Source organism: Micromonospora trifolii, from assembly GCF_050516465.1.
GTDB classification, from domain to species: Bacteria; Actinomycetota; Actinomycetes; order Mycobacteriales; family Micromonosporaceae; genus Micromonospora; species Micromonospora trifolii.
The window spans coordinates 5,785,788-5,899,922 of sequence record NZ_CP191526.1 but is presented as its reverse complement, the minus strand read 5'-3'; the positions used below and the strand labels follow the sequence as shown (position 1 = coordinate 5,899,922).

Sequence of the window (114,135 nt, the reverse complement as noted above, 5' to 3'; positions counted from 1 at the left end):
GCCGACGGGAAGTAGCAACAGCGCCACCCCGGGCGCGAGAAACTGCTCGGGTCGCACGCACCGGACGCTGAGAACCAGGAACGTCGCTCGGCCCGCGAGGTACAGGGCGGTCCCGCCGAACAGCGCGATTGCCGGGATCCAGTGCAGGGTTTCGTGCGACTTCCCGTGCGCCATGGCGGCGAGCACCTCCTCGACCCCCAGCGCCACGTAGATGGTCCCGCCGAGTAGCGGGAGGTGGGCGACGCTGTAGGCGTTGCCGGCCACGAAGCCCCGGTGCAGTCCGGAATCCGTGGTCAGCGCCTGTCCCGCGTTTGCGGCGCTCGCGGAGTAAAGCCAGTACAGGCAGACCGTGACGGCGAGGGTGAGCAGCGCCGCCACCAGGGTCGGCGTGTGGATCATCCGAGTTCCGATCCCGGCGCCGACCGAGATCAGGGACTCGCCGAGCGCAATGATCACCACGAGGCCGTGCCGCTCCCCGAAGTGGCCGGGGCTGCGTACCGGCCATCCGCTCACCAGCAGGGCGAAAACCCCACCGCTCATGTCGATGATGAGCGCCAGTGCCCAGAGCAGGAGCTGCGCCGTGCCGCCGAACACGGCTCCGAGGGCGAGGGGAATCCAGGACAGCGCGGTGGTGAGGGCGTAGAGCCGAACGGTCCGGAGCAACCGGGGGTCGTCCGCCGCCACCCAGTAGAAGAGGGCGAACTGGATCAACCGCACCACGCCGTACGCCAGCACCAGGATGAGACGCGGTTTCGTCGAACCCGGGCCGGTCTCCCAGGTTTCGGGGATGACCAGCGCGATGAGAAAGACGGCAGCCATCGCCACGGTGACGCCGGCGCGGATCAGCCCGACGTCGATCCGGACGTAGTTGCCCAGCCAGGCGTAGACCAACCAGGAGTTCCACAGCAGCATGAGGACGAGGAACCCCCGCACCAGGGTCACCGCCGAGGGCTGCTCGCTCATGAAGGTGGTGACCCGGATGAGCCCGAAGACGAGCACGAGGTCGAAGAAGACCTCGAACAGCGTCGGTCGGTGCGTCTCCGCCGTGACGACTGGCCGCGACCGGAAGATCCGCCCCATCAGGTCATCTTGACTGCTTGCCCCGAAGCGGTCCGGTGCCCCGCGTACCGGTCACTCCGGCGGGTCGGTGGCCTGCCGCTCCCGGCGGATCGTCTCCTCGGCCAGTCGCTCGACCGCGCGTCGGCGTTCGTCGGCGATGGCTCGCTCGTCCCGGCGGCGGAACGCGGTGACAACGGCTACCGCGAAATCCCGCCAGATGCCGGCCACGATGTCCCCCTGAGGAACGTTGCCCGACCTCAAACGTAGCTCCGCGGAACCAGCGTCGGTCAGCGCGTGCCTTCCGGTCGTCGGGAGGGCCGTGGCGGGGTAAGAAGGGGCTGGAAACTCCGCACATCGGAAGGACGCGTCCCCATGACCCTGGAACGACCGATCGCACCGGACCCGTACGAGCTGCTGCCGACGCTGCCCTCGTTCACGCTGACGAGCGACGACGTGCAGAACGGCGAGCCGATGGACGCCCGGCACGCGCATGGCAGCACCGGGGGTGACAACGTCTCGCCGCAGCTGACCTGGTCGGACTTCCCCGCCGAGACGAAGAGCTTCACGGTGACCTGCTACGACCCGGATGCGCCGACGGGCAGCGGTTTCTGGCACTGGGTGCTGGTGAACGTGCCGGTCAACGTCACCCAGTTGCCGACCGGGGCTGGCGGCGCGGCGGGCACCGACCTCGGTGGGGCGTTCTCGGTCCGCAACGACTACGGCGAGCAGGGCTACGGCGGGGCGGCTCCGCCGGCCGGCGACCGGCCGCACCGGTACGTCTTCGCGGTGCACGCCCTGGACGTCGACCGCCTGGACCTGACTCCGGACGCCAGCCCCGCCTACGTCGGCTTCAACCTGACGTTCCACACCCTGGCGAGGGCGGTAATCCGCCCGACCTACCAGATCAAGGAATGATCCGTACCCCGCGATCTTGCACGTGACCGCGAGGCGCGGTGCAAGATCGCGGGGGTGGGTGGGTCAGGCTGGGACGCGGGCCACGGCGAAGACGGACTGGCCGAAGGGCGGGAGTACGAGCTGCTCGGCGGCCTTGGTGGCGGGCAGGACGAGGGTGTCGTACACCTTGACCATCGGGCCCTCCTTCGGCATCAGCCGGAAGACCTTGGTGGCCATGAAGTAGCCGATCAGCCCGAGCGCGTTGGCGTAGTGCATCTTCTCGATGGTCAGACCGGCGTCGGTCATCGCCGCCCCGAGCGTCTTCTTGGTGTAGCGGCGGACGTGCCCGGTGGCGATGTCGGCCGGGCCCATCGCGAACTGGAACGCGGGCACGATGATGATCACGGCGCCGCCGGGTCGGACCAGGTCGCGCATGCTCGCCAGCGCGCCCACGTGGTCCTCGATGTGCTCCAGGACGTTGTACGAGACGGCGGCGCTGTAGTCGCCCCGGTCGTTGTGCGGCAGCAGCATCTGCCGGACGTCGATGTTCGGACGGCCGGCCAGGCGCTCCTTGAGCTGCACCAGCCGGTCCGGGTCGGCCTCGGTGGCCGTGAACCGCGGCAGCCGCTCGGACCATTCCAGCGCGTAGTCACCGAGGCCGCTGCCGATCTCGATCGGGTCGTCGCCGAGGTACGGCACGGCCAGTTCGATGAACCAGCGACGGTGGTTGACAGCGGTTGCCAGGCCTTCAAGCACCTCGGACTGCACGCGCTGATCCCCAGTGATTTCTGCCATGCGTCGATTCCTCACGATATGAACTCGACCCGTGCCTGGACCGACAGAGTGAATCATCCGCTGGGACGGCGAAAGAATCGGGGCATCGGGGTGGCCGAATTGTGGTCGGGGGGTGGGTTCGTGATCGGCGGTCGGCGAACCCGGCACATAGTACGGCAGTACCCCGAAACATGTCACGGCGGCGCCATGCGCTGACTACCCTATGAATTGTCATGACTACTCCTGAACCGGACGTGCCCAGCGACAGCGGCGGCCCGGCCGCCGCGCCGTCGGCGGAGGGGGCCTCCGGTGCCGTTCGGCCTTCCCGCAGGGGGATGTGGGCCGATCTGGCGGCCGTGCTGAGCTTCGTGGTGCTCGGCTTCTGGGTCACCGGCCGGCTCTGGTTGGACCCCGGCAGCGATGTGCGGGACAACCAGTCCGATCAGTCGCAGTTCGAATGGATGATGGCCCACGGTGCGCGAGTAGTCACGCACTTTGCGTATCCGTTCCATTCCAATCAGATGAACGTCCCCGACGGCGTGAATCTGATGGCCAATACGTCCGTATTATCCATTTCATTGCCAATGACGCCGATCACCCTGTTGTTCGGTCCGCGAGCGTCATTTCTGATCTTTCTCACCCTCGGCATGATTGCCACTGCCACGGCCTGGTATTTCCTGCTCTCCCGGGTCCTGATCGGCAGCCGGGGGCCGGCGTGGGTGGGCGCCGGCTTCTGCGCGTTCGCGCCGGCCATGGTGTCGCACGCCAATGGGCACCCGAACATCGTGTCGCAGTTCGTCGTCCCGTTGATCATTTGGCGCACGCTACGACTCGGCGAACCGGGCCGCTGGCTGCGCAACGGGGTCCTCCTCGCGCTGGTCATCGTCTGGCAGGCGTTCCTCAACCTGGAGATCCTGCTGATGACCGCGATCGGGCTCGGCGTGATCGTCGGCGTGCTCGCCCTCGGCCGCGCGGATCTGCGGTCGCGGGCCCGACCCTTCCTCGCCGGACTGGCCGTCGCCGCCGGGGTCGCCGGACTTCTGCTGGCGTACCCCCTGTACGTCCAGTTCTTCGGACCGGACGCGTACTCCGGGCTGTCCCGCCTGATCCGCGGCTACTCCAGCGACGTGGCCTCGTTCGTCGCGTACTCCCGGGAATCACTCGCCGGTAGCGCGCGCACCGCCGCGGGCCTGGCCAAGAACCCGACCGAGGAGAACAGCTTCTTCGGTTGGGCGCTGGTGGTGCTGGTGATCGCCCTGGTCTGGTGGCTGCGCCGCTCGATCGTGGTGCTCGCGCTGGCCGCGCTCGGGTTGGTCTTCGCGGTGCTCTCGCTGGGTCGGGAGGTCCGCTTCGACAACCGGGGTACGGGTGTGCCGGGCCCCTGGGCGGCGCTGGAGAACCTGCCCATCCTGCACTCGGTGGTGCCGACGCGCTGGGCGTTGGCGATCACCCCGATCATCGGGCTGCTGCTCGCCTACGGCACCGAACGTGCCCGCGAGTTGGCCGGCGCGCATCCGGCCGCCCGGGGGCAGGTCCGCTTCGTCACCGCCACCGTGCTCACCATGGCCCTGTTGCCGATCGTTCCCACCCCGCTGCCCGTGGCTCACCTGGACCCGGTTCCAAGCTTCGTGACCAGTGGGGCCTGGCGGCCGTACGTGGCCGGTGGGCGCAGTGTGGTGACCCTGCCGTTGCCGGACAGCACGTACGCGGAGCCGCTGCGCTGGTCCGCGGCGACCCGGCTGGACATGCCGTTGGCCCGTGGTTACTTCCTCGGCCCGGACACCCGCCCGAACGCCGATCCGCCGAAGGTCGCGTTGTTCGGTGCGACTCCCCGCCCCACCAGCAGCTTCTTCGCCACCATCCGGCGCACCGGGGCGGTGCCGCCGATCGCCCCGCAGAGCCGGGTCCGAGCGGTCGACGATCTGCGCTACTGGCGGGCCGGGGTGGTCATCCTCGGGCCACACGAGCACGAGGCCGCGCTACGTCGGGGGATGACCGAGCTGACCGGGATCCAGCCGGTCTTCACCGGCGGCGTGTGGGTGTGGGACGTCCGGTCGTTTACCGACTGAGCAGTGCGGCTCAGCCCGGCCTAGCGGACGCAGCAGCCCTGGCAGACCTTCGGCCGGGGCAGGGTGAAGGCGAGGCAGCAGGTGCGGCGCTGCACGGTCGGCTCACCGGTCGGCCCCGGCACCAGCTCGATCAGGTCGTTCAGGTCGAGTGCGCCGAGCAGGGTGTCGATGCTCTGCACCGTGGAGCCGGGCAGGGCGTCCGCGGCCCGCAGGATGCCGTGCGCGATGCCGGACGCGACCGAGCCGAGCAGCGTCCGGGTGCCCACCCGGACCTCGGACTGGATCGCCGTGATGAGCGGTGCCAGGTGGGCGTCGAGCAGGGACGCGCGCATCACGGCCAGCAGCTCCGCCTCGTCGGCGACGACCCGCACCTCCGGCAGGCCGGCCAGCGCCAGCGGATCGTTCGGCAGCACCGCCACGGTGGTGCCCCGGCGCAGGCCCATGGTGAGCAGCTGCCGATGGTCCTCGAAGTGGATCAGCAGGTCGGCCGCATCGAGCAGCGGCACCCGCCGGGCGGAGGCCCAGCCGAGCACGACCGGCAGCGCGGCCCAGTAGCTGTACGACTTCCAGGCCAGCGCCGCGCAGGCGTGTGGAGTGCCGCCCCAGCGGACGGCGGCGCCGTTCAGCAGCTCCGGCAGTCGGCTGCCGTCGATCAGGGTGGTGGCGGGCGCCCAGCCGAGCTCGTCGTCGACCAGCAGGCCCCGGGCGAGGCCGGGGAGGTCGTCGGTGCCGAACATGGCCCGGAGCGCCGCGGTGACGGGGGCGAGCGGCGTGGTGGCGGCCTCTCGCCGTGGCATCACCGCTGTCACCTGAGTCGTCCCCTGTCTGTGTGACCGAGGAGTGCGCCCCGGCGGACGAACCAGTGCCGTCCTGAGCTAAGGCTAGCCTAACCAAGCCCCTGACCGTAAGGGAAGCCTCACCTTGGTCAAATCCCGGACGCCCAGGTCACTCCGTGTCCGACGGGAGTAGCGCTTCCCGTACTACCCGGAGTCAGTGCTGGGAAACGCCGCCGCACGATCGATGGTCATCGGTGAATTGTCAAGCGGTGTGTCGAAAACATGCCACATGCGTGTGCGCTCCCGCACAGAACGTGAAACTTATAGCCCCGGCCACGAGGAAGCTGATGACTACCTCACCCCTCGAACGGGCTGCCGACTCCTTCGCGGCCGAACTCGCCCGGCAACGGACCGGGCGCGGGCTGTCCAAGAAGCAACTGGCCGTCCTGATGGGGTTCGACCCGTCCTACGTGAGTCACGTCGAGGGGCGCCGGCACCGCCCAACCGAGGACTTCGCCCGCCGCGCGGAGGCAGTCCTGGAGGCCAGCGGCGCGATCTGGCAGCGCTTCCGGGAGTACGACGACCTACGGCACGCCCGAGCCGGTCAGCCGCACCGCGAGCCGTACCTGCCGGGACAGTGGCTGCCACCCGGCACCGGCCTGGTCGTGGAACGGGAACTGGCCACCCTCACCCACGCCGACGACGGCTACCGGTGCGTCATCCACCGTGAGCTGTACAACGCCGGCACCGAGCCGGTCACCCGCTACCTGGTCCGGGTCGCCGTCGACCGCTACCCGAACGACCCTGGCCGCTCCAACCGGCACCACCGGGAGCACCCCCTCACCTTCGCCGAGTTGCAGATACAGGCCCGTCGAGACGACGGCGGCGGCGACCCGGAGCCGATGCACTGGCGAGCCAAACACGATCGGGACGCGTTCAAGGAGATCTGGCTGCTCTTCGAGAACGGGGATCGACGCTTCCCCCTCTACCCGGGCGACCGGGCCACCATCGAGTACGCGTACAGCGTCGGGCACGACAAGTGGGGCCCCTGGTTCCAGCGAGCCGTCCGACTGCCCACCCGGCAGCTCGCCGTACGCCTGGACCTGCCTGCGGCCCTCGACCCGCAGGTCTGGGGCGTGGAAACCTCGCTCAGCGCGGAGGAGGGCCCGCTGCGGACGGCGCCGCAACGCCACGACGAGGGCGACCGGGCGATCTACGACTGGCAGACCGACGACCCACCGTTGAACGCCCGCTACCGGATGCAGTGGCGGTTCCGCGCCCGCCCGGACACCGAACCGGACATCGGCCCCGGCGGCACCCGGGTCCGACCCAGCGACCGGATGCGCAGCCTCGGCATCGTGCAACGCGGCGCCGACCTGCTCCGTCAGCGCGCCCGTCCGTTCGACCTGCCCGGCGACGAACACGTCGCCCGGGACGTGGTCGACCGGCTCACCATGGCCCTGGCCCGGCTCGACGAACTGCACCCGTTCAGCAAGGGGGTGGGCGTCGCCGCCCCGCAGTTCGGCATCGGCCGCGCGGCGGCCGTGGTGCGGCCCCCCGACCGATCGGCGGAGCCGGTCGTGCTGCTCAACCCCCGGGTGGTCGACGCCGACCCGGAGACCGACGAGCAGTACGAGGGCTGCCTCTCCTTCTTCGACCACCGAGGTCTGGTGCCACGGCCGCTGCGACTGGACGTCGAACACGCCCAGTGGGACGGCAGCCGGATCATCACGTCGTTCGAGTTCGGTATGGCCCGGCTGGTCGCACACGAGATCGACCACCTGGAGGGCCGGCTCTACGTCGACCGGATGGCCCCCGGCGTGCCGTTGGTGCCGGTGGAGGAGTACCGCGAGACCGGGCACCCCTGGCGCTACTGACCAAGAAGGGACCGGGGCGCGTGCCCCAGGGGGCAGGGGCACGCGCCCCGGTGTGGGGGGAGGAACGTCTAGAGGTCACCGAAGGTGTCGTAGCGGATGTGTGGCGGCGGCACGTCGTCCGCGGCGAGCACCCGCAGGGTGGACCGGACCATCCGGGCGGCACCGGAGACAAAGCAGTCGTGCGTGGTCCACGGGCCGTACCGGGCCACCACTTCCGGGATCTCGCCCTGCTCGCCGTCGAAGTCCGGGTCCTCACTGCACGCCGGGGTGACCGACAACCACGGGTGTACGGCAACCAACTTCTGCAACCCGTCCAGGCCGTACAGGTCGGCCGCCTGCCGGGCGCCGTAGAAGACGTGCACCCACCGGGTCCGGTTGTAGGTGGCCAACTCCTCCACCAGCGCCTTGATCGGCGCCAGCCCGACGCCGCCGGCCACGCAGAGGATGTCCCGTTCCGAGGCGCGGTCCAGGGTCATCGACCCCATCGGCGCCGCCAGGCGGAGCAGGTCACCGGGCCGCACCCGCCGCACCAACGCGCCGGACACCCAGCCGGCCCCCGGAGACCGCACGTGGAACTCCAGCACGTTGTCGTCGTTCGGAGCGTTCGCCACCGAATAGTTGCGCCACACGCGGGGGTGGTAGCGCGGCACCTCCAGGCTCACGTACTGCCCCGCCTGCCAGCGCAGCGGATGCTGCAACGCTCGGCAGGTCAGCACGGCGGTGTCCGGGCCGTACCGCTCGTGGGTCAGCACCTCGGCGTGCCAGAACGGCGGGTCGTCGTCGGAGGCGGCGCCGGCCACCATCAGGGCGGCGATCGCCGCGTACGCCTCCCGCCACGCCTGGTCGTACTCCAGGTTCCAGCCGTCGCCGGCGGTGCTGCGCAGCGCGTCCAGCAGTGCGACGCCCATCGTGGCGTAGTGCCGCTCGTCGACGTGGTACTTGCGGTGGTCGCGGCCCAGCGCCCGGAGGAACTCGTCGAAGCTCTCCGGGTCGTCGACCGTGTGGATCGCCGTGATGATCGCTTCGAGTAGGCGGTCGCCCTGGCCGGTCATCTGCACCGGGAAGAGTTGCCGCAGGGCGGGGTCGAGCAGGAACAGCCGAGCGTAGAAGTGACCGCTCAACCGGACCCGGTCGTCCTCGACCAGGGCCCAGCTCTCCTTCAGCAACCGCGCGAGGTTGTCCACGGACGCTCCTTCTCCAGACGGCAACGGATCGGGCGCTCATAGAATCTCCACGGAGCGTGTCGACTGGTCGCACAGAATGTGCGATCGGCTCATGGTGGCCGGTCGGCCATGTCACCGGTGCCGTACGTCGGGCAGAGTGGTGCGGTGACCGTTGAGTTGACCCGCCCGGTGTCCCGCCGACTGCTGGGCACCGAGACGCTGCTGGTCCTCGGCCTCTCCCTCGGCCAGTCCGCGATCTACGCGGCGGTCTCGATCATCGCGAAGTTGACCGCCGACGGTCCGCTCTCCACGCAGACCGCCTCGCTGAACACCTCGGCATCGGCCCGCCCCTGGCTGGACCTCACGTACCAACTGCTCGGCATCGTGTTCGCGCTGCTGCCCGTGCTGCTCGCCGTACACCTGCTCAGCCGTGACCCCGGCGACCCGGCGCGGACCCTCGGCCTGGACGCCCGGCGGCCCGGCCAGGACGTGGCGCGCGGAGCCGGCCTGGCGGCGCTGATCGGCCTACCCGGGCTGGCGCTGTTCTGGGTGGCGGCCCACCTGGGCCTCAACGCCACGCTGGTGCCGGCCGCGCTGCCGGACGTCTGGTGGGCGGTCCCGGTGCTGATCCTCGCCGCCGTGCAGAACGCCGTGCTGGAAGAGGTGATCGTGGTCGGCTACCTGGTCACCCGGCTACGCCAGCTCCAGTGGCGGCTGGCCGCGATCATCGCGGCCAGCGCGCTGCTGCGCGGCTCGTACCACCTCTACCAGGGCTTCGGCGCGTTCGTCGGCAACGCGATCATGGGCGTCGTGTTCAGCCTCTTCTACCTGCGCACCCGGCGGGTGATGCCGCTGATCATCGCGCACACCCTGCTCGACGTGTTCGCCTTCGTCGGCTACGCGCTGCTGCCCCGGGAGTGGTTCGACTGGCTCTGACCGGTCAACGCCGGCCGGAACGGTAGACGGCGACCGCTCGGGCCGCGAGCCGGTCGGCCGCCGCCGCGTCACCCAACGCCGCCGCGAGCACCGCCGCGCCCGGCAGCAACCGGGCCACCAGCCGCAACGCCACCCAGCCGCCGGCCTGCGCCGTGAGCGGCGCGGCCAACCGCCAGGCCGCCTCCGCCGTCCGCGGCCACGCCCCCTCGACCGGGTCACCCGCCGACTCGGCGGCGGCCAGGGCCGCCGCCGCGCTCGCCCGATCCGGGTGCACCTGGGTCAGCACCAGCAGGTCGACGGCCCGGTCGGGATGCGTCGGATCCTTGCCGTACGCCGCGGCCAGGTGCAGCACCAGCTCCGAATGCGTCCACAGCACCGCCGCCAACTCGGCCAGTGGCGCGAAGAAACCGGCCAGCGCGGCGGTCGCCCCACCCGCACCCGCCGAGCGGACGAACCGCCGGGTCGCCAACCGCGCCAGGCCGTCCGCCGACGCGTCCGGATACCGGGTGCGCAATCCCAGGGCCCACCCGGCCGCGCCGGGCCCGAACGCCCGCACCGCGGCCAGGGCCAACAGCTCCGGCGCGAAGCCCGGGTGGTCGAGCACGCGCGCGACGACCGCGCGCAGCTCCGATTCCGGGGTACGCCCCAGAGCCGGCTCTGCCTGCCGCACGGCAGGTGCCGCCGGCACCGTCTGCTGCTGCTCGGCGGGTGCCGCTGGTGCCATCTGCGGCTCGGCGGGTGCCGTCTGCTGCGGGGCCACGGGTGCGGGGGCGGGCTCTGTCGGCGTGGTGCTCTTGCGTGGGGTGACCGCGCGTTTGGTGGCCTTTGCGGCTTTGACCGGGGTCGCTGGTGGGGTGGTGCTCGCCTCTTCGGTCGGGCTCGCGGCGGTGGTGGTGCTCCCTGCTGTGGTGCTGCTGGGAGCCTTGGTGGGGTTTGCTGCTTTGGTGGCGTTTGTGGGGCGCTTGCGCGGTGCCGGCGTGGTCGGCGTCACCTCGGCGGGCGTCTCGGCTGCCTTACGGGGAGCAGCCTTGCGAACGGAAGTGGTCCGGGCCTTCGGCGGTGCCGATGCGACGCCTGCTGCTGGACCTGGTTGGTCGCCGTCCGGCTGTTCCGGCTGCTCCGGGCTCGCCTCGGAGGTCAGCTCGGTCGGTGCGCGTCGAGGCTGTCGAGGCAGGGGGTGGTCCGGCTCCGGAGGCTGGAAGAGCACCGCCGGGGCAGCCTTGGCCCGTCGAGGACGCTGGCTCGCCGGAGCGGCTGCCGGCGGTGCCGTCGACTCGGTGGGCTCCACCGTCCCGGTGGGCTCCTCGGCCACGATCGGCGGCCTGAAGGTGGCCCGTGGGGAGCGCCGACGCGCTCGTTCAGCAGGCTCTCGACTGGTCGACTCGCTGGGCGGCTGCTCCTGCATATCGATGGAGCGTAGTCCCGATCACGCCGGCGCACAGCGTTGAAACACGGAGGCGGGCGGGCCCTGGTGGGCGTACCCCGGAAGTCGTTTTGCTCCCGGTGGGTGGCGACCTGTATCCTCGGGCGCGGTGGTCTGAGGATCACCAGGGAGACTTCGCCTAGTCTGGTCTATGGCGCCGCACTGCTAATGCGGTTGGGGTCTTAAAGCCCCTCCCGGGTTCGAATCCCGGAGTCTCCGCGCGAAAGCCGGGTGTGTACACTGGCTGAGCACAAGCGCCCGTAGCTCAATGGATAGAGCATCTGACTACGGATCAGAAGGTTAGGGGTTCGAGTCCCTTCGGGCGCACAAGATCATGAGGGTCCTGAGCTGCGGAGACGCGGATCAGGGCCCTTAATTGTTTGTGGACGCTCATTGGTACGCCGGTGTGACGCGCGGCGTGAGTTGAGTACGCGTGCGGATGGCAGGCACCGCCCGGTGCGACCAGAATTTCTCCCCATGCGAACGCGAATCGTGATCGCCCTGGCCGCGGTCGGCCTGGGTGGGCTGCTGGCCACCACCGCCGGTTGCTCGTTCCAGGAGAACATCTGCGCCAGCGGTGAGTATCCGGCCATCGCGGTGGGCGGGCAGGGCGGCAGCGCCTGCTTCCCGGACGGGCAGGAGCCGACCCCGCCGTACGTCCGCTACCCGGAGGGCAAGGTTCCGCAGCACGTCGACGACGAGTGGGACGTCTACTGGCGCAGCCACGGCATCGACGAGAACAACAACATCATCGAGACCTGAGCCGCCTACCAGGAGAATCGTCGCCCGGACGGGCCGGCGCGCCCTCTCGCCGTTCCGCGGCAGAGCCCTCGGCCTTCCTGTAGACGGCAGCCGGTCCCGCCGCAGGCCCGATCTTCGTGACCGAACCTGTGCGGGACCGGATGCCCGTACCTGCTCTATTACTTCTTGCTACCCGATTGCCGGGGCGATCGGATGATCAGCCGAAGCAGTTGGGAACCGGCGGTGAGCTGGGTGTGCAGTTCGTGGGCCGGTTGCCGCTGATCACCGTCTTCTGGTCCACGGTGACCTGGCCGCCGTCGTTGAAGATCCCGCCGGGTGCCAGGAAGGAGATGTTGTCGGTGACCTTGCTTTCGGTGAGGGTGAGCGTGGCGTTGTTGTAGATTCCGCCGCCCTGGGAGTTCGTGCCGATGGCCCGGTTCCGGTCGACGTGGGTGCGGCGCAGGACGACGGTGCCGCTGCCGTTGTAGAGGCCGCCGCCGTGTTCGATGGTGCTGTTCGTGCTGGCGGTGTTCTCGCTGATCGAGCTCTCTTCGGCGACGAACTGGCCGATCTGGTTGTAGACGCCGCCGCCGCGTTGGCCAGCTTCGTTGTGGTGGACCTTGCCGTGCGTGAGGTGGAAGACGCCGTCGGAGAAGATTCCGCCGCCTTCGCTGCCGGCTCGGTTGTCGTTGACTTCGATGTTCTTGGCCTCGGTGGTGGAGTTGATACCGCCGCGGATTCCGCCGCCGCGGAAGCCCGCTGTGTTGTTGTCCAGTTGGATGTTGTCGAGGACGGCGACGCTGCTGTTCGACAGCCCACCACCCGCGCCACCGAGGGGCAGGATGTTGAAGACCCCGATCGTGTTGTTGTAGCTCAGTCGGGTGTTCTGCACGATGAGGTTGCCGTTGTTGTGGATGCCCCCGCCGTCGTACAGGGCGCTGTTGTTGCTGATGGTGCTGCCGCCGTCCTTCTTGTTGCCCTTGTCCTTGCCGTTCCAGTCCTTGCCGTGGTCGGTCCGGCCGAGGATCTTCGCGACGCCGAAGTTGGCGATACCGCCGCCCAGGCCGTTGGTCTGGTTGTAGACCACTTTGGTGTTCTCGATGGTGGCCTTGCCGCCGATGTCGATCCGGATGCCACCGCCTCCGCCGCCGACCCCACTCTCGGCTTGGCCGCCCTTGATGGTGGCGTCGCGGAGCGTCAGGTCGCCGCCGGCTCCTACCTCCAGGATCCGGAACGGGGTGGCGTTCGCCGCGCGGACGATGGTGGACCCGTTTCCGTCGATCACGACGTGCTGGGTGACGATCGGCAGGCCGACCGCGCCGAAGGGCACCGGTGGCTGGGGTGCGGATCTGTTGAGCGTGTAGGTGCAATTCTCGGCGAGCCGGAGCTTTGCCCCGGAGTTGGCGTTCGCGCGGACGATCGCCGCGATCAGCTCGTCGGCGTTGCAGGGTACGGACCGGAAGTCGTCGCCTCTGTCGTCTCGATGGTCGCCGTCCTTCTTGTGGTCCTTGCCGTCGCGGCCGCCCGGGTCCTGGCCCCCGTGGTCGTCGCCGTTGCCCCGGCTGCCGTCGGCGAGAACCTGCGTTCCGGCGTTGGAGGGGTTGCCGCTCTTTGCGGGCGCTCCGCTCACTCCCGCCGAGGTGAAGGCGGCCAGACCGACCACTCCGGTCAACCCGGCCACCCCGGCGACGAGCAAGCGCGCCCGGCGCCGCTTCGGCGGACTGGCCTGACCTGCCGCTGCTTCGCTCCTGTTCGGGTGCAGATAGTTGGACATCGAGCTACCAGCCCTTCTCCGTACACCAGGTTTCCGCACGTCACAGTCGGTGCAGAAGGCGACAAATCGGTTGCCGCCACCAAGGCGAAGGTAGTCGAGCGATCCTCACATCAAACGGGCTTATGCGAAAAATGCCTACATTCGGCGTACGCGTCACTCGCACCCCAGCAGTGTCGCCATGCCCTTCTGTCCTACCGGCACCTGGCGACCCAGCGGACGTGATCCACTCGCTTTTCATGAAGTCGGGGTATCCCTGGTGCCCGGACACCCCGACTTCGTGAAAGCGGAGTGGATCACTCGCTCAGCTCACCGGGACCGGGGGGCGGCAAGCGGCGCGGACGGCGAGTGGCAGCCGCCGACGCTCGACGCAGGCGCCGTCGCGCCGGCCAGGACACCCGGGTTGCTGGCGCTTGACGTGGGCTAGATCAGCGACAAGAATTTACATGAATCGCTGTTAGCGTTAACAAACCGTCCCAGTGTTGCGACGGCATCGTCATGCCGGTGTGGCAGCGGTCGCGACGGCCTGACTCCTCGGTCAGCACTACCACTGCAGGGGAGAAATCTATGCGAACGAGGGCAAGATGGCTCGCGGCGACTGCCGCACTCGGTGTTGTCCTCGCCGGGGTGCTGACCTCGACCGGCCCGGCCAACGCGGAATCCAACGGCGGGGTGCGGGTCATGCCTCTCGGCGACTCCATCACCGAGGGCACACAGGTGCCGGGCGGGTACCGCATCGGGCTCTGGCAGCGCCTCGTCAACGGTCGGTACACAGTGGACTTCGTCGGGTCGCAGTTCAACGGGCCGGCCAGCCTGGGTGACCACGACCACCAGGGGCATCCCGGCTGGCGCATCGACCAGATCGACGCGAACATCGTCGGCTGGCTGAACACCCAACGGCCGCAGACCGTCCTGCTGCACATCGGGACCAACGACATCCTTCAGAACTACAACGTGAGCACCGCGCCGAACCGGCTCTCCACCCTGATCGACCGGATCACCACCACGGCTCCCACCGCAGAGGTGTTCGTCGCGCAGATCATCCCGCTCTCCAACAGCAACCAGGAGGCGGCCGTACGCACCTTCAACGCGGCGATCCCCGGCATCGTGCAGAGCAAGGTGAACGCCGGCAAGCGGGTGCGCCTGGTCGACATGCACAGCGCTCTCACCACCACCGACCTGATCGACGGCATCCACCCCACGTCCGGCGGCTACGACAAGATGGCTGCCCGCTGGTACAGCGCGTTGCAGTCGGTGCCCGGCAGCATCGGCAACCCGGGCAGCGGCACCGGGCAGACCACTGCGATCGTGGGCGCACTGTCCGGTCGCTGCGTCGACGTCCCCGGCTCTTCCACCACCAACGGCACCCAGGTGCAGTTGTGGGACTGTCACGGCCGCACCAACCAGCAGTGGACCTACGCGAGCAGCAAGACACTGACCGTGTACGGCAACAAGTGCCTCGACGCCGCCGGCTACGGCACCTCCCCGGGCACCCTGGTCACCATCTACGACTGCCACGGCGGAACGAACCAGCAGTGGAACGTCAACGCCAACGGCGCCATCACCGGGGCGCAGTCCGGCCTCTGCCTGGATCCCTACAACGTGGGTACGGGCAACGGCACGAAGCTCGTCCTCTGGACCTGCACCGGCCAGACCAACCAGCAGTGGAGCCGCCGATAGCTCGTACGGTCGCGGCCGGCGGTCGGATCGCAGGTGATCCGACCGCCGTGGACGCGGCACGCCGGAGGCGCCGGGTGTCGGTGAGCGTGATGCCGACCAGGACGCCTACGGTGACGAGCACGACGAGGATAAGACGCCGAAGAGCAGCTCCAGTAGCGTCGCCGGCCGCCCGCCGGCACCTCCGCCAGGTGAATGGTCGTTCAAATCGGGCGCGATTTTGATCGTTCTACGCATGCTGTCCGTGCAGGAGAAAGTGGGCGTAGGTGCGCCTGCCTGAAACGGAGGAATCGCATGCTCAGCACTTTTCACTCGCGGATTCGAGCGGTTGCCGTCATCGGCGTGGCCGGTGTCGTGGCGGCGATCGGCGCGGTGACCCAGCACGCGTCCGCTGCCGAGGTAGCCGCGCCGACTGCTGTGGGCGCCGACGCACGCCGGGTCGACATCCCGCGCATCACCTCCGCAATCAAGCCACCGGCGGGATCGCGCCCCGTTGGTGCGTACGTCGTCACTCGCGGAACGCAGACCTACACGTGTGCTGGCGGAGTGTTCACCGGCGCGTCGGTGCCGGAGGCGCAGTTGGTCGGCACCGGCGGCCGGGTCCATCACTTCAAGGGCCCGAGCTGGCAGTCGGAGCGGGACGGCTCACTGATCACGGCGAAGAAGACCGCGGAGAGCCCGCGACCGGGGACGATCCCCGAGCTGCTTCTGACGGTGGACACCCACACCGGCACCGGCATTCTCAGCAACGTGGCGTACATCAGTCGTCTCCTGACGTCGGGTGGCGTCGCCCCGGCCGGCGCCTGCACCGACGGCGAGACGGCGGCCGTGCCGTACGGCGCTGTCTATGTCTTCTGGGCAGCGAAGCGGTAGGGCCTTGGCGGGCTTCGGTGGCGCCGGACGCGACGACGCGACAAGCTCCGGTTGAGGCCCACTCTCCGGACGGCATCGACCGGGTTCGGTGCGCGGACGATAGGCTGCGGCCGGCGTCGGAGTGACCTAAGGGGAACGGTTGATGGGCGGAACGGTTCGCGCGGTGGTCGCTGTCTGCGGGCATCCGGCGTGAGCGACGGGTTGCGTCCCGGTGATCCGGCACGCCTCGGTGGTTACGAGGTCCTCGACCGGCTTGGCGACGGGGGTATGGGGAGTGTCTTCCTGGCCCGTTCGCCGCAGGGTCGGCTGGTGGCGGTCAAGGTCGTCCGTGCGGAACTTTCGCACGACGAGGAGTTCCGGGGTCGGTTCCGTAGTGAAGTGAACCGCGCCCGCCAGGTTCCACCGTTCTGCACAGCCGAGGTCCTGGACGCCGACCCGGACCATGACCCGCCGTACCTGGTGGTGGAGTACGTCGAAGGGCCCAGTCTGGCCGAGGTGGTCCGGAAACAGGGGCCGCTGGGGGCGGCGCGGCTGCACAGCATCGCGGTCGGGGTGGCCACCGCGCTCACCGCCATCCACGGTGCCGGGGTGATCCACCGCGACCTGAAGCCGGCGAACGTCCTGGTCGCGCCGGGAGGGATCAAGGTCATCGACTTCGGCATCGCCCGAGCGTTCGAGGCGACGAGCCAGCACACCCGGACCAACCAGATGGTCGGGACCGTCTCGTACATGGCTCCGGAGCGGTTCGATGCGGCTTCCGGCCGTCCGACGGGCCCGGCCGCGGACATCTTCGCCTGGGGGGCCCTGGTCGCCTACGCCGCGACCGGCCGCAGCCCGTTCGGGGGCGACTCCGCTACCGCGACCGCGATGCGGATCCTCACTCAACCGCCGGACCTGACCGGGCTCGGTGGGCCGTTGCGGGAGTTGGTCTCCCGGGCGTTGGAGAAGGACCCAGCTGCCCGGCCCACCGCCCGCGAGTTGCTCGACGGGCTGTTGACCGCAGCGCCTCCGGTGGGTGCTGGCGGGCCGGCGCAACTCCTGGGCGCGACGCCGCCGACGAGTGCGTCGCCGGTTGCCGGTGGTGATGATCAGGGCGCACGGTCGGTGCCGCCGGGTCTGGCCACGGCCGGTAGCGCGGGCTCACGCAGGCGGGGCTGGCTCACAGCGCTGGGGGCGACTGCCGCAGTGATCGCGGTGCTGGTGCCCGCCTTCATGTTCGGCCCGCAACTGCTGCGGGGGCAGTCCAAACCGAATCTGGCCGGCTCGACGCCGAGCGGTAGCCCGGCAACCAGCGGGCCGGCGGCCACCGCGTCCACGCCCGCATCGGGCAAGCCGTCCGCCTCACCGTCGACAAGTGTGGACCCCACCGGGGCCATGCTGGCCGGTCAGCGGCGATTCCTGCTGCACGTGGTGAGGATCGACCGTGACCTGTCGCTGCCGTCTCACGGCGAGCTCGAGGTCGGCGACGGGACCGGCAAGGACGCGCTCTTCGTGCTCGAGCCGGTCGGTGTCGACTACATGATCAAGTCCGTCAACCCGGAGATCGCCCACCGCCCGTGCCTCGGGGTCAAGCTCGATTCAGACGGGAACAAGTCGCTCGTGGGAGCCGACTGTCGGCCGACCAAGGCGACAGTGTTCGCGATATCCCGTGAGGGCAAGGACGACAAGGGGCGCCCCTCCTACGCCATCATCAGCGAGGAGTACGGCCCGGTGCAGTGGAGCCCGACCAAGAAGGAAATCTTCGTCGAGTTTCTCGGCGACGCTCCGCTCGACACCACGTTCAGCATGGTCGATCGAGGCGCGGTCTGACTCCGACGTACCCCGGCGCCTGCGGACCAGCCACCCGGTGGGCCTTGACTCGCGCGGCGATCGTTCCCTGACCGTCGCTGCCCGAGCGCCCCTGCCGGTCGATCCGTCAGGCTGAGGTCACCGGCACCGTCGGCAATGGGCAGTCGTCGATGTTAACGCGCTCGCGGGGCCTCCTCAAGGGCCCAGCGGTGGTCCTCCTCGGGGATCTGGGGCGATGCCTGCGGGAATGCGGCTCAAGACGTTTTGCCCCAAGATCCGCAGCCCGGCAGCGGCTGATGTTCCCAGCACATTACGTCTTGACGAACGGCATGTTATCGCTCACAGTCGATGCCTAAGGACGACGACACCTTGGCTTTCCGGGCAAGCCCTGCCTCGTCGATCTCGAATCAGGCGTGCGCCATCGCTCGCCGGCGTCTTGTTAACGCTAACTTTCTGACGCCTGCGCGCTCGGCCACGCGTCGCGGTACGCCCACCCTCGGGCAGGCCGTTCGGCTCTTGGTCACTGGAGGAGGATCATGTCTGCCCTCGATAGGTCTCCATCGATTGCCATGCCGTCACGACGGCGACGTTGGTGGTTGCCCCGCCTTCTCGCCGCCAGCGCGGCGGCGCTGATGGTCGGTGGCGCCGCCGTAGCTGTGGTGTCGTCACCCGCCGCCGCGGCGTCGGTCGACACGAACGCGTGGTACGTGTTGGTCAACCGCAACAGCGGCAAGGCCCTGGACGTCTACAACCTGGCCACGAATGACGGTGCCCGGATCACCCAGTGGGCCCGCAACAACGGCAACCAGCAGCAGTGGCAGTTCGTCGACTCCGGTGGTGGCTACTACCGGGTGAAGTCGCGGCTGTCCGGCAAGGTGCTGGACGTCTCGGGCTTCTCGACCGCCAACGGTGGCAGCATCGTGCAGTGGAGTGACCTCAACGGCACCAACCAGCAGTTCCGGCTGGCCGACTCGGACAGCGGCTACGTCCGGTTGATCAACCGGAACAGCAACAAGGTGATGGAGGTGCAGGGCGCCTCGACCGCCGACGGCGGAAACATCGTGCAGTACGACGACTGGAACGGCACGAACCAGCAGTGGCAGTTCGTCCGCGTCGACGGAACCACGCCGCCGACGACGACTCCGCCGCCGGGCGGCACGTGCGACCTTCCCTCGACGTACCGGTGGTCCTCCACCGGGGTGTTGGCAAACCCGAAGTCGGGTTGGGTGTCGCTGAAGGACTTCACCGTCGCCCCGTACAACGGCCAGCAACTGGTCTACGCCACCACGCACGACTTCGGTAGCAGCTGGGGATCGATGAACTTCAGCCTCTTCTCGAACTACTCGCAGATGGCCTCGGCCACCCAGAACACGATGAACTCCGGGACTGTCGCGCCGTCGCTCTTCTACTTCGCGCCGAAGAACATCTGGGTGCTCACCTACCAGTGGGGTGGCACGGCGTTCTCCTACCGGACCTCGACCAACCCCACCAACGCGAACGGCTGGTCCGCGGCGCAGCCGCTGTTCACCGGAAGCATCACCGGCTCCGGTACCGGTCCGATCGATCAGACGGTCATCGGTGACGGTACGAACATGTACCTCTTCTTCGCCGGCGACAACGGCAAGATCTACCGGGCCAGCATGCCGATCGGGAACTTCCCGGGCAACTTCGGCAGCAGCTACACGACCATCATGAGCGACACCACTAACAACTTGTTCGAGGCCGTTCAGGTCTACAAGCTGCAGGGTCTGAACAAGTACCTCATGATCGTCGAGGCGATCGGCTCGACCGGCCGGTACTTCCGTTCGTTCACGGCGACCAGCCTGAACGGCTCGTGGACGCCGCAGGCCGCGACCCAGAGCAACCCGTTCGCGGGCAAGGTCAACAGCGGTGCGACCTGGACCAACGACATCAGCCACGGTGAGCTGCTGCGCACCAACGCCGACCAGACGATGACCGTCGACGCCTGCAACCTGCAACTGCTCTACCAGGGGCGTTCCCCCAGCTCCGACGGCGTCGACTACGGCCTGCTGCCGTACCGGCCGGGTCTGCTGACCCTGCAGCGCTGACACGATTGATCACGCTCGACTGATCCGGAACGGGCGGGCTCGGCGTCGCGCCGAGCCCCCCGGCTCATGTCAACGCTGCGATCAGCCCAGGCTCACCGGATCGGCGTGCCGGTGACGCAGGTCAGCACCTGGCCCCGACCACGGGTGGCGCTCGATGTGGTCGTGGCGAAACCGTGGGTTTCGAGCAGCAGTTCGGTCGCTGTGAGGTTCGCGATGGCGTGCGCTTCGGTGGGTCGCTCGCCGAAGACGTAGAGCTGCCCTCCCGGTGCCAACAGGCTGCGCATCCGAGCGATCTGCTGCGCCGCGTCGCCCAACCAGAAGAGGCTGACGTTCACCGCGAAGATCTTGGTGAAGTGGTCAGTCGGAAGGTCGGCGGACTCGAACCCGGCTCGCCGGATCTCGGCTCTACCGGCGTCGATGTGGCTGAGGTTCCGTTGGGCCGCCAGCCGCACCATCGTCGCGGCGCTGTCGATGGCGACAATCCGGCCGGTGGTGAGCTGGTCGGCGACCAGGGAGACGGCAACTCCCCGACCGCAGCCGATCTCCAGCACCTGGTCGTCGGGTGCGACAGCCATGGTCTGCACCGCCCAGCGCTGCCGGTGGGCGGCCGTCACCCGAGTCGGTTCGTTCGCCGCGGGCGTCGTGCCGGCGCTGGACGAACCCGGATCGCGGGTCGAAAGAGTGGACCTCACGACGTCACTCGCCGGTGCCTTCTCTGCTCACACCTCTGATTCCACCCTCTCAGCGGAGTCAGTGCACCGTGTCCTCGGTCACCGCGCCGGATCGACAGGCGCGACAGCGATCAGTGCACGGGCGCCGGGGTGACGTCCCCGAGGGCGTCCGTCGGGGCCGGGACGTGCTTCGGAGCGCCGGCGTTCACCATTGCCACGGAGACCAGGGCCGCCGCGACCACAAATCCGACGGCGACCCAGTACGCGACCGAGTAGCCGTGCATCAGCGCCTCGTTCCGCTCCTGGGTTTGCGCCGCCGGGCCACCGTGCGAGACCAGGTAGGTGGCGGCCGAACTGGTCGCGATGGTGTTCAGCAGGGCGGTGCCGATCGACCCGCCGACCTGCTGCGACGAGCTGATCATCGCGGAGGCGACACCGGCGTCCTTGGGCTCGACGCCGTGGGTGGAGATGCTCATCGCGGGCATGAAGGCGGTGCCGATGCCGAGCCCGATCACGGCTTCGGCGAACGCGATCTCCAGGAAGCCGCTGTCCGCGTTGAGCAAAGCGAGCAGCACCAGACCGACAGCGGTGACGAGGTAACCACCGACCATGATCGGCCGGGGGGCGATCCGGTGCGCGAGTCGGGCGCCGATCTGCGTGGCCCCGATCGCCTGCGGCACGGCCATCGGCATGAACGCCAGACCGGCCATCACCGGCGACCATCCCTTGACCTGCTGGAAGTAGTAACTGAGCAGGAGGAACATTCCGAACATGCTGACGATCGCAAGGCCAACCGAGAGGTACGCGGCGGCCCGGTTGCGTTCGGTCAGGACGCGCAGTGGCAGCAGCGGAGACGCGACCCGCGCCTGCACCACGACGAAGGTCGCCAGCAACAGCACCCCGGCGGTGAACGATCCGATGGTCACACCCGCCGACCATCCATGGCTCTCGGCGACACCGAACCCGTAGACGAGGCCGACGAGTCCGGAGCTGGCCAGCAGGACCCCGGGGAGGTCGAGCCGGGCGCGGTGCCGCTCGCCGTCGTCGTGGACGGTGCGACTTGCGCCCAGGATCCCGATGACGGCGATCGGCACGAGGACGAACATCGCGAAGCGCCAGTTCAGGTACTGGGTCAGCAGCCCTCCCACGATCAGGCCGACAGCGCCGCCGGCGATCGAGACCGCGCTGAACACGCCGAACGCCTTCGCGCGTTCCCTCGGCTGCGTGAAGGACAGGGAGAGCAACGAGAGCGCGGCCGGCGCGAGCAGGGCCGCGAACACTCCCTGTAGTGCCCGGGCGAGCAGCAGCATCGCGGCGTTGACGGCCAGGCCGCCGATCGCCGAGGCGATCGCGAAGCCGGCCAGCGCGATCAGGAAGGTGCGCTTGCGCCCGACCATGTCACCGATCCGGCCGCCGACCAGCAGCAGGCCGCCGAAGGCCAGGCCGTACGCGGTCACCACCCACTGCCTGCTCCCGTCCGTGAAGTGCAGCGCCTGTTGCGCCGAGGGGAGCGCGATGTTCATGACCGCCCCGTCGAGCACCACCATCAGTTGAGCGATGGAGATGAACAACAGGGCCTTCCACCGCTGGGAGTCAGGGGCGGTGCGACCTCTGGGCATGACTGTTCCTTAAGAGTGGTTTGCGCGGATTCGTGCGACCCGCCAACGCTAACGACTTTCTGGAACGAGCACCAAAGAATGTGCCTGCGGTTACAGCCGCGAAGTGGGCGATTGGACGCTGGAATCCGCAACTATCCGCCATCTAAGAGGGGATCCGCACCTGCGGAGGCGGCTCCTGTGAGTGCTATTACTTTGTCGAACGTTCCAGAAAAGGCTAGCGTTCCGTCTCACGAAGAGCCCTGCGGGCCCCGTGGCGGCTCACCAGTCGAAGTGGATGTGAGACGAGATGTCTGGACGGTTGGAAGCAAAGGTGCTGGTCGTGACCGGCGGGACGCAGGGCATGGGCCTGGCGTTCGCCCAGCGGGCGGCCACGGAAGGGGCCCGCGTCGTCATCGGCGCCCGGGACAAGGACCGGGGCGAGGAGGTCGCCGCGCAGATCAGGAACGCGGGCGGCAGCGCCCTCTTCGTGCCCACCGACGTGACGGTCGAGGAAGAGATGGCGCGGCTCGTCGACGCCGCGGTGACGGAGTACGGGCGGCTGGACGGCGCGTTCAACAACGCCGGCGGTGGCCCGATGGCCAGCGTGCGCGAGACCGACAGCGACAACTGGCACCGGTCGCTCGCCCTCAACCTCACGAGCGTCTTCTACGGCCTCAAGTACGAGCTCCCGGCGATCATCGCCTCCGGCGGTGGCGCGATCGTCAACAACGCCTCCGTCTCCGGCGTGAAGGGTGACGGGACCCAGGCCGCCTACAACGCGGCGAAGCACGGCGTCATCGGGCTGACCCGCTCGGCGGCCCACGATGTGGCGCGCTCCGGTGTGCGGGTCAACGCCCTGGTCACCGGGCTGATCGACACGCCGCTCTGGCAGGGCGTGGTCAGCCAGGCCCCGGAGATTGCGGAGCGCTACCTGTCGGCGCAGCCGACCGGACGAGCCGGCACGTCCGACGAGGTCGCCGCGCTCACCGCGTTCCTGCTCAGCGACGAGGCCACCTTCATCAGCGGCGCGTCCATCGCCATCGACGGTGCCCTCACCGCCTGAGGCACTCGGACCCGGTCCGGGGCGGAGGCTCCAGCAGCCGCCACCCCGGACCAGGCGATGCGTCAGGCGATCCGGTAGGCCCGCTGGATCGTCTGCGTGACAGTGTTGCCGGCGGTGTCGGTAGCGGTCAGCCGCAGCGAGACGAATCCGGCCCGTCGCGGATGACTGATCAGCGCGACGTTCTGGAGCACCGGCAACGCGACCCACGTACGGCCGTCGTCGAACGACGCGGACACACTGAGCGTGCGGTTGGGCGCTGCCTTCGAGCCGGCCTGCCGATCCAGCGCCACCGGAATCGTCATGATCCGGCCCGCGCGTGCCGTGTTGGTGTCATCGAGCACGGGCGTCGGCCGAGCCGTCGTCAGGGGCAACCGCTCCGGCGACGCGGTGTGCGCCGAGGTGAAGGTCCAGGCCGCCGAGACCGACGTCGACAGCGTGTCCGGAGCCTCCCGGGTGACAGCCGCCTCCAGCCGGTAGGTGGCCTTCCCGGCGGGCACCGCGAACTCGGCCCACGGGCTGTCCGAGGTGCCGATCTCCTTACCGTCGCGCAGCAGCCGGAACCGCACCGGCCGGTCGTCGCGGCTCGCGGGGCGACCAGCCGCGTCACCGAACAGTGGCAACGACGCGATCGAGATGGTGTCGCCGTCGCGGCCCGCGTACCCCAGGGGTGACAGGGTCGGTGCCTGGGCCACTGTGGGCCCGAAGGGCGCCGCGTTCCAGGTCTGGCTGTACGTGCGCCCCGACTTGAACGTCGAATCCTGAGTCGTGAGGGTGTCCCCCTCGACGAACGTGGACGTCCAGACGATGCCGCCGTCGGTGTTGTAGTACTCGGTGCCCTTGAACGGCAGGTCGACAGGCGTGTTCGACCCGATCGGGCCCGCGCCTCCGGGTGCCGACGCGCGGTGGAACCGGGTTGCCGTCGCCGTCGTGGACTGGCTCCGGTAGGTCGCCCGAACGGTGGCCAGGTTCTTCGGCGACAGCTTCCTGGTCAGGCCGGTGAACATGTCGCCCTTGTCGACGTACGCCAGGTCGTACGTGTAGGGGCTGTTCCGGAAGGTGCCGTCCCTGCCCGGTCGGGCGAGCCCGACGCCCAGCGTCGCGGTGAACTCGGGCGCCGTGACGGCGGGCCCGAGCCGGCCGAAGAAGACGTCACTGAAGGACACTCCGCTGAGTTGAACGCCCGGGTAGCGCATGCCGTCGTCCCAGTTGGCGCTCACGTTGATCGAGATCGGCGCGGCGTCGTGCTGCGGCAGTGTCAACGCGACCGGCTTGGCGTTGCGGGCGTCGACCGCCTCGGTGACCGGGCCGCGTACGTCCAGGACCGGCTGTGCGAGCAGGGTCGACACGGCGCCTTCGTGGATGGTGCTGTGCAGCGCGTACCGACCCTTGGGCAGCCGCAGGATGCCGCCGCCCGGTGTCGCGGGGAGGGTGCTGAACTCGCCGGTGGTCAGGTTCGCCGCCACTGTCGTGTACTCGGTGGCCGGCTTGCCGTCGCGTCCGGTGTGGTTGAGCCGCACGTCGTAGCTCTCGATCTCACGGTTCAACACGAAGGGCGTCCGTACCCGCAGGTCGCCGGCGCCGGTAGCGGTCAGCGCCCCCTGGTAGACGCCGTCCGGGGCGTCCACCCGGGTGTCCACAGTGATCGTCGCCTCGGCGCGGCCGCCGGCCGGCACCACCAGCGTGGCCGGGCTGACGGTGAGCATGCCGGCCGGGGCCGGAGCGATGGCCAGCGTCAGGGTGACCGGCGCGGTGCCAGTGTTGCGGTAGCCGACGACCTGGGTGATCGGGCTGTCGTCGGCGTGCGGCCAGCGCTGCACCGGAAAGTCGATGGCGGCGATGTCGGTGGCGACCGGCTGGGCGACCGCGCGGGCGATGTCCACCCGGCCGGCGCCCTGCTCGTAGATGGTGTCCTCGCCGGTCGGCTTGGCCGAGTCCATCAGGGCGGCCTTGAGCTGCGGGCCGCTCCAGTCCGGGTGCTGCCCGGCGAGAATCGCGGCGGTGCCGGCCACGTGCGGGGTCGCCATCGACGTACCCGACATGGTGGCGTAGTCGCCACCCGGGGCGGCGGCCACGATGTCGACGCCCGGCGCGCTGATCTCGGGCTTGATGTGGTTGTCGCCGACGCGCGGGCCCCGGCTGGAGAAGTAGGCCCGCTGGTCGTCGGCGTCCACGGCGGCGACGGCGAGAGCGTCGTCGGCGGAGGCCGGCGAGGAGACCGACTTCGGCTTCCCCTCGTTGCCGGCCGCCACCACGAAGAGGGTGCCGTACTGGTGGCTCAGGTCCTGGACCGCGGTCTCCAGTGGGTCGAGGCCGGGCGCGTCGTCGCCGCCCACGCTGAGGTTGACCACAGGGGTCTGCGGCGCGAGCCACTGCATGCCGGTGATGATGTCCGAGTCCTGGCATTCGGTGGTGGCGCAGACCTTGCCGACGAGCAGCTTGGCCCCCGGCGCAACCCCGCGATACCTGCCGCCGGAGGCGGCGCCGCTGCCGACGATCGTCGACGCCACGTGGGTGCCGTGGCCGACCGAGTCGCTGGGGTCGTTGCCGCCGGTGAAGTCCCGGACCTCGGCGAGGTGGCCGGCGAAGTCGGGGTGGCTGGCGTCGATCCCGGTGTCCAGCACGCCGACGGTGACGCCGGTGCCGTCGAAACCGGCCTGCCACGCCGCCGGGGCACCGATCTGCGGCACGCTGCGATCGAGGGAAACCTTGCGCTTGCCGTCCAGCCAGATGTGGGTGATCCCCGCGGCGAGGGTGCGCGCGGACGACGTACCACGGGTGAGCGACGCCCAGAGCGTCACCCGGTCGTCCCGGTCCGCCCGGACCGCGAGCGCGTGCGCGGCCGGGAGATCGGCCCGCACCCGCCCGGCACCCCCGGTGGTCGCGGTCCGCGCCCGCGCCGCCATGTTCTCGGGGTACGCGACCAGCAGCGGCAACTCGGCTGCCCGGTCGTCGTAGCCGAACTCGCCGAGCGTGCTGAGGTCGAACAGGCGTCGATCGAGCCGCCCGTCCCGCACCAGTGGCATCGCGTCCACCGGGATGACGTACTGGTGACCATCTTCCCGGCTGCTCACGAACCGCATGCCGGCACGACCCGGCGCGCGCTGGATCTGCGGGCGGCCCGCCGCGTCCAGCGAAACCCGGTCCCCGGTGATCAGGGTGAAGGTTCCGTGGGCGCCGGGGGCCGTGGCCGTCGGCTTCTCCTGCGCGCTCGCCGGTTGGGCGGTCAGGCCCGCCGCAACCAGCGCGGTCGCGAGTACGCCGGCTGTCAGGGCGCGTCGTTGCCGTCGTCGCACATCGTCCTCTCCGCCACGGGCGTCTCCTGGGTCGGCACGATGACGCCTGACCAGGTCGTTAGGTTGATCACCCTGGTGTGACAGAAGCCACAATCTCGCCCCGCGCCGACGCGACCGGTCCACCCCGGCGAGTTCCATGCGGCGGTGACCAGGGGACGAGGCAGGGGAGGGCACCGGTCGGATGCGTGACGCCGAAGAGTTCGACGCCCTCTACGCGGCCTGTGCGGGTCGGGTCGTGGGTCACGTGTACGCGCTCACCGGCAACCGCGCCGAGGCGGAGGACGCCGTGGCCGAGGCGTTCATGCGGGCCTGGCAGCGATGGGCGACGGTACGGGAGACGGACAGTCCGGAGGCGTGGGTCCGCCGCGTGGCCTCCCGGATCGCGGTGAGCAGCTGGCGCAAGGCGTTCAACCGGGTACGCGCACACCGCCGGGCCGCTGTCGACCAGGGTGTGCCCGGACTGAACGAGGACCACGTCGCACTGTTGCAGGCGCTGCAACGGCTGAGCGCCAACGAGCGACGGGCCGTTGTGCTGCACCATCTCAACGACCTCAGCGTCGCGGAGGTGGCAGCCGAGATGCAGGCCCCCGTCGGAACGGTGAAGACGTACCTCGCCCGTGGTCGGAGAGCGATGGCCGGGTTGCTGACCGATGCGCACCAGGAGGAAACCTCCCATGGCTGATCCGCGCGACGATCTCGGGGCGATCGTGGACGAGGTCCGGCGAGTCACCACGCTGCCGGGGGCACAGACGTTGCGGCACCGCAGCGACCGGCGTCGGCGGCGGCGGACGGTCGTCGGCGCCGCGGGGCTGGCCGTGGTGGCCCTCGCCGCTGGCACCGCCCTGGTGCAGGTGCGGGACGACGTCGAGTCGCCCGGTGTCGGTCCGGCCACCCCTGTCGCACCGCCCGTGGTCCCGTCCGCGACCGCCTCGGCGGGACCACAGGAGATCCTCGCTGGCCGGCGGCAGGTCCAGATCGTGCTGCCCGGCATGCGCGGGGCCACGTTGGCGATCGACAGCGACGGCGATCAGGTGCGGGCCACCACCGAACAGGGCATCGACGACCGGGCGCTGTGGGTGCTGCGCCCCGAGGGCGACAGGTACCGGATCCTCCTGGCGTCCGGCGCCAACGCGATCTGCATGACCGTCGTGCACGACGCCGCGCCGGGCAGCGTACGTGGCCGGGCGTGTGATGCCGCCGCCTCGACGCAGCTTTTCCGGATCGATCAGGTTCCTGACGGCAGCTACTCGATCTTCCAGGGCAAGCGTTACGTCCAGGTGGTCGACGGCACCAACGCCCTCGTCCCCGACCTGCCCGAGGGCCTGACCACCACGTACGAGTTCCTGGACCGCGGGCCGAGGTGAGCGGCCTCGACACCGGTGACACAGCGGGGGTGGGCCAGCGTCGGCCCACCCCCGCTGTTACCTGTTGCTGAATCAGTCGCGCGGGATCTGCAACACCACGCGGCGACGGCGGAACAGCACGAGCAGCGCGGCGCCGAGCACGAGCACTGCCGCACCGGCGCTGGCGAGCATGGCGGCCGGTGCGCCGGTGATGGGCAGACCGCCACCCGAGCCGCCCTCGTCGTCACCGCCGCCAGTGCCGCCGCCAGCAGTGCCGCTGGTGATGACGATCCGGGCGGTGTTGTTCTCCGGCTTTGACTCGGACGCCGCGGTGTCGCTGCCGGCCACGATCGTGCCGTCGGTGCCCGGAGTGGACTTGATCTTCACCTCGACGGTCGACCTGATGCGGCCCCAACCGGATGCCGTGGCCGGGAAGTCGCCCGCGAAGTTGCAATCGAGCTTGGGCGATTCCAGCCCGGGGACGTCGGACCAGCACCACACGTTGGGCACTAGGGCCGTTCCGGTCGGCGCCGTGATGATCACTGACGGGCCGCGGCCGTCGGAGGGACCGTTGTTGACGACCTCGTAAACGACGTTTACCGTCTGACCGACGGCACCCTTGACCGCCGGCGCGGTCACCGAGATGTCGAGGGTGTTCGGCTTGGTCCAGAACCTGAACATCGCGTGGTTGTCGGAATCGTCGAGCTCGCCCTGCGCCGCGCGCTGCCGCGCGAGGTCACCCTTCGCGCCCTTCGCGGCGAGCTTGCGAACAGCCTCGGCGAACGACGGCCCGGTGCCCTTGGTGCGGGTGCTGCCCTTGGCCGAGCGCTCCTGCCCGGCGAGGGCGACATCCACCCAACCGTAGTTCTCACTCGGGCCGTCCATGTTGCGGCCAAAATTGATGTTGAAGAGCGACGTCCCGGTCTCGTCGTCGAAGAAGAGCAGACCGTCGCCGGGTGCGAGGCTCGTCGGGACCACGCAGGTGACCTCGTTGGGCCCGTACACATAAGGCTTGCCGATGTCGTCCGGGTGGTAGTCGGTGTAGGTGCAGTCGCTGTACCGCTCGGCGAACGTGGCGCCGGTGGGAACATCGACCGTTACGGTGAAGTTCTCGGCGGCGGCGTCGCCCTCGTTGCCGACGCCCGCATACAGCGGGACGGTGTCACCCGGGCCGACCGGCGTCTTCTCGTCGTTCAGGTCCTGTGCGGCGGCGACCAGATCGGGGCCGGACGGGACCACCGTGACCGGGAACGAGGTGGTGTCGTTGCCCGGTGCCATGTCGTCTTCGGCACCGTCGATGGTGACGGTGACCGAGCCGGCGTCGCCGCGGGCAGCACCTGGGCGGCTGGCCAGCGTCAGGGGGTCGATGGACTTGAACTGGCCGGCGTGGAGCGCTCCGACGTTGCAGGTGACAGTGGTGTCGGCGAGCTTGCAGTCGCTGCGATCCGGCACGGACGCGGTGACCGCGTCGGAGACCTTGCTCAGGTCCAGGGTGACGGTCACCGCCGTCGCCGGGGCCTCGCCGTGGTTGTAGACGTACATGCCGACGGTTCTGCCGTTGTGGTCGATCTCAGCAACGGGTTCATTGCGGAACGAGACGAACAGCTCGGGCAGCGCCTCGGCGGCAGCCGCCGTGTGTGGGGCGCTGAAGAGGGTGGCCGTTGCCAGCAGCGCTGTCGCCGCGGCGAGGCGCGAGAATTTCGACGGTATGCGGTTCACGTCATCTCCGTTGAGGCGGGTATTGGCCGCACTCTAACTGTTGATCATCAGAAATTCCGTCCCGATCCTCGCGGTCCGGCGCCTTCGGTAACAGGCGTCGGATCGCTCTGGTCAGGCCGCAGGTCTCGGCGTGCCGGACCGCTGGCCGTCGCGCCATATCGGTAGACGTCGAAATGTTTCCGACACGGCATCTGCTGGGGCTGAACATCAGCATCGACGGTTTGGCCAGCCTGGCTGGGCCGCCGACGGCAATCCCGTGGCTTTCGCCGTCCGCGATTCACAGTGCAAGCGCGGGAGGGCCCTCTACCCTCGGGGCCCGAAACTTTCGGAAAAACATTGACACTCTCCAATGAGTCGACTCAGGCTTGACGTGGCTGGCAATCGTGATCACTGATCTCGCTTCGTCCCTTCCTGTAATCACCACCTCGGAAGGAGACCTCTGGTGACCATCCCCTCGGGCCGTCCCAGAACCCGGTTCCTGGTCGTCGTGCTGGCGCTGGCAGCGCTCACGGTCGCCGGATCGGTATCGGTAGTAACCCGAACGACGAACGCTCAAGCCGCAGTAGGCCCGCTGGCCGCGGCAGTGGAGGACGAGGGCGCCGACTGCGCGGTGTCCGGTCTGCCTGACCTGGGCTCCCTGCCCACCAACGCCAAGCTTCCCGACCCCTTCAAGAAGCTGAACGGGGCGACCATCACCACCAGGTCCGACTGGCGCTGCCGCCGGGCGGAGATCAAGGAACTTGCCGAGAAGTTCGTCTTCGGCGACAAGCCCGCCAAGCCCGCGACGGTCACGGGGACGGTGTCCAACAGCACCGTCAGCGTCAACGTGACACACAACGGCAGGAGTTCCAGCTTCTCGGCGCGGGTCGAGCTGCCCAGCGGCACCGGTCCCTTCCCCGCCGTCGTGGTCGTCGGCGGGTTCGGCGCCGACACGGCCACCATCAAGGCCGCCGGCGCTGCCGTGATCAGTTACGACCCGTTGGCGGTCGGCCGCGAGGGCACCCCCCGGAACAACAAGCAGGGCGCGTTCTACAGCATCTACGGCTCATCGAGCAGCACCGGACTGCTCGCCGCCTGGGGCTGGGGCGTCAGCCGGATCATCGACGTCATCGAGCAGTCCGACGGCAGGATCCTCAAGGCGGACGCGATGGGCGTCACCGGTTGCTCCCGTTACGGCAAGGGCGCCTTCGCGATCGGGGTGTTCGACCAGCGCATCGCCCTGACCATGCCGATCGAATCGGGCAGCGCGGGCGTCCCCATCTTCCGGGGTATCCCGGGTGAGGGCGCGCAGAGCCTGAGCAGCGCGTACGGGGAGCAACCCTGGCTGGGTGACGCGTTCGGCTCCTTCACCGGCAGCCCCAACCGGCTCCCGGTGGACACCCACGAGATGGTCGCCATGGTGGCACCGCGCGGACTGTTCATCATGGACAATCCGCACATCGCCAACCTCGGCCCCCGGTCGGCGAGCGTCGCGGCCCTGGGCGGCGCGGAGGTCTACAAGGCGCTCGGCGCCGGTGACAACATCACCTACTGGTCCGACGTGCAGGACGGCAGCCACTGCGCCAACCGCTCCGAGTGGCGTACCCCATTGCAGAACAACATCCGGAAGTTCCTGCTGAAGACGGGCAACGAGCCGGGCGCGATCCGGATTTCCAGCAAGGCGCTCGGCCGGTTGGCCGACTGGCGGGACTGGCCGACGCCGGTCCTGGCTGACGGCCCGACCACCCCGCCTCCGACCACGCCGCCGCCGACCACGCCCCCTCCGACCACGCCCCCTCCGACCACGCCGCCCCCGACCACGCCGCCCCCGACCACGCCGCCTCCGACCGGTGGTGGCTGTGTGGCGACGGTGTCGGTCAACCAGTGGACGGGCGGTTTCGTCGCCACGGTGCGGGTGACCGCCGGCACCGCGCCGGTCAACGGTTGGACGGTCGCCATGACTCTGCCCTCGGGTGCCAGCATCACCAGCGTCTGGAGCGCCAACCGGAGCGGCAGCACCGGGACCGTTCAGTTCACCAATGTCGCCTACAACGGCGCCATCGCGGCCGGGCAGTCGACCGAGTTCGGTTACCAGGGCAGCGGCACCGGTGCGGGGATGACTCCCACCTGTTCCGCCGGGTGACCCGCAGGCCCGGTGCGGAGGGTCATCGCCTCCGCGCCGGGTCGCGCGGCTCCAGCCGAAGCCCGAGCGTCAGAGCCAGACCACGAGCCCGGTCAGGTCGTTGAGGACCGCGGCCACGCCCGCCCGGATGGCCGCCGCGCAGCGGTCGGCGGTGAACGAGTTCGGGTCGTACGTCGAGGACATCCCGAGCCCCTCGCCACGGAACGACGCGCCGTCCCAGTCGACAGCTGTGACGTTGTGGGTGGGCTCGGCCAGTTCCGCACCGACCACGAGGAACTTCTCGTCCAGGTGGTTCGGGGTGACCAGCGCGAGCCCGTCGATGAGGTCGTTGCCCGCGCTGACGATGAGGTCCGGGCCCATCTCCATCGCCTTGGCGATGCTGGGAACGGTGTCGTGCGCGTTGCCGACCACGATCGTCCTCAGGTCGACGTGCTCGTCGTCGGCCCACCCCTTCACCGCAGTCACGAGGGCCTTGGTCGGGTTGTCAGTACCGCTGGTCAGCAGGACGACCCGGTAGTCCTTCGGCGGGTGGACGCCGGCCCACGAGCCGGGCTGCGGGGTGATGGTCGCCTCCGGCGCGGGCTTCGTGGAGGGGTCGACAAACCCCGGGCCGAGAGTGCCGACGGCGCTGGGCGCCGGACGTGGCTCGGACCAGTCGTCGCTGGAGTTGCAGGCGGTGACCAGCGCGGCGGTCGCGGCCAGCATGGCAACGGCCCGAAGCGGGGGGCGCAAGGTGATCGTCCTCCGGGTGGTGGCGGAAAGTGCGCGTACTTCTTCGTATTCCTATCTCAATTCCGGTCACCGGTATTCGGTGGGCGGTCGTTCGGGGAAGTTGTTCTCCGGCGGTTCGTCGGTGCGCGGGTTGGTGTTCACCCACGGCATGCAACGTGCACTGGCCAACCGAGGGAGTCGAATGTTAGGCCGCATCCGCCGTACCATTATCGTCGCCGCTGTCGGATTCGCCGCAGCGGTGGTTCCGTTTCTGGGCGCCGAACCGGCGTCCGCGCACGGCTTCTCGTCGACTGTGTACGCGAAAATTGCAGCGGGAGATGAGGGTCACATTCGGACCGGGGTGGAGCTCGAATACGACCTCCTCGTCGTGTCCGCCGCGGATTCCGGCCACGACGACCCGCTCTTCCAGGCGGGAACCGCCGCGTTCGAGGCGGGCGACACCGCCGCCCAGGCCGCTGCGCTGAAGAGTCACGCCTCGGTCGTCCTCGGGTACGTCTCCGACCGGTTCTCGGTGAGTTCCCGGGGTGCGGCCTGCCGGCCGACCCAGGTGGGTGACGCGACGATCGGCGAGCGTGAGGGCGTGCCGTACGCGGACCTGCTGCTCGACTGGACCTGCCCGGAGCGGGTCGACGAGCACGTGGTGCGCAGCGGCCTCTTCCCGGATGGCGAGGGCTACGTCAAGGGCACGAAGACGATCGTCACCTACGAGATCGACGGCCGTTCGGGCAGTGCGGCGCTCGACTCCGCCAACCCGTCCTTCTCGACCGCGCAGGCCTGGTACGAGCGGTTCGGTGAGTTCTTCCTCCTGGGTGCCGAGCATCTGCTGACCGGGATCGACCACATCCTGTTCCTGCTGGCGCTCATCGCCGGGTCGCGGCGGCTTCGGGAGATCGTGCTTGCGGCCACCAGCTTCACCCTGGCGCACTCGGTGACGTTCATGCTCGCCGCGCTCGGCCTGGTCGAGGTGCCGGGGGTGATCGTGGAGCCGATCATCGCGTTGTCGATCGCCGTCGTCGCCGGTTGGCACCTGTGGGGGATCTGGCGGCGTGGTGAGCACGCGGCCGACCTGGAGACGGCCGGGCGCGGTCACTTCAGCCTGGATCGGGCCGGCTGGATCCGCCTCGGCGTGGTGTTCTGCTTCGGCCTCGTGCACGGCCTGGGCTTCGCGGGCGCCCTGGGTATCGACGAGGCGTGGTCGTGGACCCTGCTGTGGTCGCTGCTGGTGTTCAACGTCGGCATCGAGGTCGTTCAGTTGACGATTATCGCTGTCGTCTTCCCGCTGCTGTTCGTGCTGCGCCGCCGTGCGTCGAAAGCCGGCCTCTGGGCGACCGGGGCTGTTTCTGCGGCCGTGTCCATTATGGGGTTGATCTGGTTTGTGCAGCGCGTTTCTGGATCATGAGTAAGGCTAAGTAGTTCGTGAAGTGCAGTCTTTCGCAAGATCACGTTCATGGTCGGTTCATCGGGCGGCGAAAGCGTGGAATTGCTTCCCCAGCGTCGGGTGAAGGCACAATCCATTTCTCTATTTGAAAAGGGAACAATGTCGATGACATTGAGCACCTCGACACGGGCCTCCGCGCTCGTGCGGCGGCGCCTGGTCGCCGGGGTCGCAGCCGGGTTCCTCGGTTTGGGCGCGGCCCTCGGTAGTGGCCTGATGGCCAGCGCGAGCGCGGCCGAGTCCACCACGATCACCGGTGTGGTCCTCGGCGTCGGCGCCAACGAGACCCAGCGCATCGTGAGCTGGTACTCCTCCGCCGACACCGCGCAGAAGATCCAGCTCGCCCCGACCGCCGAGATCGTCAACGGCGAGTTCCCGGCCGGCGCGGTCAGCTTCGACGCCGTCGGTGCGGCGAACACCTCCACCACCGGCTTCAACCGGCACGCCACGATCAGCAACCTGCGTGAGAAGACGGCGTACTCGTACCGGGTCGGCGCCGAGGGCAGCTGGTCCCCGGCGTACGCCTTCAAGACGCAGGACTTCGAGGGCGACTACGACTTCCTGTTCTTCGGCGACCCGCAGATCGGCTCCTCCGGTGACCGGCTGAAGGACCAGGCCGGCTGGGAGGACACCCTGAAGGTCGCCACCGCGGCCAACCCGAACGCCGAGCTGCTGGTCTCCGCCGGCGACCACGTCGAGAGCGCCAACGACGAGGGTCAGTGGACCTCGTTCCTGGCCCCCGACCAGCTGCGTCAGGTCCCCCTCGTCGCCACCATCGGTAACCACGACGTCGGCGGCAAGTCCTACGAGCAGCACCACTTCACCCCGAACACCGACCGCTCGGCCCAGTACTACAACGGGGACCAGGCGACCCGGTCCGGCGGCGACTACTGGTTCATCCACAAGGATGTGCTGTTCATCGACCTGAACAGCAACAGCTACGTCAACCCGGCGGACGGCTCCGCTGGCGGCGACGCGGCGCACGTCGCGTACGTCACCGACGTCATCAACAAGCACGGCTCCGAGGCCAAGTGGAAGGTGCTGGTCTACCACCACTCCATCTACTCGCCGGCCAGCCACGCCACCGACACCGACAACAAGCAGCGGCGGGAAGACTTCACCACCGCGTTCTCCAACCTCGGCGTCGACATGGTCCTTCAGGGCCACGACCACAGCTACTCGCGCAGCTACTCCATCAAGAACGGCCAGAAGGAGAACCCGGCCGAGCAGCCTGGTGCTGCCGACGTGTTCCCCGGCCCGGGTGGCGTCATCTACGTGACGGCCAACTCGGCCTCCGGCTCGAAGTACTACGACATCAAGAAGCCGGACGCCACCGGCACCGGCATCCGTGGCAACGGCCCGGACCCGCTGGACGCGAACAAGTACTGGTACAACTCCGTGCAGAACCAGGAGCACGTGCGCAGCTACGTCAAGGTGCAGGTTCGCGGCGACAAGCTGGTTCTCGCGAACGTCCGCAGCGGCACCTGCGCGGCGCCGAACGCGGCCGTCGAGAAGGGCCTCTCCTGCGTCAACACCCCGGACGGTCAGCCGGTCGGCTCGATCGTCGACAACGTGACGGTGCACCCGTTCCACGGTGACGGCCAGGCCATCCAGGTCAACGTGCCGAACCCGGCTCCGGGCGAGTTCGGCTGGACGATCGACGGCTACAACGGTCTGGTCGACCTGGGTACCGCGCAGGAGCGCAACGGCACCTCCTTCCAGGCCAACGGCAAGATCAACCCGATCCTCGTGTCGGACAGCCGCCGGTCGCTCGCCCCGTGGTCGATCTCGGCCAACGTCGGCGACTTCCAGGACGCCGACAAGAAGTTCTCCGGTTCCTACCTCGGTTGGAACCCGTACGTGCTCGACGCCGGCGCGGGCGCCGAGGCCGGTGCCCCGGTCCTGTCGTCCCTCGACGACCAGGGCAAGGGCCTCTCGGTCTCCAGCGCGCTCGCCGCGGCCGCGCAGGGTCACCCGCGTGGTGGCGCCAAGCTCGGCGCTGACCTGGACCTGAAGATCCCGGACAGCATCGCGAAGGGCAGCTACCGCACCACCCTCACGATCACCGCACTGAGCAGCTGACCGGACTGTTCCATTCGGCGGGGTAGGCACCTTCGGGGCCTACCCCGCCACCGGTTCACCCACTACCAAGATCACCACAAGGACTTGAGATGCAACCGTCCGTAACTCGCTGGAAGACCACGACCGCCGCACGCCTCCGTACGACAGCACTGTCCCTGCTCGCCGTCGTCGCGGCCGTCGGTGTCGGTGCCGGTCCCGCCCTGGCCGCGGACGGCAACGTCGCCTGGACGGTCCGGACGGCCTCCAACGGCTACGGCGAGGCCCGGTCCAGCTACAGCTACAACGTCAACCCGGGCGGTGCCGTCGAGGACGCCATGGTCGTGGCCAACCGCGGCCCGGCGCCGCTGACCCTCTCCGTGTACGCGGCCGACGGCTTCACCACCGACGCCGGCCAGCTCGACCTGCTCACCAAGGACAAGAAGTCCATCGCGATCGGCGCCTGGGTGAAGCCGAACGCCGGCAGTGTGGTGATCCAGCCCGGAAAGACCGCCCAGGTCCCCTTCACTGTCGGTGTTCCGGAGAACGCCACGCCCGGGGACTACGTCGGTGGCATCCTCACCACGCTGACCCAGGCCGACCAGGCTGAGGGGATCAACGTCGACCGGCGCCTCGGTATCCGGATCAAGTTGCGGGTGGGCGGTGAGCTGAAGCCGAACCTCGCGATCGAGAACCTCCACGTCACGTACGCCGGACCGACCAACCCGTTCAGCAAGGGTGACGCCACCATCACCTACAAGGTCCACAACATCGGCAACGCGGCCCTGTCCGGTAAGCAGGCGGTGAGCGTCTCGGGCCCGTTCGGCCTGCTGCGGGTACGGGCCGAGGACGTGGCCGCGCCGCCGGAGCTGCTTCCGGGCGAGAGCTGGGACGTGTCGGTCCCCGTACACGGGGTGGCTCCCGCCATCTCGCTGGCCGCGACCGCGACCCTGACACCCCTGCTCACCGACGCCTCAGGCTCCACCACCTCGCTCAAGCCGGTCCAGGTCACAGCGCACGGCTGGGCCCTGCCCTGGATGCTGGTGCTGGTGCTCGTCGTGCTGATCGCCGTGCTCGTCGGGGCGTACCTGTACCGACGCCGCAACCGGGCGCAGCGCAAGGCGCGCGAGGACGCCCGCGTACGCAACGCCGTCGAGCAGGCGCTTCGTGGCCCGGAGCCGCAGACCTCCTGATCGCGGCTCCGGTCAACTCGGCTGGCTTCGGCCGGCGGCGGTTCTCGACCGCTGGGTCAAACCGATCGCGAACGCGATGACGGAGACCACCAGCACCGCCGCCGGCACGGATGCCCAGGTCGGGGCCGTACGCAGCACCACCGTGCCGAGTACGGCGCCGGCCACCAGCCCCGCCAGCCGGCCGACGCCACCCACGTCGGCGAACCGGTGCGGGTCGACGACGCGGCGCCGGACCAACTCGGTCAGTGAGCCGGTCAGGTAGGTGGTCGACGCACCCCGTACGCCGGCGGCCACGGTGATCACGCTCTGGATGCCGCTCGACACGGCCGCCATCGCCAGCAGCACGAGCCCGAAGCCGTACCCGGGACGTGCCGAGCAGGCCAGCCAGCCCACCGTGAAGCCGAGAAGCAGCACCGCCTCGGCCGATGTCACCACTGCGGTGCGGCGGTTCCAACCCGGCGGGGTGTGGCGCAACGGCACCGTGGCAGCGGCCACGCCCACCGCGTACCCGCCAACCGCCACCACCGCCCCCGAGAGCGACCGGGTGTCGGCCGTGGCGAGCGCGTGGCCGAAGTGCACGAGGTTGCCGGTGATCACGCTGGCGAAGTAGCCGTTGAGCTTCGTCAGACAGATCACGTCGAGGCAGCCGGAGGCCGTGGCGAGCGCCACCAGGAGCCAGGCCGTGGCCCGCGTCGACGGAGCGTGCACGATGCCCCTCCCGTCGGTCCTGCGGCCAGCGCCACGTGCCCGGTCCTCAACGTCGAACGCACCCGCTCGCGCCCGGCGGGTACGCGGACATTCCCGTGCCCGCCCCGGCTACGCCCGGCGAGGCCTGCTGAGCGCGGGCGTTCGTCCTTGTGGGTGAACGACGCTCAGCTCCGGGCCACGCCTGTTCCCGAGCCGGCATGCTGCGACGGTGACGCCGGCACGGAGAGGGAATCCACATGGTTGACGGGGATGTGCCAGAGCGGATGCAGGCCGCGGCCTTGGACGAGTTCGGCGGGCCGGAGGTGATCACCCTGCGGAAGCTGCCGATCCCGCAGGTCGCCGACGACGAGGTGCTGATCAAGGTCCTGAGCGCCGGTGTCGGGGTGTGGGACGTGTACGAGCGGCAGGGCGTGCTGGTGCCGGAGGGCTCGGCACTCCCGATAGTGCCCGGCTCCGACGGCGCCGGCACGGTCATCGCGGCCGGCAGCAAGGTGACCAACGTGGGGGTGGGCGACCTCGTCTACGTCTCCGCCACCATGCGGCCGAAGGGCGGCTTCTACGCCGAGTACGCGTCGGTCAAGGCGGAGTACGCGGCGAAGGTGCCCGACGGCGTGCCCGCCGAGCACGCCGGTGCCATGCCCACCGATGCGCTGACCGCGCTGGCCGGGCTCGACGCGATCAGCCTGTCGGTCGGCGCCTGGTTGCTGATCTTCGGTGCGAGCGGCGGTCAGGGTCACCTGGCCGTGCAGTTGGCGAAGCGGCAGGGACTGAACGTGATCGCCGTGGCGTCCGGGGCGGACGGCGTCGCGCTGGTGACCCGGCTCGGCGCCGACGTGTCCCTCGACGGCCACGGCGACATGACCGACGTGCTGGCCCGGATCCGGGACGCGGCGCCGGGCGGGGTGAACGCCATCCTGGCGATGGCCGGCGGCGCGACGCTGGACCGGCTCACCGAGGCGCTGGCCGACGGCGGGGTGGTCGCGTTCGCCCACGGGGTGCAGCCGGAGCCGCAGGAGCGGCCGGGCGTCATGGTCCGCGCGTACGACGGCGAATCGAGCCCTCGACAGTTGCGGCGCCTCAACGAGCTCATCGAGGCCGGGCCGTTCGTGGTGCACGTCGCGGAGAAGTTCCCGCTGGGCAAGGTGCGGGATGCGCACCAGCGCCTACAGACGTCCTACGCCGGCAAGCTCCTGCTGACCGTGGCCTGAGACGTCAGGGCGTGCGCTGCTGCGGCACGCGTACCGAAGCCATGCCGGCCGCCGTCGCGGCCTGGATGCCCAGGTCGGTGTCCTCGAAGACCAGGCAGGACTGCGGGGGTACGCCGAGTTGCTCCGCCGCGAGCAGGAACGCCTCCGGGTCGGGCTTGGCCCGGGTGTAGTCATCGGCGCAGACCAGCACGTCGAACCGGTCCAGCAGGCCGAGCGCGTCCAGGGAGGCGGTGACCGACGCGCGGGTGCTGCCGGAGACGACAGCGAACGGGACCCGTCGGTGCGCGTCGTGGATGTGCGCCAGCACCTCGGGCACGGCGGCGAGCTGCGGCAGCAACTCCTGGTAGTAGCTCTCCCGGCGCTCGACGACGGCCGCCACCGGCATGGCCAGACCCTGCTGCTCGTTCAGCGCGACGATGATGTCGGCGGTGGGCCGTCCACCCCAGGCGTAGAAGAGGGTCTCCGGGAACTCGCAGCCCCACTCCTCGAGGGCCCGCTGCCAGGCCAGGTAGTGCAGCGGCATCGAGTCGACGATGGTGCCGTCGCAGTCGAACAGGTACGCGGCGAACGGCCCGGGAGGCAGAGGCAGACTCACCCGGGAAGGGTACAGCTCACTCGGTCGTGACGGCTTTCAGCTGGCTGAGCAGGTACGCGCGCTCCGGTTCGGTGCCGACCAGCGTCAACGCGCTGCGGTACGCGGCCGCGGCCTCGTCGTACCGGCCGAGCCGGCGCAGCAGGTCGGCCCGCGCAGCCGGATAGGGGTGGTGGCCGCGCAGCCGAGGCTCGTCGGCCAACTCGTCGAGCAGCGCGAGCCCGGCCGCCGGCCCGTCCCGCATGGCGACCGCGGCGGCCCGGTTGAGCGCCACGATCGGTGAGGGCACCAGGCCGAGCAGCACGTCGTAGAGGGCCACCACCTGCTGCCAGTCGGTGCTGGCCACGTCGGCGGCCTCGTCGTGCAGCGCGGCGATGGCGGCCTGCACGCCGTACGGGCCGGGCGCTCGGCCGGTCAGCGCGACCACCACCAGGCCGCGCCCTTCCTCGATCATGGGATGGTCCCAGCGTTTCCGATCCTGGTCGTCGAGAAGGATCATGGCGCCGTCCGGCCCGGTACGCGCGTCCCGTCGGGCGTGGACCAGCAGCATCAGGCCGAGCAGCCCGGCGACCTCCCGCTCGGCCGGCAGCAGCCGACGCAGGATCCGGCCCAGCCGGATGGCCTCCTCGGCCAGGTCGATCCGTTGCAGCTCCGGGCCGGAGCTGGCCGCGTACCCCTCGGTGAAGACCGAGTAGACGGCCTGGAGCACAGTGGGCAGACGACCAGGCAGCTCGTCGGGTCCCGGCACCCGGAACGGGATGCGCGCGTCGCGGATCTTCCGTTTGGCGCGCACGAGTCGTTGGGCCATGGTGGCGGGCGGCACCAGGAAGGCCCGCGCGACCTCGGTGGTGGTGAGGCCGGCCAGGAACCGCAGGGTGAGCGCGCCGCGATCCTGCGCGGCCAGGGCCGGGTGCGCACAGGTGAAGAAGAGCGCCAACCGGTCGTCGGGCAGGTCGCGGTCCGCGTCGGCCGGCGGGGCGTGATCGGCCCGCTCGGCCTCCGCCTGCAGTACGGCGAGCCGGGTCGACAGCACCCGGTCGCGACGCAGCCGGTCCACGGCCCGACGCCGAGCCGTGGTGAGCAGCCAGGCGCCCGGCCGGCTCGGCACGCCGTCGGTCGGCCAGTGCGTCAGCGCCGCCTCGATGGCCTCGGAGGTGACCTCCTCGGCCAGGTCGAGGTCGCCGAAGCGGCGCACGAGCGAGGCGAGCAGTCGGCCGCGTTCCTCCCGGAACACCGCCTCCACCGACGACCCGATGGCCGCCCCCTCGGCCGGCACGGTCACCCCTGCATGTCGATCTCGAAGATCGGACGGACCTGGACCGATCCGGTGCCGACGGCCCCGGGGCTACGGGCCGCCCATTCGAGCGCGGCGTCGAGGTCCGGCACGTCGATGACGTCGTACCCGCCGAGCAGCTCTCGGGTCTCGGCGAACGGCCCGTCGGTGATCGTGCGCTCGCCGTCCGGGCCGACCTGCACTGTGGTGCAGGTGGTCAGGTCCTGCAAGGGGTGCCCGGAGACCCAGACCCCGGCGTCCTTCATCTCCCGGTCGTAGCGGATCCAGTCCTCGAAGCTGCACCCGTTGTCGACGACCTTCCCGTCAACCATGGGGCTCATGAACAGCAGCATGTACTTCACGTTTCGGCTCCTCTCGGTGCGGCGGGTCGCCGTACAGCATGACGACGAACGCGGTCCGGGGATATCGACACGGCGCGGCAGGATTTTCGCGACCGAGCTGTCCGACTGTGCTCACGGGACGCGCCGCTGTGCCGACTCGGGTCGTTCGTCGCGTCGGTCCATCCGTCGCTCGAACCAGGTCACTCCGACCAGGAAGGCGGTCAGCACTGTGAGCGCCGCCAGTGGTGACAGGGATCGGCCGATCGGCAGCAGGGCCAGTGCCAGCAGTGCGGCGACGACCTGCGCCGGGTACACCGCGCCAACGGTCAGCCGGCGGAAGGCCAACCTGCTGAGCAGGTAGAGGGCGGCGCCGCCGTAGAGCGCGGTGGCAGCCTCCCAGCCCAGCCGGCCGGGGTGCGCCGACCCCTCGGTGAGCTGGGCGATCACCTCCTCGATGCCGAGCGCGACGTAGATGGCGCCGATGATCAGCGTGGAGTGCCCGAGGCCGTACGCGTCGCCGGCCACGCTGGCCCGTCGCTCACCAGGCACGTTGCTGACGGCATCCCGGGCGGCGGGCGCCAGCCGATCGAAGTAGAGCCACCACAGGCACACCGTGCAGGTGAGGCCGAGCAGTGCGGCCAGTAGGGCGGAGCCGACCGGTGCCATCGCCCTCGGGCCTGCGCCGGCAGAGATCAGGGACTCTCCCAGCGCGATGATGAGCACCAGGCCGAACCGCTCGCTGAAGTGGTCCACGCTGCGCAGTTGCCACGGCCGGAAGGTGGACGCGATCCGGGCGCCGCCGATGTTCAGCAGAAACGCGACAGTCCAGAGCGCCGTCTGGGCTGCACCACCGAGCAGGGCGCCGATGATCAGCGGGACCCAGCCCAGCACGACCGGCACGGTGAAGAACCGCAGCGTCGAGCGCAGCGGAGGGTTCGTCGCGCTCGCCCAGAACAGAATCACGAGCTGCACGGCCCGGCCGACCACGTAGGCCAGGGCGAGGGTCAACGGCGCGTCGAACAGTTCCGGGCTCTGCTGCCACGCGTCCGGCAACACCAGCGCGGCCACGAAGATCGCCGCCATCGCGACCAGGGTGACCGCGCGGACCGGGCCGACGTCCGGCCGGACCAGGTTTCCCACCCAGATGTACGGCGACCAGGAGTACAGCAGCAGTAACAGCAGGAGCAGCCCCTGGGCCAGGGTGAGCGCGCCTGGCGAGCCCGCCATGAACGTGATGACCCGGGTGAGAGCGAAGACGAAGACCAGATCGAAGAAGATCTCGAACATCGTGGTCCGGTGCGTCACCCCCGCCGGCACCGGATGAACGTCGAGAATCCTCCTCATTCTCGCATTCTGCGCTATATCGGTCGGCGGTTCATTCGGTCTACTCGCCCGGCGGCGCCCCGAAGAGCAGGAAGAACCGCTCGGCAGCCCCGGTGTCGCCATGCACCTCGATCTCGCCCGCAGAGACCGCCGACCGCAGCGGCGTGCCGCCGAACATCAGGTCCCGCAGCGCTCTGACCGTGCCGGTGACCGTGACGTCGACCTGGCCCGACCGGCCACGGACCACGCTGATCCCACTCTGGGACACCCCCACCTCGAAGGCGTCGGCGCCCACCTGCAACCGGAGTCGAGCGGTCACCGGCGCGTCGGTCGGTGGCCGATAGAGGGCCTTCAGCAACAGCATGAACGCGTCAGTGCTCATCTCGACGTCCGGCTCCGCGGGCAGGCCGGCGCCCCACCGCGACAGCTCGATCAGTGTCGGCTCCAATTGCTGACCGCGCTGCGTCAGCTCGTACGCGTGCACGCTGGCCGGCGGCCCGAGCTGCACCCGCCGGACGATGCCGGACTGCTCCAGCTCCCGCAGTCGCTGGCTGAGCACGTTCTGGCTGGCCTTCGGCAGGCCGGCCCGCAGATCGCCGAAACGCTTCGGGCCGAACACCAACTCCCGGACGATCAACAGTGCCCAGCGCTCGCCGACGATGTCCATCGTGCGCGCCGCCCCGCAGGCGTCCTGGTAAGTCCGCTGAGTCACACCGCCATCGTAGTCGGCGTCCACCGAGCAGTGCTAATGTCGGATCATCTAGTCCTAACTTAGGAGTAAGCCATGGATGCACTGCTCGCGAAGGTGATCGAGCGCCACGGCGGCCTCGATCGCTGGAGGACCGCGTCGACCCTCACCACCCGGCTCACCTACGGCGGCCCGTTCTGGGCGTTCAAGGGCCGCCCCGACTTCGACAGCACCGAACTGGTCGAGGCCGACCTGCACCGGGAGCGGATCCGCCACGTCCAGGAGGGCACCGGCCAGGTCACCGAGTACGACCGCGACACCGACCGGGTCACCGTCACCGCGGCCGACGGCAGCCTGATCGACGAGTTGTCGAACCCCCGCGCCAGCTTTGCCGGCTACACCCGGGAGAGCCAGTGGACGCTCGCCCAGGCGGCCTACTTCCGTGGCTACGCCACCTGGCACTACCTCGTCGAGCCGTTCCTGTTCACCTGGCCGGGCGTCGAGGCGCACGAGATCGAGCCGTGGGCGGAGGACGGCGAGTCGTGGCGCGTACTGCGCGTCACGTTCCCCGAGAGCGTGCACACCCACAACGACACCCAGCTGTACTACTTCGACGACGGCGGGCTGCTCCGGCGCATGGACTACCAGCCGGTGGTCAACGGCTCTTCCCCGGTCGCGCACTACGTGAGCGGGTCGACCGAGGTCGACGGGCTGGTCGTGCCGACGCGACGCCGGATCCACATCCGCCAGGAGGACCGCACCCCGGACCTCTCCTGGACGCCGATCACCCTGGACCTGGCGGACGTCCGGATCCGCTGAGGCCCCTGATGGCGCAGCGGACCCGGCGTCACGTCGCCGACCGGACGCCCGGCCTCAGGTCGAGGCGTCCGTCCGGCGTCGGCTCCGCTCAGCCCGCCGCCGCACCTGCTGGTACGCGCCGGTCAGCCCCATCGCCCGGCGTACCTCGTGCACCGTCTGGCGTACCTCCTGGCGGGTCCGTTCCGTACCGTCGACGATCAGTCGGTCGACCAGGCCCCGGTCGGCTTCGATCTCGGCCCGACGCTGCCGGATCGGCGCCAGGAACCCCTCCAGCGCGACGATCAGCCGTTCCTTGACCTCCACGTCACCCACCCGCCCGGCCCGGTACCGCCGGGCCAGGTCGGCCACCTCGTCGCGGTCCGGATTGAAAACTTCGTGGTACGCGAAGACCGGGTTGCCTTCCACAGTGCCCGGCACGTCGGCCCGCGCCCGGTTCGGGTCGGTGTACATGCCGAGCACCTTGCGACGCACCGTCGACGCGTCGTCGGAGAGCGCGATCGAGTTGCCCCGGCTCTTGCTCATCTTGGCGGCGCCGTCGGTCCCCACCAGGCTCGGTGTGTCAGCCGGGATCAACTCGGGCACCGGGAAGACGGGGCCGTACAGATGGTTGAACCGCCGGGCGATCTCCCTGGTCACCTCGACGTGTGCGGCATTGTCCCGGCCGACCGGAACCACCTCCCCCTTGACGCAGAGGATGTCCGCGGCCTGGAGCACCGGATAACCCAGCAGCCCGTACGGCATCTCCTCCTTGCCGGCATCGCGGGCCATGTCCTTGAGCGAGGGCACCCGTTCCAGCCGGGGCACGGTCACCAGGTTCTGAAGGAGGGTGTTGAGGTCGCCGACCTCGGGGATGGCCGACTGGAGGTAGAAGGTGGCCCGGTCCGGGTCGACGCCGGCGGCGAGAATGTCGGTCACCATCTCCCGGGCGTTGCCGGAGACCTGGTCGATGTCCTCCCGGCGGTTGCGGGTGGTGAGCATGTGCAGGTCGGCGATGATGAAGAAGCTCTCGTAGCGCCGGTGCAGCCGTACCCGGTTGGCGATGCTGCCGACGTAGTGGCCGAGGTGCAGGCGGCCGGTGGGCCGGTCGCCGGTGAGCATTCGTGCGACGGACATGGTGGTGCCTCTCGTATCCGAAGGTGGGTAACGCGTGGGCGCGCGCCGAGCAGGGCTGGCTCAGCCCTGCTCGGTCAGCGGGATCGACTCAGCGAGTCGCCCGCCATCGCGCGCCGGCGCGAAACCGCAGACCACCGGCACGGAGGACGTTCAGAAGTTGCTCACGGCCATCGCCGGAGCTGGTCGGGATCTCGGGCACGGCACCGAGGAAGCGGCCGTCGACCAGGTCGACCGCCTCGGCTGCGCAGTTGCCCGTCCGGACCACGGCCTCAGATTACCCGCGGGATGGCGCCGGGAGGGGGGAGGTAGCTGTCGGCGTAGTAGGCGCCGACCCGTTCCCGGTACTCCTGGTTGGCCGAAACCGGATCGAACGGTGGCGCGTCCTTGATCTGCTGGCGGGTCCGGTCGACGTGCACGACGCGTTCCTGGTGATCCACCCGGTCCACCGTTCCGGCCGGCAGCAACACCTTCTGGCCGAAGATCCACGGCCCGGTGTCCACCACCAGGTGCCCGGCGTCCGCCTCGTCGCTCGTCTCGTCGATGGTGCCGATGCGCCCGTCGCTCGCCTGCACCTGATAACCCACCAGGTCGACGGGGGTGCCCGGGCCGGGGGCATCCGGGCCGTCGTGCCCACCCTCCTGACCCTCCGGAGGGGTGACCGACGGGGTGGTCTGCGTATACCCGCCGGCCAAGGCGGATGGGTCACGCCAGGCCCAGGGGTTGAAGATCGAGGGTTGCATGGGGCACCTCCAGGGGACGGTCCTCAGCTGTCCCTCTTCGCAGTGCCCAACTCGCTGACGCCGGAAACAGCCTGCGCTCCGCGCGGCGGCGCTCCTGCCGGGTGTGGCGGCGCGCTCACGTACGCGCCGCCGGGCCGCTGAGCAGGTGCGCTGGCATACTCGGCTGCCATGGTGCTGTCGCGAGGGTGGAGTCTCTTCCTGGTCGGAGTCGGCGTCTGGACCTGGGTGATCTGGCCGAGGTTCGCGGTGGCCATCTGGCAGGACCCGCGGTCCTGGGCGTCCGGCACGGTCGCCGACGGAGCAGCCACCAGCTTCCTGTGGGTGCACGCGCTGCTGATCGCCGCATCCTTGGCAATCGGCACCACCGCCGGCGTCCTCGGCGTCCGGGCCTGGCTCGCCGCCCGGCGGCGGACGTCCTGATCGCCGCCGTCGCTCCTGCGGATCAGGCCGGTCGACACCCGTACTGCTGGTGGTCGCGAGCCCCCGTTGCTGCCGGAAAGGGCCTGACCTGGGGAAACCGTTCGGACGAGCGAATGTGACGCGCGCCGCTACCCGTGGATTTGACGATCAAACCCGCAGACGCGTAACTTTCTCTCTGCCAGCGCGGAACGGGGCAAACGGGACGAAGGTCCTAGAGCACCGAAACGGAATGGCAACCGGGTCAAGCAGGGGTTCGCTCCTGCCAGACACGGTCCGGGCGGGGCTTGCCGGATCGGCCGCGAGGCGGATTTGGTGCGGCGAAGCCGACCGGGTAAGGTTCACGACCGGCAGGGAACCGGGCGAGACTGCGGGAAACCGCAGCGGCCGGTCTGCCGAATCCGACGACCTGACGCAGCGGTTCGCTGCTGCGTGAGTGCGCCGGCGCTGACCCGTACGAAGCATGACAGACCGGGACACACGGTTTGACACGGCGAAGACGGTGAGGTAACGTAGTAAAAGTGCCCGGCGCGAGAGCGGCGGGGACACGGTACGGATAGCCCCGGGTTGGGGTTCCACTGTGGTGGGGCTTCTGGTCGGTGTGTGGTTGTTCTTTGAGAACTCAACAGGGTGCTTGTAAAGCCAGTGCCAATTATGATTTATACCCCGGACTGGTCAGTTTTTGCTGGCTGGTTGGGATTCCTTTGGCAACATTTGTTTGTTGTCAGGATGCTGTTCAACTAATTTTTTGTTGGAGAGTTTGATCCTGGCTCAGGACGAACGCTGGCGGCGTGCTTAACACATGCAAGTCGAGCGGAAAGGCCCTTCGGGGTACTCGAGCGGCGAACGGGTGAGTAACACGTGAGCAACCTGCCCCAAGCTTTGGGATAACCCTCGGAAACGGGGGCTAATACCGAATATTACTTCTGGCCGCATGGCTGGTGGTGGAAAGTTTTTCGGCTTGGGATGGGCTCGCGGCCTATCAGCTTGTTGGTGGGGTGATGGCCTACCAAGGCGACGACGGGTAGCCGGCCTGAGAGGGCGACCGGCCACACTGGGACTGAGACACGGCCCAGACTCCTACGGGAGGCAGCAGTGGGGAATATTGCACAATGGGCGGAAGCCTGATGCAGCGACGCCGCGTGAGGGATGACGGCCTTCGGGTTGTAAACCTCTTTCAGCAGGGACGAAGCGAGAGTGACGGTACCTGCAGAAGAAGCACCGGCCAACTACGTGCCAGCAGCCGCGGTAAGACGTAGGGTGCGAGCGTTGTCCGGATTTATTGGGCGTAAAGAGCTCGTAGGCGGCTTGTCGCGTCGACCGTGAAAACTTGGGGCTCAACCCCAAGCCTGCGGTCGATACGGGCAGGCTAGAGTTCGGTAGGGGAGACTGGAATTCCTGGTGTAGCGGTGAAATGCGCAGATATCAGGAGGAACACCGGTGGCGAAGGCGGGTCTCTGGGCCGATACTGACGCTGAGGAGCGAAAGCGTGGGGAGCGAACAGGATTAGATACCCTGGTAGTCCACGCTGTAAACGTTGGGCGCTAGGTGTGGGGGGCCTCTCCGGTTCCCTGTGCCGCAGCTAACGCATTAAGCGCCCCGCCTGGGGAGTACGGCCGCAAGGCTAAAACTCAAAGGAATTGACGGGGGCCCGCACAAGCGGCGGAGCATGCGGATTAATTCGATGCAACGCGAAGAACCTTACCTGGGTTTGACATGGCCGCAAAACTCACAGAGATGTGAGGTCCTTCGGGGGCGGTCACAGGTGGTGCATGGCTGTCGTCAGCTCGTGTCGTGAGATGTTGGGTTAAGTCCCGCAACGAGCGCAACCCTCGTTCGATGTTGCCAGCGCGTTATGGCGGGGACTCATCGAAGACTGCCGGGGTCAACTCGGAGGAAGGTGGGGATGACGTCAAGTCATCATGCCCCTTATGTCCAGGGCTTCACGCATGCTACAATGGCCGGTACAATGGGCTGCGATACCGCGAGGTGGAGCGAATCCCAAAAAGCCGGTCTCAGTTCGGATCGGGGTCTGCAACTCGACCCCGTGAAGTCGGAGTCGCTAGTAATCGCAGATCAGCAACGCTGCGGTGAATACGTTCCCGGGCCTTGTACACACCGCCCGTCACGTCACGAAAGTCGGCAACACCCGAAGCCGGTGGCCCAACCCTTGTGGAGGGAGCCGTCGAAGGTGGGGCTGGCGATTGGGACGAAGTCGTAACAAGGTAGCCGTACCGGAAGGTGCGGCTGGATCACCTCCTTTCTAAGGAGCACCTTCACCTGAAAGGGTGCAAGGAGCCCGCGGCCCACGAATGTTGGGTCGGGGTGCTCAGATGGCGGAGACACTGGCAAGTTTTTCCTCGGCAACGGCCGGGTTCCTTCTAGTACAGCCACTTCGGTGGTGGGAACGAAGTCCCTGGTGCGGCTGAGAAAGAATGTGAGCACCCTGTTGGGTCCTGAAGGAACAACCATCGTGTTGTTGTTTCAGAGACTTGGCCAGCCTCCTGTGTGGGGGCTGGAAGTCTGCCAGGCATGGCCTGGCCCCACATACCGCCAACAGTTTGTTGGGTTTGGTGTGGGGCGGATCGGGTTGTGGGTTGGTCGTTTGTTGAGAATTGCACAGTGGACGCGAGCATCTTTGTGGTCAAGTTGTCAAGGGCGAACGGTGAATGCCTTGGCACCAGGAGCCGATGAAGGACGTGGGAGGCCGCGATAGGCCTGGGGGAGCTGTCAACCAAGCTGTGATCCCAGGGTGTCCGAATGGGGAAACCTGGCACCAGTCATGTGGTGTCACCCACACCTGAACACATAGGGTGTGTGGAGGGAACGCGGGGAAGTGAAACATCTCAGTACCCGTAGGAAGAGAAAACAATTTAGTGATTCCGTGAGTAGTGGCGAGCGAAAGCGGATCGAGGCTAAACCGGCTGCGTGTGATACCTGTCAGGGGTTGCGTGGTCGGGGTTGTGGGACCCTGCTGAACAAGCTGACACTTGTTCGAGAAGTTACAAAGTCAGTGGCTAGTCGAACAGTCTGGAATGGCTGACCGTAGACGGTGAAAGTCCGGTAGGTGAAAGTTGCTGACCTTCTGTGGGTGTTCCCGAGTAGCGGCGGACCCCTGAAATCTGCCGTGAATCTGCCAGGACCACCTGGTAAGCCTAAATACTTCCTGGTGACCGATAGCGGACAAGTACCGTGAGGGAATGGTGAAAAGTACCCCGGGAGGGGAGTGAAATAGTACCTGAAACCGTTCGCCTACAATCCGTCGGAGCCTTGCGGGGTGACGGCGTGCCTTTTGAAGAATGAGCCTGCGAGTTAGTGGCATGTGGCGAGGTTAACCCGTGTGGGGGAGCCGTAGCGAAAGCGAGTCTGAATAGGGCGATTCAGTCGCGTGTCCTAGACCCGAAGCGGAGTGATCTAGCCATGGGCAGGCTGAAGCGCGGGTAAGACCGCGTGGAGGGCCGAACCCACCAATGTTGAAAAATTGGGGGATGACCTGTGGTTAGGGGTGAAAGGCCAATCAAACTCCGTGATAGCTGGTTCTCCCCGAAATGCATTTAGGTGCAGCGTCGCGTGTTTCTTGCCGGAGGTAGAGCACTGGATGGTCTAGGGGGCCCACAAGCTTACCGAAATCAGCCAAACTCCGAATGCCGGTAAGTGAGAGCGCGGCAGTGAGACTGCGGGGGATAAGCTTCGTAGTCGAGAGGGAAACAGCCCAGATCACCAGCTAAGGCCCCTAAGCGTGTGCTAAGTGGAAAAGGATGTGGGGTCGCATAGACAACCAGGAGGTTGGCTTAGAAGCAGCCACCCTTTAAAGAGTGCGTAATAGCTCACTGGTCAAGTGGTTCCGCGCCGACAATGTAGCGGGGCTCAAGCACACCGCCGAAGCTGTGGCATTCACATTTTATCCTCGCTTGGACTTGATTCCTTGTGCAGGTGTGTGGATGGGTAGGGGAGCGTCGTGCCGCGAGTGAAGCAGCGGGGTGACCCAGTTGTGGACGCGGCACGAGTGAGAATGCAGGCATGAGTAGCGAAAGAAGGGTGAGAAACCCTTCCGCCGGATGACCAAGGGTTCCAGGGCCAGGCTAATCCGCCCTGGGTGAGTCGGGACCTAAGGCGAGGCCGAGAGGCGTAGTCGATGGACAACGGGTTGATATTCCCGTACCCGCGAAAGAGCGTCCCTGATGAACCTCGTTGTGCTAACCACCCGAACTTGGTGAGGTCTTCGGACTGATCTGAGGGAGCGTGGGAACCTGATGGGTAGTAGTCAAGCGATGGGGTGACGCAGGAAGGTAGCTGAGCCCGGCCGGTGGTTGTGCCGGGGTAAGCGTGTAGGCCGTGTTGTAGGCAAATCCGCAACACATGAAGGCTGAGACGTGATGCCGAGCCGATTCAGGTGAAGTCAGTGATCCTATGCTGCCGAGAAAAGCCTCTAGCGAGTTCTTAGCGGCCCGTACCCCAAACCGACACAGGTGGTCAGGTAGAGAATACCGAGGCGATCGGGCGAACTGTGGTTAAGGAACTCGGCAAATTGCCCCCGTAACTTAGGGAGAAGGGGGGCCGGAGACGTGAAGCCCCGCGCGGGTGGAGCGTTGTATGGCCGCAGAGAGCAGGGGGAAGCGACTGTTTACTAAAAACACAGGTCCATGCGAAGAAGTAATTCGATGTATATGGACTGACGCCTGCCCGGTGCTGGAACGTTAAGGGGACCTGTTAGCTCTTCGGGGCGAAGCGGAGAACTTAAGCGCCAGTAAACGGCGGTGGTAACTATAACCATCCTAAGGTAGCGAAATTCCTTGTCGGGTAAGTTCCGACCTGCACGAATGGCGTAACGACTTCCCCACTGTCTCAACCACAGGCCCGGCGAAATTGCAGTACGAGTAAAGATGCTCGTTACGCGCGGCAGGACGGAAAGACCCCGGGACCTTTACTATAGCTTGACATTGGTACTCGAATTAGCTTGTGTAGGATAGGTGGGAGCCGGTGAAGTCCATACGCCAGTATGGGTGGAGGCAATCTTGAAATACCACTCTGGTTGATTTGGGTATCTAACTTCGGACCGTTATCCGGTTCAGGGACAGTGTCTGGTGGGTAGTTTAACTGGGGCGGTTGCCTCCTAAAAGGTAACGGAGGCGCCCAAAGGTTCCCTCAGCCTGGTTGGCAATCAGGTGTTGAGTGCAAGTACACAAGGGAGCTTGACTGTGAGACTGACAGGTCGAGCAGGGACGAAAGTCGGGACTAGTGATCCGGCACTTGCGAGTGGAAGCGGTGTCGCTCAACGGATAAAAGGTACCCCGGGGATAACAGGCTGATCTTCCCCAAGAGTCCATATCGACGGGATGGTTTGGCACCTCGATGTCGGCTCGTCGCATCCTGGGGCTGTAGCAGGTCCCAAGGGTTGGGCTGTTCGCCCATTAAAGCGGTACGCGAGCTGGGTTTAGAACGTCGTGAGACAGTTCGGTCCCTATCCGCCGTGCGCGTAGGATACTTGAGAAGGGCTGTCCCTAGTACGAGAGGACCGGGACGGACGAACCTCTGGTGTGCCAGTTGTCCTGCCAAGGGCACGGCTGGTTAGCTACGTTCGGAAGGGATAACCGCTGAAAGCATCTAAGCGGGAAGCCTGCTTCAAGATGAGGTATCCCACCCACCTTGGTGGGGTAAGGCCCCCAGCTAGACGACTGGGTTGATAGGCCGGAAATGTAAGCCCGGTAACGGGTTCAGTTGACCGGTACTAATAGGCCGAGGACTTGACTACTAAGCTGCTACGCGTCCACTGTGCAACTCTGAACAAGCGAACACCCGTGTATTGGTGCCGGGGATGTTTGATATGTTCATAGAGTTACGGCGGTCATGGCGGAGGGGAAACGCCCGGTTACATTCCGAACCCGGAAGCTAAGCCCTCCAGCGCCGATGGTACTGCACTCGTGAGGGTGTGGGAGAGTAGGACGCCGCCGGACAATCTTTCAGAAAAGGCCACCCCCGAATGGGGGGTGGCCTTTTCTGCGTTTTCCTTTCAAGCCGGCAAGGTGATGCTTGATCCTCCTGGTTGTAGTGGCCTGACCGGCGGGCTGACACCACTACAACCAGGATGCTGCGCGATCTTGCAGTCAGCGATCCAGCGGTCCAGGTCTGGGCCTGGTGCCCAGGGCTAGGCTCGGCCTGTGGATGAGGTCCTGATATTTGCGGTGTTCGCGGGCTGCGTGGCGGCGGTCCTGGGCACACTGTGGTGGCTCGCGTCCCGGGTCCGTCGTCGTGGCATCGGTGGCGAGGTCATGGGTCCGTTCGAGGAGATGTGGCACCCCGCGGCGCACCGGTTCCGGGCCGAGATCCGGGTGCAGGAGACTCGCACGGTGCCGATGCCACCGCAGGGCGGCAAGCGCGATGGGCACGGCGGCAACGCCGCCGAGCTGACCCCAGACCTGAGCTGACCCCAGAGCAGGATCCACCCGGAGCGGGGTCCGGAGCGGGGTGGGGCCTCAGGAACTCTTCGGCCCGCAGACGTAGCGGGGCTCCGCGTCGTAGCGCCAGGTGAACTTCTCCCGCTTTACCACCACGCCACCCTTCTTGATGACCCGGAAGGCGTCCTGGGTGAAGCCGTTGATGCCGTTGGTCTCGATGCACGAGGGGCCGGGAGTCAGGTGGATCTGCTTCGGCGTCGTGATGTTGCGGCGTGGCCCGTACTCGGTCTTCACGCTGTCGTAGATCTTCGTGCTCCAGATGGACACGGTGATCGTGCTGGACGTGTACGACGTGTCGATGAGCACGCCGTACTCGGTGTTGTTGCGGAACTTAAAGTCCAGATTGGGCCAGAAGATGGTCGACTCGATGACCGCCGGGTACCTGTCGAACCAGTACGAGTGCGGCTTGTGCTCGACGTCCTCCAGGCCGGCGTAGTAGGTCGCGTTGAACAGCGTGGTGGTGAACTGCGAGGTGCCGCCGCCGACGCCCGGCACCAACTTGCCGTCGAGGATGACAGGTGCGTCCCGGTAGCCCTGGGCGTAGCCGCGCTCGCCGGTGTGCCCGTTGAGCGAGAACGTCTTCCCGGGCAGCACGACCGTGCCGTCCACCTTCCTCGCGATCGTCGCGATGTTCTGGCTGCGCGACGAGGTCATGCCGCCGGTGAACCGGGTGGTGAAGGTCGACACCCGCTCCTTGATGCCCAGGCCGGCGAGCTTCTCCCCGGTCAGCTGCGGCGGCGTCGGCTTCAACTCGCCGGTCACCTCACGGCCGTCCGCCTTCGGTAGCACGGCCAGCAGGTCTCGACTGAGGGCCGCCGTGTCCAGCTGCTGCCCGGATCGCCCCTCCTTGGCCGTGGGCCGGCCACCGGAAATCGTCATCGTGGCGTCCTTCGGTGGCACCTCGATGGCGGCAAGCTTGTCGCCGAGCGCCGCACGCAGCCGCTTGACGTCCACCGAGGGGGCGAGCTTGCCGGTCTTGTCGGCGCCGAACCGGAGGCTCTTCGCGATGGCGGCGGGCGGGATCGTCACCTGGCCCTTGTTGGTGCGCAGGGTGACCGGGGCGGCGACGGCCGGCTTCGCCAGCTCGCTGACCATCCGGTCCAACTCCTCCGGGGTGGTCGCCGGGTGGGTCTCCACCAGGGGCACGATGACCGGGGCGCCGGCCAACCAGCCGGTGCGGACCACCTCGGCGGACCGCTCCGGGTTCAAAGCCAGCCCGGGCTTGGGTTGTACGACCTTCGGCGTGGTGCCCTGATAGGTGATCGCCGGCATCGTCATGCCCTGGGCCTGGTCGCCGAGCACCTTACGGAGCGCGTCGTCCAACCGGCCCACGTCGACGGTCACCACGGGCTCGACGGTGCGGGAGCCGACCAACCGGCTGACCGGGTGCGCGTCCGCCTCGGCGGCTGCCGCGACGGTCGCCGGCACGTCGACGGTCAGCCCCACGTCGGCCGGGTTGATCTCGGCGGTGCGCCCGTCGACGGTGACCTTCAGCGGCGTGGCGAGCGTTGCCGCCCGCCGGTCCAGCTCCGCCCGCAACTCCCGGTCGGCGTCCGCACGGCTCCGGCCGCCCAGTTCGGTGCCGAGCACGCTGGTGCCACGGGGAACGTCACCGGCGTACGCCCAGGCGCCGGCACCCGCCACGGCGGCGAGGACGCCACCGGTGATGCCGGCGGCGAGCAGCATCCGGACCCGACGCGGCCGGCGTGGGCCGCCGTCCGGCTCGCCGGGAGCGGCTGTGGTAACCGGCTCAGGTCCATCGTCCGGCCAGGTGACCGCGGTGACCTGCACGGTGGGCCGGTCGTCGGCGGGTGGACTGTTTTCGCCGTACAGCGTCACTGCAACCTCGATCGCCAGGGTGCCGCGGGAGGTCCTCCCTCCCGGAGGCACCTACGGTAACGAATGCCCGGCCGTCCTCGGTGGCTGCGCCCACCAGGCGCTGCTACCGCGTGTCGTTCGGCGTGTCGCACCGGTCCGGGGGCGGTGCCGACGGCCGACCGCCGACGTGGCACGGTGACCGGGTGGACACTGCGGAGCGGGTGTTGGCGTACGGGGGCGGATCGCTGGACCGGGCGGGCCCGCTGCGCACCGATCCGACGCGGTTGGGTGCACTGCTCACCGAGTCGACCACAGTGCTGTTGCCGATGTGGCGGGACCGTTGTCTCGTCGACGGGCACGGGCCGGTTCGGCTCAGCGCGGAGCGCGCGGCGCTGGTCCGGTCCGCCGCCGGCGAGACCGTCTTCCTGGGGCTCGATGGGGAGGCCGCCGTGTTCGCCGCAGACCTCTCCGCGCTCCCCGAGCGGTCCGCCGTCGAGATGGCCGGTGCGGTGCGGTCCGTCGACGTGCGGGCACTGGTCGGGCGGCTCGAACCCGGCGACGCGGCCGTCCATGCGTACGCCAGGGGTTTGCTGCACTGGCACCGGCAGCAGCGATTCTGCGGGACGTGCGGCGCGCCGGCCGTCGTCGGCGGCGGAGGGCACCTGCGGACCTGCGCCGGCGCGGAGTGCGGACGTGTGCTGTTCCCCCGGATCGAGCCGGCGATCATCGTGTTGGTCGAGGCACCCGGTCGGTCGGGGCGCTGTCTGCTGGCCCGGCACGCGGGCGCGGCCGAGGACGCGTACTCGACGCTGGCCGGTTTCGTCGAGATCGGCGAGAGCCTGGAGGACGCGGTCCGTCGGGAGATGGGCGAGGAGGCGGGCGTGACCGTCACCGACGTGACCTACCAGGGGTCTCAGGCGTGGCCGTTCCCCGCCGGCCTGATGGTGGGCTTCCGGGCCACCGCCACCTCCGACGACGTACGCGTGGACGGCGAGGAACTGCTGGAGGCCCGCTGGTTCACCCGGGCGGAGCTGCGGGCCCGGGCGGCCTCGGGTCGTCCGCTGGGTCGGGTGGACTCGATCGACCACCGACTGCTGACGGACTGGCTAGCGGAGGGCTAGGGCTCGGCCACAGGGGCCGGAGCGGGCCGACGGGCCGTCACCGCCATCAGCGCGGTGGTGACGATTGCCGTGCCCAGGGCCGCGAGGAGAAGACCGGGGACGCTGTGGGGCCGGAGGGTCGCGGTGACGGCCACCAGGCCGGCCACGCCCACCCACAGTGGTGCCGCCGCCCAGCGTGCGCCGGCCGCGAGTCGGTCGTTGAGCAGCACGAACGTCACCGCGTAGAGCGCACCGACCGCCGCGAAGAGGGGCGCGTACCGGCCCAGGTGGTCGTAGTCGGGCCCACCGGCGAGGCGGAAGGCGAGCCCTCCGGCGAGCGTCGAGGCGAGGACCAGCACCAGGCCACACCCGCCCGTCACCGCGAGCGCAACCGTCCGGCTGCGCCGGTCACCGCGGGCCAGCCGCGGTAGGGCGAGGACGGCGGCGACCTGCGGCGCCCAGAGCGCGCCCTTGCTCAGGACGGTGCCGACCGAGTACGCCCCGGAATCCGACGGGGACAGCAGTTGCCGGGCCAGCAGCAGATCGGCGTAGGAGACGACGAGCATCGCCAGGGTCGCACCGCAGCCGGCAACAACCTGAGCGACGGTCAGTCGCGGTGCGCTGGACGACCGCCCGGGCTCACGGGCGAGTCGGGCCAGCACCGCCGGGGTGAGGGCGGCGGTCAACGCGCCGACCGCCAGCGCGCCGGTCGGTCCCGCGCCGAGCAGCAACCCGGCGATCACGCCGCCGTAGCGGCCGGCGGCGAGCAGGGCCATCCCGATCGCGAGTCGTACGAAACGTTGGCCACCCTGCAACTCCCCGAGGGAGCGGGATGAGAGCACGATCGCCGCGGTGGTGACCGCCAGCAGCGCGGGCATCTCGACCGGGAGATCCAGGGCGGTGACCAGCAGTGGTGTCGCCGCGACGAGGGTTCCCGCGCACACGGCGGCGGTGACCGCGGTGAGCCGCCGAGTGTCGGAGGCGCCGTGCCGGGCGTGGTGCACGGCGACGGCCAGTTGCAGGCCGAGCCCGGGCACACCGACGATGGCCACCAGCCCGAGGGCGGCGGCGAGCGCGCTGAGGTCGGCCGGGTCGAGCCGCCGGGCGGCCAGGACCGGAACCAGGTAGGCAAGGCCGTTGACGAGAACCCCGGCCAGGGTGACGCTGATCCCCGCGGCACCTAGACCGTTGCTCGGTCGGGCCGTTTCCGTTTGCGCCGTCCGCTCTGTCTCCTTCGGACGGACAGACTTCCGGGGGCTCATGTGATCTCGGAGAAGGCCGGAGGCTGCCCGTCGGCTGGCCCCGCCGCCCGGTCCGGCCTCGCCGGCTCGGCCGTGTCCGGTTCGGCGACGTGCGGCTCGGTCACGTGCGGCTCGGCCGTGTTCGGCTCGGCGGCGTTCGGTTCGGCCGCAACCGGTTCGGGGGCGTCCGGCTTCGGGTCCTCCGCGACCAGCGCGGCCGCCGGAACGGCTGAGGTCGCGGCGGTCGGCCTGGCTCGGCGTACGGGCCGTCGTCGGGCGGCGGTGGAGAGCCAGAGGGCCCCCAGGGCGACGACGATCGTGAGTTGCACCAGCGCGTCGGTGTTCCGCCGCGTCGAGTCGAGGTAGAGCAACCCGGCGAGCAGGACGAGCGCGCCGGGGAGCCAGGTCTCGACGGCCCGGCTGATCGTCCTGGCCCGACGTGGGTCGGCCGGCCAGGGCAGGCGGCGTGGGCCGGGTACCGCCAGCATGAATCCCGCCGCGACCAGCAGACCGCCGATGAGGCCGCTCCACAGCACCAGCGCGGCGGCCCCGACGGCCAGCAGCGGCAGCGAGCGGGTGACCCGGCGTCGGCCGCGCGGTACGACGGTAGCCGAGGTTCCCCCGGTGGGCTGTCGGGCGGGCAGCACCGCGAGCAGGACCACCACCGCGAGCAGGGTGCCGCCGAGGAGAAGCCCCGCCCGGTACGGCGTGTCCGGTGCGAAACGCAACAACACCTCTCCGGAGGTGCCGGCGGGAAGGATCCAGCCCTGTTGCCACCCGTCCACCACCAGTGGTTTCAGCGTCCGCCCACCGAGGGTGGCCTGCCAGCCGGTGTTGGTGTTCTCCCGCACGGCGAGCACCCGGTCGACGGGGTGACTGGCCACCCGTACCCGTCGCTCGGTGGCCGCCCAGGATTCGATCTCGGTGGCGCTGGCGGCTGCCGAGGTCGGCGGGGTTGCCGAGGCCGTCGAGGCCGGCGTGGGCGTCCGCGGCACCAGGGCGACCCTGGTGGGCGAGGCCAGCTGGCTCGGGGTGGCGACGACGCGGTGCTCCCCGCGGCCCAGGTCGAGCTGCCGCGGCGTGGCCCGGCCGCACGGCGTCACCGGCATCTCGCGCATTTCCAGCAGGTCGCGGAGCGTGCCGCGCAGCGTGGTGGTCACCCGCGCCGCGCCGATCTGGAGCGTCGGCCCCGATCCGCAGGCCAGCGCCAGGGGTGTGTCGAGGCGCGGTCCGACGGTGGGCGCTCCGGGTAGCACGGTCACCTCACCGACCGCGATGGGCAACCGTTCCGGCAACCGCAGCTTGTACGGGTCGGTGCTGGTGGCGGACGGTTTGTCGAGGAACTGGATGGTGATCTCGTCGGTCCGCATCGGCGGGTCCAGACGGAGCAGCCCGTCGTCGCCGAGCAGGCTGCTGCGGAAGCCGTCGTCGCCGACCACCCGCACACTGCCGAGACGGGTGGCGGCTGTCTTGTCGCCGACGGAGAAGCGGAGCCCGGTGATGGTCTGCGGCTTGAGCCACTTGAGTCGCAGGATCGGTGCCTCGTCGTCGATCGCCGGTGACCAGCTGGTGGTTGGGTTCCCGTCGAGCGCTGCCCCGGGCCGGCCGGTCGGGTCGGGCACGGCCGTCGAGGAGGCGCTGATCTGCGCCGCGAGGCGGAGCGGCTGCGCGTCGGTCACCAACTTGTCGAGGGCGTTGTCCAGGTCGGGGCCGGCCGTGGGCCGCGCCCACAGCCTGGCGTCGTACGCGCCGGCCGCCGGCAGGGTCAGGGTCCGGTCGATGGTGGACGCGTCCTCGGAACCACGGATGGCGTCGGTGGAGCAGCGCGGGTGCCCGTCGACGGAGAAGCAGGCCGGCGTGGTGGGTGCCGCCGACACGACGACGGTCGCCGGCCGCTCGGTGACCGGTGCGGCGGGCAGGACCAGGGTGCGGCTGGTCTGGATGCCCGGAACCTTGATCTCGGCGATGCCGACCGAGCCGTTTCCGAACGGGCGCAGGTCGTACGCGCCGTCGACCGAGACCCGGACCTCGCGGGTGGCGTGCACGCCGGGCAGTTCGAACACCATGTGGTCGCTGAACTGTTCGATGGTGCTGCTCTCGTACCCGGCGCTGACGGTCACCGTCGTGGGCAGGGCATCGGCCTTCAGGTCGAACCACACCTCGACCCGGGTGACAGTCGTCGGGTTGGCGAGGCCCACCTCGATCCACTGCTCGTCGCTGGGCGAGTACGGCGCGGACTGCCAGGAGGTCGCCGGGTTGCCGTCCATCGCCGCGTACGGCTGGTACTCGGGGCGAGCGCCGCCGGGGGAGTCCACCTGCGAACGGGCGGTCGAGGTGCGGATCGCGTTGATGCCCTCGAAACGGGCGACCGTGGACTGCTCTGCGCCCCACTCGGGCAGGTAGTCGTGGGCGGGCGCGGTGACCTCGAAGGTGTCGTCGGCGGTCATCGTCTGGGAGGTGTTGTCGCGCAGTCCGCCGAACGACACGACGCGTCTGCGCAACCCATCGGTCATCGCCACCGGCCCGGCGACGTCGGCGGTCGACGCGTCGCCGGCCAGGATGGTGGGCGCCGAGCCGAGCTGCCCTGCCGCGGCGAGGTCGAGCAGTGATTCGGGGCCGCCCACCACTGTGGTCACGTCGGTCCTGTCGTAGGCGACCACCGGCTCGACGGGCCGGTCGACCCGGTAGACCTCCAGCGCCCGGACGGGCACGTCGAGCCCATGGTCGCGGAACTCGTCGGGGGACGAGGGCCCGCCGCGCAGGGGGCCGAAGGACGTGACGCGGGTCAGCCCGGGTGAGCGCTCCAGCGCCTGCCGGACCACCGCCGGGCGGGCCGTGTCGGAGCGGCCGTGGTCGAGGTCGGCGCGGAACAGGACGTGGCTGATCCCGGATCGGGCCAGCAGGTCCGCCAGGCCGGCCGACCCGGCGCCGGTGGCGAGCGTCGACTCGATCGCGTCCAGCAGCCGGATCGTGGTCGGCGGGGTGAAGGGGATGGCGTTGCGTACCGCCCACCGGCTGTTGAGCAGCGGCTGGGTGATCTCGTCGGTGGTGTTGCCCCAGTCGTACGACGGGAAGCGTGCCCCGGGCACGACGAGCACCCGCCCGCGCCCCGTGTTCGCGTCGAGCCAGTCGGTGGCGTCGTGCCAGTAGCCGGGCACCTCCTTGACGCTGCCCGGGGTGGCGAGACCGCCCGCGAGGGCGGGTGTGGCGACCGCCGTGACGGCGACGATGGCGGCGCCGGCGGTCAGCCAGGCACGTGCGACGGTTCGCGGGCGGTGCCGCGCGGGCGCGGTGCGCGCCGCCCGGACGGCCAACCCGATCAGGTGCGCCATGCCCAGGCACAGGGGTAGGCGGAGCAGGACGTCGAACTTGTGCACGTTGCGCAGGGGTGCGCCGACGCCGTCGAGGAACTCCCGCTGTGGTCCGGCGAGGATGTTCGGCAGGTCGCCGACGTGCCCGAGACCGACGAGCGCGACGCCGAGCACCAGACCGGTGATGAGGAACCGGCGGTGCGGCATCCCCCGTCGGGACAGCCCGAGCACACCGAGGGCGGCGACCGCCAGGGTGGCGGCGACCAGCACCGCCTCGTTGGCGAGTCGTGCCCCGGACGGGATGGTCGGTCCGAACGGGGAGGCCAGGTAGGCGACCCAGTAGGAGGCGCCGCGCAGGGTGGTCGCCGCGTCGGTGACGCTCGTGGTGTTTCGGGCGGTCTCGATGTAGTCCAGGAAGGGTGGGCTGTACCGCCCGAGGACCAGCAGCGGGACCAGCCACCACGCGGTGGCCAGGGCCACCGCGCCACACCAGGCGGCGATGGCGGTGACCCGGCGGCGTACGGGCTGGAGGGTGGCGAGCCAGAGCAGGGCCAGTGGCACCACCGCGAACACGGCGGTGGCGTTGACCCCACCGGCGCAGGCGACGGCGATGGCCGACGCGGCGACGGCGCGTCGCAGTCGCGTGCCGGCGGTGAGACCGACCAGTGGAATGAGCACCCAGGGGGCGACGGCGCTGGGCCAGGCTTCCACCGAGGACCAGCCGAGCTGGGTGAGGATGCGCGGTGACAGCGCGAAGGCGACGCCGGCGATCATGCGCCCGGCGGGCGTTCCGATGTTGAGCCTGCCCGCCAGGCGCACGGCCCCCAGGTAGGCGACACAGAAGAGCAGTGCCCACCACAGCCGCTGCACCACCCACGGCGCGAGGCCGGACTCCGACCCGAGCAGGAAGAACGGGCCCATCGGCCAGAGATAGCCGTACGCCTGGTTCTGTAGTTGGCCGAACGTGCCGGTGGGGTCCCACAGGTGCAGCGAGCGGAGCAGCCACCCGGCCGGGTTGACGTTCAGGTCGACCTTGGTGTCCGGGACGACCTGGCCCGGGGCCTGCTGGAAGGCGAGGGCGGTGAGCGCGATGCAGATGACCAGGTGCCGGAACCGTCGGGCCGTGTGCCGGCTCCGGCTGGACCCCGGAGCGGCGCCACTGGCCACCTCTGCACGCATTTCGGCTCCTGTCTTCACGGCCGGACGCGCACCTGCAGCCGACGACTGTCGCGCGACGTTATCCGGACCGGGCACGGACGGGCGACCAGGGGCGCTGCGGTGGCGTTATCGGGAGAACGGCCGTCCCCACGGCGTGTAAGCGTGTGGCAGGCTGCCGACCATGTCAATGCCAGAAGCTGAGGCCGAGACGCATCCGGAACGCGTCGCTTCCGATGGCGGCGGGCCGGGGCCGATCGGCCGATGGCTCCGCGCCGACGCCGTTCGCGCCGTGGCGATCGCCCTCATCGCCGTGTCCGTCGCCTGGCGCGCCGGCCTCGCCACCCGTGGCTGGTTCTCGCAGGACGAGTTCGTCATCGCCGCCCAGGTTCTCGACACCGGGCTGGACGCGGACTATCTCCTGCGTACGTTCAACAACCACCTCATGCCCGGCGGCCTTTTGGTGGCGTGGGCGATGGTGCGGGCGGCGGGCTTCGCCACCTGGCCGTGGGTGTTGCTGCTGGCTGTTGGTCAGGCGGCGACCGGGATCGCTGTCTACCGGCTGCTGCGCGATCTGCTCCGGCCCGGCTGGGGCCTGCTCATTCCGCTGTGCCTGTTCGTGTTCAGCCCGCTGACGCTTGAGGTCTCCTCGCTGTGGTTGGTCGGGCTGCTCGTGCTGCCGATGCAGTTGGCCCTGGTCATGGCGGTGGCAGCCCAGGTCCGGTACGTGCGGACCGGTCGCCTGCGGCACCTCGTGGCGGTCGCGCTCTGGCTGGTGTTCGGCCTGTTCTTCGACACCAAGTCCCTGCTGATCGTGCCGTTGCTGTTCCTGCTGACAGTCTTTCTCTTCACCTCCGGTGGTGTGTGGCGCAGCTTCGTGACGGCGATCCGCCGGCACTGGCCGGCCTGGCTGATGCTCAGCGCCCTGTCGGGGGGATACCTGGCGTTCTACCTGACCCGTCCCTCCGGTGACCTGCGGGACCCGACCTCGGTCGGTCCGGTCCTCAACTTCCTCGGTGACCTGGTCGGCAAGACGGTGGTGCCGGGTCTGCTCGGCGGTCCGTGGCGCTGGACCTACGCCGGTGACGGTCCTCCGCTCGCCGACCCGTACGACATCGCCAAGTGGTTGTCCTGGGCGGTGCTGGCGACGCTCGTCGTGGTCACCGTCCGTCGGCGGCCGTCGGCCGGACGGGCCTGGCTGCTGCTCACCTCCTACCTCGGTCTGGTCGCCACGCTCTTCGCCATCACCCGGTTGGGCGGCCCGCTCGGCCCACTGGTCGGCGTCGTCCCCCGGTACGTGGCCGACGTGGTGCTGGTCGCCGCGATCTGTGTCGGCGCGGCCCTGCTGGGGATCAAGGACACCGACGAGGACGAGGTGTCGGCGTGGCCGGTGCCGACGGTCCTGCGGGAGCCGGGCGCGTTCGCGGTCGGCCTGGTCTCGATGATCGTCGTCCTGGCGACCATTGGCGTGGGCACCCTGTGGAGCACTGCCCGTTTCGGCGACAACTGGAGTACGAAGTACGGGCGGGACTATCTCGCGACGACGCAGGCCGAGCTCGCCGCCGCGCCGCCGGGCACCGTCTTCTTCGACACCGCCGTCCCGGACCGGGTCGTCGCCGGTTACTTCTGGCCGGACAATCGCCAGTCGCACTTCTTCCGCCCGGCCGAGCGTCGACCCACCTTCGTGACGGAGGCCGCGCGACCGTCGACGTTCGATGATCTCGGCCGGATCCGTCCGGTAGTGGTCCAGGGTCGGAAGATCGTGCCCGGTCCGGTGGACGGCTGCGGGCACCTGGCCCAGGGCGGCCGACCCACTCGGATCCCGTTGGACGGGTACCTGGTGGAGTGGCCGTACGTGGTGCACTTCGGCTACCTCAGCTCTGGTGACTCGACAGCGCTGTTCCGGCTCGGCGACGCCACGCGCGAGATCACCCTGCGACGCGGTCTGAACGACCTGTTCTTCCTGCTGGAGGGTGCGGGGGATGCCGTCGAGGTCACCGTGCGGACGCCAGGGGTCGGGGTGTGCACCGAGCTGATCACCGTCGGCCGGGCGGTGCCGGCATCGTGAATGGCTGAGCCGACCGACGGCGTCGAGGCCGCACCGGTTCGGCGGGCGCAGGACAGGCTGTCGCTGTACGCGCTCGCGGCGGCGGTCACGGTGGTGGTGCTGGCCCCGCTGGCGGCGCCCGGCTACGCGTTGCTGTACGACATGGTGTTCGTACCCCGGCAGCCGTTGACCTGGGATCTTGTCGCCCCGGCGCAGAGTCTGCCCCGGGCGGTGCCGATGGACGCACTGGTCTCGCTGGTCACCCAGGTGGTGCCGGGCTGGTTGGTGCAGCGGCTGGCGCTCGCCGGGGCGGTCTTCCTCGCGGCGGTCGGCGCCGGCCGGCTAATGCCGACCGACCGGCGCGCGGTGCGGCTGTTCGCCGCGTTGGCGTACGCGTGGACGCCGTACCTCGCCGAGCGGTTGCTGATCGGGCAGTGGGGGCTGCTGCTCGCGTACGCCGCGCTGCCCTGGCTGGTGCGGGCGGCGCTGGACCTGCGGGCCGGGCGCGACGGCGCGCTCGCCCGGGTGGTGCTCGCCGCCGCTCCCGCCGCCATCACGCCGACCGGCGGTCTGATCGCGCTGGGCACGGTGCTGGTGCTGGCGTCGGACCGGATGCGCGCGCCCCGGTCGCTGCTGGTGTCGCAGCGGATGCATCCGCACCGGTCCCGGCAGGCGTTGGCCGCGGTCGGAGTGCTCAACGCCCCCTGGGTGGTCGCGGCCCTGGTCACCGGCGCCGGGGGTTCCTCGGACCCGGCGGGGGTGGCGGCGTTCGCGGCGCGTTCGGAGAACTGGGCCGGCCCGCTGGTGGCGCTGGCCGGCACCGGCGGCATCTGGAGCGCGCAGGCCACCCCCGCCAGTCGCGCCACGCCGCTGGTGCCGGTGGCGACAGTGGTGCTGTTGATCCTGGCCGGTGTCGGTGCGGGCCTGCTGCGGCGTCGGCTGCCCCCGGGCGGGGCGGCGCGGCTGGCGGTGCTCGCCGGGACCGGTTTTCTGCTCGCCGCCTTCGGGCTGCTGCCCGGCGGGGACGCCGCGCTGCGCTGGGCGGTGGTGCACCTGCCAGGCGCGGGGCTGCTGCGAGACGGCCAGAAGTTCCTGGCGCCGTACGCCCTGCTGCTGGTGGTGTGCGCGGCGTTGGGGGCCGAGCGGCTGGTGGCCCGGATCGACCGGGAGGTGGCCGGGGTGGTCCTGGTCGGGCTGCTGTTTCTGCCGGTGGCCGTCCTGCCGGACCTCGCGTTCGGCGGTGTCGGTCGGCTTCGTCCGGTGAGCTATCCGGCGGAGTGGCAGCGGGTGGTCGAGCACATCGAGGAGGAGCCGGGGGAGATCCTCGCGTTGCCGCTGAGCGCCTACCGGGCCTACCCGTGGAACCCTGGCCGGGTCGTCCTGGACCCGGCGCCCCGCTACCTGCCGGGGACGGTGCTGACCGACGACACGCTCCGGGTCGGCGACGTCGCCGTGGCCGGCGAGAACCCGCGCGTCCGTGAGATGCGCCAGGCGCTGGCCGAGGGACGGCCGGTCTGGACCACGGGGGTGCGCTGGGTCCTGGTGCAGCACGAGGTCTCCGGCGAGGTGGATTCTCAGGTGCTCGGCGGCCTGGTGCGCGTCCACGACGGACCGTTCCTGACGCTGTACCGCAACCCGGCGACGGTGCGGGAATCGGGCGGGTCCGGGCCGGCCCGACTGGCGGTGGTGGCGGCCCTCAGCGCTGCCCTTCTGGCGGTCATCGCTGCCGCCGTTTCGGCACTACACCGGCGAGCTACCGCGTGGTAACGTCCGCTCGCACGTCTCGCCATTGGAGGATTGGCATGCGTAGAGCTCTGACCCTGGTCGTGTCTGGCCTGGTGGCGGCGTTGCTGGGGATCCTGGCTCTCGGCGGGATCTCGGCCGCCGCGACCGCCACCGACGAGGAGGCCGCAAAGGAGGCCAAGCTCGTCTCGGAGGCGGCCAAGCGGGCCGGAAAGAAGGACCCGTACGCCCCCGCGGTTTACGGCGACAGGTAGGACGGCTCGCCCCGCTGCTGCACTGGGCGGGGCGACTCCACACCCTTGAGGATCGCCTCGAAGCGCCCACCAGCAGCCTGCCAGGTGAAGCTGGCCGCGTGCTCCCGGGCCTGGGCGCCCATCTCCCGCCGCAGCTCATCCCGGTGCAGAAGCGTGCGCACCTTCATCAGGTAGTCGTCGATGTCGTCGGCCAGCAGGCCGGTACGCCCGTCGACGACCGCTTCGGCGACTCCGCCCGCTCCCCGGAACGCCACAGTCGGGGTGCCCGCCGAACCCGCCTCCACGATCGTGAGCCCCCAGCCCTCCTTGAGGGACGGGGTCAGGGCCACCCAGGCCGAGGCGAGCAGAGCGGCCTTCTCCTCCTCGGTCACGAAGCCCCGGAAGTCCACCCGCTCGGTGATGTCCAGCTCCGCGGCGAGTTCACGCAGGTGCGACTCCCACCAGCCCTGGCCGGCGACGACCAGACGTAGTTGGGGCAGCTCGTCGGCGAGGGCCGCGACGGCCCGCAGCGCCACCTCCACCCGCTTGTGTGGCACCAGCCGGTTCAGCGTCACGAGCAGCGGGAACGTCGCCCGCTCGGCGTCGGTGTGGGGCAGCGTCGGGGTGCCGTTGTGCACCACGGAGACCTGCTCCGGCGGTACGCCGAGCACTGCCAACTCTCGACGGGTCGCCTCGGAGACGGTGACGTACCGGCACCGCTGGTAGAGGCGTACGGCGAGCGACGATTCGATCCACCAGCCGAACCGGGCCGCCCACTGTGGAAGCACCACCGGCCACTGCTCGCGGTGCACGTGGTGGATCAGCTTGACCACCGGGCGTCGTGCCCACAGCGGGGCGAGGAACGGCAACCCGTTGCAGACGTCGACCAGGACATCGGGCCGGCCGCCGCGGCGGGCTGCCAGCGGGCCGATGCCCAGCGCGCCCGCGACGTAACAGAGCGCTGCCCAGAGGTAGACGCTGTGTCGGCCGCCGCGCCGTACCAGCCGTACGCCCGCCTCGTTGATCTCGTCGGCGGGAGCCTGGCTGTGGGCCGCGCAGAAGAGAGTGGCGCGGAATCCGCGCGACACCAGTTCGGCGGCGATCCGCTCGACGTACACCTCGGAACCGCCGCCCTCGGGGTTGCGGGTGTCTCGCCAGTTGAGGAACAACACGTGTCCGGGCATGCCGAAGCGACGCTCCACGCGAACCCTACTCTCAAGTAATTTAGCGACCCGCGTCACATTAGGGGCTGGTAGGCCGGCCGGCAATGCCCCGATGGGCCAGCGCTGGGCGCTACCCGCCGACCGTGGGCACCGGAGTGCCAGCCGCGACGGTCGGCGGTGCGGTGGCCGGTGCGGCCACGTCGGTGACGGGGGTGCCGGACGTCTGCCCACGCCCGGTTGATCGGCGCCGCCCCTGCGACCCGAGCAGTTGCAGGGGCCGCTCGACGCCGTAGTAGCTGACCGCTGCGTACACCAGGCCGAAGGCCATGGTGAGGGCGAAGGTGCTGAGCAGCCCGCCGGTGAACAGCGGTCGGTCGTCGACCAGGTAGATGAGTTCGATGACCATGGGGTGCCACAGGAACAGGCCGTACGAGACCGCGCCGAGCCACCGGGCGGACGAGCTGCCGAAGATCTGCTTGGCCCGGCTCGGCCCGCCGAAGGCCACCGGGATCAGGATCAGCGCCGCGATCACGAGGTACAGGGCCAGTTTGACGCCGAACTCGGCGGCCGTCGGCTCGGCGAGGTCGCGGGGGCCGGCGACGGGCGTCGTCGCGATCGCCATCAGGCCGACGGCGGCGGCCCAGCAGGTGACCGGCGCCGACGCCAGGTCGTCCAGGACCCGGAAGGCCGCGGGCGCGGTCCCGGTGCGCAGGGCGACGTGCGCCGCCGCCAGTGCCATGCCGGCGCCGAACCAGGCGGCGTACGAGGGGAGCCACATGGTGTGCAGAGCGGTGTCGAGCCAGCCGAGCCCCATCAGGGTGAGCCACCCAGCGGTCAGCACCGCACTCCCGCTGACGAGCACGATGGTTCGGACAGGACGCCAGGACCGGCCGACGGCGAGCACGGCGACCAGCGGCAGGATCAGGTAGAACACGACCTCGGTGGCGAGACTCCAGGTCTGGCTGAGCCCGGCGCGCAACTGCCCGGGTTGGTAGATCTGGGTGAAGGTGAGGTGGCGGATCCAGTCGCCGACGGACGCCTGCCCGTTCTGCGGCAGGACGATCAGGCAGACCACGACCGCCAACCAGTAGGCGGGCAGGATGCGCAGGGCTCGCCGCCACAGGTAGCGCTTGGCGCGGGGCCGGGCCCGGCCCGTCGCAGCGCTGAGCGCCCACGGCCGAAACAGCAGAAACCCGGACAGTACGAAGAAGATGGCGACGCCGACGTCCAGTCGAGCCAGCCAGCCGCCCCAGGTGGTGTTCATGGTGACGGCGGTCTGGAACCCGACGTGGTGACCGACGACCGCCACCGCGCCGATTGCTCGCAGCGCGTCGAGGGCGGGAAGTCGGCCAGTTACCGAAGGCTCCGAAACTGTTGGCGCGGCGGCTGTGGACATCTGGACATCCAGGGGGTCGCTTTGAAGGTGACCGGGGAGTAACCTCCCGCCATGTTAAGGATCGGGTGCCCCGGACAACAGGTCGTAGGGCGGCAGGTTACAGGAGGATGAGTGAAGCTTCGCGTGGGCGCCGCGCTCTTCGGGCTTGGCGTCTTATTGCTGGTCTTCGCGGCCGGGCTGCCGTTTTACGTGGCCCCCGCCGTGACCAAGCTCCCCTACGATCTTGAGCCAACGACGTCCGTCGCCGAGGCGAAGAACGCCAGGTTCCTGAAGATCACGGCAACCGGGAGCTCGGTGAGCATCGAGGTTCCGCAGGGCGATCTGGTGTCCAATGTGGAGGTCATTCCACAGCCCGACGACACCAGGGATCGGCTGCCCAGGGACCTCAAGGGCGACGCGGTGATCTGGGACGTCTACCAGACGGTCCGGCGCACCGACAACCAGGACGTGGTCAGCCAGTACAGCACCGAACTCGCTCTCTACCGGATCTCCGGTGCGGCCGCCTCGTGGAAGGACCAGTGGCTCAACGAGACCGGGGCGGACGGGACTCCGGTCGGCAACGTGAAGTACACCGGCCAGATCTACAAGTTCCCGTTCGGCACCGACAAGCGCGACTACCAGGTCTTCGACCGTGACCTGAAGCGGGCTGTCCCGGCCAAGTTCGTCGGCACCGAGAAGATCAAGGGCATCGAGGCGTACCGCTTCGAGCAGCGGATCGAGAACGAGGTGCTGGCCACGCCGGAGAGCAGCATCCAGACGCTGGTCGGCAAGTTCGCGCCCGGCGCCACCAGCGGCCAGGTCGTCTACAGCAACATCCGTACGCTCTGGGTGGACCCGGTCACCGGCTCCTACGTGAACGTGCGGGAGCAGCAGCACAAGGAGTTGCGCCCCAACACCGGCACCCCCACGGTGCTGTTGGACGCGGACTTCAACTACACCGACGACACGGTCAGCCGCAGTGTCGAGACGGTCAAGGACAACCGCTTCAAGATCGGCCTGATCAGTTTCTGGGGCCCGATCGTCGCTGGTGTCCTCGGTCTGATCGCGGTCGTCTTCGGTGTGTGGCTGGTGACCCGGCCCGAGGGTGGGACGGCCCGGCACCGCGCCGAGCCGGCGGTCGACGACCCGACGCCGACCCGGGTGGACCAGGAGCCGGTGCGCGACACGGACACCGTCGAGCAGCCCAGGCCGCAGCCGGTCGGCGGGCCACTGACCGACGAGATCCCGCCGGCTTCGACCAACTGGAAGTCGGAGGACCCGACAGTGCCGACCCAGCGGCCGGCTCCGGGCGAGGTGGAGCAGCGCTGACGCGCGTACGACCGGACGTACGACCTGAGGGGTGGACCGCTTAGCGGTCCGCCCCTCGGTCGTGTGGCAACCCGCACGACCTGCGTGCTTTACATTTGTTATTCGATTGTAATTAGTCAATGTAGCGTCACCTTGCGCTGATACCGCTACCGTCATATGCCTGCTTTGTGGCCATATAGGAGGGTGGCGATGGCGAGTGTTCTCACTCTCTGTGATGCCCCACCTCCGCCTGGTCGCCCGACTGCTACCGCCCGGTAATCAGGGGGTTGTGACCTGCGCTGCAACGGGTGCACCATCAAGCCCGATGGTTACCAGCCGGTAACAGAACGCGGGCTCCCAGTGCGGACCGCCCGTTCGGGACCGGCCACTCGCGCGCATCGACCCGAGGAGGAACCCGTGCAGGATCGGTTAGACAGTCAGGGTCGTACCCGATGGTGGCGGTTCGCCGCCATGATGGTGCCCGCCACGGCGGCTGCCGGCGCCATCCTCTTCGGAATGTCGACCGGCGCGATCGCGTCCGACATCACGGTCTCCGGGCAGACGTTCAAAATCGGCGCCGACCGCCTGGAAGGCGACGGCTTCAAGCAGTACGGCGGCATCGTCCGCGAGAAGGGCAAGGACGGGAAGTCCGGCCAGGTCCACCCGATCGCGCTGTCCGAGATCAGCAGCGCGGAGCTGTACAGCCTCTGCCAATCCGTCCGCGCCGATCTGCCGGGCCTGCCGGTGGTGCTCACCATCAACGCCGGCGAGGGCAAGGAACCCGCCCGCGCCAAGGACCTGCTGATCGCGATGGACTCGTTGAACGGCAACGCGACCTTCACCAACATCAGGATCGGTCGGGACGCCACCGACCTGAACCCGACGGCGCAGGCCGGCTCGTTCGGCCAGAACTCCGACCACGTCACCATCACCAACCTGCAACAGGTGTCCCGCTACACGACGGCGGCCACGTTCAACCTGGTCGGCCTCCGACTCAAGGTCAACGTGGGTGACGACGCCAAGGGCAAGGAGTGCTTCTGAGCTGAGCCGAGGCCCGCGGTGGTCAGCACCGCGGGCCGGGCCCATGCCCCAACCCCGCTCGGTCCCGTCCCCACTCGGCCAGGAGGAGTACGTGACAACCGCGAACCCGTCCCACGCCCGGCCCGGTGGTCCGGCTCAGGCGTGGCGGCTCTTCCGCCGCTGGCAGCGCAGCCGGCCGTTCTGGGGCGGACTGCTCATCGTCCTGGCCGGGCTGGAGATGTTCGCCTCCACCCGGATGACCCTCAACGGTCTCAGCTTCCACAGCGGTGCGACCGGACTGCTCTCGCTGCTGATCCCGATCATCCTGGTGACCTGTGGCCTGCTGCTCTGGTTCACCCCGGCACAGCGGCTGTTCTACTCGGTCGTCGCGGCGGTCACCGCTGTGTACTCGCTGATCGGGCTCAACCTCGGCGGCTTCTTCGTCGGTCTGCTGCTCGGCATCGTCGGCAGCGCGCTCGCCTTCGCCTGGACCCCGATCCGCCCCGCACCACCCACCCCGCCGCAGGGCGAGATCGAGCAGAACGGCGATGGCCCGGGTGACGTTGGCCTGGCTGATGTTGGCCTGGCTGGTGTCGACCAGGACGGTGAGAGGCAGGGCGGTGCCAGGCAGGGCGGCGTCGGGCAGGCTGGCGTGGAGCGGGTCGATCGTCCGGGGGGCCGGGCGTCCGACGAGGATGTGCCGTCCGAGCGGCCGGGAGGTTCCGCTGATCCGCGAGCCTTCGCCATCGCTTTCGTGATCCTCGGCCTGGCGGCCGTCGGGCTGGCCGGCCAGCCCCGAGCGGTGCAGGCCGCGCCGAGCCGACCGGCCTCGACGGGCTGCCCCACGCCGCCCCGGGCCGTCACCCCGTCACCCAGCCGCAGCGCGGCCACGCCGACGCCCACCCCGAGCCCGGCACAGGGCGGCAACGTGATCACCGACATCCTGGACGGAATCGGCGATCTGCTCGGCCTCGGAGGCCAAGAGGCCCCCGCGCCCTCGGTGCGCCCCACCGCCACGCCGACCAGCACGCCGGCAGGCCGGCCAACCAGCACGGCGACGCCCCGCCCCGGCGCCGCCGACTGCCCGGCACAGCCACCGGGCAAGCCGACCCCGGGCAAGCCCGGCGCAGCGGACAAGCCGGGAACCGTGCAGCCGGGCAAGCCGCTACCGCGGATCGCCGCCGATCCGACCCTGCCGACGGTGGCCCAGACGCCGTCGAAGCTCACCGGGTCGTCGGTGCGGATGACCGGGCTGCGGTTCGAGGGGGTCACTGACCTGCGCACCGTGAAGGGCGACCTCAAGGTGCTGAAGTTCAGCATGCGGGAGGCGGTGACCACAGACTTCCTGTTGCGAGCCGACGGCCCCGCAGGGCGCAACCAGCGGTACGCGACCAACCAGTTGACCGTCCGGGGAGACGTGGCCTTCTACGCGACCCGATTCGTCGGCCGACTGCTCGGCATCAAGATCACGCTGACTCCGGATCTGCCGCTACCGGACGGCCTTCCGATCACCTCGCCCATCCCGATCACGTTCACCGACCCCACCATCGATCTGGCGTTCGTCACCAGCGACACGCTGACCGCCCGTCCGGCGTTGGCACTCACCCTCGGCTGAGCGCACCGCCACAGAATCGGCGCTCGGGTGGAGCACTCGGTTGCAAGCAGCCCCGGCTCGAGGCGTGGCTGCGCGCGGCGACGGACTCGTCGTACCGTCGGCGCGCACAGCCGTGCCCGGTCAGAGCCGGGCCAGCGCCCGGCGCAGCGGGTCGAGACCCAGCGCACCCAGGTCCAACGCCTGCCGGTGGAACTCCCGCAGGTCGAAATCGGCGCCCTTGCGGGCCTTGGCGTCCTCGCGGGCCTGGAGCCAGATCCGCTCACCCACCTTGTACGACGGCGCCTGCCCCGGCCAGCCCAGGTAGCGGTTCAGCTCGAAGCGCAGGTTCTCGTCCGGAACCCGGCAGTGTGCCCGCATGAACTCCCAGCCCAGCTCGGGCGTCCACCGCTCGCCCGGGTGGAAGCCGAAGGGATTGTCCTTCGGGATCTCCAACTCCAGGTGCATGCCGATGTCCACGATGACCCGTGCCGCGCGCATCGCCTGGCCGTCGAGCATGCCCAGCTTGTCGCCCGGATCGTCCAGGTAGCCCAGCTCGTCCATCAGCCGCTCCGAGTAGAGCGCCCAGCCCTCACCGTGCCCGGAGACCCAGCAGAGCAGCCGCTGCCAGCGGTTGAGCAGGTCGGCCCGGACGGCGGTCTGCGCCACCTGGAGGTGGTGACCTGGCACGCCCTCGTGGTAGACCGTTGTCACCTCTCGCCAGGTGGAGAAGTCGCTGATGCCCTGCGGCACCGCCCACCACATCCGACCCGGGCGGGAGAAGTCCTCACTCGGGCCGGTGTAGTAGATGGCGCCGTCGCTGGTCGGGGCGAGGCAGCACTCGATGCGGCGGACCTGCTCCGGGATGTCGAAGTGGGTGCCGTGCAGCTCGGTGATCGCCTTGTCGGCCAGCGCCTGCATCCAGTCCCGGAATGCCTCCTTGCCCCGGATGGTCCGGGCCGGGTCGGCGTCCAGGGTGGCCACGGCCTCGTCGACGCTGGCACCGGAGCCGGCGATGCGCCCCGCCACTACCCGCATCTCCGCCTCCAGGCGGGCCAGCTCCGCGAAGCCCCAGGCGTACGTCTCGTCCAGGTCGATCTTGGCACCGAGGAAGTACTGCGAGGCGAGCTCGTAGCGCTCCCGGCCGGCGGCCTGCTTGTCCCGCCCGTGCGGGGCCAGCTCGGTACGCAGGAACTGGCCGAACTCGGCGGTCGCCGCGGTCGCCGCCGCCGCGCCCCGACGCAGCTCCGAGCCGAGCGTGCCCTCCGCCCCGAGCCGCTCGACCAGCCCGTGGAAGAAGTTGTCACCGGTCGGGTCGACCCAGATGTCGCACTGCTTGGCCACCTCGACCAGCTGCACCTTCGAGCTGATCTCACCGGCGGCGAGCGCCTCACGCAGCGTGGTCTTGTAGCCCTCCAGCGCGGCGCCGAAGCCGTTGAGCCGGGCGGCGATGTTGGCCTGCTCGTCACTGGTCGCGGTCGGCATCAGGTCGAACACCATGCGGATCTCGTGCAGCCCGCTGGCGATCACGCTGACCTCGCTGGTCACCTCGCCGGCGTCGTACCGGGCGAGGTCCAGGCCGAGCCGTTCCTGCATGGCCTCCTTGGCGGTCCGTTCCGATTCGGTCTCCGGCTCGGTCACCTCCAGCTCGGCGAGCGTCCGCCGGGTGAGGTCCGCGCGCGCCCCATAGCCGTCGGGCGAGAGGTCGTCGAGCTGGTCGTCATGGCCGGCGATGCCGACGAAGGTCGCGCCGGTGGGGCTCAACGGCGCCCACTCGGCCACATAGCGGTTGGCGAGTTCATCAATTCGTCCCACGCTGCGACCCTACGTGACCATCCCACCCCCATGTCGCCGACGTTTGTCGTGTTGAAGCTGCGGGTTCAGGCACGGCGTGACGGCCGAAAGGCGCGCGACTTTGTCGCACGGTTGCGGCAGAGTGTCAGGGGTGACCACCGATACCACTCCTGACAAAGCGCCGGTCCGCGCCTGGCTGCCCGGCTTCGTCGCCCTCGCCGCGATCTGGGGTTCCAGCTTCCTCTTCATCAAGGTCGGGGTGGCCGAGCTGCACCCGGTCCAACTCACCCTCTACCGGGTCGTCGCCGGCGCGTTGACCCTGCTGGTGGTCCTCGCCGTGCTGCGCGACCGGCTGCCCCGCGAGCCCCGGGTCTGGGCGCACCTGACTGTCGTCGCCGCCTTCGGCGTGGCCGTGCCGTTCACCCTGTTCGGCTACGGCGAGCAGCGGGTCGAGTCGATGCTGGCCGGCATCTGGAACGCCACCACGCCGTTGATCGTGCTGCCGCTGGCGGTGCTGGTCTTCCGCACCGAGCGGCTCACCCTGCGCCGTGCGGTCGGGCTCGGGCTGGGCTTCGTCGGGGTGCTGGTGGTGCTCGGGGTCTGGGAGGGCATCGGCGGGGCGCACTTCACCGGGCAGCTCATGTGCTTCGGTGCTGCGGCCTGCTACGGCGTGGCCATCCCGTACCAGAAGCGGTTCGTCGCCGGCAGCGCGTACTCGGGTCTGTCGCTCTCCACCGCGCAACTGCTGCTCGCCGCCGCGCAGCTGGCCATCGTGGCTCCCTTCGTCGCCGGCCTGCCGCCGCTGCCCACCGAGCTGTCGGCGGGGGTGGTGGCAAGTGTGCTGACCCTCGGTGCGCTCGGCACCGGGCTCGCGTTCGTGATCAACATGCGCAACATCCGGGTGGCCGGCGCGAGCACCGCGTCCACCGTCACGTACCTGATTCCGATCTTCGCGGTGCTGATCGGCGCTCTGGCGCTCGACGAACGACTCAACTGGCACCAGCCGGTCGGCGCGCTGATCGTGCTGCTCGGGGTCGCGGTCTCGCAGGGGATGTTCGGTCGCCGCCGGAGCAGCCCGGTCGTCGGCGTCGGCGCACCCGCCATACCCGCCGCCGAACCCGCCCGCCGCTGACAGACCACCGCCGTGGGCTGGTCAGGGGCGGTTGTGCGTCCAGGCCACCAGTTGCTCTGCCGACCAGGTGTTGATCACGCGGTCGGCGGGGACGCCGCACAGGGCGGCGCGTTCACAGCCGAATCGTTGCCAGTCGAGTTGGCCGGGCGCGTGCGCGTCGGTGTTGATGGCGAACCGGCAGCCAGCCTCCAGGGCGCGGCGGATCAGGCGCTTCGGCGGGTCCTGCCGCTCCGGCCGAGAGTTGATCTCGAGGGCGGTGTCGTGCTCGGCGCAGGCGGCGAAGACGGCGTCCGCGTCGAAGTCGCTCTCCGCCCGGGTACGCGCCCGGTGCCCCCGATCGCCCGGACCGGTCACTCCGGCCGGGCGGGACGACACCATCCGGCCGGTGACGTGACCGAGGATGTCCAGGTGCGGGTTGGCGACCGCCTTCAACATGCGCCGGGTCATCTTCGACCGCTCGTCCTTCAGACCGCTGTGCACCGACCCGACCACCACGTCGAGCCGCGCCAGCAGGTCGTCGTCCTGGTCCAGGGATCCGTCGGCGAGGATGTCCACTTCGATCCCGGTGAGGATCCGGAAACCCTCGGGCAGCGCCGCGTTGACCTGCGCCACGTGGTCGAGCTGCCGGCGCAGCCGCTCCGCGGTCAGCCCCCGGGCCACCGTCAGCCGGGGCGAGTGGTCGGTCAGCACCAGGTACTCGTGGCCCAACTCCACAGCGGCCAGCGCCATCTCCTCGATCGGCGAGCCGCCGTCGGACCAGTCCGAGTGGGTGTGGCAGTCGCCGCGCAGGGCGGCGCGTAGCGCCGTGGCCTCGGCGTCCAGGTCGCTGCCCTCGGTCGCCACCAGCCGGCGGAGGTAGACCGGTTCCTCACCGGCGAGGGACTCCGCCACGCAGCGGGCCGTGACGTCACCCACCCCGGACAGTTCGGTGAGCGTGCCGTTGCCGGCCCGTTCGGTCAGCTCGGCCGCAGGCAGGCCGGCCAGCGCCTTCGCAGCCGACCGGAACGCGCGTACCCGGTAGGTGGCCTCGTTCGCCCGCTCCAGCAGGAACGCGATCCGGCGCAGATCGGCGATGGGATCTCTCGCGCGAGCCATGTCAGGGAGCCTTCGGGCAGCCGTGTCGGCGTTGCCACGTGGTGACCTCGGCGGCCGGCTCCCGGTTGCCACCACCCCGCCAGGAGTCCAGGTAACGCGCCGGCCAGATCACCCCGCGCCGGATCCACCAACCGTCCTTGCCCGCGCACGACGGCGAGATGCCGAAGTGCACATGACACACGTTGTTCGCGTTGCCGGTGCGGCCCACCTTGCCGAGCTGCTGCCCGGCGCGGACCCGCACCCCGGCGTCGACGCCGCTGCTCACGACGCTCAGGTGCGAGCCGTAGTAGCGCACCCCGTCGTCGCCGAGCAGGGAGACCGACAGGCCGCCGTTGTCCGGGCCCTGCGACCCACCCTTGCGGTACCTGTCGACGCGGCTCACCTCCAGCACCGTCCCGTCGGTCACCGCCACGAACGGCTCGCCGCAGTCGGCGAAGAGGTCCGTCGCCGGGTACGCCCCGTGCGTCGGGTGGTAGTCGACGTCGTCGGCGCGTACCGGAAAGACGTGCTTCAGCCCGGTGCGGGGTGCCGTCGCCGACGGCCTGGCCGACGACGGCGCCGGGGAGCTCGGATCGGTCGCCGCCGGCGTGGGCGGCTGCGACGTCGGCTGGTCGGCGGTCGCCCAGACCGCCGGCGGCGTCGGCGCGGCGCCGTCGGGCACCCCCGGCCGGGTGGTCGCGCAGCCGGCGGCCAGCACCGGGGCGAGCAGCAGCAGGATCGGGTACGCCGGACGAGCGCGGCGGCTGATCGTCGGCGAGGACATCCGGTCATCCTGGCAGAGCCGGTACCGTGGGCACGAGCGGCACGCGTGAGGGAGGGCAGCGACGGTGACCATTGCCCGGCCCGACCCTGGCCCGGATTTCGGTGCCGTCCGCCCGGTGCCGCGTACCCCGTCGGGTCTCTTCCCCTCCGGGCCACCGACCCGGCCCACCTACCGCGAGCCGCACCCGGTCACCGGCGGTGGTGTCGCCGCCGGTGGCGGCGCGGCCGCCGGTTGGCTGCTGCTGTTCGGCCTGCTCGGCACCGATGTGGCCAGCTACGCGTGGTGGACGGTGATCGCCGGCCTGCTGGCCTGGGTCACCGCCCTGGTGCTGGTCCGCTACGGCGACCGAGGGGTGGCCACCGGGGTCGCCATCGTCACAGCGGGTGGCTGGAGCATCGCCGCCGCCGTGGTGGCGGTCCGCTGGGCGACCAGTGGTGACTGGCCGCTGTGGTGACCGGCACGGAGGGGCCCCGAAACGGCGCTCGGTGACTGCACCGTGTGCCCGGTTGGCTGCGTAGCGAACGCCGTCTTGACGTGGCCGCCGAGACTCGGCACGCTCGGGACTATGGCCTGGACCACTCCCCGGCAGGATCCCGATCGCAGTCGCCGTCGCCTGCAATTGCTGGCCGAGTTGGCGGGCGCCCGGGCGGTCCGCCAGCGCAGCCGACCGCAGCGGCAGCGCACTGAGCGTCTGCGCCAGCTCATCGCCACCCGCCGTCGCGTCGTCGGCTGATCCGACTTTGTCAGGAATGACCCGCCCTTCGGGGCGTTGACGGGTCGCCTGCCGACCCGACCGGCTAACGTGCACGCGTAACGAGTCGACGCTGTGTCGAGGGCTATTGGGGGGACCGTGTCGTACTTCGCTGCGGCCGTGGTGCGCGACGACAGTGGCTGGACCGCCGCCGAGGTCAGCCTGCGTGGCGCCACCGACATCGACGAGGTTGCCGACCGGCTGCGTGACGTCGACCAGGAGGCCGACGTGTCGCTGCTCTTCGTCGAGGCCGACGACGCGTATCTGGTGATCCTGCGCCTCGACGAGGGCGAGGACCTGCGGGTGTTCGGTTCGGACTCCGCGTACGCCGAGGAGTCGCAGCTCGGGTCGCTGCTGGTCGGTGACCTGAAGACCTCGGTCACCGGGCTCGACGGTGACGACGAGCCACGCCCGGTGAGCACCGGTGACGAGGAGAGCGAGCAGCCCGTCGTCGACCCGGAGGCCGACCCGGTCGGTGACGCCGACCTGCTGGCCAACCTGGGCATCTCCGCGCAGAAGCTGCTGACCCTCTGCACCCACGAGGGGATGATGCCGGCGGACGTCACCGCCGAGATCTGCCAGGTGCTCGGCTGCGCCGACGAGGTCGAGGAGCTGCGTGAGGTCTGAGCCGGCCGACGCCACCGATCCGTCGCTGGAGTCGATCCGGCCGGGCCAGCCGACCCCCGGTGCGGTGGGCCGCGCCGGGCCCGGCGCCCACGAGGGTTTGGCCGACCTGGGTGAGGTAGGCCGACGGCAGCGGCACAAGCTGTGGATGCGCCGCGCCCTGGAGGTCGCCGTCGCCGGTCCGCCCGTCGACGACGCGGTCAGCACCGACGTCGACGACGTGCCGGTGGGGGCGGTGCTCTACGGGCCGGACGGCACCGAGCTGGCCACCGGGCGCAACGAGCGGGAGCTGACCGGCGACCCCACCGCCCACGCCGAGGTGCTGGCCCTGCGCCGGGGCGCCGAGCGCACCGGCCGGTGGCGGCTGGACGGCTGCACCCTGGTGGTCACACTGGAACCGTGCACCATGTGCGCCGGGGCGCTGGTGCTGGCCCGGGTCTCCACCGTCGTGTTCGGCGCGTGGGAGCCCAAGACCGGCGCGGCCGGGTCGCTCTGGGACGTGCTGCGGGACCGTCGGCTCAACCACCGTCCGGAGGTCTACGGCGGGGTGCTGGAGGCCGAGACCGCCACCGTCCTGCGCGCGTTCTTCCGCTGAAGCCCTGCCGCCGGTCAGGCCGGCGGCAGAGTGACCGTGACGATCAGACCGCCGTCCGGGCGGGGCTGCGCATCGGCGGTGCCGCCGTGGGCCCGGGCCACCGCGCGGACGATGGACAGCCCCAGCCCGAAGCCCCGCGCGCCCACGACCCGCTCCCGCGACAGCCGCCGGAAGGGCTGGAACATCGTCTCGACGTCGTAGCCGGGGATGACCGGGCCGGTGTTGGTCACCGTGAGGGTGGGCCGGCCGCCGACCAGCCCGGTGCGCACCTCCACCCAACCGTCGGCGGGCAGGTTGTGGCGCAGCGCGTTCTCCACCAGGTTGAACGTGAGCCGCTCCAACAGCACCGGGTCGCCGCTGGTCGGCGCCGGGGCCAGGGCCCGCCGAACCGGCACGCCGGGTGCCTGCTTCCCGGCCTGATCGGTGGTGTGCGCGCAGACCTCGGCCAGGTCGACCGGCGTACGCTCGGTCAGCTCGTTCTCCGAGTCGGCAAGGGTCAGCAGACCGTCGATCAGCCGCTCGTGGCGTTCGTTCACCGCCAGCAGTGACTCGCCCAGTCGCCGGGTCTCCGCCGAGGCGTCCGGGCGGGTGATCGCCAGCTCCACCAGGGCGCGGTTGAGCGCCAGCGGGGTACGCAGCTCGTGCGAGGCGTTCGCCACGAACCGGCGCTGCCCGTCGAAGGAGCGATCCAGCCGTTCCAGCATCTCGTCGAAGGTGTCGGCGAGTTCGCGTACCTCGTCGGGCGGGCCGGTGAGCGCGATCCGCTCGTGCAGACCGCGGCCGGCGGTGTCCGCGCCGGCGATCCGGCGGGCCGTGCCGGTGATCTGGAGCAGAGGCTGCAACGCCCGACCGGCGAGCAACCAACCGAACGCGATCGCCACCGTCGACACCACGATCAACGCGATACCGCCCTGGGTGAGCAGCGACTCCAACGCGTTGCGCTTCGCCTCGTCCTGCACCTCCTGCAACAGGGCGCGCAGGTTGTCGACGTTCTGCCCGCTGGGCGTCGTGGGGGAGGTCTTCGGCAGGTCCCGCAGTTTCACCCCGAACGGCTGCGCCATCCGCTGATCCACCAGCACGTACGTGACGGCGAGCAGGACCACGCCGGCCAACAGGAAGAGCCCCCCGTAGATGAGGGTGAGCCGGGCGCGGATCGTGAGGCGTTTCATCGGATCTGGTACCCCGCCCCGGGGACCGTCTCGATCACCGGCGGGTCGCCGAGTTTGCGGCGCAGCTTCATGACTGTCACCCGGACCACGTTGGTGAACGGGTCGATGTGCTCGTCCCAGGCGCGTTCCAGCAGGTCCTCGGCGGAGACCACAGCGCCGTCGGCGCGCAGCAGCTCGGCCAGCACCGCGAACTCCTTGCGGGACAACGCCACGTGCCGGTCGTCCCGGCGTACCTCGTGTCGGGCCGGGTCGAGCTGGATGCCGGCGCGACGCAGCGTCGGCGGCGCCGCCGGACGGGACCGGCGGGTCAGCGCGTGCACCCGAGCCGACAGCTCGACCAGGGCGAACGGCTTGGTCAGGTAGTCGTCGGCACCGAGCGCCAACCCCGCCACCCGCTCCCGGACCGCCGCCGACGCGGTCAACATCAGCACCCGGGTCTCCCCGCCCGCGTCCACGATCGCCCGGCACACGTCGTCGCCGTGCACCACCGGAAGGTCCCGGTCCAGGACCACCACGGCGTACTCGTTGACGCCGAGCCGTTCCAACGCGGCGTCCCCGTCGTACGCCACGTCGACAGCGAACGACTCCCGACGCAGCCACTCGGCGATGGCGTCCGCCAGCACGTTCTCGTCCTCGACCACCAGCACTCTCACCCCTCCATGGTGCTCGGGGTGCGGTAACGCCGGCATAACCGCCGACGGTAACGCCGGGGATACGCCCACTGCCGTGCACTGGGTGTCACGTTCGGCGAACCGCGCCGGACCTGAGCGGAAGCGGACACCATGCGACGACAGATGCTTGCGATCCCCGTCCTGCTCGCCCTGGCGCTGTCCGGGTGCGGCGCGGGAGGCGACGACGGCGGCGGGGTCGCGACCGCCGGTGGGGCGAAGGCCGAGGCCACGGCGAGCGGCGCGCCGGTCAGTGACTCGGAGCGGCAACTCGCCTTCGCCCGGTGCATGCGGGAGAACGGGGTGGACATGCCCGACCCGGAGCCGGGCGGTCGTCCCCGCTTCCGGTTCGGCGCGGACGTGGATCAGCAGAAGGTCCAGGCGGCCATGGAGAAGTGCCAGGACAAGCTGCCCAACGGCGGGCAGGGACCGCAGCTCAACCCCGAGCAGGCCGAGCAGATGCGCACGCTGGCCAAGTGCATGCGGGAGAACGGGGTGCCGGACTTCCCGGACCCGGACGCCGACGGGCGGGTCCGGATCGGAACGGGGGGCAACGCGATCAACATCGGCGACCCGGCCATGAAGGCCGCGCTGGAGAAGTGCCGGCAGCACGCGCCGCAGTTCGGGGGTGGCCGGTGACCGGCGCCATCCGACGCTCGCGGCTGCGCGCCGCCGTCACCGGCGGCGTCGTCCTGCTGGTCGCCGCCGTGGGCGTGGTCGCCGCGGTGGGCTTCGGCGGCAGCACCGACGGGGGCCGCGCCCAGGCCGGCAGCGCGCCACCCGCCACCGCCACTGTCACCCGGCAGACCCTCGCCGACGCGGAGACCGCGGACGGTGAGCTGGGGTACGGCACGACGCGTACCGCCACGGCGAAGCTCAGCGGCACCGTCACCGCGCTGGCGGCCACCGGGTCGACGGTACGGCGGGGCAAGGCGCTCTACCTGGTCGACAACGAGGAGGTGGTGCTGCTCTATGGCGGGCTGCCCGCGTACCGGACCCTCGCCCCCGGGCAGGAGGGTGCTGACGTCGCGCAGTTCGAGCGGAACCTCGAAGCGCTGGGCTACACCGGCTTCACTGTCGACGACGAGTACACCGGCGCCACCGCGGATGCCGTCCGGGACTGGCAGGAGGACCTGGGCCTGACCGCGACCGGTCGGGTCGAGCCGGGGCGGATCGTGTACGCCGACCGGGAGGTCCGGGTGGAGAGCCACCAGGCCGACGTCGGCGACCTCACCCAGCCCGGCCAGGCGGTGCTGACGTACACCGGCACCAGCCGGGTCGTCACCGTCGAGCTGGACGTGGACGACCAGCGGTTGGCCAAGGGCGACGCGAAGGTCACAGTGCGGCTGCCGGACGGCGGGGCGGTGGCGGGCACGATCAGCACTGTCGAGACGGTCGTCCAGGCCGGCGCGGCCGGCGCCAACGGGCAGGCCGGCGACGCCGAGACGAAGATCGAGGTGACCGTCGCGGTGACCGACCCGAAGGCCCTCACCGGTTTCGACCAGGCCAGCGCGGACGTCACGTTCACCGTCTCGGAGCGCCGCGACGTGCTCACCGTGCCGGTGGCGGCGCTGCTGGCGCTGGCTGAGGGCGGCTACGGCGTCCAGGTCGCCGAGGGCGACGCGAGCCGGGTCCTCGCGGTGACCACCGGCCTGTTCGCCGACGGCCGGGTCGAGGTCACCGGTACGGGCCTCACCGAGGGCACGACCGTGGTGGTGCCGACATGAGCGGCGAGGTGATCGAGCTCGACCGGGTCAGCAAGCGGTACGCCGGTGGCGTCGTCGCGTTGGACGACGTGTCGCTGCGGATCGGCCACGGCGAGTTGGTCGCGATCGTCGGTCCATCCGGCTCGGGCAAGTCGACCATGCTGCACCTGATCGGCACCCTGGACCGGCCGTCGACGGGCAGCGTCCTCATCGACGGGTACGACGCGGCGAAGCTGACCGACCGGGAGCTCTCCGCGTTGCGGGCCACCCGCATCGGCTTCGTCTTCCAGCAGTTCCACCTCGCCCCCGGCGTTCCGGTGGTGGACAACGTGGCCGACGGGTTGCTCTACTCCGGCGTACCGCTGCGGAGGCGGCGCGACCGGGCGGAGGCCGCGTTGGTCCGGGTTGGCCTGGGCCACCGGTTGGGGCACCGGCCGCACGAGCTGTCCGGCGGGGAACGGCAGCGGGTGGCCGTGGCCCGCGCGGTGGTCGGCGAGCCGGCGGTGCTGCTCGCCGACGAGCCGACCGGCAACCTCGACTCCCACTCCGGTGTCGGGGTGTTGGAGTTGCTGCACGACCTGCACCGGGGCGGCACCACCGTCGTGGTGATCACCCATGATCGGGAGATCGCGGGAAGCCTGCCCCGGCAGGTGCGGATGCGCGACGGCGCGGTGCGGCACGACTCGGCCCTCGCGTCGGGCGGGGTCGGCTGATGGCGACGCTGACCCCGGCCCGACTGCGGCCGGCGGACGTCCTGCGCGTCGGTGGGGTGGGGTTGCGGACCCGTCCGCTGCGGGCGTTCCTGTCCGCGCTGGGCATCGCGATCGGCATCGCCGCGATGATCGCGGTGGTCGGCATCTCCTCGTCGTCCCGGGCCGAGCTGGACCGGGCGCTCGACGCGCTCGGCACCAACCTGCTCACCGTCGAGCCGGGCACCACCCTGTTCGGCGCGGACGCGCAACTGCCCGAGGAGTCGATCGCGATGATCGGGCGGATCGGCCCGGTGACCGAGGTGTCCGCGACCGGGCAGGTGCCCGACGCCAAGGTGTACCGCTCGGACCGGATTCCGGCGGCGGAGACCGGTGGCATCGCCACCCGGGCGGCCCGACTGGACCTGCTCGGCACCGTGGGAGCCGAGGTGACCACCGGCACCTGGCTCAACGAGGCGACCGCCCGCTACCCGGCGGTCGTGCTCGGTGCCACCGCGGCGCAGCGGCTCGGGATCACCTCGGCGGACCCGCAGGTGCAGGTGTGGCTGGGTGGGCGGCCGTTCACAGTGGTCGGCACCCTCGCCGCCGCACCGCTCGCCCCGGAGTTGGACACGTCGGCGTTGATCGGCTGGGCTGCGGCGGCCGAATACCTGGGCTTCGACGGTCACCCGACCACCGTCTACACCCGGGCAAAGGAGGCACAGGTCGAGGCGGTCCGGTCGGTGCTCGGCGCGACCACCAACCCGGAGGCGCCGAACGAGGTCGAGGTGTCCCGGCCCTCGGACGCACTGGCCGCCGCCGAGGCGACCGACGACGCGTTCACCGGCCTGTTGCTGGGCCTCGGCGCGGTCGCCCTGCTGGTCGGTGGGGTCGGCGTGGCGAACACCATGGTGATCTCGGTGCTGGAACGCCGAGCCGAGATCGGCCTGCGCCGGTCCCTCGGCGCCACCCGCGGTCAGGTACGGGCCCAGTTCCTCACCGAGTCGTTGCTGCTTTCCGCGCTCGGCGGGATCGGTGGTGTGGTGCTGGGCATCCTGGTCACCTCGGGCTACGCGCTGTCGCAGGACTGGCCGACAGTGGTGCCGGCCTGGGCGATGCTCGGCGGGATGGGCGCGACAGTGGTCATCGGCGGCGTCGCCGGCCTCTACCCGGCGGTGCGCGCCGCCCGCCTCGCGCCGACCGAGGCGCTGGCCGCCGTCTGACCGGGGCGGCGGTCTGGGCCCGGCGTGGCGCGGGGTTGGGCCGGAGTGGCGGTCTGGGCCCGGCATAAGCAAAAGAGCGGTATGACTCTGAGGCATATTTATACCTCTGAGTCATACCGCTCTCGGCAGTGATGCCGCCCGCCCGAACAGGTCAGGCGATGATCGTGTCCAGGGCGATCTCGACCATCTGGCTGAAGGTCTGCTCGCGCTCCTCCGAGGTGGTCTTCTCACCGGTCTTGATGTGGTCGCTGACGGTCAACACGGTCAGCGCCCGGGCCTTGAACCGGGCGGCGATCGTGTAGAGCGCCGCCGACTCCATCTCCACCGCCAGCACGCCGTAGTCGGCGAGGGTGTCGTAAAGGTCCGGCCGGTCGGTGTAGAAGGCATCCGCCGCCAGGATCGGCCCGACGTGCATGGTGATGCCGCGCCGCTCGGCCACCTCGACCGACGTACGCAGCAGCCCGAAGTCGGCCACCGGGGCGTAGTCGATCAGCCCGTCGAAGCGCATCCGGTTCATGTTCGAGTCGGTGGACGACCCGATCGCCGCCACCACGTCCCGCAGTTGCAGATCCGTGCTGAGGGCACCACAGGAGCCGACGCGGATCAGCGTCTTCACGCCGTACTCGTTGATCAACTCGTGGGCGTAGATGGAGGCCGACGGCATGCCCATGCCGGAGCCCTGGACCGAAACCTCGACGCCGTTCCAGCGGCCGGTGAAGCCCAGCATGCCCCGAACCGTCGAGTAGCAGGTAGCGCCCTCGAGGTAGGTCTCCGCGATCCACTTGGCCCGCAGGGGGTCACCCGGCATCAGGACCCGCTCGGCGATCTCGCCCGGCTTCGCGCCGATGTGCGTACTCATGGCAAAGATCCTGCCAGGCCGGCCCGGGCGATACCGGTTCGGCGTCGGAACCGGCGGTCCTGTACCCTCGTCGGCGGTGGCGTGTCCGAGCGGCCTAAGGAGCACGCCTCGAAAGCGTGTGAGGGTTAACGCCCTCCGAGGGTTCAAATCCCTCCGCCACCGCTTTGAAATGCAGAAACGCCCGGTCGATCCGCGAGGATCGACCGGGCGTTTTCGCGTCAGAGCTGCTGCTCGCCACCGTCGACGAACAGCTCGCCGCCGGTCATGAAGCTGCTCTGGTCGGAGGCGAGGAAGAGCGCGGCGTTGGCGATCTCGTCCGGGTGTGCCATGCGCTGCATGGGCACGCCCGAGGCGATGGCCTTCAGCAACCCGGGGGCCTCCGCGGGGCTGGGCGCGAGGCCCGCGAGCCCGGGGGTTTCGGTCGAGCCGGGCACCAGGGTGTTGACCCGGATCTTTCGGCCGATCAGCTCGGCTGCCCAGGTGCGGCCGAACGAGCGGATGGCCGCCTTGGAGGCGGCGTAGACGCTGAACGCCGGGGTGCCGTTGCTGGCGGCCGTCGAGCCGGTGAGCACGATCGACGCGCCCTCGTTGAGCAGGGGCAGGGCCTTCTGCACGGTGAAGATGGTGCCGTAGATGTTGGTGTCGAAGGTGTTGGCCACGTGCTCGACCGTGATCGAGTCGAGCGAACGGAACTCCCCGCCGCCGGCGTTGGCGAACACCACGTCCAGCCCAGCGCCGCGCTCCTCGATCGCCCGCATGACCCGGTCCAGGTCGTCGAGCTTGCTGACATCGCTGGCGATGCCGGTGACGTTCGCACCGATGCTGGCCACGGCCTCGTCCACCGGGCCCTTGCGGCGGCCGGTGACGAAGACGTACGCGCCTTCGGCCGCGAAGCGGCGGGCGGCGGCCAGGCCGATGCCCGTGGTGCCCCCGGTGACGAGAGCGGTCTTGCCGTCGAGCTGCCCCACGATGGATCTCCTCTGTTGGGGTGTGGTCGTGTGCGGCCGGCCGTCGGGGCCGGTGGTCAATGGGTTGCGGAGGCGGCGAAGCTCGGCAGGAGGGCGGCCAGCTCGCGCCACTGCGGCAGGGGCAGCGTCGGCCGGTCGGGGCCGTCGGGCCGGAGCACGTGGAGCGCGACGTGGTCCGCGCCCGCGTCCAGGTGCTCCCGGATGCGGGTGGCCACCGCGTCCAGGTCGCCCCAGGCGACGAGGGCGTCGATCAGGCGGTCACTGCCGCCGGGGACCAGGTCGTCGTCGGTGAAGCCGAGGCGTGCCAGGTTGGCCCGGTAGGTCGGGAAGCCGATGTACATCCCGATCCCCGCCCGAGCGGCGGCACGGGCCCGGTCCGGGTCCTCGTCGAGGACGACCGCGAGGTGTGGCGCGATCAGCGGTTGCTCCCCGACGCGCTGGCGCTGCGTCGCCGTGTAGTCAGGCGTCACGAGGAACGGGTGCCAACCGGCCGTCCGGTCGGCGGCCAGGTCCGCCATCTTCGGCCCGAGCGCGCCGAGGATGCGTCGTCCGGCGGGAACCGGTCGAGGCGCGGCGTCGAGAGCGTCCAGCCAGCGACCCATCGTCTCCACCGGTCGGCCGTACTCCTGCCCCGCCTGAGCTGCGGAGTGGGCGTTGCTGACGCCGAAGCCGAGAACCGTCCGGGGGCCGTGTGCGGCGTCCAGCGCGGCCAACCGGTCACCCAGAGCCGTCGGGTCCTGACCCCAGATCGCCAGCACTCCCAGCGCGACCGTCGCGTGCGGTGCAGCCCCCAGCAGGTGCCCGACGTCGTCCACCGCGCCGCCGCCGTCCAGTCCGGGCACCCACAGCGCCCGAAACCCGTGCTCGTCGAGTTCGGTCGCCGCGTCCCGGATCGCCGGGTCGGCGGCCCCGCGCAGCTCCATGCTCCAGAGCCCGAACGCAGGCAGCGAGGTGTTCAGTTCAGCCGTCACACCAACCTCCAGCAAATTCTGTACCGAGCGGTACGTATCCGACCGTAGCAACCATCGGCTGGGTCCGCAAATTTCTGTACCGATCGGTTTTCGCTGCCGGTAGGATGGGCGGAGAAGGGGTGGTGGGCTGTGCCGCAGCGAGGGCGACCACGGAGCTTCGACGCCGACGAGGCGCTGGAGCGCGCGGTCGAGGTGTTCTGGCGTCAGGGGTACGAAGGCGCCTCGGTGAGCGACCTCACCGAGGCGATGGGGATCAACAAGCCCAGCCTCTACGCCGCCTTCGGCGGCAAGGAGGAGCTGTTCCGCAAGGCCGTGGCCCGCTACGCCGAAAAGGACATGGGGTACGCGCGGGACGCCTTCGCCCAACCGACCGCGTACGAGGTGGTCGCCACCCTGTTGCGCGAGAACGTGATCGCCGTGACCCGGACCGACCGACCGGCCGGTTGCCTGTCGATCCAGGGCGGCACCAGCTGCTCCACCGAGAACGCGCCCATCGCCGGGTTCCTCGCCGCCAGCCGCCTGGGCGGTGAAGGCGCCCTCGCTGACCGGCTCGCCCGCGCCGTCGCCGAAGGCGACCTACCCGCGTACGCCGATCCGGTCGCGCTCGCCCGCTTCATCATGATCGTGACCGAGGGGCAGGCGGTGCATGCCGCCGCCGGCGTCAGCAGGGAAGACCTGCGACAGGCCGCGGAGATCGCGCTCGCCGGTTTCGTCGCCGCGTCCGGGGCGCGGCTGCCCGAGCGGACCTGACTCGTTCACCCTTCGAGGGGTGCTGCCAACCGTCGAGCGGCCGTCGGTGGCAGCCTTTCAGGCGACCGAGAACGTGATCGTTCCGGTGTACACGCCCGCGACGGCCGTCAGGGGAATCTGGACCGAGACCACGGGATCCCAGGTCGCCGAGTTGTTGCCGATGCCGTCGGTCAGGGTGAACGCCGTGCGTTCGACATTGATGATCTCTGCGTCTGCCGCAGTGGGTTGGCCTGAGGTGAAGGTACCGATGCCGCTGGTTGCGGTCGCCGGGCCCGACCAGTAGGAGGCGTTGGTGTTGGAGATCGTGTGAACCGGGACGCCGCTGGTGACGAAGTCCGTCGCGACGACGGTCGCGGTCCAGGTCGGTGCCGACAGCAGGCGCTCGTCCGTCACCGTGACCGGTCCCAGATTGCCCGACACTGCTCCGCCCAGGCCGGCGCTGCCCAGGTCGGCCGTCTCCGGCGCGCTGATCGACAACTCTCCCGGCTCTGCGCAGGTAGACCTGGTGACCGTGTCCGTGTCCATGGTGACCGCGCCGTTGATCGCCATCGTCCGGCCGTCCACCTCGAGCCCGGCACCCACGGTGATCGAGGTGAGAGCGAGGATGTTGCCGCGAAACAGAGAGCTAGCGCCCAGCGTGACGGAGCTTCCCACCTGCCAGAAGACATTGCACGACTGGGCGCCGTTGATCAGGTTCACCGTGCTCAACGCGCCAGTGATGAGGGTGCTGACGGTCTTGAAGATGAAGACCGCGTTCGGGTCACCCTCCGCGTCGAGGATCAGGTCTCCGGCGAGGGTGAACGTGCCCCCAGCGGACCCGTACACGCCGGTGGTCTTGGTGGTGCCACCGAGTTCGGTCGCGACGATGTCCGTGGTGGTTCGCGAGACGGCGTCGTTGTAGGCGATGACGAGATCGCTCTTGGCTTGCACGGCCGGGCCGTCGTTGGAGTGGATCGCTCCGTTCAGCTGACCGGGAGGGAATCCGGTCACGGCGGTGCCCGGGCTCACGCCGATGTCGCCGGTGACCATGCTGAGCCCGGTGTTGGTGACCGTCGTGCCGGCGAGGACAGCGAAGTTGGCTGCCGTGCCCAGCGGCACCGGCAGCTCGGCGGCGCTCGCACCACGTGGTCCAGTCAGGACGGCCAGGACAGTGGCCGCAGTGAACAGGGTCAGGGCGGTGGCTACCCGGGCCATCCCAGTGGTCTTTCGAGATGGGCCAGTGTGGGCAAGCATCGCCATGGTCTCCTCGGGAAGCTCGACGGGCGGTAGCCCTTCAGCATCCCATAGTGCCATATTCGGGTACAAAAAGGATTTAGTCGGTCATCCGAGTAGCTGTTCCACGCCGTCAAGCAGACGTTGGAGACCGAATTCGAAGAGAGTCTCGACATTGAGGTCGACCGCCGTCCGGCTGAGTCGGGCCAGATGCGGAAACTCGCCCGCCGCGAGCAACCCACCGAACACGTCGGCCTGGGCCGCCATCCACTCGCCGTCGGTCAGGCCGGTGTCCTGCTCCGCCTCAATTTCTCGCTCCAGGTTGATGGCGGTGCCTCGGACATGGTTAGCCAGTGCGGCCACCAGGTGGAGCTGGGTGTGCTGGTCCAGGCCGTGCCGTGCGAGGGCGCGCAGCGCCCACTCAGTGTGCGCGACCGCGTTCGGTGCCATCAGTGGGCGGGTCAGCGAAACGACCTGGGCCAGCCAGGGATGCCGCCGGTAGATCGACCACTGAAGTCGGCTGAGCAACTCCAGTTGGGCTCGCCAACCGGGTGGGAACGTGCGCGGCAGCCGATGCGCGGCGAAGGCCGCGTCCGCCATCAGCACGAGAAGCTGATCCTTGCCCCGAACCTGCCGGTACAGCGACATGGTGGGGACGTCCAACTCCATGCCGATGCGACGCATGCTCAGCGCCGGTAACCCCTCGGCGTCGGCGATCGTCATGGCGGTCCGCACCACCTGGTCGCGGGTCAACCCCTGGACGGGCAGCCGCCGACCTGCGGGCGGGGCACCCCGACTCGGCGTGGTCGGCGCTGCGCCGGTCACCACCATGCCCACGCCCGGTACCGCCCGGACCAGGTTCTCCTGGCGAAGCTCGGTGAGCGCCCGGCTGGCGGTCGCCATGGCGACGCCCCACTCCCGGACGATCTGCCGGGTGGACGGCACCCGGTCGCCCGGGCCCAACTCGCCCGCCACGATGCGCCGTCGCAACTCCCCGACGATGCGCAGATAAGGGGGAGTGAACTCGTCGATATCTGCCACGATCGCCTCCCGCCGGCCTCGCGGTGACCGTAGCGCACTAGAGCACCGGCCGGTGGCCCGTCGATGGACGCGCCCTTCCTGCCACGGCGTACTAGAGCTCCCTGGCCCGACGGTTGCCAGCTCGACATGCTCAGCGCAGCCCGGTGCGTACGCCGTACCGGCGTCAACGAAATGGGGAGAGCATGAGAAAAGTTTCGTACCCCCGATGGGCCGTCACGGTGGGCGCTGTCGTCCTCGTCGGCTCGGCGACGGCCGTCGGTCCGGCCGCGGCCAACGACGACCGCCGGAGCGCGGCCGTCGTCCGGACCGACCAGGGCGCGGTGCGGGGGACCGTCGCGGCCGACCACCGCTCATTCCAGGGCATCCCGTACGCAAGCCCGCCGCTGGGCGCGCTGCGCTGGGCCCCACCGCAGCCCGGTCCGACGTGGACCGGAGTACGCGACGCGAGCCGACCCGGTGCCGCCTGCGCCCAACTGCAAGGACTGCCGATGGACGCACCCTCCGAGTCCGAGGACTGCCTCTACCTGAATGTCACCACCCCGCGCTCGGCCGCACGAACGCCTCGACCGGTGATGGTCTGGTTGCACGGCGGGGACTTCCGGTTCGGCAGCGGCGACGGCTACGGCGGGCAGCGGCTGGCCGCCGGTGGTGACGTCATCGTCGTCACGGTGAACTACCGGCTCGGTGCGCTCGGCTTCCTGGCGCATCCGGCGCTGGCCGGTCGGGACGGAACCACCGGCAACTTCGGGTTGCAGGACCAGCAGGCCGCGCTGCGCTGGGTACGACGCAACGCGGCGGCCTTCGGCGGCGACCCGGGCAATGTCACAGTGTTCGGCCAGTCCGCCGGGGCGACCAGCGTCTGCGCGCAGCTTGCCGCGCCGGGCTCCGCTGGCCTGTTCCACGGCGCGATCATGCAGAGCAACTCGTGCGCCAACCCGGTCCAGACCCGGGCCGAGGCGGTCGAGGCTGCCGAGGAGTTCGCCCGGAGGATCGGCTGCACCGACACGGCCGTGGTCGCCGCCTGCCTGCGCGGACGTACCCCCGCCCGGCTGATCGAGACGGTCGGCTACCCCGGCGCGGGTGTCGACCTCGGCCCGGTCGTCGACGGCCGCACGCTGACGGTGGACCCGGCGGACGCGCTGACCACCGGGAGGCTGCATCAGGTGCCGGTGTTGACCGGGATGAACCGGGACGAGTCCCGGCTCGTGGTGTGGGGGATGGAACGGTTCGGGCTCAACTGCCCGGAGCCGCCAAAGCCGGACCAGGAGCCGGAGTCGTGCCCCCTCACCGACGACCAGTACCGCGACCAGGTGCGCGCCATGTTCGGTGACCATGCGGGGGAGGTGCTGGCCCGCTATCCGCGCGACCCTGCACATCCCGCCAGCGCGACGTTGGGCGCCGTGCTGACCGATCACGACTACGCCGAGCCGGTCTACTCCGCCGCGTTGGCATTCGCGCGGCGGGTGCCGACGTTCGCGTACGAGTTCGCCGACGAGGACGCGCCGTTCTTCACCGAGGGACCCGAACCGACGTTCGCCACCGGTGCGTACCACTGCGCCGAGCTGCCGTACCTGTTCACTGTCGACTACGCCGAGGCGTTGACGCCGACCCAGCGGCGGCTCTCCGACGCGATGGTCCGGACCTGGACCGACTTCGCCCGGACGGGTCGGGCGGGCTGGCCTCGACTCCGCCCTGACGCTCCGTACGTGCGGGGGTTCGCCGGTGGCGGCGGATCGGGCAGGACGGACTTCGCGGCGGCCCACTCGTACGACTTCTGGCGGTCGCTCCGCCGCTGATGCCGTCACGGGCGCGACGAGTGGGCCGGCCCCCGGGGGACCCGGCCCGCTCACCGGCCCGGATCCTTGAGGAAGGTGAGCACTGCGGCGACCCGGCGATGCACGTCGCCGTCGGGTGGCAGGTCGAGCTTGGTGAAGATGTTCCCGATGTGCTTGCTCACCGCGCGCTCGGTGATCACGAGCTGGGCGGCGATGCCCGTGTTGGTGCTGCCTCCGGCCATCAGCGCGAGCACCTCGCGTTCCCGTGCGGTGAGATCGGTGAGCGGGTTGCGCCGGGCGGTGACGAGTTGGGCCACGACCTGCGGGTCCAGCACGGTGCCTCCGGCGGCGACCCGACGTAACGCGTCAAGGAACTCCTCGACCCGGGACACCCGGTCCTTGAGCAGGTAGCCGACGCCGCCCTGCCCGTCGACGAGCAACTCGGTCGCATAGGCGCGCTCGACGTACTGGGACAGCAGCAGCACCGGCAGCCCGGGGTGTAGCCGGCGCGCGGCCAACGCGGTGCGCAACCCCTCGTCGCGGAACGTCGGCGGCAGTCGGATGTCCATGATGGCGACGTCGGGCCGCTGCCGATCGATCGCCGCGATGATGTCGTCCGGTGTGTCCACCGCTGCCGTCACCTCGAAGCCGGCGGTGCTGAGCAGCAGGTTGAGCCCTTCCTGGAGCAGGACGTTGTCTTCGGCGATCAGGACGCGCACGGCAACTCCACCCGTAGCACTGTCGGCCCGCCGATCGGGCTGCTCAGCTCGACAGTGCCGTCCAGTGCCGCGACCCGGCGCCGGATGCCGGTCAGGCCGGTGCCGGTCGACGATTGTGCGCCGCCGATGCCGTCGTCGGTCACGTTTACCACCAGCTGACCCGCCTGGTGCTCCACCCGCAGATCACCCCCGGTCGCCCCGCTGTGCCGAGTGATGTTGGCCAGCGCTTCCGCCACGACGAAGTAGGCGGCGCTCTCCAACGCCGCCGGTAGTCGTCGCAGCGGGGTGACCTGGACCGTGAGCGGCACCGGACAGTCGGTGGCGAGCGCGTGCACCGCGCCCGGCAGCCCTCGGTCAGCCAGAATCGGTGGGTAGATGCCCCGCACCACGGCGCGCAGCTCGGTCAGCGCTGCCTCGACGCTCGTCCGTGCCCGCTCGATCAGCTGGTCCGCGAGCGCCGGGTCGGCTGCCCGTTGACGTTGCGCGACGCCGAGCTGAATGGCGATCGCCACCAACCGGGCCTGGGTGCCGTCGTGCAGGTCGCGCTCGATCCGCCGCAGCTCCGCCGCGTGGGCGTCGAGCGCGCCGGCCCGGGTGGCGGTGAGCTCCGTGACCCGCCGCTCCAACCGGCTCCGCGAGGACGGCGCGAACGACGCTCGCGCCGCCTGGGCGTACGCCACGGCGAAGGCCGGGACAGCCCACCGCAGAAGTGCCAGTGCGGCGAGCCCGAGCAGGGGCGGCACCAGCAGTGCCTGGGCCCAGCTCCGGATCGGCACGACAAAGGTGAGCGGCGCCTCGGCCGGCACGGCCCACCACATCAGCGGCACGATCAACCCACCCAGCGCGAGTAGCCAGAGCAGCAGCACACCGGCAGCTAGCGGCACACCGGCGATGGCGTGCACAGCCAGCCAGAGCGCACTTCGGTAGGTGGCCGGATCGCCTGCGGCGGCGCGTAGCCACGCGGCCTGACTGGCGCACAGCACCGGGGACTCGGCCGGATTCGCCAGGCCCAGCAACCGGTCCGCGCGGCGCTGCTCCAGGCGAGCGATCGACCGGAGGACACGCACGGCTGGCGTCAGCAGCGCGATGCCGACCAGGACGAGGCTCAAGCCGAGTGCCCCGGCGAGCGCGCCGATCGCGACCGCCGACGCCACCGCAGTGGCCCCGCCGGTCACCAGGTACGTCGTCGCGAACCGAGCCCCCCGCATCGTCACATTCTCCGTCCACAGGGGCGGCCGGGGCAGTGTAGCCAGCTACACCATTGATCGGGGTCTCTGCTCCCTCGTGGCCCCGACTGGCCGTCCCTAGCGTCGATGACATGAGAAGACCGACACGACGACGGCACACATTCGGCGTGCTCGCCGGAGTTGTCCTGCTCACCCTTGCTGGCGCGGCAGCACCAGCCGTGGCCCGTCGACCGGGGCCGGCGTGCTCCGACCGACCGGCGACGACCGCCGCGCTGCACGACCTGACCGGCACTCATCGGTTGGTCGGCGCGGCCATCGAGGTGAGCGGACCCGGGTGCGGCCGGTGGTCTGCTGCCAGCGGTCGGGCTGACCTGCGAACGGGCCGGCCGATGCGGGTCGACGAAAGGATCCGGATCGGCAGTTCGACGAAGGCATTCACCGCGACGGTGGTGCTGCAACTCGTCGCGGAGGGCCAGCTCGTCCTGGACGCTGCGATCGAGAGGTACCTGCCAGGCCGGGTCCGTGGCAACGGGTACGACGGCCGACGGATCACCGTCCGTGATCTGCTGCGGCACACCAGCGGCCTGCCCGACCACGTCGACGCGCTCGACTGGAACCGGGTGGATCGTTGGCGGTATCGGCACTTCGCGCCGGCGGAGCTGATCGCGATGGCGCTGGCCCAGCCGCCGCCGACCACCGGCTGGCACTACTCGACCACCAACTACGTCCTCGCCGGCCTGATCGTCGAGCAGGTCACCGGTCGCGACATCAGCGGGGAGATCACCCGGCGGATCATCGGGCCGTTGGGCCTGCGCGACACCTACTGGCCGGGCGACTCGGTGCGGATCCGGGGCCCCCATCCGCGCGGCTACGCCTTGGCCGGCTCCGAGCGGCGGCGCGACGTCACCGAGTTCACCATGTCGTACGGCGGAGCTGGTGGGGCGCTGGTCTCGACCCTCGCCGACCAGAACCGGTTCTTCGCCGCGCTCCTCGGCGGTCAACTGCTGGACCCGGTCCGCCTCGCCGAGATGACCCACACCGTGCAGACCGATCCGGACCGGCTGTGGCCCGACGCCCGATACGGGCTCGGGATCATCTCGACGCCGTTGGCCGGCTGCGGCGGGGCCGTGTACTGGGGCCACGGTGGCACGACGCCGGGCTTTCGCACCCTGGGTGGGGTCACCGCCGACGGTCGCCGGGCGCAGTTGGTGGTGAACGACGAGCCGGCGTCGTACGAGAGCTGGCAGGCGCTGTCCACGACCCTGCACACCGCCCTGTGTGAGGCCCGGTGATCCGCCGCCGGCCCGATTTTCCAACCGAGGAGATGACGATGACCTGGAGCAGATGGACCGCGACGGCGCTGAGAACGGTGGCCGCGCTGACCGTGCTGGCAATCACCGCCACTGCCGCCGGGCCGGTGCCGGCCGCCGCAGCCGACGACCCGGCCGGTCCCCAACGACAACGGCTTGACTGGCACACCTGCCAGCGGGGCTCGGCCGACCCGGCTGGTGCCGAGCTGGACCAGGCCGGCGCTTCCTGCACCGAGCTGGCCGTTCCGCTGGATTACGCCCGCCCGGACGGCCGCACCATCACTCTGGCACTGTCCCGGCTGCCGGCGACCGACACCGCACACCGGCTCGGCGTCCTGCTGCTGAACACCGGCGGTCCCGGTGCGCCGGGGAGGTCGGACGTTCTGCCGATCCGACAGTGGCTGGGTGAGGTCGGGGCGAGGTTCGACCTCATCGGGCTGGACCCTCGGTTCGTCGGTCGCAGCACCCCGCTGGACTGCGGCTGGCCAACGGGCACCTGGACTCGCTCCGCCGGGCCGGACCGCGCCACGTTCGACCGGCTGACCGCGTTCGAACGTGACCTGGCCTCCCGATGTGCCCGCCGGCACGCCGACCTGCTGCCGCACATCACCACCCGGAACACGGCCCGCGACATGGATCTGCTCCGGGCCGCGCTCGGCGAGCAGAAGCTCTCCTACCTGGGCTACTCCTACGGCACCTATCTGGGCGCGGTCTACACCCAGATGTTCCCGGAGCGTGCCGATCGGGTCGTCCTGGACAGCGCGGTCGACCCCGCCAGCTACGGCGCGAGGGTGCTGCGCGAGGCCGGGCCCGCCAACGAGGTGGCACTGCGCGACTGGGCGGCCTGGACGGCCCGCCACCACGAGCGGTACGGCCTGGGCCGCACCGGTCAGCAGGTGCTGGCCGTGGTGGACGGGATCCGCGCCGCCGCGACCCGCCGCCCGCTACGGGTGGGTGGCTACCAGGTGGACCGGCAGACGGTGCCGTACCTGCTGCTCAATCGGCTCAGCGACGATCGGGACGAAACCCAGGCCGACCTCGCGGAGACGGTTCGGGTGCTTTGGCAGTCCGTGGTGTCGGGCACCGCGACGCCGACCGCGTCATTGGCGGACACTCTGTCGTTTCTGTTGACCGGTGCCGAGTCGGCAACCGGCAGCGTGCAGGCCGCGATCCTCTGCGGGGACGTGCCGGTACGCCGTGATGCCGGGCACTACTGGCGCGATATCCGGCAGCATCAGACCGCTGAACCCCGTTTCGGGGAGTTGACCAGGGCGATCAGCCCGTGTGCGTTCTGGCTTCAGCAACCCCGGGAGCGGCCGACAGTCGTGCAGAACTCCGTGCCGGCACTGATCGTGCAGTCCACGGGGGACACTCGCACGGTCTACCGGCATGGTCAGGCCATGCACCGGGCGCTCACCGGCTCCCGGCTGCTCACCCTGCACGGCGCTCGGATTCACGGTGTCTTCGGCAACTACGGCAACGTCTGCGTGGACGACGCAGTCGTCGCCTACCTCGCCGACGGACAGTTGCCGGCCAGAGACCTCGACTGCGTCAGCCGCACGTCGTCCTGATCAGTCCGCGCCGGTCAGCACGGGCCCGCACCCTCGTCGAAGAGGCGGCGGGCCCAGTCCGCGTACCCGGCGATGGTTTTTTGGACCATGCGCCCGTCGTGCAGGAACAGGTACGCGCGGTCGCCGCTGCGGGCGAGTAACCCGTCGAGGCGATGCGTCCCCTGTGGAGCGCGCAGCCGGCTGACCTCCGGGTAGCGGTCCCAGACCTGGTCGACGGGCGAGCCCGCCGTTATGCCCTCCGGTGTCCGCATCGGGTCGCCGACCCAGAGCAGCACGAGTTTGTCCTCCACGAAGACCGGGCTGACCGTGTCGTGGCCGGCGAGCATCGGCCCGCAGGCGTCCAGGCTGGTACGCAGGATGCCGCGTCGGGTCAGCTCGTCCTCGGTGGCGCCGAACTCGATGTTTTGCAGGCCGTTCAGGTCGATGATCTCCACGCTGCCGGCGGGCCGGCCGTTCGGAATCGACCCGGCTGGCGGTACGCCGCTGCCCGCGATCGAGGCAGCCGTCAAGAGCATGGCGATAAACGCAAATTGTCGCAATTTCATGGAATCCCCCAGTCCCCAACGGAACGGGAGCGTTCAGGTTGCTGCCGATCGCAGGATTACTGGTTTTCCCACTGTTCGACCAGCTCGTCCCAGTAGTCGGCGCTGAGTCGACGCCGCCCGTGCGCCAGCCAACCCTCGGTGCTCCGCTCCAGGTGCAACCCCAGTTCGGCGAACGGGTCGATCCAGGTGCCGGGCTCCACGCCGAGTTGACTCAGCGCACCGTTGATCGGCCACTGCTCGCGCGGCGCGCCCAACTCGTCGTCGAAGCACGGGCCCCAGGACAGTGCCCCGCCCAACCACACCGCTGCCGACTGGTAGCCGACGCCACCACCGAACTCCGCCTCCACGTAGGCCACCGGCCCCGACTGTGACCAGCGGGTCAGCGCCTCGACCAGCGCCGTCGACAGCACCAGTCCGAACGGGCGCGCGGCGCTCCGGTCGTCCGTCGCGAAATCCGGCAACGACCCGGTCAGTTCGATCACCAACTGCGGGGTGACCGGCAGCAACGCGAAGTCCTGGCGCAGCTCGCCGAGGACCGCGTGATCCAGCTCGGCGGTCTGCTCGCGAAGCAGCTCAACGTCCGCGACCACCGCGCTGAGCTGGTAAGCCATCGAGCCCTCCGCCGTCCACAGCCTGTGGATAGAACATGTGTACGACGGTTTCAGGCCCGCCGGTCGCCTCCGGACGGTACCTGCCATCCGCGCTCAGTTGCCCACTACCGATGGTTCGTCGCCCGCACTGCCCGTTCGTCTTATTTCGATGATCGAGTCAGCTGCCTATGGTGTCCAGGCGTCCATCGAAACGGGGTATCTATGCAGCGAAGCGCATCCTTTCTAGTTCTCCCAACTGTTCTGGCCAGCCTGGCAATCAGTGCCCCCGCGAAGGCTGCGGAAGGCGTCCGGACCATCACCCGGGACGGCGTCGTTCTCCAGCACCACGAGGTGTCCTTTCCGAAGGCGACGCCCCGGGTGCGGGGCACAGGTGTCGGCCAATCCGACTTCGACGGCGACGGCATCGACGACATCGCCGTCACCGGCGACCCGTTCGAATACAACTTGCCGCTGGTCCCGGCTGGTGTGGTCACAGTGCGGTACTCCTCGGCCGCAAAAGTCGACTACCTCTTGGGTGTCATTCCGGGGGATGGCGGCGCCGTCGCCTTCGGCACGACTCTCGTGGCGGGGGACTTCAACGGCGACCGCTACGACGACCTGGCAATCGGCAGCCCTGGCGAGCCGGACCCCCGGAACAAGACACAGGCCGGCGGGGTCTGGGTCATTCCGGGCAGCTACAACGGCCTGGTGGTCAATTCGGCAATCCACTTCAACCAGGACTCGCCGGGTGTTCCGGATAGCCCGGAGGAATTCGACCAGTTCGGGGGCTCGCTCGCGGCGGGTGACATCAACGGGGACGGCCGAGACGATCTCGCCATCGGCGCCTGGGGAGAGTCGATCGGAAGCAAGGCGATCGCCGGCGCGGTCACAGTCCTGTTCGGTGCGCCGGCCGGCCTCACGGCGACCGGGGCCCAGCACCTTCAGCAGGACCAGGCCGCGGTGCCCGGAGGGGCTGAGACCAACGACCAGTTCGGCTTCACGCTCGCGATCGGGAAGGTCGACAACAACCGGTACCAGGATCTGGTCATCGGCGCCCCTCGGGAAAACGACGGGGCGAGCTGGGGTGGCACCGGCATGGTCACCCTGATGTGGGGCTCGGCGAGTGGTGTGTCATCCACCGGTGCCACCTCGGTCACCGGTGCGGCGATCGAACCCACCGATGGCACGAACACCGTCGCCTGGTACCTGGGTGATGCGCTCGCAATCGGCGACCTGAACGGCGACGGGCTGGGCGAGGTGGTCGTCGGCGCCCCCGGCGCGCAGACTCCGCACATCAACGGTGGCCTCATCGCGGCCTTCGCCGGCCGCTCCGGCGGCCTGTCCAGCAGCGCGGTGCAGATCATCACCCAGCGTACGGCCGGTGTACCGGACAACCCCGAGGACGACGACCGTTTCGGCGGCGTGCTGGCGGTCGGCGACGTGACCGGTGACGGCAAGGCGGACGTGCTGGTCGGTACCCCCGGCGAGGACATCGGCTCGCGGGTCGACGCCGGCATGATCACCCTGCTCAAGGGCTCCGCCGCAGGGCTGACGGGGGCCGGTGCACAGGCGTTCGACCAGAACCACTCGGCCGTCCCGGACGGGTCCGAGAACGGCGACAGGTTCGGTACCGCCATTGCCCTGCTGAACCTCAGCCGCGCCAGCGGGCTCGACGCCGTCGTGGCGTCCATCGGTGAAGAGGTGAAGGGTGACCTCGCCGGATATCCGTCCGGGGTCATCAATCCGTTCTACGGCTCCGCCGGCGGGCTGGTGCCGCAGAACAAGACGTGGAGCGGTCTGTCCGACCGGACGGAGATCGTCTGGCCCCAGCGCTACGGTCTCCGGATCGCTGGGCCGCAGAGTGGTGGCACGATTTTTTGAGTGGTACTCAGCAACGCCCGGTCGGTCTGTCGTGGGCCGGCCGGGCGTTCGCGCGAACACCGGTCGTGCGCGTGCCGTCGGCCGGGCGTCAGGTCTAGTCCCGAGATCTTGGACAGTTTCCGTTCGGCGCGAACGGAAACTGTCCAAGCGGAGTTGAGGGGGCGGGCCGCAGCCGGCCGTATCGGCCGGAGGGGCGACCTGTCGTCGGGGTCGTTCAGGCCCGCCGGGAGAGCTGGCTGACGAACGCGCGCCAGGCCGCGCGACGCCAATCTTTGAGCGGGCCAGCCTGCGCTGGTGCACGCTCGGCGGCACGAGCATGCCGACGGTGTTGACCGGCGCGAGGGTGTTCGGCTGCCAGTTCGAGGGCGCGAAGGGTGCCGTCGTCGGCCCGGTCCTCGTCGACGAGGAAGCGACCCGGTCCCTCGGCGGCGCCGAGCTGGAGGAGTGGTTCTCGGCGCAGGGCGCGGAGCACGTCCAGGTGGTGGGCTGACGCCACCGCACAAACGATTCAGGGCCGGTCCCCGTCGGGGCCGGCCCTGTCGTTCGTGCTGCTCAGGCGAGCGGAGGATACGAGATTCGAACTCGTGAGGGTGTAAACCCAACACGCTTTCCAAGCGTGCGCCCTAGGCCTCTAGGCGAATCCTCCGCGAGCCAGGATACAGGCCCGTGTTGGCCGGGCCACCCCACCACCCCCTGAAGATCGACGGGCGGTCGGGTAGGCTGGGCGGCACCTCCCGTGCGGCGGTATCTCGTGAACCTCCCCAGGGCCGGAAGGCAGCAAGGATAAGCGAGCTCTGCCGGGTGCACGGGAGGCCTTTTTGTCTGTGGGCCGGTTGATCCACTCGGCATCCGTGATGTCGCGGTGTCCCGGCCACGCGGACACCGCGGTTTCCAGGAAGCCGAGTCGATCAAGGCCGAAGGCCCAGGCGCCCCGGGGTGGTGGGTGGTCACCCGCGCCCGACCGGCGCAGAATGGCTCGGTCGAGAGGAGGCGGGACGAGTGACGCTGGCGCTCTACCGCAAGTACCGGCCGCGTACCTTCGCTGAGGTCATCGGTCAGGAGCACGTGACCGAGCCGCTGTCGCAGGCGCTGCGCAGCGGACGGCTCAACCACGCCTACCTCTTCTCCGGCCCCCGTGGCTGCGGCAAGACCACCAGCGCCCGGATCATGGCCCGCTCGCTCAACTGTGAGCAGGGCCCCACTCCCGAGCCGTGCGGCAAGTGTGACTCCTGCCGCTCGCTGGCCGCCGACGGCGCCGGCTCCATCGACGTGATCGAGATCGACGCGGCCAGCCACGGCGGTGTCGACGACGCCCGCGAGCTGCGCGAGCGCGCCTTCTTCGCGCCAGCCAGCAGCCGCTTCAAGATCTACATCATCGACGAGGCGCACATGGTCTCGACCCAGGGCTTCAACGCCCTGCTCAAGCTGGTCGAGGAGCCCCCGGAGTACGTCAAGTTCATCTTCGCCACCACCGAGCCGGAGAAGGTCCTCGGCACGATCCGGTCGCGGACCCACCACTACCCGTTCCGGCTGTTTCCGCCGAAGGTGGTCCGCCCGTACCTGGAGCAGCTCACCCAGGCCGAGGGCGTCGCCGTCGAGCCGGCGGTCTTTCCGCTGGTGGTCCGCGCCGGTGGCGGCAGCATGCGGGACAGCCTCTCGGTGCTCGACCAGCTCATCGCCGGCGCCGGCGCGGAGGGGGTCAGCTACGCCCGGGCCGTCGCGCTGCTCGGGGTCACCGACTCGGCGCTGATCGACGAGATGTGCGACGCGCTGGCCGCCGGGGACGGCGCGGCCGCGTACGCCACCGTCGACCGGGTCGCCGAGGCCGGGCACGACATGCGCCGGTTCGCCTCCGACCTGCTGGAACGGCTCCGCGACCTGATCGTGATCCAGCAGGTGCCGGACGCCGCCGCGAAGGGTCTGATCGACGGCCCGGCCGACCAGATCGAGCGAATGGCAGCCCAGGCTTCGCAGCTCGGCTCGGCCACGCTGTCCCGCTGCGCCGACATCGTGCACAACGGGCTGGTCGAGATGCGCGGCACCACCGCGCCCCGCCTGCTGCTGGAGCTGATCTGCGCCCGGATGCTGCTGCCCGGCGTGGACGACTCCACCGGCGGCCTGCTCCAGCGCCTGGAGCGGATGGAACGCCGGCTCACCGTGGGTGGCACCGACGCGCCGCCGGCCGCCGCCGGCTCCGCGCCAACCAACCACCCAGGGGTACGCCCACAGCAAGCCACCCCGGTTCCGGCTGCCGCCACCCCGGCACCCGCGAACGCCCCTACCTCCGCACCGCCGTGGGCGGTCGACCCGGCAGCGCCCCCGACCCGGAACGCTGCGGGCGCTCCCGCCCCGGCTGCTTCGGTCACCGAGGCACCCGCTCCGATTTCCGGTGCACCGGCCTCGTACGTCTCGGCGGCCGACTCGCCGATCCCGGCGTCCCCCGGCGCGTCAACCGCTGACCAGGCCGTACCCGTCTCGCCCGCCGGGCCGGCCCCGCGTCGCGTGGTGCCACCGTCGGCGGTGCTTCCCGACCCGGCCACGCCCGCGCCACCCCGACCGGGCGCGCCGGCCGCCGCGCTGGACGCGGTCGCGGTCCGCCGCGTCTGGCCCGACGTGGTCGGCAAGGTCAACCGGACCAACAAGCGGATCGCCGCCCTGATGCGGGACGCGGTCGTCCGTGAACTCGACGGCGACATGCTGGTGCTGACGGTGAAGTCCACCGTGCTGGCCAAGATGATGGCCGACCACGCGGCGGTGCTCACCGACGCGCTCTACGAGGAGTTGGGCGGGCGCTGGCAGATCCGGTGCGAGGTGGCCGGCGAGCGCGGTGGCGTGCCGCTGTCCGGCTCACCGCGCACGCAGCAGACCGCACCGGCCCGACCCGCCGCGCCACCGGCCACGTCGGATACGCCCGCCGCCACGACGAACGCCGGGACCCCGACTGCCGCCGCCGGCCCGACGAGCGCGCCGCCAGCCGAGCCAAGCACGAACCCCGCGCCAGGCTCGAACGCAGCGTCAGGCTCGAACCCAGCGCTTGGCTCAACCGCAGCGCCTGGCTCGAACGGTGCGCCAAGTTCGAACGCTGCGCCTGGCTCGACCGCTGGGTCAGGCGCGAACGCAGCGCCAAGTGCGAACGCCGCCGGGCCGGGGACTGCGGGACCCAACGCCCCGACCGCCGCCGGTCCGACGAACGCCTCGCCGACCGCCGCGAACCCGACCGGCGCTGCCGGCTCGGCTTCGCGTGGCGGTGCCGGTGCGGGTTCCGCGGGTCACGGTGCTGGTCGGCAGGGCTCAGCGCCGTCCGCCCCGGCGGACGACGACGGTGACTGGCCGGAGGCGGCCCGGCCCGGCGGCGGCGCCCTCGCCGCCGAGGCTACGGATGACGAGGACTGGCCGGAGGCCGCCCGACCCGGCGGCGCGTCGGCCGGAAACGGGTCGAGCGCCCACTCCGCAGCGGCGTCGACCGGCGCGAACGGCAGCGCCGGTAACGGGAGCGCCGCGAACGGCGGCACCAACGGCGGTGGCGCGAACGGCACCGGACCAGGCGGTTCGGGCGGTCCCGGGTCAGCGGCCGGCGGCGGTAAGCCGGGCGGGCGGGGTAACCCGACACCGGCGGCCCGGCAGCCGGCGACAGCCGGTGGCGCGCCGGTGAGCAGCGCCATCGCCGCGGCTCGCGCGGCGGCGGCGGGGCGCGGTGCGCGTACCGGAGCGGCAGCCCGGCCCGTCGCGGACGCCGAGTGGGCCGGCGAGCCGCCCTACGACCCGGACTTCGACGGCCCGGCGCGGGCCGGCCGGCCCGGCGGCGCGGCACCGGCGGCGGCCCCGGCATTCGAGGGGTTCGACCCGGGCGACGAGCCGTTGGACGAGATCATCGACGAGAAGACCGCGCGGGAGTCCAGCGAGGAGCAGGCGGTACGGCTGCTCCGAGAGACCTTCGGCGCCGAGAAAATCAACGAAGTCGACGCCCGCTAACAACCCCGCCCCGCCCCGGCTCGGCGATCTTGCAGTTTTGGTTGCTGTCTTGTGCACAATGCCCCTTTATGTCGAGGCAGGAAGTGCAAGATCGCGCAGGGGAGCGGGTTCGGCCAGCAGGACGCCCAGGGCGCAGGCCCAGAGGGGGAACGGGAGCACCGCTACTCGTTCCATGCCGCCTACCCCGATTCCTAGGCCCTGTTGGGCGGCGAACAGTGTTGTCCCGGCCAGCGCGATCAGCCCGGCGGTGAGGGTTGGCCGTCGCCACCGGCCGAGCGTCGTGGTGCTTGGTGCGAAGCTGGCTAGGAGCAGGCCGATGTTGCCCATCCCCATGATCAGGAATGCGCCGAGGACGTGCAGGTTCTCGTCGATGTCGGCCGGGTAGAGGGCCACGAGGGCGTATCCGCCGGTGGCCAGCAGCAGGAGTGTCTGGGCCGTGCGCACCACCGGGCCGCGGCCGAGGATTCGCCAGGTCAGCAGGAGCCCGATGGTGAGCAGTACGGCGGTGGCCAGTGTCGCGGTGTTCATCAGCGGGTGCCACGGCGAGCAGACGTAGCGGGGGCGGGTGGTGTCCCAGATGCCGCAGTGGGCGTTGCCGAGGTCGCTGATGTTGTGGGTGGCCCAGCTGTAGGTTGGCTCGCGCCACCGCAGCCCGGTGACCAGGCTGGCGACGAGGAAGATGGGCGCGGCCGCGAGCCAGCACAGTGCGCCGACCCGGCCGGTGCGGTTGAGATTCATGCCACGAGCAGACCAGTGCGACGGCTATGGGCGCACTACCAGCAGACGGCCGGTTCGGGGTAGGGCTAGCCGTACCCGGAGGCTCGGCGTGGGCGGACGCACCGGGCGGGGCGAGGTCGGTCCCAGCGGATAGGCTGAGCGGCGGTCGAGCAGACGAGTGCGAGAAGGAGCCATCCCGTGCGCCCAGGTGGACAGCCGAACATGCAGCAGATGCTGAAGCAGGCGCAGAAGATGCAGCAGCAGATCGCCGCCGCCCAGGCCGAGCTGGCCGAGGCCGAGCTGACCGGCACCGCCGGCGGCGGGTTGGTCACCGCGACCGTCTCCGGCTCCGGTGAGCTCAAGGCCATCAAGATCGACCCGAAGGCCGTCGACCCGGACGACGTGGAGACGCTGGAGGATCTGGTCGTCGCGGCCGTGCACAACGCCGCCGAGGCGGCCCGGGAGTTGACCGAGCGCAAGATGGGCCCGGTTGCCGGCGGCATGGGCGGCCTCGGCCTGCCCGGTTTCTGAGCCGGCAGATGTACGAAGGTGCCATCCAGGATCTGATCGACGAGCTGGGTCGGCTGCCGGGCGTGGGTCCGAAGAGCGCTCAGCGGATCGCGTTCCACGTCCTCTCGGCGGATCCGGTCGACGTCAACCGGCTGGCCGGCGCGCTGCGCAAGGTCAAGGAGCTGGTGCGGTTCTGCACGACCTGCTACAACGTGGCCGAGTCCGAGCAGTGCCGGATCTGTCGCGACCCGCGCCGCACCGAGGAGGTGCTGTGCGTGGTGGAGGAGCCCAAGGACGTGGTGGCCATCGAGCGGACGGGTGAGTTCCGCGGTCGCTACCACGTGCTGGGTGGGGCGATCAATCCGCTGGAAGGCATCGGCCCGGACAATCTACGCATCCGGGAGCTGATGATCCGGCTCGGTGGCGGCGGGGTGCGGGAGTTGATCCTGGCCACGGATCCGAACACCGAGGGCGAGGCGACCGCCACCTACCTGGCGTTGATGGTGAAGCCGATGGGCATCTCGGTGACCCGGCTGGCCAGCGGGCTGCCGGTCGGCGGCGACCTGGAGTACGCCGACGAGATCACCCTTGGCCGGGCCTTCGAGGGGCGCCGCGCGGTCTGATTCCCTGACGTATACGGCCGGTGGCCGGCACCCGTGTCGGGTGCCGGCCACCGCTGCGTCTCTGCCCGGAAATGATCTGACACCTGTGCCCTCATCGGGGCTGTTCGACGTAACAGTTTGGCATCGCGGGTGCTGATTGATCGGTTTTTGCCGCTGTTTACCTACGAATCGAATGTCAAGCGGCGGTTGAGGCACGATCCGATACCAACCGTCCACTCAGCGGTTTCCGGGTGGACGCCTCGGGAGCTATGGTCACCGCCATCGGTGACCCCTGTCACCACGTTGTCCGTACCCCCAAGGACGAGGTGAAGCACACATGCGTGCACCCAGGCCGAAGGTCGCGATCGCGGCCATCGCGGTCGCGGCCCTCGCGGTAGCAGGCTGCGCCGAGAGCAACCGCGACGACAAATCCGGCGGTAGCAAGAAGGACACCCTCGTCTTCGGCGTCGCCGGAGACCCGAAGGTGCTCGACCCGAGCTTCGCCAGCGACGGTGAGTCGCTGCGCGTGGCGCGTCAGGTCTTCGAGACCCTGGTTCGACCGGAGGAGGGTGGCACGAAGGTCACCCCCGGCCTGGCCGAGTCCTGGACCCCGGACGCCGCCGGCACCACCTGGACCTTCAAGCTCCGCTCGGGCGTGAAGTTCCACGACGGCACCGACTTCAACGCCGAGGCCGTCTGCGTCAACTTCAACCGCTGGTACAACGCCAAGGGCCTCATGCAGAGCCCGGACGTGACCGCGTACTGGCAGGACGTCATGGGCGGCTTCGCCAAGAACGAGAACGCGGATCTCCCGCCGAGTCTCTTCAAGTCCTGCGCCGCCAAGGACGCCACCACTGTGGACCTGTCCTTCACCCGGGTCTCCAGCAAGATCCCGGCCGCGCTGATGCTCCCCTCGTTCTCCATCCACAGCCCGAAGGCGCTGCAGGAGTTCGACGCGAGCAACGTCGCGGGCACCGCCGAGGACATCAAGTACCCGGCGTACGCGACGGAGCACCCGACCGGCACCGGCCCGTTCAAGTTCAAGACCTGGGACGTCGCCAACAAGACGCTGACCCTGGAGCGCAACGAGGACTACTCGGGCGCCAAGGCCAAGCTGAAGACCCTCATCTTCAAGACGATCTCGGATGAGAACGCTCGCAAGCAGGCGCTGCGCTCCGGTGACATCCAGGGCTACGACCTGGTTGGCCCGGCGGACGTCGAGCCGCTGAAGAGCGAGGGCTTCAACATGCTCACGCGCCCGGCGTTCAACGTGCTCTACCTGGCGATGAACCAGAAGGGCAACCCGAAGCTCGCCGACATCCGTGTCCGGCAGGCCATCGCGTACGCCCTGAACCGTCAGCAGTTGGTCACCTCCAAGCTGCCGCCGGGTGCCAAGGTCGCCGACAACTTCATGCCGGACACCGTCGAGGGCTGGAACGGTGACGTAACGAAGTACACCTACGACCCGGCCAAGGCGAAGGCGCTGCTGGCCGAGGCCGGCGCGTCGAACCTGACGCTGAAGTTCCACTACCCGACCGAGGTCACCCGGCCGTACATGCCGAACCCGAAGGACATCTTCGAGTTGCTCTCGGCGGACCTGAAGGCCGTTGGCATCACCGTCGAGGCGATCCCGCTGAAGTGGAGCCCGGACTACCTGAACGCCACCACCTCGGGTAGCAAGCACGACATCCACTTCCTGGGCTGGACCGGTGACTACGGTGACGCCTACAACTTCATCGGCACCTTCTTCGACCGGCCGAAGGACGAGTGGGGCTTCAACAACAAGGCCCTCTTCGACCAGTTCAAGGACGCGGACGGCACCGCCGACATCGCGGCCCGGACCGAGAAGTACAAGGCCCTGAACAAGTCCGTGATGGACTTCCTGCCCGGTGTGCCGATCTCGCACTCGCCGCCGGCGATCGTGTTCGGCAAGGACGTGACCGGCGTCAAGGCGAGCCCGCTCACCGACGAGCGGTACGCGACCGCCGAGTTCAAGTAAGTCCTGATCTGACGCAGCAAGGAACGCGGGCGGGCGCTGTCGCACAGCGCCCGCCCGCAACCCTCCGCACCCCTTCGAGGCCGCCGTGTTCCGGTTCATCGTCAGGCGCCTGCTTCAGCTGATACCCACGCTGTTCGGGCTCTCCCTCCTGCTCTTCATCTGGCTCCGCCGACTCCCCGGCGGCCCCGAGACCGCCATTCTCGGCGAGCGCGGCACACCCGAGATGCGGGCCGCGATCCGCCGCAACATGGGGCTCGACGAGCCCATCCTGGTGCAGTACGGCCGCTTCGTACGGCGGATGATCAAGCTCGACCTGGGCACCTCGACCTCCACCAAGCGGGCGGTCACCACGGAGTTCATCGAGCGCTTCCCCGGCACCGTCGAGCTGACCATCACCGCGATGATCATCGCCATCGGCGTCGGCATCCCGCTGGGCTACCTGGCCGCCCGTCGTCGCGGCCGTTTCCTGGACCACGCGTCCGTGGGCGGCTCGCTGATCGGCATCTGCATCCCGGTCTTCTTCCTGGGCTACGTGCTCAAAGCGATCTTCTCGGAGAACCTGCACTGGTTCCCGTCCAGTGGCCGGCAGGACCCGACGCTCGGGGCGACCCGGGTCACCAACTTCTTCGTCCTCGACGGGTTGATGACCCGTGAGTGGGACGCCGCCGCCGACGCCCTCTGGCATCTGGTGTTGCCCAGCATCGCGCTGGCCAGCATCCCGCTGGCGATCATCGTCCGGATCACCCGGGCGAGCGTGCTGGAGGTGCTGAACGAGGACTTCGTCCGGACCGCCGAGGCGAAGGGCCTGACCGAGCAGACGGTTCGTCGCCGGCACGTCCTGCGCAACGCCATGCTGCCGGTCGCCACCTCGATCGGTCTGCTCGCGGGCGGCCTGCTCTCCGGCGCGGTGCTGACCGAGACCGTCTTCGCCTTCAGCGGCATCGGAGCGTTCGTCGCCGAGGCCATCGGCCAACGCGACTATCCGGTGCTGATGGGCTTCATCCTGATCATCGCGGTGGTGTACGTGCTGGTGAACCTCCTGGTCGATCTCTCCTACAGCTTCATCGATCCGAGGGTGAGGGTGCGATGACACTCAGCCCAGGCAAGAAGCGCGAAAAGATCGACCGGCTCTCCGAGCTGGCCGCCCGTGACGACGAGCGGGGCGTCAGCCTCTGGCAGGAGGCGTTCCGCCGGCTGCGCGGTAACCCGGCCGCTATCGTCGGCGCCGTCATCCTGGCGCTCTTCGTGCTGGTCGCGGTGGTCGGCCCGTTCCTCGTGCCGTACGCGGCGACGGACACGATCGGCATCCGGGAGGGGCTGATCAAGCCGGGTGTCATTCCCGGCCCGACCGGTGAGCACTGGTTCGGTTACGACCACCAGGGCCGAGACGAGTTCAGCCGGATGATCGTGGGCGCCCGCCAGACCCTGCTGGTCGGCGTGGTCTCCACCCTGATCGGTCTGGCGATCGGCGCGCTGATCGGTGGCGTCTCCGGCGCCGCGGCCGGTCTCGGCGGCCGCTGGGGACGGTGGATCGACACCACCCTGATGCGCTTCATCGACATGCTGCTGGCGATGCCGAGCCTGCTGCTGGCGGTGAGCATCGCCGCCCTGCTCGGGGCCAGCCTGACCACTGTGATGATCGCGGTCGGCGTGGTGTCGGTGCCGGTGTTCGCCCGGCTGCTGCGCGGCTCGATGATCTCCCAGGCCAACAGTGACTACGTGCTGGCAGCGACCTCGCTCGGCGTGAAGAAGTCGAAGATCGCGCTGACCCACGTGGTGCCGAACTCGCTCGCCCCGGTGATCGTGCAGGCCACGCTGACCCTGGCCACCGCGATCATCGAGGCCGCGGCGCTCTCCTTCCTCGGCCTCGGTAACCCGGACACCGCCGTGCCGGAGTGGGGGGTCATGCTCGCCGACGCGCAGCAGTACCTCGGCATCCGGCCGTCACTGGCCATCTATCCGGCGGTCGCGATCATCATCACCGCGCTCGGTTTCACCCTGCTGGGTGAGGCGATGCGTGAGGCCCTCGACCCGAAGCTGCGGAAGTAGGCCCGTAATGGCACTGCTCGAAGTTGAAGATCTCTCCGTCACGTTCGCCCGCCGCGGTCAGCGCGCCGTGCACGCGGTCGACGGGGTGTCCTTCTCGGTCGACGCCGGTGAGGTGGTCGGCCTGGTCGGCGAGTCCGGCTGCGGCAAGAGCGTCACCTCGCTCGCGATCATGGGCCTGTTGCCCAAGCAGCCCGGCCTGCGGGTCGGCGGCAAGGCCGTCTTCGACGGCACCGACCTGCTCCAGCTCGACGACCGGTCGCGGCGGGACATCCGGGGCCGGGACATCGCGATGATCTTCCAGGACCCGCTCTCCTCGTTGAACCCGGTGATCCCGATCGGGTTGCAGGTGACCGAGGTGCTCACCCGGCACCGGGGGATGAAGGGCGAGGCCGCGGCGAAGGAGGCGGCGGCGCTGCTGGACCGCGTCGGCATTCCCGACCCGAAGCGGCGGCTCAAGGAGTACCCGCACCAGCTCTCCGGTGGGATGCGCCAGCGTGCGCTCATCGCGATGGCGGTGGCCTGCCAGCCACGGCTGCTGATCGCCGACGAGCCGACCACCGCGCTGGACGTCACCATCCAGGCCCAGATCCTGGAGCTGCTCAAGGAACTGGTCCGGGACTCCGGCACCGCACTGTTGATGATCACGCATGACCTGGGCGTGGTGGCCGGCATGTGCGACACCGTCAACGTGCTCTACGGCGGCCGGGTGGTGGAGACGGCCCGCCGTCGTCCGCTGTTCCGCCAGCCGCGTCACCCGTACACAGTGGGTCTGCTCGGCTCGGTGCCGCGCCTGGACGCCGGGCGGGGCGAGAAGCTCAACCCGATCCCCGGTTCGGTCCGCGACCTGCTGCCCTGGCCGGACGGTTGCGCCTTCGCCCCGCGCTGCGCCCGCCGGATCGACGAGTGCGTGGGTGAGCCGCCGGAGCTGGTGCACGCGCACGACGGACGGAGCTACCGGTGCGTCAACCCGGAGCCGCTGCCGGGCATGGTGCCCGCCCCGCGCGAGGAGGAATCAGCGTGAGCGAGCGTAGCGAGCGAACCATCAGGCACAGCAGCGTGGCGTCTCGCGCCGGCGCGGAGCGAAGCGGAGTGCTGGCGTGAGCGAGCGTAGCGAGCGAACCATCAGGCACAGCAGCGTGGCGTCTCACGCCGGCGCGGAGCGAAGCGGAGTGCTGGCGTGAGCGAGAACGACATCCTCGTCGAGGTGCGCGATCTGAAGGTGCACTTCCCGATCAAGCGAGGGGTGCTCTTCGACCGGGTGGTCGGCCAGGTGAAGGCCGTCGACGGGGTCGACCTGAGCATCGCGCGGGGTAAGACGTACGGCCTGGTGGGTGAGTCCGGCTGCGGCAAGTCCACGTTGGGCCGGGCGCTGCTCCAGCTCACCCCGCCGACAGCTGGCGAGGTCAGCTTCGACGGCGTCGAGCTGACGACGCTGCCGTCCGGCAAGCTGCGCAGCATGCGTCGCCGGATGCAGATGATCTTCCAGGACCCGATGTCCAGCCTCGATCCCCGGCAGAACGTCGAGTCGATCCTGACCGAGGGCCTGCAGACCCACGGGATCGGCACCGACCGCACCGACCGTCGGCGGATCATCGGCGAGACCCTGGACGCGGTCGGGCTGCCGCGCTGGGCGCTGTCCCGCTACCCGCACGAGTTCTCCGGCGGGCAGCGGCAGCGCATCGGCATCGCCCGCGCGCTGGTGCTCGGGCCGGAGCTGATCGTCGCCGACGAGCCGGTCTCGGCGCTCGACGTGTCGATCCAGGCCCAGGTGGTCAACCTGCTGGACGAACTTCAGGACAGCCTGGGGCTGACCTACCTGGTGATCGCGCACGACCTCGCTGTGGTCCGGCACATCTCCGACACGGTCGGCGTCATGTACCTGGGCGCGCTGGTCGAGGAGGCGCCGAGCGACCGGCTCTACACCGAGCCGCTGCACCCGTACACCCGGGCGCTGATGTCGGCGGTGCCGGTGCCGGACCCGGACGTGGAGGACCGCCGGGAGCGGATCCTGCTCGCCGGTGACCTGCCGTCGCCGGCCAACCCACCTTCCGGCTGCCGCTTCCACACCCGCTGCCCGTGGGCGCAGCCCACCCGCTGCGCCGACGAGCGACCGGTGCTGCGGGACATCGGCGCCAGCCGGGTGGCCTGCCACTGGGCCGAGCAGATCGCCAGCGGCGAACTGCGCCCGCACGGGGTCAGCGCGCAGATCGTCCGACCCGAGGGCGAGGGGGACGCCCCAGCCGTGGTCTCCGCGCCCACCGAGCCCGGCTCGTACGTCTGAGACTGGACGCGGTGCCGGCGTCAGCCCTCGGGGCGGTTCAGCAGCCCCACCGCGACGCCGTGCACCGCGTCCAGCCCAGCCGGGTCGGCCAGCGTGACCGACGTGCCGGTCACCGCGTACCACTCGTCCGCGTCCTTGTACTGCACCCGCAGGGTGACCTTGCCGTCGGCGTACTCGGTGCGCAGCGTCAGGTCACCGGTGACGACGCCGACCTCGTCGGTCATCACGCCGCCGGGGCCGGGCACGATGTCGGTGGTGCGGGTCTGCGGGCCGGCCGCCCCGCCCGAATCCGCGACCATGCCGGCACCCGGCACGGCGGCGGGGGTCTCGGCGGTGCCGTCCGCGGTCATGCCGGCGGCGGACGGGCCGCTCTCCTCGGTGCCGGTCACGAATCGCTCCCCACTGAACAGCCCTCCAACATGTCGGTCAGGGCGGCCTTCTCGGCGCTGGTCACCGTCAGCTTCCAGTAGTGCTTGACCGTCACCCAGTCCTGAGCGTATTTGCACCAGTAAGACCGATTTGCCGGCTTCCACTGGGACGGGTCCTGGTCACCCTTTGCCCGGTTCGACGAGGCGGAAACCGCGAAAAGCTGCGGACGGGTGGTGTCGTTGGCGAAATCGCCGCGCTTAGCGTTGTCCCACTCGTCGGCACCCGAGCGCCACGCGTTGGCCAAGGGGACCATGTGGTCGATGTCCACGTCGGAGGGATCCGAGAAGCTGCGACCGTCGTACACGCTCTCCCAGCGCCCACCGACCACGTTGCAGCCGGAGAGCTTCACGTCCTTGCCGTCGCGCTGGAGGATGCTGTCCCGGATATCGCAGTTCTTGCCGGTGTCCCGCCAGTGTGGGAAACGCTCCCGGCTGTAGCCCTTCATCGAGCCGGCGGTGGCGACGGTGAGCTGGCTCAACTGCTCAGCGGCGTTGCCGCCGTCGCTCGACGGCGGTGTGGTCGGCTCATCCTGCGGGACGCAACCGGCCACGCCGAGCGCCAGCGCCGCGGCAAGCGCGGCCACCGCCGCTCGCGGTCCTGATCTGGTACGCACAGACGACACCTCTCCAGCTTGGGGGCTCCCGGCGATTGCGCACAGTACCCGGGCACGGTTTCGGCGTTTCGTGGCGTCTCCCACATGATGCAAGGCAGATTGGTGGGATGACCGCACCCGTACCGGCGACCGCCCTCCGGATGGGCACGACCGCCGGCCGGGGCACGCTGCTCGCCGCCGTACTCGCCTCTGGCATGGTCTTCCTCGACAGCACCGTCGTCAACGTGGCGCTGCCGAAACTTGGGCAGGACCTCGGCGCGAACGTGGCCGATCTCCAATGGACCATCAACGGCTATCTGCTGATGCTGGCGGCGTTCGTGCTGCTCGGCGGCGCGCTGGGCGACCGCTTCGGCCGGCGACGCATCTTCCTCATCGGCGTGGTCTGGTTCACCGCCGCCTCAGTGCTCTGCGGGCTGGCCCAGGACACCGGCATGCTGATCGCGGCCCGGTTCCTCCAGGGCGCCGGTGGCGCGCTGCTCACGCCCGGGTCGCTGTCGGTGCTCCAGGCGAGCTTCCATCCCGACGACCGGGGCCGTGCGATCGGCGCCTGGGCCGGGCTGTCCGGGGTGTCCACCGCGCTGGGACCGTTCATCGGGGGCTGGCTGATCGACACGCTCTCCTGGCGCTGGATCTTCTTCCTCAACCTGCCGATCGCCGTGCTGGTGCTGCTGGCCGCCCTGCGCTGGGTGCCGGAGAGTCGGGACGAGAGCGCCTCCCGCACCGAGGGACAGGGTCGGACCCGACGGCGGTTCGACGTCGCCGGAGCCCTGCTCGGAGCGCTCGCGCTCGCCGGCGTCACCTACGCCCTGATCGACGCGCCGGCCCGCGGGTTCGACTCCGCCGAGGTGCTGATCGCGGCCGTGGTCGGGGTGCTCTCCGCGGTGGCCTTCGTCCTGCTGGAGCGGCGGCGCGGTGACGCCGCGATGCTGCCCACCGGGCTGTTCAGCAGCCGACTCTTCTCGGTGCTCAACCTGTTCACAGTGGTCGTCTACGCGGCGCTCGGCGGCTTCACCTTCTTCTTCGCCGTCTACCTCCAGAACGTGGTCGGGTGGTCGGCCTTCCGCACCGGCATCGCGTTGCTGCCGATGACCCTGCTGCTGTTGGTCGGCTCCGCGCGCGCCGGTGCGCTGTCGGCGCGGATCGGCCCACGGCTGCCGCTCGCCATCGGACCGGTGGTCGCCGCGGTCGGCCTGCTGCTGCTGCGCGGCGTCGGACCGGGCGCGTCGTACTGGCGGGACGTGCTGCCAGGGGTGCTGCTCTTCGGCATCGGGTTGACCCTGGTGGTGGCACCGCTGACCGCGTCGGTGCTGGCCGCCGTGCAGGACCGGTTCTCCGGGGTGGCCAGCGGGTTCAACAACGCCGCGTCCCGGGCCGGCGGCCTGCTCGCGGTGGCGGCGCTGCCGCTGCTGGTCGGGCTCTCCGGCGGCGGGTACGAGCAGAAGGCCGAGCTGACCGACGCGTTCCGGGGCGCGATGG

General features: G+C 69.9%; 94 protein-coding genes, 4 tRNA genes, 3 rRNA genes and 1 other RNA gene (2 of these 102 running past the window's edge). 58 read left to right on the top strand and 44 right to left on the bottom strand.

The features are described 5' to 3' along the window. Together ACQRWP_RS27435 and ACQRWP_RS27430 are read right to left on the bottom strand one after the other, a co-directional pair. Positions 1–1,080: the 5' portion of a low temperature requirement protein A gene (locus tag ACQRWP_RS27435; protein WP_430498831.1), read on the bottom strand. Its footprint begins 102 nt before the window's first position; only the first 1,080 of its 1,182 coding nucleotides appear in the window; its start codon is at positions 1,078–1,080; its stop codon lies beyond the left edge, outside the window. Positions 1,081–1,131: 51 nt separating this feature from the next. Continuing rightward, positions 1,132–1,287, bottom strand: a complete 156-nt coding sequence (locus tag ACQRWP_RS27430) for a hypothetical protein (RefSeq protein ID WP_430498830.1) — start codon at positions 1,285–1,287, stop codon at positions 1,132–1,134. Positions 1,288–1,431: 144 nt separating this feature from the next. Between ACQRWP_RS27430 and ACQRWP_RS27425 the strand changes: the two genes are divergently transcribed. Continuing rightward, on the top strand, positions 1,432–1,974 hold the full coding sequence (locus tag ACQRWP_RS27425) for a YbhB/YbcL family Raf kinase inhibitor-like protein (RefSeq protein ID WP_430498828.1): 543 nt from the start codon (positions 1,432–1,434) through the stop codon (positions 1,972–1,974). Positions 1,975–2,037: 63 nt separating this feature from the next. On the opposite strand, the gene ACQRWP_RS27420 is transcribed toward ACQRWP_RS27425, so the two are convergent. After that, positions 2,038–2,748, bottom strand: a complete 711-nt coding sequence (locus tag ACQRWP_RS27420; RefSeq protein WP_430498826.1) for a class I SAM-dependent methyltransferase — start codon at positions 2,746–2,748, stop codon at positions 2,038–2,040. A 212-nt stretch (positions 2,749–2,960) separates the two neighbouring features. On the opposite strand from ACQRWP_RS27420, the gene ACQRWP_RS27415 reads away from it, so the two are divergent. Beyond that, positions 2,961–4,796 (top strand): hypothetical protein, encoded by a 1,836-nt coding sequence (locus ACQRWP_RS27415; RefSeq protein WP_430498824.1) that lies wholly within the window; start codon positions 2,961–2,963, stop codon positions 4,794–4,796. 20 nt (positions 4,797–4,816) lie between these two features. On the opposite strand, the gene ACQRWP_RS27410 is transcribed toward ACQRWP_RS27415, so the two are convergent. Continuing rightward, entirely contained in the window at positions 4,817–5,593 is a 777-nt protein-coding gene (locus tag ACQRWP_RS27410; RefSeq protein ID WP_430498823.1) for a hypothetical protein, read from the bottom strand. Positions 5,594–5,919: 326 nt separating this feature from the next. On the opposite strand from ACQRWP_RS27410, the gene ACQRWP_RS27405 reads away from it, so the two are divergent. Further along, positions 5,920–7,449, top strand: a complete 1,530-nt coding sequence (locus ACQRWP_RS27405) for a peptide deformylase (RefSeq protein WP_430498821.1) — start codon at positions 5,920–5,922, stop codon at positions 7,447–7,449. A gap of 68 nt (positions 7,450–7,517) precedes the next feature. On the opposite strand, the gene ACQRWP_RS27400 is transcribed toward ACQRWP_RS27405, so the two are convergent. Next, positions 7,518–8,633, bottom strand: a complete 1,116-nt coding sequence (locus tag ACQRWP_RS27400) for a globin domain-containing protein (RefSeq protein WP_430498819.1) — start codon at positions 8,631–8,633, stop codon at positions 7,518–7,520. A gap of 144 nt (positions 8,634–8,777) precedes the next feature. Here ACQRWP_RS27400 and ACQRWP_RS27395 point away from each other — a divergent pair, with 144 nt between their 5' ends. Continuing rightward, a complete protein-coding gene (locus ACQRWP_RS27395; RefSeq protein ID WP_430498818.1) occupies positions 8,778–9,548 on the top strand; it encodes a CPBP family intramembrane glutamic endopeptidase in 771 nt (256 codons plus the stop codon). Between the two features lie 4 nt (positions 9,549–9,552). Here ACQRWP_RS27395 and ACQRWP_RS27390 read toward each other — a convergent pair whose 3' ends face one another. After that, complete coding sequence (locus ACQRWP_RS27390) at positions 9,553–10,860, bottom strand: hypothetical protein (protein ID WP_430498816.1); 1,308 nt, start codon at positions 10,858–10,860, stop codon at positions 9,553–9,555. A gap of 239 nt (positions 10,861–11,099) precedes the next feature. Here ACQRWP_RS27390 and ACQRWP_RS27385 point away from each other — a divergent pair. The 3 genes from ACQRWP_RS27385 to ACQRWP_RS27375 all read left to right on the top strand — a co-directional run bounded on the left by ACQRWP_RS27385 (position 11,100) and on the right by ACQRWP_RS27375 (position 11,733). Continuing rightward, positions 11,100–11,190, top strand: a tRNA-Ser gene (locus tag ACQRWP_RS27385). A 35-nt stretch (positions 11,191–11,225) separates the two neighbouring features. Continuing rightward, positions 11,226–11,298 (top strand) — tRNA-Arg (locus ACQRWP_RS27380). Positions 11,299–11,448: 150 nt separating this feature from the next. After that, positions 11,449–11,733: an SCO0607 family lipoprotein gene (locus tag ACQRWP_RS27375; RefSeq protein ID WP_430498815.1), complete on the top strand. Its 285-nt coding sequence runs from the start codon at positions 11,449–11,451 to the stop codon at positions 11,731–11,733. Positions 11,734–11,929: 196 nt separating this feature from the next. On the opposite strand, the gene ACQRWP_RS27370 is transcribed toward ACQRWP_RS27375, so the two are convergent. Beyond that, positions 11,930–13,486, bottom strand: a complete 1,557-nt coding sequence (locus ACQRWP_RS27370) for a hypothetical protein (RefSeq protein WP_430498813.1) — start codon at positions 13,484–13,486, stop codon at positions 11,930–11,932. Between the two features lie 564 nt (positions 13,487–14,050). Here ACQRWP_RS27370 and ACQRWP_RS27365 point away from each other — a divergent pair. From ACQRWP_RS27365 to ACQRWP_RS27350, 4 genes are all read left to right on the top strand, one after another. Further along, positions 14,051–15,163, top strand: coding sequence for a ricin-type beta-trefoil lectin domain protein (locus tag ACQRWP_RS27365; protein ID WP_430498811.1), 1,113 nt, complete (start codon positions 14,051–14,053; stop codon positions 15,161–15,163). Positions 15,164–15,454: 291 nt separating this feature from the next. After that, a complete protein-coding gene (locus ACQRWP_RS27360; RefSeq protein ID WP_430498809.1) occupies positions 15,455–16,033 on the top strand; it encodes a DUF3455 domain-containing protein in 579 nt (192 codons plus the stop codon). A 189-nt stretch (positions 16,034–16,222) separates the two neighbouring features. Beyond that, entirely contained in the window at positions 16,223–17,842 is a 1,620-nt protein-coding gene (locus ACQRWP_RS27355) for a serine/threonine protein kinase (protein WP_430498808.1), read from the top strand. 515 nt (positions 17,843–18,357) lie between these two features. After that, positions 18,358–19,890 carry a non-reducing end alpha-L-arabinofuranosidase family hydrolase gene (locus ACQRWP_RS27350; RefSeq protein ID WP_430498806.1) on the top strand — a complete coding sequence of 511 codons (1,533 nt, stop codon included), beginning with the start codon at positions 18,358–18,360 and terminating at the stop codon, positions 19,888–19,890. A 92-nt stretch (positions 19,891–19,982) separates the two neighbouring features. On the opposite strand, the gene ACQRWP_RS27345 is transcribed toward ACQRWP_RS27350, so the two are convergent. Both ACQRWP_RS27345 and ACQRWP_RS27340 read right to left on the bottom strand, forming a co-directional pair. Beyond that, complete coding sequence (locus tag ACQRWP_RS27345) at positions 19,983–20,504, bottom strand: class I SAM-dependent methyltransferase (protein ID WP_430503305.1); 522 nt, start codon at positions 20,502–20,504, stop codon at positions 19,983–19,985. Between the two features lie 188 nt (positions 20,505–20,692). Beyond that, a complete protein-coding gene (locus ACQRWP_RS27340; protein ID WP_430498804.1) occupies positions 20,693–22,180 on the bottom strand; it encodes an MFS transporter in 1,488 nt (495 codons plus the stop codon). 286 nt (positions 22,181–22,466) lie between these two features. On the opposite strand from ACQRWP_RS27340, the gene ACQRWP_RS27335 reads away from it, so the two are divergent. Beyond that, complete coding sequence (locus ACQRWP_RS27335; protein ID WP_430498801.1) at positions 22,467–23,222, top strand: SDR family NAD(P)-dependent oxidoreductase; 756 nt, start codon at positions 22,467–22,469, stop codon at positions 23,220–23,222. Positions 23,223–23,284: 62 nt separating this feature from the next. Here ACQRWP_RS27335 and ACQRWP_RS27330 read toward each other — a convergent pair whose 3' ends face one another. Next, on the bottom strand, positions 23,285–26,515 hold the full coding sequence (locus ACQRWP_RS27330; protein ID WP_430498799.1) for a S8 family peptidase: 3,231 nt from the start codon (positions 26,513–26,515) through the stop codon (positions 23,285–23,287). Between the two features lie 181 nt (positions 26,516–26,696). Here ACQRWP_RS27330 and ACQRWP_RS27325 point away from each other — a divergent pair, with 181 nt between their 5' ends. Both ACQRWP_RS27325 and ACQRWP_RS27320 read left to right on the top strand, forming a co-directional pair. Continuing rightward, positions 26,697–27,197, top strand: coding sequence for a sigma-70 family RNA polymerase sigma factor (locus ACQRWP_RS27325; protein WP_091396991.1), 501 nt, complete (start codon positions 26,697–26,699; stop codon positions 27,195–27,197). Beyond that, positions 27,190–27,879, top strand: a complete 690-nt coding sequence (locus ACQRWP_RS27320; RefSeq protein WP_410819411.1) for a hypothetical protein — start codon at positions 27,190–27,192, stop codon at positions 27,877–27,879. The genes ACQRWP_RS27325 and ACQRWP_RS27320 overlap by 8 nt, the downstream gene beginning before the upstream one ends. Before the next feature lie 72 nt (positions 27,880–27,951). On the opposite strand, the gene ACQRWP_RS27315 is transcribed toward ACQRWP_RS27320, so the two are convergent. After that, complete coding sequence (locus ACQRWP_RS27315; RefSeq protein ID WP_430498797.1) at positions 27,952–29,577, bottom strand: LPXTG cell wall anchor domain-containing protein; 1,626 nt, start codon at positions 29,575–29,577, stop codon at positions 27,952–27,954. 442 nt (positions 29,578–30,019) lie between these two features. On the opposite strand from ACQRWP_RS27315, the gene ACQRWP_RS27310 reads away from it, so the two are divergent. Beyond that, positions 30,020–31,699: a cellulose binding domain-containing protein gene (locus ACQRWP_RS27310; RefSeq protein WP_430498796.1), complete on the top strand. Its 1,680-nt coding sequence runs from the start codon at positions 30,020–30,022 to the stop codon at positions 31,697–31,699. A 69-nt stretch (positions 31,700–31,768) separates the two neighbouring features. Here ACQRWP_RS27310 and ACQRWP_RS27305 read toward each other — a convergent pair whose 3' ends face one another. Next, positions 31,769–32,404, bottom strand: a complete 636-nt coding sequence (locus tag ACQRWP_RS27305; protein ID WP_430498794.1) for a hypothetical protein — start codon at positions 32,402–32,404, stop codon at positions 31,769–31,771. On the opposite strand from ACQRWP_RS27305, the gene ACQRWP_RS27300 reads away from it, so the two are divergent. The 3 genes from ACQRWP_RS27300 (at position 32,376) to ACQRWP_RS27290 (ending at position 37,117) form a co-directional block, all read left to right on the top strand. Then, entirely contained in the window at positions 32,376–33,830 is a 1,455-nt protein-coding gene (locus ACQRWP_RS27300; protein ID WP_430498793.1) for a HupE/UreJ family protein, read from the top strand. The genes ACQRWP_RS27305 and ACQRWP_RS27300 overlap by 29 nt on opposite strands. Before the next feature lie 144 nt (positions 33,831–33,974). Next, positions 33,975–35,948 carry a fibronectin type III domain-containing protein gene (locus ACQRWP_RS27295; RefSeq protein WP_430498791.1) on the top strand — a complete coding sequence of 658 codons (1,974 nt, stop codon included), beginning with the start codon at positions 33,975–33,977 and terminating at the stop codon, positions 35,946–35,948. An 89-nt stretch (positions 35,949–36,037) separates the two neighbouring features. Next, positions 36,038–37,117, top strand: a complete 1,080-nt coding sequence (locus ACQRWP_RS27290) for a WxL protein peptidoglycan domain-containing protein (protein WP_430498789.1) — start codon at positions 36,038–36,040, stop codon at positions 37,115–37,117. A 12-nt stretch (positions 37,118–37,129) separates the two neighbouring features. Here ACQRWP_RS27290 and ACQRWP_RS27285 read toward each other — a convergent pair whose 3' ends face one another. Continuing rightward, positions 37,130–37,825 (bottom strand): YoaK family protein, encoded by a 696-nt coding sequence (locus ACQRWP_RS27285; protein ID WP_430498787.1) that lies wholly within the window; start codon positions 37,823–37,825, stop codon positions 37,130–37,132. A 236-nt stretch (positions 37,826–38,061) separates the two neighbouring features. On the opposite strand from ACQRWP_RS27285, the gene ACQRWP_RS27280 reads away from it, so the two are divergent. After that, entirely contained in the window at positions 38,062–39,033 is a 972-nt protein-coding gene (locus tag ACQRWP_RS27280) for a quinone oxidoreductase family protein (protein ID WP_430498785.1), read from the top strand. 4 nt (positions 39,034–39,037) lie between these two features. Here the strand turns inward: ACQRWP_RS27280 and ACQRWP_RS27275 are convergent, their stop codons facing one another. The 5 genes from ACQRWP_RS27275 to ACQRWP_RS27255 all read right to left on the bottom strand — a co-directional run bounded on the left by ACQRWP_RS27275 (position 39,038) and on the right by ACQRWP_RS27255 (position 43,274). Beyond that, positions 39,038–39,628, bottom strand: coding sequence for an HAD family hydrolase (locus tag ACQRWP_RS27275; protein ID WP_430498783.1), 591 nt, complete (start codon positions 39,626–39,628; stop codon positions 39,038–39,040). Positions 39,629–39,644: 16 nt separating this feature from the next. Continuing rightward, positions 39,645–40,901: an RNA polymerase sigma factor gene (locus tag ACQRWP_RS27270; protein ID WP_430503304.1), complete on the bottom strand. Its 1,257-nt coding sequence runs from the start codon at positions 40,899–40,901 to the stop codon at positions 39,645–39,647. A 2-nt stretch (positions 40,902–40,903) separates the two neighbouring features. Further along, on the bottom strand, positions 40,904–41,251 hold the full coding sequence (locus tag ACQRWP_RS27265) for a YciI family protein (protein WP_430503303.1): 348 nt from the start codon (positions 41,249–41,251) through the stop codon (positions 40,904–40,906). A 120-nt stretch (positions 41,252–41,371) separates the two neighbouring features. Next, entirely contained in the window at positions 41,372–42,583 is a 1,212-nt protein-coding gene (locus ACQRWP_RS27260) for a low temperature requirement protein A (RefSeq protein WP_430498781.1), read from the bottom strand. Between the two features lie 40 nt (positions 42,584–42,623). Next, positions 42,624–43,274: a winged helix-turn-helix transcriptional regulator gene (locus ACQRWP_RS27255; RefSeq protein ID WP_430498780.1), complete on the bottom strand. Its 651-nt coding sequence runs from the start codon at positions 43,272–43,274 to the stop codon at positions 42,624–42,626. 72 nt (positions 43,275–43,346) lie between these two features. Here ACQRWP_RS27255 and ACQRWP_RS27250 point away from each other — a divergent pair, with 72 nt between their 5' ends. Further along, positions 43,347–44,069, top strand: coding sequence for a hypothetical protein (locus ACQRWP_RS27250; RefSeq protein WP_430498778.1), 723 nt, complete (start codon positions 43,347–43,349; stop codon positions 44,067–44,069). Positions 44,070–44,123: 54 nt separating this feature from the next. Here ACQRWP_RS27250 and trpS read toward each other — a convergent pair whose 3' ends face one another. The 3 genes from trpS to ACQRWP_RS27235 form a co-directional block, all read right to left on the bottom strand. Beyond that, complete coding sequence (gene trpS, locus ACQRWP_RS27245; RefSeq protein WP_430498776.1) at positions 44,124–45,182, bottom strand: tryptophan--tRNA ligase; 1,059 nt, start codon at positions 45,180–45,182, stop codon at positions 44,124–44,126. 88 nt (positions 45,183–45,270) lie between these two features. Next, positions 45,271–45,447 (bottom strand): hypothetical protein, encoded by a 177-nt coding sequence (locus ACQRWP_RS27240; RefSeq protein ID WP_430498775.1) that lies wholly within the window; start codon positions 45,445–45,447, stop codon positions 45,271–45,273. Between the two features lie 4 nt (positions 45,448–45,451). Next, positions 45,452–45,922, bottom strand: a complete 471-nt coding sequence (locus ACQRWP_RS27235) for a PRC-barrel domain-containing protein (RefSeq protein WP_430498773.1) — start codon at positions 45,920–45,922, stop codon at positions 45,452–45,454. Positions 45,923–46,090: 168 nt separating this feature from the next. On the opposite strand from ACQRWP_RS27235, the gene ACQRWP_RS27230 reads away from it, so the two are divergent. The 5 genes from ACQRWP_RS27230 to ACQRWP_RS27210 all read left to right on the top strand — a co-directional run bounded on the left by ACQRWP_RS27230 (position 46,091) and on the right by ACQRWP_RS27210 (position 52,764). Next, on the top strand, positions 46,091–46,342 hold the full coding sequence (locus ACQRWP_RS27230) for an SCO4848 family membrane protein (RefSeq protein ID WP_430498771.1): 252 nt from the start codon (positions 46,091–46,093) through the stop codon (positions 46,340–46,342). Positions 46,343–47,087: 745 nt separating this feature from the next. Then, a 16S ribosomal RNA gene (locus tag ACQRWP_RS27225) occupies positions 47,088–48,602 on the top strand. A gap of 379 nt (positions 48,603–48,981) precedes the next feature. Next, positions 48,982–52,091 (top strand): 23S ribosomal RNA (locus tag ACQRWP_RS27220). A gap of 85 nt (positions 52,092–52,176) precedes the next feature. Next, positions 52,177–52,293, top strand: a 5S ribosomal RNA gene (gene rrf / locus ACQRWP_RS27215). Together the 16S, 23S and 5S rRNA genes form the textbook arrangement of a ribosomal RNA operon. A gap of 204 nt (positions 52,294–52,497) precedes the next feature. Then, entirely contained in the window at positions 52,498–52,764 is a 267-nt protein-coding gene (locus ACQRWP_RS27210) for a hypothetical protein (RefSeq protein ID WP_430498769.1), read from the top strand. 48 nt (positions 52,765–52,812) lie between these two features. On the opposite strand, the gene ACQRWP_RS27205 is transcribed toward ACQRWP_RS27210, so the two are convergent. Further along, positions 52,813–54,633 (bottom strand): VanW family protein, encoded by a 1,821-nt coding sequence (locus ACQRWP_RS27205; protein ID WP_430498767.1) that lies wholly within the window; start codon positions 54,631–54,633, stop codon positions 52,813–52,815. A 182-nt stretch (positions 54,634–54,815) separates the two neighbouring features. On the opposite strand from ACQRWP_RS27205, the gene nudC reads away from it, so the two are divergent. Next, a complete protein-coding gene (gene nudC, locus ACQRWP_RS27200; protein ID WP_430498765.1) occupies positions 54,816–55,733 on the top strand; it encodes an NAD(+) diphosphatase in 918 nt (305 codons plus the stop codon). Here the strand turns inward: nudC and ACQRWP_RS27195 are convergent. Together ACQRWP_RS27195 and ACQRWP_RS27190 are read right to left on the bottom strand one after the other, a co-directional pair. Beyond that, the gene (locus ACQRWP_RS27195) at positions 55,730–56,974 is read right to left on the bottom strand and encodes a polysaccharide biosynthesis protein (RefSeq protein WP_430498763.1); all 1,245 of its coding nucleotides are present in this window, start codon (positions 56,972–56,974) and stop codon (positions 55,730–55,732) included. The two genes, nudC and ACQRWP_RS27195, sit on opposite strands and share 4 nt — an antisense overlap. After that, a complete protein-coding gene (locus ACQRWP_RS27190; protein WP_430498761.1) occupies positions 56,971–61,443 on the bottom strand; it encodes an alpha-(1->3)-arabinofuranosyltransferase in 4,473 nt (1,490 codons plus the stop codon). Before ACQRWP_RS27190 ends, ACQRWP_RS27195 begins: the two co-directional genes overlap by 4 nt. A gap of 166 nt (positions 61,444–61,609) precedes the next feature. Between ACQRWP_RS27190 and ACQRWP_RS27185 the strand changes: the two genes are divergently transcribed. From ACQRWP_RS27185 to ACQRWP_RS27175, 3 genes are read left to right on the top strand one after another with little or no spacing between them, the layout of a single operon-like run. Beyond that, entirely contained in the window at positions 61,610–63,487 is a 1,878-nt protein-coding gene (locus ACQRWP_RS27185) for a hypothetical protein (RefSeq protein ID WP_430503302.1), read from the top strand. Next, positions 63,488–65,233, top strand: a complete 1,746-nt coding sequence (locus ACQRWP_RS27180) for a hypothetical protein (protein WP_430498759.1) — start codon at positions 63,488–63,490, stop codon at positions 65,231–65,233. Positions 65,234–65,268: 35 nt separating this feature from the next. Continuing rightward, the gene (locus ACQRWP_RS27175; protein ID WP_196920206.1) at positions 65,269–65,463 is read left to right on the top strand and encodes a hypothetical protein; all 195 of its coding nucleotides are present in this window, start codon (positions 65,269–65,271) and stop codon (positions 65,461–65,463) included. Here the strand turns inward: ACQRWP_RS27175 and ACQRWP_RS27170 are convergent. Next, a complete protein-coding gene (locus ACQRWP_RS27170) occupies positions 65,448–66,626 on the bottom strand; it encodes a glycosyltransferase family 4 protein (protein ID WP_430503301.1) in 1,179 nt (392 codons plus the stop codon). The two genes, ACQRWP_RS27175 and ACQRWP_RS27170, sit on opposite strands and share 16 nt — an antisense overlap. Positions 66,627–66,735: 109 nt before the next feature. Next, entirely contained in the window at positions 66,736–68,001 is a 1,266-nt protein-coding gene (locus ACQRWP_RS27165) for an acyltransferase family protein (protein WP_430498757.1), read from the bottom strand. A gap of 111 nt (positions 68,002–68,112) precedes the next feature. On the opposite strand from ACQRWP_RS27165, the gene ACQRWP_RS27160 reads away from it, so the two are divergent. The 3 genes from ACQRWP_RS27160 to ACQRWP_RS27150 all read left to right on the top strand — a co-directional run bounded on the left by ACQRWP_RS27160 (position 68,113) and on the right by ACQRWP_RS27150 (position 71,923). Further along, a complete protein-coding gene (locus ACQRWP_RS27160) occupies positions 68,113–69,309 on the top strand; it encodes a DUF3068 domain-containing protein (protein ID WP_430498755.1) in 1,197 nt (398 codons plus the stop codon). A 396-nt stretch (positions 69,310–69,705) separates the two neighbouring features. Beyond that, the gene (locus ACQRWP_RS27155) at positions 69,706–70,329 is read left to right on the top strand and encodes a DUF6230 family protein (protein ID WP_112700053.1); all 624 of its coding nucleotides are present in this window, start codon (positions 69,706–69,708) and stop codon (positions 70,327–70,329) included. Between the two features lie 91 nt (positions 70,330–70,420). After that, positions 70,421–71,923, top strand: a complete 1,503-nt coding sequence (locus ACQRWP_RS27150) for a DUF6114 domain-containing protein (protein ID WP_430498752.1) — start codon at positions 70,421–70,423, stop codon at positions 71,921–71,923. A gap of 120 nt (positions 71,924–72,043) precedes the next feature. On the opposite strand, the gene ACQRWP_RS27145 is transcribed toward ACQRWP_RS27150, so the two are convergent. After that, entirely contained in the window at positions 72,044–73,714 is a 1,671-nt protein-coding gene (locus tag ACQRWP_RS27145; protein ID WP_430498750.1) for a DUF885 domain-containing protein, read from the bottom strand. A gap of 130 nt (positions 73,715–73,844) precedes the next feature. Between ACQRWP_RS27145 and ACQRWP_RS27140 the strand changes: the two genes are divergently transcribed. After that, positions 73,845–74,825: a DMT family transporter gene (locus tag ACQRWP_RS27140; protein ID WP_430498749.1), complete on the top strand. Its 981-nt coding sequence runs from the start codon at positions 73,845–73,847 to the stop codon at positions 74,823–74,825. 21 nt (positions 74,826–74,846) lie between these two features. Here the strand turns inward: ACQRWP_RS27140 and ACQRWP_RS27135 are convergent, their stop codons facing one another. Both ACQRWP_RS27135 and ACQRWP_RS27130 read right to left on the bottom strand, forming a co-directional pair. Further along, positions 74,847–75,920: a PHP domain-containing protein gene (locus ACQRWP_RS27135; protein ID WP_430498747.1), complete on the bottom strand. Its 1,074-nt coding sequence runs from the start codon at positions 75,918–75,920 to the stop codon at positions 74,847–74,849. A 1-nt stretch (position 75,921) separates the two neighbouring features. Beyond that, positions 75,922–76,683, bottom strand: coding sequence for a M23 family metallopeptidase (locus ACQRWP_RS27130; protein WP_430498745.1), 762 nt, complete (start codon positions 76,681–76,683; stop codon positions 75,922–75,924). Positions 76,684–76,747: 64 nt separating this feature from the next. Here ACQRWP_RS27130 and ACQRWP_RS27125 point away from each other — a divergent pair, with 64 nt between their 5' ends. From ACQRWP_RS27125 to ACQRWP_RS27110, 4 genes are all read left to right on the top strand, one after another. Next, positions 76,748–77,137, top strand: a complete 390-nt coding sequence (locus ACQRWP_RS27125; RefSeq protein ID WP_430498744.1) for a hypothetical protein — start codon at positions 76,748–76,750, stop codon at positions 77,135–77,137. A gap of 111 nt (positions 77,138–77,248) precedes the next feature. Beyond that, positions 77,249–77,416, top strand: a complete 168-nt coding sequence (locus tag ACQRWP_RS27120; protein ID WP_167493094.1) for a hypothetical protein — start codon at positions 77,249–77,251, stop codon at positions 77,414–77,416. Positions 77,417–77,533: 117 nt separating this feature from the next. Then, complete coding sequence (locus ACQRWP_RS27115) at positions 77,534–78,061, top strand: tRNA adenosine deaminase-associated protein (RefSeq protein WP_210780732.1); 528 nt, start codon at positions 77,534–77,536, stop codon at positions 78,059–78,061. Between the two features lie 145 nt (positions 78,062–78,206). Further along, positions 78,207–78,653 carry a nucleoside deaminase gene (locus tag ACQRWP_RS27110; protein WP_279515566.1) on the top strand — a complete coding sequence of 149 codons (447 nt, stop codon included), beginning with the start codon at positions 78,207–78,209 and terminating at the stop codon, positions 78,651–78,653. A gap of 14 nt (positions 78,654–78,667) precedes the next feature. Here the strand turns inward: ACQRWP_RS27110 and ACQRWP_RS27105 are convergent, their stop codons facing one another. After that, complete coding sequence (locus tag ACQRWP_RS27105; RefSeq protein ID WP_430498742.1) at positions 78,668–79,822, bottom strand: sensor histidine kinase; 1,155 nt, start codon at positions 79,820–79,822, stop codon at positions 78,668–78,670. Continuing rightward, positions 79,819–80,475, bottom strand: a complete 657-nt coding sequence (locus ACQRWP_RS27100; RefSeq protein ID WP_181518658.1) for a response regulator transcription factor — start codon at positions 80,473–80,475, stop codon at positions 79,819–79,821. Before ACQRWP_RS27100 ends, ACQRWP_RS27105 begins: the two co-directional genes overlap by 4 nt. Before the next feature lie 141 nt (positions 80,476–80,616). Here ACQRWP_RS27100 and ACQRWP_RS27095 point away from each other — a divergent pair, with 141 nt between their 5' ends. From ACQRWP_RS27095 to ACQRWP_RS27080, 4 genes are read left to right on the top strand one after another with little or no spacing between them, the layout of a single operon-like run. Next, a complete protein-coding gene (locus ACQRWP_RS27095) occupies positions 80,617–81,129 on the top strand; it encodes a hypothetical protein (RefSeq protein ID WP_430498741.1) in 513 nt (170 codons plus the stop codon). Next, positions 81,126–82,217 (top strand): peptidoglycan-binding protein, encoded by a 1,092-nt coding sequence (locus tag ACQRWP_RS27090; RefSeq protein WP_430498739.1) that lies wholly within the window; start codon positions 81,126–81,128, stop codon positions 82,215–82,217. The genes ACQRWP_RS27095 and ACQRWP_RS27090 overlap by 4 nt, the downstream gene beginning before the upstream one ends. Continuing rightward, a complete protein-coding gene (locus ACQRWP_RS27085; protein WP_430498737.1) occupies positions 82,214–82,909 on the top strand; it encodes an ABC transporter ATP-binding protein in 696 nt (231 codons plus the stop codon). Before ACQRWP_RS27090 ends, ACQRWP_RS27085 begins: the two co-directional genes overlap by 4 nt. After that, positions 82,909–84,108, top strand: coding sequence for an ABC transporter permease (locus ACQRWP_RS27080; protein ID WP_430498735.1), 1,200 nt, complete (start codon positions 82,909–82,911; stop codon positions 84,106–84,108). The genes ACQRWP_RS27085 and ACQRWP_RS27080 overlap by 1 nt, the downstream gene beginning before the upstream one ends. Before the next feature lie 151 nt (positions 84,109–84,259). Here the strand turns inward: ACQRWP_RS27080 and deoD are convergent, their stop codons facing one another. Further along, positions 84,260–84,967 carry a purine-nucleoside phosphorylase gene (deoD, locus tag ACQRWP_RS27075; RefSeq protein WP_074315244.1) on the bottom strand — a complete coding sequence of 236 codons (708 nt, stop codon included), beginning with the start codon at positions 84,965–84,967 and terminating at the stop codon, positions 84,260–84,262. Positions 84,968–85,042: 75 nt separating this feature from the next. Here deoD and ACQRWP_RS27070 point away from each other — a divergent pair. After that, positions 85,043–85,129 (top strand) — tRNA-Ser (locus ACQRWP_RS27070). 56 nt (positions 85,130–85,185) lie between these two features. Here ACQRWP_RS27070 and ACQRWP_RS27065 read toward each other — a convergent pair. Together ACQRWP_RS27065 and ACQRWP_RS27060 are read right to left on the bottom strand one after the other, a co-directional pair. Beyond that, positions 85,186–85,935, bottom strand: coding sequence for an SDR family oxidoreductase (locus ACQRWP_RS27065; RefSeq protein ID WP_430498732.1), 750 nt, complete (start codon positions 85,933–85,935; stop codon positions 85,186–85,188). Positions 85,936–85,991: 56 nt separating this feature from the next. Continuing rightward, on the bottom strand, positions 85,992–86,906 hold the full coding sequence (locus ACQRWP_RS27060) for a TIGR03620 family F420-dependent LLM class oxidoreductase (RefSeq protein WP_430498730.1): 915 nt from the start codon (positions 86,904–86,906) through the stop codon (positions 85,992–85,994). A 129-nt stretch (positions 86,907–87,035) separates the two neighbouring features. On the opposite strand from ACQRWP_RS27060, the gene ACQRWP_RS27055 reads away from it, so the two are divergent. Then, positions 87,036–87,656 (top strand): TetR/AcrR family transcriptional regulator, encoded by a 621-nt coding sequence (locus ACQRWP_RS27055; protein WP_430498728.1) that lies wholly within the window; start codon positions 87,036–87,038, stop codon positions 87,654–87,656. Between the two features lie 57 nt (positions 87,657–87,713). Here ACQRWP_RS27055 and ACQRWP_RS27050 read toward each other — a convergent pair whose 3' ends face one another. After that, positions 87,714–88,850, bottom strand: coding sequence for an ice-binding family protein (locus tag ACQRWP_RS27050; protein WP_430498726.1), 1,137 nt, complete (start codon positions 88,848–88,850; stop codon positions 87,714–87,716). 126 nt (positions 88,851–88,976) lie between these two features. Continuing rightward, positions 88,977–89,909 carry a TetR/AcrR family transcriptional regulator C-terminal domain-containing protein gene (locus ACQRWP_RS27045; RefSeq protein ID WP_430498724.1) on the bottom strand — a complete coding sequence of 311 codons (933 nt, stop codon included), beginning with the start codon at positions 89,907–89,909 and terminating at the stop codon, positions 88,977–88,979. Between the two features lie 182 nt (positions 89,910–90,091). On the opposite strand from ACQRWP_RS27045, the gene ACQRWP_RS27040 reads away from it, so the two are divergent. Next, positions 90,092–91,705 carry a carboxylesterase/lipase family protein gene (locus ACQRWP_RS27040; protein WP_430498722.1) on the top strand — a complete coding sequence of 538 codons (1,614 nt, stop codon included), beginning with the start codon at positions 90,092–90,094 and terminating at the stop codon, positions 91,703–91,705. Positions 91,706–91,755: 50 nt separating this feature from the next. Here the strand turns inward: ACQRWP_RS27040 and ACQRWP_RS27035 are convergent, their stop codons facing one another. Together ACQRWP_RS27035 and ACQRWP_RS27030 are read right to left on the bottom strand one after the other, a co-directional pair. Continuing rightward, positions 91,756–92,403: a response regulator gene (locus tag ACQRWP_RS27035; RefSeq protein ID WP_410822457.1), complete on the bottom strand. Its 648-nt coding sequence runs from the start codon at positions 92,401–92,403 to the stop codon at positions 91,756–91,758. Beyond that, positions 92,391–93,611 (bottom strand): sensor histidine kinase, encoded by a 1,221-nt coding sequence (locus ACQRWP_RS27030; protein ID WP_430498720.1) that lies wholly within the window; start codon positions 93,609–93,611, stop codon positions 92,391–92,393. The genes ACQRWP_RS27035 and ACQRWP_RS27030 overlap by 13 nt, the downstream gene beginning before the upstream one ends. A 110-nt stretch (positions 93,612–93,721) precedes the next feature. Between ACQRWP_RS27030 and ACQRWP_RS27025 the strand changes: the two genes are divergently transcribed. Continuing rightward, complete coding sequence (locus ACQRWP_RS27025; protein WP_430498719.1) at positions 93,722–94,882, top strand: serine hydrolase domain-containing protein; 1,161 nt, start codon at positions 93,722–93,724, stop codon at positions 94,880–94,882. A 38-nt stretch (positions 94,883–94,920) separates the two neighbouring features. Beyond that, positions 94,921–96,471, top strand: a complete 1,551-nt coding sequence (locus tag ACQRWP_RS27020; RefSeq protein ID WP_430498717.1) for an alpha/beta hydrolase — start codon at positions 94,921–94,923, stop codon at positions 96,469–96,471. A 14-nt stretch (positions 96,472–96,485) separates the two neighbouring features. Here ACQRWP_RS27020 and ACQRWP_RS27015 read toward each other — a convergent pair whose 3' ends face one another. Both ACQRWP_RS27015 and ACQRWP_RS27010 read right to left on the bottom strand, forming a co-directional pair. Beyond that, positions 96,486–96,980 carry a hypothetical protein gene (locus tag ACQRWP_RS27015; RefSeq protein WP_430503300.1) on the bottom strand — a complete coding sequence of 165 codons (495 nt, stop codon included), beginning with the start codon at positions 96,978–96,980 and terminating at the stop codon, positions 96,486–96,488. 92 nt (positions 96,981–97,072) lie between these two features. Then, on the bottom strand, positions 97,073–97,627 hold the full coding sequence (locus ACQRWP_RS27010; RefSeq protein ID WP_430498715.1) for a hypothetical protein: 555 nt from the start codon (positions 97,625–97,627) through the stop codon (positions 97,073–97,075). On the opposite strand from ACQRWP_RS27010, the gene ACQRWP_RS27005 reads away from it, so the two are divergent. Both ACQRWP_RS27005 and ACQRWP_RS27000 read left to right on the top strand, forming a co-directional pair. Next, positions 97,556–99,487, top strand: coding sequence for a hypothetical protein (locus ACQRWP_RS27005; protein ID WP_430498713.1), 1,932 nt, complete (start codon positions 97,556–97,558; stop codon positions 99,485–99,487). The two genes, ACQRWP_RS27010 and ACQRWP_RS27005, sit on opposite strands and share 72 nt — an antisense overlap. A gap of 316 nt (positions 99,488–99,803) precedes the next feature. Next, the gene (locus tag ACQRWP_RS27000) at positions 99,804–99,977 is read left to right on the top strand and encodes a hypothetical protein (RefSeq protein ID WP_430498711.1); all 174 of its coding nucleotides are present in this window, start codon (positions 99,804–99,806) and stop codon (positions 99,975–99,977) included. A 71-nt stretch (positions 99,978–100,048) separates the two neighbouring features. Here the strand turns inward: ACQRWP_RS27000 and ACQRWP_RS26995 are convergent. Continuing rightward, positions 100,049–100,133 (bottom strand) — tRNA-Ser (locus ACQRWP_RS26995). An 82-nt stretch (positions 100,134–100,215) separates the two neighbouring features. Between ACQRWP_RS26995 and ffs the strand changes: the two genes are divergently transcribed. Both ffs and ACQRWP_RS26985 read left to right on the top strand, forming a co-directional pair. Then, positions 100,216–100,305: signal recognition particle sRNA small type (gene ffs / locus ACQRWP_RS26990), an RNA gene on the top strand. Between the two features lie 181 nt (positions 100,306–100,486). Next, positions 100,487–103,459, top strand: a complete 2,973-nt coding sequence (locus tag ACQRWP_RS26985; RefSeq protein WP_430498709.1) for a DNA polymerase III subunit gamma and tau — start codon at positions 100,487–100,489, stop codon at positions 103,457–103,459. A 66-nt stretch (positions 103,460–103,525) separates the two neighbouring features. Here ACQRWP_RS26985 and ACQRWP_RS26980 read toward each other — a convergent pair whose 3' ends face one another. Next, on the bottom strand, positions 103,526–104,197 hold the full coding sequence (locus ACQRWP_RS26980; RefSeq protein WP_430498708.1) for a DUF998 domain-containing protein: 672 nt from the start codon (positions 104,195–104,197) through the stop codon (positions 103,526–103,528). Between the two features lie 201 nt (positions 104,198–104,398). On the opposite strand from ACQRWP_RS26980, the gene ACQRWP_RS26975 reads away from it, so the two are divergent. The 7 genes from ACQRWP_RS26975 (at position 104,399) to ACQRWP_RS26945 (ending at position 111,617) form a co-directional block, all read left to right on the top strand. Then, positions 104,399–104,707, top strand: a complete 309-nt coding sequence (locus tag ACQRWP_RS26975) for a YbaB/EbfC family nucleoid-associated protein (protein WP_007466279.1) — start codon at positions 104,399–104,401, stop codon at positions 104,705–104,707. An 8-nt stretch (positions 104,708–104,715) separates the two neighbouring features. Next, positions 104,716–105,309 (top strand): recombination mediator RecR, encoded by a 594-nt coding sequence (gene recR, locus ACQRWP_RS26970; RefSeq protein WP_430498706.1) that lies wholly within the window; start codon positions 104,716–104,718, stop codon positions 105,307–105,309. Positions 105,310–105,625: 316 nt separating this feature from the next. Beyond that, positions 105,626–107,287 carry an ABC transporter substrate-binding protein gene (locus tag ACQRWP_RS26965; RefSeq protein ID WP_238682368.1) on the top strand — a complete coding sequence of 554 codons (1,662 nt, stop codon included), beginning with the start codon at positions 105,626–105,628 and terminating at the stop codon, positions 107,285–107,287. Positions 107,288–107,372: 85 nt separating this feature from the next. Continuing rightward, on the top strand, positions 107,373–108,377 hold the full coding sequence (locus ACQRWP_RS26960) for an ABC transporter permease (protein WP_124776655.1): 1,005 nt from the start codon (positions 107,373–107,375) through the stop codon (positions 108,375–108,377). Next, the gene (locus tag ACQRWP_RS26955) at positions 108,374–109,336 is read left to right on the top strand and encodes an ABC transporter permease (RefSeq protein WP_124823355.1); all 963 of its coding nucleotides are present in this window, start codon (positions 108,374–108,376) and stop codon (positions 109,334–109,336) included. Before ACQRWP_RS26960 ends, ACQRWP_RS26955 begins: the two co-directional genes overlap by 4 nt. A 7-nt stretch (positions 109,337–109,343) precedes the next feature. Further along, positions 109,344–110,357, top strand: a complete 1,014-nt coding sequence (locus tag ACQRWP_RS26950; RefSeq protein WP_112588584.1) for an ABC transporter ATP-binding protein — start codon at positions 109,344–109,346, stop codon at positions 110,355–110,357. 156 nt (positions 110,358–110,513) lie between these two features. Next, positions 110,514–111,617: an ABC transporter ATP-binding protein gene (locus ACQRWP_RS26945; RefSeq protein ID WP_430498703.1), complete on the top strand. Its 1,104-nt coding sequence runs from the start codon at positions 110,514–110,516 to the stop codon at positions 111,615–111,617. A gap of 20 nt (positions 111,618–111,637) precedes the next feature. Here ACQRWP_RS26945 and ACQRWP_RS26940 read toward each other — a convergent pair whose 3' ends face one another. After that, complete coding sequence (locus ACQRWP_RS26940) at positions 111,638–112,027, bottom strand: hypothetical protein (protein ID WP_430503299.1); 390 nt, start codon at positions 112,025–112,027, stop codon at positions 111,638–111,640. Then, on the bottom strand, positions 112,003–112,659 hold the full coding sequence (locus tag ACQRWP_RS26935) for an HNH endonuclease family protein (RefSeq protein ID WP_238682364.1): 657 nt from the start codon (positions 112,657–112,659) through the stop codon (positions 112,003–112,005). The genes ACQRWP_RS26940 and ACQRWP_RS26935 overlap by 25 nt, the downstream gene beginning before the upstream one ends. Positions 112,660–112,766: 107 nt before the next feature. Here ACQRWP_RS26935 and ACQRWP_RS26930 point away from each other — a divergent pair, with 107 nt between their 5' ends. After that, positions 112,767–114,135, top strand: partial view of an MFS transporter gene (locus tag ACQRWP_RS26930; protein ID WP_430498701.1) — the 5' portion only. It continues 125 nt past the right edge of the window; the window shows 1,369 of its 1,494 coding nt (coding positions 1–1,369); the start codon lies at positions 112,767–112,769; the stop codon falls past the right edge of the window.

Excerpts from the sequence above, each read along its gene's own strand:
- ACQRWP_RS27050 (WP_430498726.1), bottom strand. The coding sequence starts at position 88,850 with ATGGCCCGGGTAGCCACCGCCCTGACCCTGTTCACTGCGGCCACTGTC.
- ACQRWP_RS27340 (WP_430498804.1), bottom strand. The coding sequence starts at position 22,180 with ATGCCCAGAGGTCGCACCGCCCCTGACTCCCAGCGGTGGAAGGCCCTG.
- ACQRWP_RS27350 (WP_430498806.1), top strand. The coding sequence starts at position 18,358 with ATGTCTGCCCTCGATAGGTCTCCATCGATTGCCATGCCGTCACGACGG.
- ACQRWP_RS27250 (WP_430498778.1), top strand. The coding sequence starts at position 43,347 with ATGGATGCACTGCTCGCGAAGGTGATCGAGCGCCACGGCGGCCTCGAT.
- ACQRWP_RS27290 (WP_430498789.1), top strand. The coding sequence starts at position 36,038 with ATGCAACCGTCCGTAACTCGCTGGAAGACCACGACCGCCGCACGCCTC.
- ACQRWP_RS27110 (WP_279515566.1), top strand. The coding sequence starts at position 78,207 with ATGCGCCGCGCCCTGGAGGTCGCCGTCGCCGGTCCGCCCGTCGACGAC.
- ACQRWP_RS27135 (WP_430498747.1), bottom strand. The coding sequence starts at position 75,920 with ATGGCTCGCGCGAGAGATCCCATCGCCGATCTGCGCCGGATCGCGTTC.
- ACQRWP_RS27320 (WP_410819411.1), top strand. The coding sequence starts at position 27,190 with ATGGCTGATCCGCGCGACGATCTCGGGGCGATCGTGGACGAGGTCCGG.
- ACQRWP_RS27000 (WP_430498711.1), top strand. The coding sequence starts at position 99,804 with ATGCCGACGGTGTTGACCGGCGCGAGGGTGTTCGGCTGCCAGTTCGAG.
- ACQRWP_RS26955 (WP_124823355.1), top strand. The coding sequence starts at position 108,374 with ATGACACTCAGCCCAGGCAAGAAGCGCGAAAAGATCGACCGGCTCTCC.
- ACQRWP_RS27175 (WP_196920206.1), top strand. The coding sequence starts at position 65,269 with ATGCGTAGAGCTCTGACCCTGGTCGTGTCTGGCCTGGTGGCGGCGTTG.
- recR (WP_430498706.1), top strand. The coding sequence starts at position 104,716 with ATGTACGAAGGTGCCATCCAGGATCTGATCGACGAGCTGGGTCGGCTG.
- ACQRWP_RS27370 (WP_430498813.1), bottom strand. The coding sequence starts at position 13,486 with ATGTCCAACTATCTGCACCCGAACAGGAGCGAAGCAGCGGCAGGTCAG.
- ACQRWP_RS27360 (WP_430498809.1), top strand. The coding sequence starts at position 15,455 with ATGCTCAGCACTTTTCACTCGCGGATTCGAGCGGTTGCCGTCATCGGC.
- ACQRWP_RS27105 (WP_430498742.1), bottom strand. The coding sequence starts at position 79,822 with ATGAAACGCCTCACGATCCGCGCCCGGCTCACCCTCATCTACGGGGGG.
- ACQRWP_RS27365 (WP_430498811.1), top strand. The coding sequence starts at position 14,051 with ATGCGAACGAGGGCAAGATGGCTCGCGGCGACTGCCGCACTCGGTGTT.
- ACQRWP_RS27230 (WP_430498771.1), top strand. The coding sequence starts at position 46,091 with ATGGTGCTGTCGCGAGGGTGGAGTCTCTTCCTGGTCGGAGTCGGCGTC.
- ACQRWP_RS27020 (WP_430498717.1), top strand. The coding sequence starts at position 94,921 with ATGACCTGGAGCAGATGGACCGCGACGGCGCTGAGAACGGTGGCCGCG.
- ACQRWP_RS27375 (WP_430498815.1), top strand. The coding sequence starts at position 11,449 with ATGCGAACGCGAATCGTGATCGCCCTGGCCGCGGTCGGCCTGGGTGGG.
- ACQRWP_RS27195 (WP_430498763.1), bottom strand. The coding sequence starts at position 56,974 with ATGAGCCCCCGGAAGTCTGTCCGTCCGAAGGAGACAGAGCGGACGGCG.
- ACQRWP_RS27170 (WP_430503301.1), bottom strand. The coding sequence starts at position 66,626 with ATGCCCGGACACGTGTTGTTCCTCAACTGGCGAGACACCCGCAACCCC.
- ACQRWP_RS27325 (WP_091396991.1), top strand. The coding sequence starts at position 26,697 with ATGCGTGACGCCGAAGAGTTCGACGCCCTCTACGCGGCCTGTGCGGGT.
- ACQRWP_RS27120 (WP_167493094.1), top strand. The coding sequence starts at position 77,249 with ATGGCCTGGACCACTCCCCGGCAGGATCCCGATCGCAGTCGCCGTCGC.
- ACQRWP_RS27295 (WP_430498791.1), top strand. The coding sequence starts at position 33,975 with ATGACATTGAGCACCTCGACACGGGCCTCCGCGCTCGTGCGGCGGCGC.
- ACQRWP_RS27040 (WP_430498722.1), top strand. The coding sequence starts at position 90,092 with ATGAGAAAAGTTTCGTACCCCCGATGGGCCGTCACGGTGGGCGCTGTC.
- ACQRWP_RS27025 (WP_430498719.1), top strand. The coding sequence starts at position 93,722 with ATGAGAAGACCGACACGACGACGGCACACATTCGGCGTGCTCGCCGGA.
- ACQRWP_RS27265 (WP_430503303.1), bottom strand. The coding sequence starts at position 41,251 with ATGCTGCTGTTCATGAGCCCCATGGTTGACGGGAAGGTCGTCGACAAC.
- ACQRWP_RS27260 (WP_430498781.1), bottom strand. The coding sequence starts at position 42,583 with ATGAGGAGGATTCTCGACGTTCATCCGGTGCCGGCGGGGGTGACGCAC.
- ACQRWP_RS27405 (WP_430498821.1), top strand. The coding sequence starts at position 5,920 with ATGACTACCTCACCCCTCGAACGGGCTGCCGACTCCTTCGCGGCCGAA.
- ACQRWP_RS27185 (WP_430503302.1), top strand. The coding sequence starts at position 61,610 with ATGCCAGAAGCTGAGGCCGAGACGCATCCGGAACGCGTCGCTTCCGAT.
- ACQRWP_RS27130 (WP_430498745.1), bottom strand. The coding sequence starts at position 76,683 with ATGTCCTCGCCGACGATCAGCCGCCGCGCTCGTCCGGCGTACCCGATC.
- ACQRWP_RS26950 (WP_112588584.1), top strand. The coding sequence starts at position 109,344 with ATGGCACTGCTCGAAGTTGAAGATCTCTCCGTCACGTTCGCCCGCCGC.
- ACQRWP_RS27095 (WP_430498741.1), top strand. The coding sequence starts at position 80,617 with ATGCTTGCGATCCCCGTCCTGCTCGCCCTGGCGCTGTCCGGGTGCGGC.
- deoD (WP_074315244.1), bottom strand. The coding sequence starts at position 84,967 with ATGAGTACGCACATCGGCGCGAAGCCGGGCGAGATCGCCGAGCGGGTC.
- ACQRWP_RS26965 (WP_238682368.1), top strand. The coding sequence starts at position 105,626 with ATGCGTGCACCCAGGCCGAAGGTCGCGATCGCGGCCATCGCGGTCGCG.
- ACQRWP_RS26975 (WP_007466279.1), top strand. The coding sequence starts at position 104,399 with ATGCAGCAGATGCTGAAGCAGGCGCAGAAGATGCAGCAGCAGATCGCC.
- trpS (WP_430498776.1), bottom strand. The coding sequence starts at position 45,182 with ATGTCCGTCGCACGAATGCTCACCGGCGACCGGCCCACCGGCCGCCTG.
- ACQRWP_RS27335 (WP_430498801.1), top strand. The coding sequence starts at position 22,467 with ATGTCTGGACGGTTGGAAGCAAAGGTGCTGGTCGTGACCGGCGGGACG.
- ACQRWP_RS27410 (WP_430498823.1), bottom strand. The coding sequence starts at position 5,593 with ATGCCACGGCGAGAGGCCGCCACCACGCCGCTCGCCCCCGTCACCGCG.
- ACQRWP_RS27305 (WP_430498794.1), bottom strand. The coding sequence starts at position 32,404 with ATGCTGGCCGCGACCGCCGCGCTGGTCACCGCCTGCAACTCCAGCGAC.
- ACQRWP_RS27030 (WP_430498720.1), bottom strand. The coding sequence starts at position 93,611 with ATGCGGGGGGCTCGGTTCGCGACGACGTACCTGGTGACCGGCGGGGCC.
- ACQRWP_RS27085 (WP_430498737.1), top strand. The coding sequence starts at position 82,214 with ATGAGCGGCGAGGTGATCGAGCTCGACCGGGTCAGCAAGCGGTACGCC.
- ACQRWP_RS27235 (WP_430498773.1), bottom strand. The coding sequence starts at position 45,922 with ATGCAACCCTCGATCTTCAACCCCTGGGCCTGGCGTGACCCATCCGCC.
- ACQRWP_RS27280 (WP_430498785.1), top strand. The coding sequence starts at position 38,062 with ATGGTTGACGGGGATGTGCCAGAGCGGATGCAGGCCGCGGCCTTGGAC.
- ACQRWP_RS27010 (WP_430498715.1), bottom strand. The coding sequence starts at position 97,627 with ATGGCTTACCAGCTCAGCGCGGTGGTCGCGGACGTTGAGCTGCTTCGC.
- ACQRWP_RS27420 (WP_430498826.1), bottom strand. The coding sequence starts at position 2,748 with ATGGCAGAAATCACTGGGGATCAGCGCGTGCAGTCCGAGGTGCTTGAA.
- ACQRWP_RS27180 (WP_430498759.1), top strand. The coding sequence starts at position 63,488 with ATGGCTGAGCCGACCGACGGCGTCGAGGCCGCACCGGTTCGGCGGGCG.
- ACQRWP_RS27080 (WP_430498735.1), top strand. The coding sequence starts at position 82,909 with ATGGCGACGCTGACCCCGGCCCGACTGCGGCCGGCGGACGTCCTGCGC.
- ACQRWP_RS27190 (WP_430498761.1), bottom strand. The coding sequence starts at position 61,443 with ATGCGTGCAGAGGTGGCCAGTGGCGCCGCTCCGGGGTCCAGCCGGAGC.
- ACQRWP_RS26980 (WP_430498708.1), bottom strand. The coding sequence starts at position 104,197 with ATGAATCTCAACCGCACCGGCCGGGTCGGCGCACTGTGCTGGCTCGCG.
- ACQRWP_RS27425 (WP_430498828.1), top strand. The coding sequence starts at position 1,432 with ATGACCCTGGAACGACCGATCGCACCGGACCCGTACGAGCTGCTGCCG.
- ACQRWP_RS27415 (WP_430498824.1), top strand. The coding sequence starts at position 2,961 with ATGACTACTCCTGAACCGGACGTGCCCAGCGACAGCGGCGGCCCGGCC.
- ACQRWP_RS27165 (WP_430498757.1), bottom strand. The coding sequence starts at position 68,001 with ATGTCCACAGCCGCCGCGCCAACAGTTTCGGAGCCTTCGGTAACTGGC.